Origin of the sequence: Paenibacillus sp. IHBB 3054, from assembly GCF_051594305.1 — a bacterium.
In the GTDB taxonomy this organism is placed as follows: domain Bacteria; phylum Bacillota; class Bacilli; order Paenibacillales; family Paenibacillaceae; genus Paenibacillus_AQ.
Genome location: NZ_JBOFBG010000020.1, coordinates 1 through 115,343, shown reverse-complemented (window position 1 = coordinate 115,343; position 115,343 = coordinate 1). Strand labels below are relative to the sequence as shown.

Genomic DNA, 115,343 nt, shown 5'->3' with positions numbered 1-115,343 from the left:
GTAGAATTAGCTGGGTTCGATTATCATCAAAGCAAATTGACTGGCGAACTTATTCATAAACCTTCAAACGATACCCCCGATTGAAATCTAAAATAGCCCGTCAACCTTAAGCCTGACGGGTTATTGTTGTTATAAGATAAACTCTGTAAAAACCGGACTCCGCAGCATGCCGGATTTGGTCCAGTTACGCATTCTTACCTTGGCACGTAGCCGAGGCTCCAGATGTACAAACTCCTTATCCTCACCAGTTACGAGCTGCGGGGTTACACCTCGGAAGGCTTGCTTATGGAGTGGTGACACACCAAGCTCAATTACTCCAGCCGGACGCAGTTTGCCGGATGTACCGGGCACCGCCGCCATCCAGCCAAATTCCTGCTTTCTATATCCCGTGATATAAACCTCTGTATAGGTCCAGTTAATGACCTTCTGCCAAGCGTGGGAGCGGCGTCCAGTCTCATAAACGCTATTCTTTCGCTTAGCAACAATCCCCTCCATGGCCCGTGCTTGCATCTGAGCAAATAATGCCTCACCTGCTCCCTCAATGTACGGTATTACGCCAAAGTGTGCGTTAGGCAAAGTGATTTCCCGGAGGATAGCCTTACGTTCCATTAGCGGCCGATTGCGGAGATCTTCGCCTTTATAGCGGAGAATATCGAAAATGACGTAAGTTACCGGAAGCTCTTTGGTAAGCCGGCGGATAGTATCGGAACGGCGCGCCTGGAATCGTGACATTACAGAATCAAAGTCAACTGCACCAGTAAGAGGATCAATGCACGCAATTTCCCCATCAAGATCTATGTCGTAAGGAAAGGCATAGTTAGCGATCTCCGGGTATTGCCGCGTGCATTCGTTGTTATGACGGGTATACAAATGGACATCTTCTGAATCTTGAGAATAGATTAAACGGTGACCGTCTATCTTTGGCTCATATATATTATCGCTGCGAGAGGACGGCCCAGGAGCCGTCTGCAGCAGCATAGGACTTATAAACATGGTTTCACCTCTACCTAATTATAAATGCCTATGGTAGAGGAAAGGGCAGGGAAGTATTGGGCATAAAAAAACCCGTCAATCTTTAAGTGATTAGCGGGGATTTTAACAGTTTATTTAATACAGAATGTTGAGCATGTTTTGCGGTTATGTCTGCTTCGTCCAAAAACAAGTAGCGTTCTGTCATCTTTATATCCGAATGTCCGAGGATTTGCATAAGACTATAAAGGTCGCCTCCAGATACAATCCATTGGCGTGCAAAAGTGTGTCTCAATGTATGAGGGCTCAGCCTTATACCTGAGAAGACAGAAGGATTGTCTTTCTTGATCGAACTCATTACTGCGCGTACTGAGCTGTCGCTGAGAGGAGCAGAACCCCTGCTACAGAAGTAAAAGTCTTTTACTGGAAGGCTCTTTAACAAATAACCTGTTTCCTCACTAAAAGGCACCATACGTTGCTTATCGTTCTTACCGATTATGGTTATATAGTGACTGATGAAATTAACATTCACTTCTTGAAGCCATAGTGCCTCGTGGATACGTAAGCCAGTATCTAAAATAAGCGTAAAAAGGCAGCGATATATCAATCTAGTTTTAGGATTTCTAATCCTATCTACGGCGGAGAGTAAAGAATCTATCTGATCAACTTTTAAAGATTTAATCAATCGCTTCGGAAGAACCGGTCTTACAAGGTGAGCGGCAATATTATCTTGACGACCTTGTGAAATCAGATATACACCCAGCGCCTGAAGGAAATCAATATGTTTTCGTATCGTTGCTTTACTAAGCTTCCCAGATCCAGCGGAACGCTTATCACGGGTATATAGATAGGCGATGTACTCAACACAGATTTTTTGAGTGATTTCTTCTTTGTTGTAGATGTGATGTTCATATAACCATTGTAGAAAGAGTTTGGCGTATGATTTTGTCAAGACTTGCATTTTGAAACTAATACCTGAAGCAATTCTATATGTTAGAAAATCCTCGATTAACTCATCCATACTCTCTAGTCGCTCCGTTCTATTCGAGGAGATGCTTAATTGTTTCATATCTCCATCCCCGGGGATCGTCTTTGGGAGGGAGAGTCCCCCGTCTTATCCGGTCTGAAATTGCTCCAGGAGTGACTCCAAGTGCCCTGGAAAGATCCGCCTGCGTAAATGATCTTTCTGGCCGTCTGATATCCCCAGGACCATATGCTTTTCCGTCTGGATCAACAAGCACCGGTTGTCCATGATTACTGGCAGCGTGGTCAGTTGTCAAGCGCCAGCCAGCCCAGACTCCTGTTCCTGTCCATTGTTCATTCACTTCTACCACTCCGCGATTTCAGTTTTATATTGCTCAACCTCAGTTCCATCAAAGATATCGCCGATTGAACTGAAATCAATTTCTTCCCAACTCATTTCGTTTTTTTCACAATATGCATTCACGATATTAGAAACATCTAGAGCGATATCGGCATTGAGAACGGCGGAAATTGCATTTTCGAAGGTTTCCTCGTAACGTTCTTCCAGCATACGCAGAGCGGCGACACGATGGCTACCTGTCACAAGACCAGTACCTTCAACGAAGAGGATAGGGGCGCCTTTCCAACCATTAGCCAATATATTGGCAGCCAAAGCTTTTACCTTATAGGAATCTGTTTCGTTAAGTTCTAGATACTTTACCTTGTGATAGTTTCCCATCCTTACCGCCGCCTCTCTTTTGTTATTCTTATCTTACTACCACCTATACAAAAAGTATAGGAGAACACATACGAACGAAGTATTAATTTCCCATTGCTTAAAAATTCCTAGTGCGGTTATAATACAAACAAACGTTCTTATTTTTGGAGGCGATCAAATGCAAATGCACATTGGTCAAACTGTTGAAATTATATATCAGGATAAAGCAGGGAATTTCACACAGCGGAAGATTGAGGTTAACGGAATTCGTGAAGACCGTATCCGTGCCACATGTCTGACTACTGGATCGGCCCGTGTATTTCTGTCAGCAAACATTCTGTCATGGCAGCCGGTTCGGGAGAAACGTCATGCCTAAAGATCGTGTAATTATGCTGTCCGACTGCCAAAGCTTCTACGCCTCTGTGGAGAAGGCGGCGAATCCTCAATTTAGCAAAAAGCCACTCATCGTGGCTGGAGATCCAGAACGCAGGAGCGGGATTGTATTGGCGGCTTGCCCAATTGCAAAAAGCTATGGGATTACAACCGCCGAGACGATAAGGGAGGCTCTGATTAAGTGTCCAGAGGTGATCATTGTACGGCCACACATGCAACGCTATATAGATGTATCAGCTCAGATCACAGAGATTCTGCGGTCATTCAGCGATCAAGTTGAACCATACTCCATTGATGAACAATTTATTGATGTGACAGGCAGCCGCACATTATTCGGTGGCCCGATAGAGATTGCCACGGCCATACAGAACAAAGTACGGCAGGAGACCGGGGTATACGTGAGGGTGGGGATCGGAAAAACCAAAGTTGCCGCAAAGATTGCATGCGACCTTTGGGCCAAAAAAAACGAAAACGGAATATTTACACTTACTCCAGAACTGCTGCCGTCAATGCTCTGGCCCCGGCCAATCAGTGATTTATTCATGGTTGGTCGCCGTATGTCCACTCATTTCTATAGTATGGGTCTTGTAACAATCGGTCATGTGGCTCAACTGGAGCTGGCTGAGCTGAAGTGGGGGATGAAGCAAAAGTTTCGTAAAAACTGCGATATAGACGCTGAGCTGTACTGGCGGATAGCCAACGGCATTGATGATAGCCCGGTAAACCAGCACACGCATGAGGTGCCTCCCAAGAGCGTAGGGCATCAAATGACTTTGCCCAGGGATTACCGGACATTATCAGAGATCAAGACGGTGCTGCTGGAGCTCTGCGAGCTGGTGTGCCGACGCTGCCGCCGACATAAGGTAAATGGAGCAGTGGTATCTGTCGGTGCCCGGGGAGCGGACTTTGATGCCCGCACAGGCTTTTCCCGGCAAAGTGTAATGAGCGATCCTACCAATGCCACTAATCTGGTGTATGAAGCGGCTGTCGCGTTATTCAAGCGGCACTGGGACGGACAGCCGGTACGTAGCGTAGGTGTTAGCCTCTCAACGCTCACTGATGAGGATCAATACCAATTGACGATGTTTGAGTCCCGGCCTCGTCTCCGCGAGCTAGAGCGGGCGACAGACCGCCTCAAAAACAAGTACGGTGATGCGATTATTGGTAGAGCTGCATCCTTTACAGATTCCGGATTGCTTAAGGACCGGTCAGGTAAAATCGGAGGGCACTATAAGTAATCAATCATAAACAAAACACCAGTATTGGCAGACCGGTATCTCAGTGAGCTTTCTTTTTTGGAGAGTCAATTACTATAGAACTGCTATTGGTAGAACCGTAAATCAAACTCCCACCTACTCAGAGCAGATGGGAGCGCAATAAACAAATGCTTTTTTAAGGTGATTTATATTTCTTTGAGACAAAATACAATTTGTTCAAGTACTTTCTTCAGAGCCTTTACTTGCTGTTGGCCCTCGATCCCTCACCGCTTCGCCTTATAGAACTCATGATACAGCTTCATCAGCGCTCGCTTCTCTATCCGTGACACATAACTGCGGCTGATACCGAGATCCTTGGCGATCTCCCGCTGTGTCCGTTCTTCACCGCCTGTATCCAGCCCAAAGCGTCCGACGACGACTTCCTTTTCACGTTCATCCAGAATATCGAGATTGCGGTAGATTTTGCTCTTTTCAATCTTCAAATCGACTTCTTTGATGACGTCGTCGGCTTCCGAGCCAAGTATATCTATAAGAGTAATTTCGTTGCCTTCCTTGTCCGTACCGATAGGGTCATGCAAGGATACATCCTTGCGGGTCTTTTTAAGCGATCTCAAATGCATCAGAATTTCATTTTCTACACATCTTGCTGCAAAAGTAGCTAACTTCGTACCTTTATTCGGACGATAGTTCTCTATTGCCTTGATTAATCCAATGGTGCCGATGGAGATTAAATCCTCCGTATCCTCTCCGGTATTATCGAATTTCTTAACGATATGGGCAACAAGCCGTAAATTATGCTCAATAAGCATATTTCGTGCTTTGGCGTCTCCCTCCGCCATCATTCCTAAGTATTTACTCTCATCCTGCTCCGAAAGAGGTTGTGGAAAGGCATTGTTTCTTACGTAAGATACCAGTAGTGTCAATTCTTTAATCAGCAGAGCAATCGTACTTATAATTCCCGGCAACTTGGCGACACCTCCCGCACATGTACAATGAAACCAATCTGTAGTTAGAACTACGGGTTCATGGTCCTTTTATTGTATGTGGGTAGATGCCTAGAAGTGCTTGTATACTTGAAATAGTACAGGCGAACTTGATATGAGGTGAATTAAATTACATTCTTCTATAGTGAAAGATTTAAAAGGCGTTGTAATATTGCTTTACTGACAATAAATGATCATGATGTTACTATTAGCCCAGTCAAGACATACGAAACGGGAGGGATAATGAGTGATCGCTATTTATCCACGTGTATCCACAGAAGAACAAGTAAAATCGGGATTTTCAATAGATTATCAGATCCGGGAAGGTAAAAAAAAGGCCGGGACTGATGAAGTGAAAATATATCCAGACGAAGGTTATTCTGGAGAATATTTAGAAAGACCAGGGATGAGTCAACTAAGAAAAGATGTGAAGGATGGTTTAATCACAAAGATCATTTGCTTAGATCCTGACCGGCTCGCTCGTAAACTGATGCTGCAGCTTATAATTACTGAAGAATTTGAAAAAAGAGGGGTAGAGTTAATATTCATAAATGGTGAGTATGCCAAAACCCCGGAAGGGCAACTTTTTTATAGTATGCGTGGCGCTATATCTGAGTTTGAGAAAGCAAAAATCACTGAGCGAATGACCTCTGGTCGGAAAGAAAAGGCTGACCAAGGGAAGGTCATAAAAAACTCATTCTTATATGGTTACGACTACGACAAAGAAAACAGCAGGTATCTTATTAATGAAGATGAGGCCAGGGTTGTGCGCCTTATTTTCAATTTATTTACGAAACCAAATGATATTGTTGAAGGAATCAATGGTATCGCCAACTATTTAACAGAATCTAATATACCAACGAAACGCGGAGCAAAGGTGTGGCATAAGCAAGTCGTCCGACAAATTCTTTTAAATGAAACTTACACCGGTCGATTCGCGCAAAATAAATGGAATACAGAAGGAATGCTGGGTAATAAACACAAACTTCCTGAAGATAAAGTCAAAATGAAGTTAAGGCCAGTTAGTGAATGGATCTATGTGGAATGCCCACGAATTATAACTGATATCGAATATGACTACGCTCAGAAGCTTCTTGGAGAGGCAAGGAGACGGTTTGCTAAGGAAGGATTGAATCAATACCTGTTGTCTGGTTTAGTGCGTTGTGGGACCTGTGAAAACACTATGACCGGAAGGAAATCTAAAAATTGGGGAAAAACTGTTTTTCAATATACCGATATTAAAAATACGTCCGGAGCCAAAAACAAAGGCTGTGGGACTACAGTGTTCTGTGGTGTTCTTGATGAGATTGTCTGGTCGCAAGTACATAACTGGCTAAACCAACCTGAAGAAATGGCGGCTGCAAGTGTGGAGGAATCACAAGAAAATTACTGGGAAATGAATAAATCCAGAATCGAACGTGAGCTTATAAAGACAAAGGCTGCTCGAAAAAAACTGATAAAGTTGTTTTCAACAGATATGGGTATGGGGGAAGAGGAAATACGCGAGGAACTGAGAGAACTCGCAGACCGAGAAGAGTCTTTAAACAAGCAGTTGAGTGAGTTGGATTTAGAACTGAGCACTATCAAAAAACTAGAGTCTGGAAAGAATATGCTTGCTGAAACCTTGAAATACTATCTGAAGCTTAATCCAGAGGAATTAACCTTTGAAAATAAACAAGCTTTAATTCGGATGTTAATCAAAGAGGTGAGGTATACTCGTGAGGACATTAATATTGTGACGTTCTAGATGCTCTATAGACATTAGAATAGAAATTTTGATGCATCTTCGTTCACTTAAAAAGACCCGCAAGGACGTATCCCTACACGATCCAATTGGGACTGACAAAGAAGGTAATGAAATTACACTTATCGATATCCTTGGCTCCGAAGCTGATGATGTCATTAAAGAAGTCGATCTGAAGATTGAAAAGAGCAAGATTTACCGCAACCTCGACATTTTGGACGAGAGGGAGAAGGAAGTTGTTGTGGGGCGCTTTGGCCTCGACACAGGCGGTGAAGAAAGGACACAGCGGGAGATCGCCAAGGATCTCGGCATTAGTCGCAGTTATGTGTCACGGATAGAGAAGCGGGCGCTGATGAAGCTGTATCATGAGTTTTATAAGGCGAAGCGTTAGGATCTAGAGGATAATTTAGATAATAATTAGAGATTCACAATAGAACATTTAAAAAAGCAACTTGCCAACAGGGAAGTTGCTTTTTTTTTTAAGTCAAGCAGGTGGCACTAAATGAATATAACTCTTTAGCTGCCCCTTATTGGGCTCGGTTTTTCGGCATGTTCTCATATCTAGAAACGGAAAAATCATGTAAATGTCCCTGAAAAAAATTAAAAACCCCTCTTTAATTATTAATTCCTTATAGTATATTTTCTTGTATAACTAATTGGATATCAGCAGCAATCTTATCCTGTAGCTATGATTCCTTACAATGTGTATTATTAATGGAACCTTAATGAAGGAAGGGCCCTGTATGGAACAAACCCGAACGCGCTGGAGAAGAAGAATATTTACAAGATTAAAAAATATGAAATTACAAAATAAGTTAATGCTCGGTTATGTATTGGTATGTGTTATTCCTCTATTATCTGTAAGCGCATTCATATTTCAGCAATCCGCGAAAGGGTTAGAGGACTCTTCTCAGGAATTTGCCTCCTTGTATACGTCCCAAATCAAGACTACTTTGAACGAATTTCTTAAAGAATATGAGGAGGTTACGAAGTCAGTACTCGTAGATAACGACATCATATACGGTCTCGGCGAAACACAAAATTTGCCTTTTGACGAATTAGTTAATCAAAGACTTGCTGTGCAGCGGCTGCTGATGCGGGTCTCATTGCTCAAATCTGAGATGAGTACGGTGATGCTGGTTAGCAGGGATAACAGCGTGTATCAGTACAGCAGTTCAACAAACAAAGTGAATGAGAACATGCTGTTGTCCCAGGGGTGGTACAGAGGGCTTCGCGATTCCAATGAAACCTTCTTCATTACCGGACTGCATGACCGTTCCTACTATGAGGATAAAGGGGAGGGAGCGGTTGTAACAGCGGGAAGAGTGCTATTCAGTTCAGATGGTGCACATGCAGGAATGCTGCTTATTGATTTAGATCCCTTTACATTGCTGCAGCTTGATCATGAGTTCATTTTGGCCCGGGACAAGTACGGTATAAGTGTAGTTATTACTAATCTTAAGCAACAAATAGTTTACCATTCTGATGCTGCCAGCGGAAAGTTATCCTGGAAGCAAGTTCTGGATTCAGGCGCTAGCTATATCAAGAATAACGAAATCAAAAATCACATTGTGCTACTGGGAAAGACATCCCAAGGGGAGTTGTTAATTAGGACTGACATTCCCCGCTCAAGGCTTCTGCAAAAAATTAATCAAATTAAAGGTATGACTGTCGCTGTCATTCTGATGAGCTGTCTGGTTATAACGCTGTTCTCATTTGGTTTAAGCTATACGATTACAAAGCCTATAAAGGCGCTCCGGAGAAGTATGAAGCAGGCTGAAGTAGGCCAGTATCTGGCTATAGAGAAAGAGCAGGCCAATGATGAAATCGGAAGCCTGGTGCATAGTTACAACAAAATGATCATAACAATTCGCACTTTAATAGAGGATGTATATATCGGAGAAATCAAACAGCGGCAGGCAAAATTCATTGCTCTCCAAAATCAAATCAACCCTCATATGCTCTACAATACGTTAGAGTCCATTCGTATGAAGGCACTGGTGAAGGATGATGACGAGACTGCAGACATGATTAAAATTCTGGCACGCATGTTCCGGCTGGCCTTAGCCAAAGAAGGTAAACAGCATTCAGTTAAGCATGAACTGGAATACACAGCTAATTATCTGCAGCTCCAGAATATCCGTTTTGATCATATGTTCAAGCTTGAGATTGAGATACCTGATGAAATGCTGGAGTGCAGCATAATCCCTCTAGTCTTTCAGCCAATCGTTGAAAACAGCATTAATCATGGGTTTGTGGACTACGGCCGTATTATGGACATCAGGATTGAGGGCAGTTGGACGGAACAGGGAGAAATGTTATTTCGGATTATGGATAACGGAGTTGGTATGAGCCCGGACAAACAATCTGAGCTGCGTGCTCTTCTAGACGGAGCGGATTCACATAAATACAAATTTGAAAGCATTGGTGAGCAGGCTGGAAAAGGATTGGGACTGCAAAATATTGCGGAACGCATCAAGCTTCATTACGGCGACCGGTATTATTTAACCATTATACCCGGAGCTGTGGAAGGAACGGAAATTGAAATATTGATCCCAAAAGCTTGATATATCGGCAGCATGCTCAAGAAAGCAGGAGGGGTTTAGGATGAAAGTAGTAATAATAGATGACGAAAAGGGTATTGTGGAAGGGCTCAAAAAGATCATTAGCCGCTATCTTCCAGAATGCAAGGTTGTCGGAGAAGCTTATAATGGGCTTGACGGATTTGAAATGATTCAAAAGCTCCGTCCCGATATTGCAATAACGGATATCCGTATGCCCAAAGCAGATGGTCTCGATATGATCAAAATGCTGGAAGAAACAAAAGTTCAGACTAAATTCATTCTGTTAAGTGGATATGCAGATTTTGAGTATGCGAGAAGAGGGATGAAGCTGGGAGTGCAGTTCTACATCAACAAGCCGGTAGAGGAAGAAGAACTGCGTGACAGTGTGAACCAGGTCATTGAACGGATTCGTGCAGACAGGATCAAGTTACAGGGATTAGACGAATTAAAGCATGCAATGAATAGCCGGATTCAGGAAGAAACCTTACGGGACATCCTTGATATCGGGAATGATCAGACCAGTCTGGTGGATGAGCTGCTTCGCAGTGCTCAAATTCCTACAGCTGGCATTTGGTTCAATTCGATCCTGATTGAAATTGATGGCAGCACTGATGCGCTGAAGGAGCTTGGTTTTCAGCCACTGTTCCATCTGATAGACCAGGCTTTGAAAAATTACTGCCAAGTATACCGCTTCCGGTATTTCGGCCCGCAAATTGCCATTGTGATTGCACATAACAGCAATATTTTGCATGGAAGATTGCTTCATGTGATTCAAGAGATGAAACAGGCGGTCTACCGGGAGCTGAATCTGTCGATCAGCGTGGGAATTGGTACAGTGTATAAGCGAACAACAGGAATATGTCAGTCTTTCGAAGAAGCACGAAATGCACTAAGTTACAAAGTAATTAAGGGAGGGAAATCCGTGATCTCCTTTACGGAGATTATGAAAATAACAGACCGCAGCCACGCCGTTCCCGAGGAAGCTATAACCAGACTGGAAGATGCACTCGATAACATGCATGAGGAGGAATGTGTGGCTATAATCCACGAGATTTTCCGGGGAATGACAGCTGAGCCGGGGATGAACCCTGCAGATCTCCAGCAATGGTGTTTAACCATTCTTCTGTCAAGTATCCGGAAGCTGTCTTTTCAGCAATTGCAGCAGAATGATCTGGTTGGCGGACCTATTTTATCTCTGGAAGGCATTTCACGGTTTAGGACGCTTGAGTATCTGGAGGAGTGGATGATTCAAGTCATTAGGGGGATCATCCGTTTCAAAGTAGAGCATAATTTGGCGCAAAAAAAAGATATTATTTCAGAGATTAAGTTATATGTTTCCAAGCATTACAATGAACAAATCAGTCTTGCCGATTTGGCTGCGCGTTTCTTCATCAGTCCCTATTATTTAAGCCAGTTGTTCAAACGTAAGACGGGAGACAACTATTTGAATTTTTTGACACAGATAAGAATCGATAAAGCAAAAGAGCTGCTGGAGAATACCGATTTGAAAGTGTACGAAATTTGCCAGATGGTCGGATATTCAGATGCGCAGCATTTTGCGCGGATGTTTGAAAAGTTTACAGGATGTAAACCCAGAGATTTTCGCAAAAAGCTGCCGAATGTCTAAACGTATTTAGCTAGATATTATAATAGACTAACGAGAAGTAACAGGTAAGCCTAACCGGGTTAGTCTGTATTCATTTTTGAACCGTACTCCCACTATATGCTCATCCTTTCACTTCAAGGAGCAGCTTGTGCAGCAAGGAGATATCATTTTGGACCGATTGATAGGCATGCTCTGAAATCAGCCGGACGGAGACTTTTTTGGAATCGGGAACGTTTGATAATTCAGAATCACCGTTTTCAATCAATCCCTTTCTTTTATTTAGCCGTTCAATGGCATCTTCGATCAAATAAGCGAGCTTCTTCCGGTCTACCTTATCCAGAAAAAAGAGAGAGGAGTACAGGGAAGTGAAATTCGTGAAGTTTTGAAATGCGGAATAAATCTCTTCCACCAGTGTTTCACGGCCCTTTTTTGTGATTCCATAGGTCGTTTTCTCGGGACGGTTGTCGGTCTGCACGACCTTGATTTTCTGAATAAGTCCTTTTTTCAAAAGCACCTCAAAATTATAATATAGGGTTCCATCATTGATCGGAAATGAATTATCGAGAGGCTTTAGTACTTGCTTCTTTAGGTCGTAAGGATGATGGTCCCCTTCGCTCAGGATACCAAGGATAAATATTTGAAGTGACATAAGACTCCTCCTAATTAGATATGAAAAAAGCCGTCTGCCGTAAATGGCATTCGGCTCTTTCTATTTTACATGAAGAGCGGCTGAGGTGCAGCACCGGGGTTTAATTTGGTGTACGGCTTGAAATGGTGGATCACAGTGTTCACAGCAAACGCTGAGACCGTGATAAGGCTAAGACCTAGCAGCAGTACAGCAGAATGTCCTCCGCCGAATAGTAAATTGTAGTCCAACTGAACTGTATAAAACATTACGGAAATATGGCTGATGGCTTTATAAAATCCTGGCATCATAACCTGTGGCACCACCGATCCATTGGCGATGGTCTGAATCAGCAAGAACGGTAGATTCAGCATCATGCCCGCCTGTCCAAAGAGGAGGCAGAAAATGCTGGTGAACTGAATGGCTGCGAATAGCTCCAAGGTGTGCAACAGCCACATATGAACAAACGTGCCAGCTCCATATCCGTGTATGGTGAAATAAATGCTAAGCCCGATTAATGGGACGATTAGAGAAATTATAGCATTGGTACCTTGCAACGAAAGGAAGGCTTTCCATTTTCCAAGCATACCCTTTAACTGGTTCAATGCACCGATTGCCATCATGGAGTATATCATAGCCCCGACATAAGAGGACATCGTCAGAAACATCGGCGCCATTTGATTATGCATCCCGGCTGGCTGAGGATTGGAATCTATTACATTAGCTTGGACTTTATTAACAATGCCTGTGGCTACCTCCTTGGCCTGCACCTCCGACATCTTCATATTTTGCAGTAAACCTTCAATGCCGTTTGTCTGCAACTGAGTGCTAATTTTTTCTGTGATTTGCGTTACTACATTTTGTACTGTGCTGTTGGTGGTAGCCGGATTGGATTGGTTGATATAGTAATCCAGTTGAACTTGCTGGTCCGGAGCAGAGAGCTTCTGTGTAAAATCCTGAGGGATGTGCATGATCAGATGAATGTCCCGGTCTTCAAGCTTTTGCTGAGCCGTCTTTAGATTGGTATTCGTCTGTACATGAAACGGCAGCTCTTGCTCAAGCTGCTTCGCAAATTCCATCCCGTACTGCTGATCTTCATTTACGATTGCCACCGAGAGATTGCCGATGTTCTTCGGAACCGCACTATAACCGGAAGTAAAGACTCCGATCATAATGATTTGGTAAAAAATCATCATAAAAACACCACTCATAATTGCCTTATTTCTAATAAATGATTTCATCGCTCACACCATCCATATACTTTATTTAGAGTACTTTAATTAAAGTATAACTTTTCGTGAATGCTGTCAATAGTTTTGAAAAATCATTTAATTTTCGAATATGTTTCATACAAAGATGAACGCGTCATGATAAAGAGATAGAACTGTTGAAGAAATCAGATTTAAATGTATCTGCGGGGAAGCAGGATATTACAAATGACATGTTTAAACTTAAAAATGCCCAATTGAAAGCAGTTTCATCTAGTTATATAGTTTAAATGTAAGCGGATTCAAATGGTTATCAATCCGTATATAGAATGGAACGGGGGGATTGCAGATTTGACTGAGCTGCTGCCTAAATATGCGCCGAATTTGTGGAAGGCGATCCCGCAGGATATGTGGGATGTAGTCAAAGCGAACGATCCTACCGGACAGGGAAAAATATATTATATTCCGGGTGTAGTGGACTATGGAAGATATGCCGGCATGATTCAAATTTAATGAGTTTGTAGAGAAATGGAACAAGTCCGGTGGTGAAGAGGTTACTAAGCGGGCTAGAGAATGGTACGCAAAAGTGAAATAAATGACTTATATACAATGTGCTGAATATTGAATACCAATATCGGTTCGTTGTAACAGCAGGATGGCATAGATTTAGTTGTATAAAACTCAAAAGGAGTTGATTGGGTGTTATATCCTATAACAACTGAAACTCGTGGAATTATGGATTTAAATGATATTTGGAATTTTAAGGTCGATTCTGGAAACGGCTTTTCAGATAAGTGGTATTCAAGGAAGTTGACCAATACTATACCGATGGCAGTGCCTTCCTCATATAACGATGTAGGTGTTACATCGGATATCCGGAACCATATCGGTTGGGTATGGTATGAAAGGGAGTTTGCCGTTCCCAGTCTGCTTCGATCTCAGCGACTTGTGCTGCGCTTAGGCTCGGCCACGCATGAAGCAAAGGTTTATGCGTGGCCGAGCTGGTTATGGAGCATAAAGGTGGTTTTACCCCATTCGAAGCTGAGATCAATCGGTTTTTAAAAAACGGGAACAACCGATTGACCGTGGCCGTGAACAATATTGTAGACGATTCAACAATTCCTGTTGGACACTATATTGAAAAGGAAATCGGGGACAGTGTAAAAATCCAAAACACCCCGAACTTTGATTTTTTTAATTATGGAGGAATCCATCGGCCGGTCAAGATTTACACTACTCCACAAATCTACGTGAACGATATTACAATAACTACTGATTATGTAGATTCCACTGGAACTGCATCATATAAACTGGAAATTGTAGGTGATGCTGAAACAAGAGTAAGTATTATTAACGAATCAGATTCTGTTGTTGCACAGGAATCAGGTTTAGAAGGTAAGATGAGCATCCAGAACGTGAATCTGTGGGAGCCGTTGAATGCTTATCTATATACGCTAAAGGTAGAGCTATTTAAGGATGATGAAGTCATCGATGTGTATGAGCAGCCGTTCGGTGTAAGAACTATAGAAGTCAAAGAAGGTAAATTCCTGATTAACAATAAGCCATTTTATTTTAAAGGATTCGGAAAACATGAAGATTCCCCTATTAACGGAAGAGGGTTCAATGAATCGGTCAATGTAATGGATCTTGGTTTAATGAAGTGGATAGGTGCCAACTCGTTTCGGACATCACACTATCCTTACTCAGAGGAGCTCATGCGTTTGGCAGACCGTGAAGGTTTTGTCGTTATCGATGAAGTGCCAGCTGTTGGCCTAAATTTAAATTTCAATGCTTTCACAGGTGTAAGCATGGGAAACAGCATCACTACTTGGGAGAGAATCAAGACACATGAGGCTCATCATAAGGTTATACGTGAGCTGGTGGCAAGGGATAAGAATCATGCGTGTGTAGTTATGTGGTGTGTGGCGAATGAGCCTGGGGCAGAAGAGGAAGGGGCATACGAATACTCCAAGCCTATAGTGGAGTTAGTGAAAGCCTGCGATCCTCAGAAAAGACCGGTTACAATCACTACAATGATAAAATCAATCCCAAAAGATTGCAAAATTGCAGAGCTAGTGGATGTTCTGGCATTGAACCGATATTATGGATGGTATTACGACATCGGTGAGTTGGGAATTGCAAAAATTCATCTTCGTGATGAATTAAAAGGTTGGAAGAAGCGCTGTCCGGGAAAGCCAATCATGATGGCGGAGTATGGTGCTGATACAATTGCCGGACTACATGAAGTCGATCCGGTTATGTTTACCGAAGAGTTTCAGTCAGAATATTTACGTATTTATCATGAGGTATTTGATGAATTCAACAATTTTATTGGCGAACATGTTTGGGCATTTGCTGATTTTCATACAAGCCAAGGTGTAAGACGCGTACATGGAAATGAAAAGGGGGTTTTCACTCGTGAAAGAAAACCAAAATTTGCAGCCCATGAGCTGCGAAAGAGATGGACTAACATTTCTGATTTTGGGTACAAATAAAGGAAGTTACAAGCCATCTGTACCAAAATGAAAATGATCCTGGTAAACCGATAACTGCTTCCACGGTAAATAACCACCGAGCATATCTGTCTTTTTTTATGAACTGAGGAAGAAGTACAGGGAAGTGAAGTCCGGGAAATTCTGAAAAACACCAGCGTTTCACGGCTGCCGCCGTAGGAATCTGAGTCTCCCAAAGTAACACCTCGTCGGATTTCAGTATACCAAAATACCCGAATTAGCTATTCATTTTTCTGTAAGCCAAAGGGGTTACGATATGACGCTCTTTAAAATGATTATAAAAAAGAGTGATATTGGAGTATCCAACCTCGAAAGCGATTTCCCCAATCGTCATATTTGTATATTTTAGGAGCATGGTCGCTTCTTTTATTTTTAGATCCTGCACTATTATCATCAATCCGTAACCAAAATGACTTTTTAGCAGACTGCTAAGATAGTTCGGATGATAGTTAAATTGGGAAGCTAAAGAATGGAGTGTAACATGTTTATAGTTGTCATTAATGTACTGGATTATTTGGGTAATTGGTGCCCTGGATGTCGGACCTTTACGCTTAAATGCATTTGACTCTTTATGGTCTCTCATGAGCTCGGTAAAGAGGAGAATGATATGGCAATTCATTGCTTCTTCCGAGCCAACTGTCGGATCGAGGTATTCGCACAACGCTTGCTCCATATAGGTACGGGTATTCCGATTGGCTGAGGAACGAAAAATAATATAATCGTTATGATCTTGACTCCTATAAATAGAGTTAACGAGGAACTCGGACATCAAGTCGTTTCCAGATAGACGCTTCATGACATCGATATCTAGGAAACGTTTGCTCATTAATAAGTTGATGATAATATCATTGTCTCCAGGTTTCTCGATGGAATGGATAACGTTCGAATCCATCATGCAAAATTCTCCCGCTGCCAGAATCACCGATTTCCCGTTAATCACTTGTCTGCACTCGCCGGAATAAACAAAGTTCACTTCCAAAAATTCGTGACGATGTTCAGGGGTTGCGATATAACGTGGATGTTTGAGAAATGCGAAATGTTCTCCCGGAACCAAAAACTGTTCGGGAATCGTCTTAGTCCCGTTCACTTGAGGGATCGTTGCTTCGTAAGCGGCATGGATTTCCTCTGGGAATCTCAATACCATCCACTCATTTTCGTTTCGTTTTCTTAAATAGGTGTCAAGTTCACCGTTGTTCATCCTTGAATCAACCTCCTCATCCTCTTTATTCTAACATCTTAAAATAAGATAAAGAAGTGCTTAACTTTCGGGCTAAGAAAACATTTTCATCTGTTGTACATTAATTGTGAAGGCGCTTTATTGACAAGGTATCTTCGTTCAATGCTTATTTTCCCGAATTTTAAAGGAGGGCAATGAAAATGTTAAGCACTTATAGTTTAAAGACGGAACATCTGAGTAACCCCTTAGGATTGGATAATAAGTCTCCGCGATTGGCTTGGAAGATTAAAAGCGATGCCCGAAGCGTGATTCAAGATGCTTATCAAGTTCAAGCATCTGAATGCGAGACATTTGACCGTGTCCTTTGGGATAGCGGCAAGGTGCCTAGCCGAACTCAGAGAGTGGGTTACAGCGGGCCTGAACTGAAGTCGGAGGATCGAATCTTCTGGAGGGTAAAAGTCTGGGACAATTACGGAAACGATTCGGCGTTTAGCGAGCCGGCGTATTTCGATATGGGATTACTGGACGCTTCGGACTGGAAGGCGAAATGGATTGAACCGGAGGGCGAGATACAACCTGACGCTTACAAGCCGGCGCCTTATATCAGGAAAGAATTTAACGTGAGAAGCGGTCTCGTTTCAGCCAGGGCTTACATGACGGCCAGAGGTTTGTACAAGTTCTACTTGAATGGCGCGGAGGGCACAGATCATCTGTTTACACCAGGCTTTACGTCCTATTACGTTCGGCTGCAGTACCAAGTTTATGACGTAACTCACCTTCTAAAAGAAGGTGCCAACGCATGGGGAATTATCTTGGGTGACGGATGGTGGAGAGGCTCCACGGGTGTTCTGTTAAAGAACAATTTCGGTCATAAAGTTGCATTTTTGGGACAATTGGTATTGAGCTATGACGATGGAAGCCAGGAGATCATTGGCAGTGATGAGTCGTTTAGGACATCTACCGGTCCTCTGCTGAAGTCTGATTTAAAAGCGGGAGAAGTATTTGATGGCCGGATCGACATCAAGGGATGGAATATAACTGGATTCAATGATTCCGCATGGACAGCGGTACATGTTAAGGAATACGGGACGGATCATCTTGTAGCCTCAGGTCTTCCGGTTCGGACTAGGGAGAAATTCACTCCCAGAATCATCAACACTCCAAATGGAGAAACGGTGCTTGATTTCGGACAAAACATAGCCGGATGGGTAGAAATGAGGATGCAAGGCCAAGGCCACACAGGGACGGAAGTGATCTTGATACATGGCGAAGCTTTGGACAAAAACGGGAATTTTACGCTAGCCAACTTGGAACATAACGGTCCGTTGACTGACTTCCAGAAAATTCACTACATTCTGGCCGGACAAAATGAGGAAGCATACCGGCCTTATTTTTCTATTTTTGGTTTCCGCTATGTCCTGTTGAAAAATTATCCGGGGAAGCTCAAGGCCGATCAATTCACAGCCGTTGCCATTTACAGTGACATGGAAGAGACCGGTGATTTTACCTGCTCCAACCCGCTGATCAATAAGCTGGTTTCCAACTCCAGATGGAGCATGAAAAGTAATTTCATGGAGGTCCCTACGGATTGCCCGACAAGAGAAAGGGCGGGATGGACCGGTGACGCCCAGCTATTCGCTAGGACGGCTGCAGATTTTATGAACGTGTATCCTTTCTACGAAAAATGGCTGGCCGATCTGGGGGCTGAACAGTTTGCATCCGGTGCGGTAGGTTCTACGGTTCCTCAAGTATTAGGATTTCACAGTTTGGATGAATATGAACGAGTCGTGAAAAACTCCAATAACCCGATGATGGCCGCGCTTGCCTCCACAAAACCCGGAGAGCCTGGTTATCTTGACGGCTCCGCAGGCTGGGGAGACGCGGCGGTGATCGCTCCGTGGACGATGTATTTATGTTATGGGGACAAATCAATCCTGGAAAAACAATATGAGTCTGCCAAAGCTTGGGTTGAATACATGAAAACAAATGCCGAAAACCATAATGAATACTACAAAGATAAAGCCTATTACTACAATGATACGGATGGGGAACCGGATGGGGATTATATCTGGGATACGAAGTTTCACTGGGGGGAATGGCTGGAGGCCGATATCCATCAAAGTCCGGAAGAGATGGGGACTGAAATTCAAACGAGAATGTTCAAAGGTGATCCGCTAACGGCGACTGCTTACTATGGATATTCCACACGTCTGCTTTCCGACATGGCCACGATCTTGGGGAAACAGGAAGATGCGGAGCAGTATACAAAACTGTATGAGAAGATTAAGCGGCTTTACAACAAATATTTTATTAAAGAGAACGGCCAAATTCAGGAAGGAAGACAAGCTCCCTATGTTCGAGCTTTGGCTTTCGACCTGGCCAATGAGAACCGAAAACAAGCCATAGCCGATCTGCTGGCAAAACTTGTCATCGAGAAGGATTACCATTTGAATACGGGTTTTCTGTCGACACCGTCTATTCTCCAAGTGTTGGCCGAATACGGATATTCGGATGTCGCCTTCCGACTGCTGGAACAGGAGACATGTCCGTCATGGTTATACGCTGTGACTAAAGGAGCAACAACCATTTGGGAAAGCTGGAACGGGATTTCACCGGAGGGCGAATTGGCTTATTCACTGAATCACTATTCATACGGGGCGGTATGCAATTTCCTTTTTGCCGGTGTGGCCGGGATTCGAGCTGTCACAGAGCAGCCGGGATATGAACATTTTGTTATTAAGCCTTTGCTCGGTGGGACATTAACGCATGCTTCTGCGACATATGAATCTCCCTATGGGAAAATCGAATCCAGTTGGAAAAAGACCGATGAGGGAATAGATTATCAGTTCGTTGTCCCTTCTAACACGACAGCTACTGTCATGTTAGAAGGGAGCGAGGATTGCGCAAAACACCTTTCAACAAATTTCGAAAATGTTTCATACAAAGATGAACGCGTCATTTTGGAAGTGGGCAGTGGCTCATACCATATAATAATATAAATAGTTTGTATTCCAGATAAATACCATCCTCTGAAGGATGGTATTTATTATTTAGCCTGCTTTTAATTTCCAACGAAAGACTGGAAATAACAATTTTTACTTTTGACATTGATGCGAATTGATAAAAAGATAGAACTGTTGAAGAAATCAGATTTAAAAGTATCTGCCGGGAAGCAGGATATTAAAAATGACATGTTTAAACTTAAAAATGCCCATTTGAGCATGGGAGTGGCTGATTGTATCATTTTAATTGTAAGCGGATTCAATAAGGATATGCTAAGGGGGAAAAATATGAAAGTCAAAAAGTTTGGTTTATTGTTGGCAACAAGCGCTCTTGCTATTAGTGCTGTAACCGGTTGCAGTGGGAACAAAAACAATTCCGAGGGGGCCGCAATTGCTAACCAAAATCAAGGCCAGAATCAGAGCCAGACCGCTGCTGGAGATGAAATTGTGGATATTGAAGTCTGGGGCACCAACATCGGTTATAAACCGATCACCAAAGGAAGTAAATTGTATGAATTTTATAAGGAAAAGCTTGGTGTCGGTGTCATCCATCCGTATATAGAATGGAACGGAGGGACGAACTATCTTAATCAGCTGAACATGAAGATTGCCGCTAATGAAATGCCGGACCTTTTTCTGCCACAGCAAGGCCTTGAAGACAGCTTGGCCAAAAATGGGGCGATTGCGGATTTGACGGAGTTGCTGCCGAAATATGCACCGAATGTATGGAAAGCCATACCACAAGACATGTGGGATATCGTAAAGGCAAATGATCCTAACGGTCAAGGGAAAATCTATTATATCCCCGGTGTGGTGGATTACGGAAGATATGCCGGCATGATTCGTCAGGATTGGCTTGACAAGCTGGGTCTGAAAATGTCCACTACCCAAGATGAATATGTAAAGGTGTTGGAGGCCTTCCAAGATAACGATCCAAACGGCAATGGCCAGAAGGACGAAATTCCTACAGGAGGCCGGGAACAGGCAAGATGGATGGACCATTTGTTTGCGATGTATGGTGTGGCGATGTTCGAAGGCTATCCGGACTGGGACATTTATGACGGCGAGTTGACTTACTCCGCGGTAACTCCAAATATGAAAGCTTCTCTGGAGTTCTTGACTAAGATGTACAAGGAAGGATTAATCGACAAGGAATCGCTGTTGAACACTAAGGACAAGTGGGACGGTAAGATCCATTCAAATAAGGTAGGGAATTATTTCCACTGGGTGGAATCTGGCTATTTACCCTTGGAAAATTTGTATAAGAATACAGGTGTAAAGGCTGAATTCTCTGTACTGCCTGTACCTAAAGTAGAAGGATATGAAGGTTTTTACACATGGAAAAGATTTACTCCTCCGGCTTGGGTGGTTAAAAACAACAAGGATGAGAAAAAGCTGATGGCCACCCTGAAGCTGCTGAACAATATGTATGACGAAAAAGTCTGGAAGGATCTATATCTGGGTGTCGATGGAATGCACTATACGATGAAAGATGGACAAGCAACCAAACTCCCGGATGACAAGAGCACACAGGAAAACCTGATTCTTGATCCTTACTCTAAAATATCCACCCTTGATTTCATGATGGACCTCAACAAGAGCACAGCTTCAGAAGACAGAATGTGGGCGATTGATCAGGTTAACCGGAATATGCAGGAAGCCCAAAAATATGCCAAAGTCATTGCCGGCGACGGCATGCCAGCCAGTGTGTATGACGATTTTCCGGACATCAACAACCGTACACTGTATGTGGAGTACGCCACCAAGATTATCCTGGGCCAATATCCACTCAGCAAGTTTGACGAATTCGTAGATAAATGGAACAAATCCGGCGGAGAAGAGGTTACTAAGCGTGCCAGAGAATGGTATGCAAAAGTGAAAAAGTAAACGGGTTAACGCTATGGATCCGCTCGACACGTTACGGTCGGGCGGTCTTTTGTGTAGAACTTGTAGATTTAGGCTGATAGCAAAGTAAAGGGATGTGGAGAGAAATGACTTATGTATGCAATCCGCTGAATATTGAATATAAATATCAGTTCGTCGAGACAGCAGGGACGCTGGTAACCTTCAGGGAAGCTGCGGACCCGACGCTGGTTATATTTCTTGGAGAATATTATCTGTTTCCTTCGATGACAGCGGGATTTCTGACAAGCAGCAATCTGGCCGATTGGACCTTCCACTCGCTCAAGGAGTTCCGATTTATGACTATGCTCCTGATGTACGGGTAATTGGGGAGTATCTTTATTTTTCCGCATCGAACAAATCAAGAAACTGCTCCTTCTACAGGACAAAAGATCCGATGAGCTGCGAATTTGAAGAAATTCAGGGGACGTTTCCCTTTTGGGATCCTAATTTGTTCCTGGATGATGACGGAAGGATCTATTTCTACTGGGGTTGTTCCACCCAGACACCCATTTATGGGGTAGAGCTCAATTCAGAGGATATGAGGCCTATAGGGAAGGCACTAGTGCTTATTCATGATAACAGTACTAAGATTGGCTATGAGAGAAAAGGTGAAAATCACAACCTCAGATCGCCGGAACAGATTGAAGAAATCGTTCAAAGATTTGCCGGTATGTATCCTGACGCTTCGGAAGAACTTTTAATTAAAGTTAGAAGCTCCATGGGAAATGATCCTTACATTGAGGGAGCCTGGATGGAGAAGCATGACGGAACATATTATCTCCAATATGCCAGCCCTGGAACAGAGCACAACATTTACTCGGACGGTGTCTATATTTCGGACAAGCCGCTAGGTCCATTTACGCTGGCAGCCAATAATCCGTTCTCTTACAAGCCGGGAGGATTTATACCAGGGGCCGGACATGGGTCAACAATGACAGATAACCACGGAAATCTATGGCATGCCTCTTCCATGAGAATCAGTATGAATCATATATTCGAAAGAAGACTGGGGCTCTGGCTGGCGGGATTTGATCAGGACGGCGAGTTATTCTGTAATCAACGGTATGGGGACTGGCCCTATAAAATCGAGCAAAAGCAGATGAATCCATGGAGCAATCCGGAGTGGATGCTGCTCTCTTACGGCAAGCCGGCTGAATCTTCTTCTCATGAAGAAGGCAAAGAGGGGTCCAAAGCAACGGACGAAAATGTACAGACATGGTGGAGGGCGGAGTTTAACTCGCCTGGAGAATGGCTAGAAGTCGATCTGGAGCATATATGCAATGTGCATGCGGTGCAGATTAATTTTGCAGATGATCAAATAAATGCAACCCTTCCTACGGGAACGACACTGAACGGTGAAAGATTGATCGACGGTCGTCAGTATTACACCAGATGGCTTCTTGAAGGCTCAAAGGACGGCAAGGATTACTTTGTAATTAAAGATAAATCTGAGGCCAGTACCAATTTGCCACATGATCTCATCCTGCAAGAAGAGGGGAAAGAAGCCAGATTTATCAGATGCACAGTGATTTCACAACCCTTTGACCAGCCTGCTTGTATTTCCGGACTCAGAGTGTTCGGGATCGGCAACGGTACCTTGCCGGAAGAAGTCAGTGGTGTTCAGACAGAATTGTTAAACAAGCTTGATCTTTCCGTATGCTGGGAGGTAGATGAAGCTGTGGGATACAATGTGCTATGGGGATTTGCAGATGATAAGCTGTACCACAGCCATATGGTTTTCGGCTGTAATCAATTAACAATTAAAGCGCTGATTAAAGATCAGCCGCTGTTTATAAGAGTCGATGCTTTTAACGAAACAGGGATAACCGAAGGATGTATATATCGGGCAGTCTGACAGAAGGAGACCGCTAGACTCGGTGGGATTCAGATGAAATACGTATTAGATATTCCTTTAAATGACCTGGTAGGAACTTAAAAATGCCCGATTGAGCGTGTCTTCACCTGGCCGTATAGTTACATTGTAAACGAATTCAACAACGAGATATTGGAGGGGAAACATTGAAATCTATTGCATCTCATCAGATGAAGGTATACTGGCCGCTTTATGTGATGGCGATTCCGGGAATTATATTTCTCATCGTATTTAAATTCATTCCGCTGGCCGGCGCTGTAATCGCCTTCAAGGACTATTCCGTATTTAAGGGATTTATTGATAGTCCTTGGGTAGGGTTTAAGCATTTTGAAACCTTGCTGCAGCATCCTGACTTTCTTAATGTATTTGGCAACACTTTACTGCTGGGACTATTTAAGCTTGCGATTGTTTTTCCGGTTCCAGTTCTGCTGGCGTTAATGATCAATGAAATCCGGAAATCAGCACTGAAGAAAGGAGTCCAGACTGCACTATACATTCCACACTTTTTATCGTGGGTAATCGTGGGAGGTATTCTCTTCGATTTCTTTTCATTAAGCGGGATGTTCAACATTGTCCTTGGATGGTTTGGTGCTGAGCCTGTTCTGGCGATGCAGGAAAGCGCATACTTCAGACCTATTTATGTACTAGCCTCCATATGGAAGGACGCGGGATGGGGAACCGTGGTTTACATGGCTGCAATCAGTGCAATCGATCCTCAGCTTTATGAATCAGCGATGATCGACGGTGCCTCCAGATTCAGACAAATCAGACATATTACATTCCCGATTCTGCTGCCTACCGTGCTTGTACTGTTCCTGCTCGATATCGGGAATTTCCTGGATCTCGGATTCGATCAGGTATATAATCTGCTGACTCCGATGACCTACAACGTAGGGGATATCTTGGATACTTATGTGTTCCGGACGGGTATTCAGCAAGGGCAGTATAGTTTCGCAACAGCAGTAGGGCTGTTCCAATCGGTAATTGGATTTATCATGGTCTACACGTTTAACAAGTTGTCCAATAAGGTTTCGGATGGGGGGCTCTGGTAACTATGCTTGCATCAAGAGGAGAAAAAGTATTCGTAGGAGTCATTACTGGCTTGCTCATCCTGTTCTCAGTCATAGCGTTAATACCGCTTGTGTCCGTGATCTCTACTTCCTTAAGCTCCAAAAGTGCTGTAGATATGAACCTGGTCACCCTGTGGCCGAAGCAATTCACTTTGGACTCTTGGAAGTACATTGTTGACCGTCCTGATTTATGGAAATCATTCTTTTTGACACTCAGCACGACTCTGATTGGTACAGTATTGGCGCTTCTGATGACAGCCTTATTCGCCTATCCGCTGTCGAAGCCGGAATTCCGGTGGGGTTCGGTCATTATGATGGCTGTTGTAGTTGCGATGATTTTCAAGGCGCCTATCGTACCGTATTTCCTGACTGTGCGCGGTATTGGCCTGTATGACAATCCGCTGGTCCTGGTCATACCGCATATTTTAAATCCGTTCAATCTGATCATTATGAGAACCTTTTTTAAGCAATTTTCCAAGGAATTGGAGGAAGCTGCTTTTCTGGAAGGCTGCGGATATTTTCGAATGCTGTTCCAATTTGTACTTCCGCTATCCAAAGCTGTCCTGGCAACCCTTGCTTTGTTTTACGGTGTGGTACTATGGAATCAATTCCAGCATCCGCTATTATTCCTGCAGGATACAAACTGGTTTCCGCTGCAAATCAAAATCCGCCAATTTATTACCGATGATAGTGTCATAATGGCGGGTGCCGCATCCACAATGGACCTTAACTATAACGCACGGACCCTAAGAGCAGCGACTGTTATCTTTGCAATTGTTCCGATTATTGCAGTATATCCTTTCCTGCAGAAGTATTTTGTTAAGGGAGCCATGATCGGTTCAGTCAAAGGGTGATTTTTACACAGCTTATTAGGATGCAATCCGAAACAGAGAGCTTTAGAGGGGGAGAAACATGAGTCTCAAAAAGGTTGGTTTATTCTTAGCAGCAAGCGCTCTTGCCGTTACTGCTATAACCGGTTGTAACGGGAACGCAAACAATTCAGCAGGTACCGCAACTGCTAACCAGAATCAGGCTTCCAATGGAGATGAAATTGTCGACCTTGAGGTATGGGGAACCAACATCGGTTATCAGCCGGTTACCAAAGGCAGCAAACTGTACGAGTTTTATAAGGAAAAGCTGGGTGTAGGAGTTCTTAATCCGTATGTGGAATGGAACGGCGGGACCAATTATCTCAATCAATTGAACCTTAAGATCGCCGCTAACGAAATGCCGGATTTGTTCGTACCGCAGCAAGGACTCGAAGACAGTCTGGCCAAGAACGGGGCGATTGCCGATCTGACTGAGCTGCTGCCCAAATATGCGCCGAACGTGTGGGAGGCTATCCCGGAAGACATCTGGAAAGTGGTAAAGGCGAATGACCCCACCGGTCAGGGGAGAATTTATTATATTCCCAATGTGGTCGAATACGGCAGATATGCCGGTCTGATCCGTCAGGATTGGCTGGATAAGTTGGGGCTGGCAATGCCAAAGACTCAGGATGAATATGTAAAGGTGCTGGAGGCTTTCCGGGATAAGGACCCTAACGGCAACGGTAAGCAGGATGAAATTCCAAGCGGTGGCCGGGAGCAGGCGCGCTGGATGGATCATTTGTTTGCAATGTATGGTGTAGCTATGTTCGAGGGTTATCCGGATTGGGATAATTACGATGGTGAACTGACTTATTCCGCGGTCACGCCGAATATGAGAGCCGCCTTGGAATTCATAGCCAAGCTCTATAAGGGAGGGCTAATCGACAAAGAGTCACTTCTAAATAGTAAGGACAAGTGGGAAGGTAAGATCCAATCGGATAAGGTAGGGAACTACTTCCACTGGGTAGAGCAGGGAAATCTGGTGTTTGAAAACCTGTATAAGAACACAGGTGTGAAGGCAGAGTTTTCCGTACTTCCTGTACCTGAGGTCGAAGGCTATAAAGGCTTCTATACGATGAAGAAATTTGCAGCTCCTCTGTGGGTTGTCAAGAACAACAAGGACGAGGAAAAGCTGATGGCCACGCTAAAGCTGCTTAACAATGTGTACGATAAGAAAAACTGGAAAGACCTGTTTCTTGGAGTAGAAGGAATGCATTATACAATGAAAGACGGCAAAGCCATTAAGCTTCCGGATGATAAGAGCACACAGGAGAATCAGATTCTGAATCCGGCTACGAGCATATCGACACTGGATCTTACGATAGACCTCTTCAACAGCACGGTATCAGAAGACAGCAAGTGGGCCATTGATCAGGTCACCCGGAATATGCAGGAAGCTCAGAAATATGCCAAAGTCATTGCTGGAGACGGAATGCCGGCCAGTGTATACGACGGCTTCCCGGACATTAATAACCGTACGCTCTACGCTGAATATGCCGCCAAGATTATCATTGGACAGTACCCGATCACCAAATTTGACGAGTTTGTAGAGAAATGGAATAAATCGGGCGGCGAAGAGGTTACGAAGCGTGCCAGAGAATGGTACGCCAAAGTGCAGCAGTAAACTATTGAACAGAACTAGACTATGCAGGAGGTAAACATGAGCAGTCGTTTAACGGAAGTGCTGCAAGGTAAGCAGCACAATTATATTCTTCCTTTTCTCTGGCAGCATGGAGAGGAAGAAACTGTAATTCGGGAAGAGATCACCCGTGTCCATGAATCCGGAATCGGGGCGTTGTGCGTTGAGGCACGGCCTCATCCTGATTTTCTTGGACCAAAGTGGTGGCTGGATATGGATATTATTATGGATGAGGCGCGAAAGCGGGGCATGAAGGTATGGCTGCTGGATGACGATCATTTTCCTACGGGACATGCGGCAGGTAAGGTGAAGGAGGCTCCGGAGGAGCTTCAGCGTAAATTTTTGGGTGAACGCTATGTCGATACCATGGGTCCTGCTAAGGGGACTTCACTGCTGCTCGATACCTTGCTGATGACCGGACTCCGGCCGACGTTCTCCTTGCGCCACAACGCCAGCGGCTTAAATAAGCTGATCTCAGTGGTTGCTGTCCGCCGTGACCCAGCCAATGGAGCATTACTCAGTGAATGTGTCGATATCACTGAATTTGTACATGAAGGTACCCTTTATTGGGACATCCCTGAAGGATATTGGCGGGTATTTATTATCTCAGAAAATAAGGATGGCGGCAGCAAGGAGCAGGAAGATTATCTGAATCCGCTTGTCCGGGATTCAGTCCGCATTCTGCTTGATACGGTCTATGAACCTGTTTATGAACGCTATAAAGCAGATTTCGGCAAGACATTTGCCGGATTCTTTTCAGACGAACCCGGATTTTATAATGATAAGACGACCTTCGATTTCAATTCAAGGCCTGGAAAACAAGGAGTGCCGCTTCCCTGGAGCAGTGAAATGCCAGCCTTACTTAAGCAGGCGTTGGGTGAGGGCTACCCTACACAGTTGTATCTTCTCTGGCATGATGCGGGGGAACAATCGCACATAGTCCGGTACACATATATGAATATCGTCAGTAAGCTTTATGCAGAGAATTTCTGCAATCAAATCGGAGAGTGGTGCAGAGCCCGCGGAGTAGAATACATCGGACATGTTCTTGAAGATAACAATGTGCATGCAAGGCTTGGTCCCGGCACCGGACACTTCTTCCGCTCACTCTGGGGACAAGATATGTCCGGCCTTGACGTGGTGCTGTGGCAAATTGTTCCCGGCTTTGATCAATTATCTTTCCGCCAGCCAACGGGAGGAGAGACGGATAGTGAATTCTACCACTATGGACTCGCTAAGCTTGGTGTGTCGCTCGGACATATTGATCCGAAGAAACAAGGCCGGACGATGTGTGAAGTGTATGGGGCTTATGGCTGGGCGGAAGGGTTAAAGCTGATGAAGTGGCTCACAGACCATATGCTCGTTCGCGGCGTCAACCATTTTGTCCCACATGCGTTTACCCAAAAAGCTTTTCCGGAGCCGGATTGTCCGCCGCATATGTATGCGGGTGGAAAAAATCCGCAGTACCGCTACTATGGCTATTTGAATCAGTATATTAACCGGATTAGTCACCTGATCTCAGGTGGTATACATGTGGCTTCTGCAGCTGTCGTTTATCACGCTGAAGCTGAATGGTCAGGAAGCGCGATGTACTTTCATAAGCCGGTTAAGGCCTTGATGCAGCATCAAATCGATTGCGAAGTTGTTCCCGTTGATGTTCTTCTGGACGCGGCACATGTTCAGGATAATAAGCTGCATGTCAATCGCGAGGATTATAGCTGCCTGATTGTGCCTTATGCGGAAGTACTTCCGGCGGCGATGTTACAGCGTCTGTTCCAGTTTGCTGAGCAAGGCTTATCCGTCCGTTTTGTTGACGGACTGCCTGAACGCTCAAGTGAGGGTATCGATGTATCCGGTGAACTGTCATCACTTTCGGCTCATCCGAATGTGAAGACTTGCGAATTAGGCAAGCTTGCGCAAGGGCTTATTGCAGTCGGTTATTATGAGGTCAGAGCTCAGCAATACGAGCCCTATCTCCGGAATTATCACTATACTCATGATGATTTAGATGTTTTTATGTTTTTTAACGAGAGCCCGAATCAGATGATATCTACTAAGATTGTTCTGCCGGTTCAAGGAGATGTTTATGCCTATAATGCTTTTCTTAATAAGATAAAAAGGCTGGAGGTAATTGGGCAGTCTGGTGCCGGGACGGTCGAGCTTGTTCTACATCCGTATGAATCCATTGTCCTGCTGCATGGGCCTTCCCTTAAAGATTATCCTGCCTGTGCGCCACAGATAGCTGCGGGTTCAAGCTTGGAATTAAAAGGAGAATGGACGGTTTCCATTGCTGATGCCGATCATTATCCGCAGTTCAGGGAGTGGGGGACATTGACCACATTGAAGAATATGAGCGGTCCCGGTGATCTGCCCAGCTTTTCCGGCACGTTCCGTTATGAGACGGAATTTGAGTGGAATGCTTCATGTAACAGCGCATTACTTGAACTAGGCGAGGTCTATGAAACAGCAGAAGTATGGATTAACGGTGAACATGTAGGTATTAACCTTTGCCCACCTTATCGTATGGAGATAGCTGGTTCAATTCACCAAGGAACCAATAGCCTGGTTATCGAGATTACGAATACGCTAGTTAAAGACCAACGGGACTTCTTGTCCTCCTTCTCCCAGCAAGAGCCTAGCGGACTTATGGGTCCTGTGACCATTACACCGCTGTCCGGCAACTGAGCTCATTAACGAGACCTGATGAGGAGGAATTTAGATGAATACCATTACTAATCCCCTACTGCGCGGATTCAATCCTGATCCGTCTATTGTACGCGTAGAAGACAATTACTATATTGCCACCTCCACTTTTGAGTGGTTCCCGGGAGTTCAGATTCACCATTCCAAGGATCTGATTCACTGGAGATTGCTGAAGCGGCCACTGGACCGGATATCGCAGCTAAACATGCAGGGGAACGGAGATTCCGACGGTGTCTGGGCACCTTGCCTGACTTATGATAACGGTTTCTTCTATTTGATTTATACAGATGTTAAGTCCCATAAAGGTGCATTTAAGGACACACACAACTACCTGGTGACAGCAACAGATATAGAAGGTCCATGGTCGGAACCCGTATATCTAAACAGCAGCGGGTTCGATCCCTCTTTATTTCATGATGATGACGGCCGGAAATGGCTGCTCAACATGTTATGGGATTTCCGGAAGGGGAAGAACAAGTTCGGTGGTATAGTCATTCAGGAATATTCGCAGACGGAGCAAAGACTGATTGGTCCGGCCACAACTATCTTTGAAGGAACTGAAATAGGGTTTACGGAGGGGCCTCATCTGTATAAACAGGGCGATTACTACTATCTCATTACTGCGGAAGGCGGAACCCGGTATCAGCATGCTGTTACTGTCGCGCGATCCACTTCTCTGCTTGGGCCGTACGAAATTGATCCGCTTAATCCGGTGCTGACCAGCAGCGGTAAATCCGGGTTGACCCTGCAAAAAGCAGGGCACGCTTCTTTGGTTGAAACCCAAAATGGGGAATGGTACATGGCCCATTTATGTGCAAGGCCAGTGGACGGTCATCATTGTACGTTGGGCAGGGAGACAGCTCTGCAGAAATGTTACTGGGACGAGGAAGGCTGGCTCCGTCTTGAAGAGGGAGGAAACTCTCCCTTTGCTACGGTACAGGCTCCAAACTTGCCGCTTCATCCGTTAGAACCGGAGCTGGAGCGGGATGACTTTGACGCACCCGTGCTGGGTAACCAGTGGAACACCCTGCGGATTCCGCCGGAGCAGGGCTGGATCTCGCTCAGTGAGCGGCAAGGCTTCCTGCGATTAAAGGGGATGGAGTCGTTAAGCTCCTGCCACAGGCAAAGTCTGGTTGCCCGCCGACAGCAGTCATTTTGTATGGAAGCAGAGACGGTAATCGAATTTGAACCTGAGAGCTTTCAGCAAATGGCTGGCCTGATCCTGTATTACAACACAGAAGATTATGTGTACTTAAGAATTACCCATCTTGAGCAGCACGGCAGAGTGATCGGGATTATTCAATCGAAGCATGGAGTATACGATGAGCTGCTCGCGGCTGATCTGCAGTTGCCGGATTCCAGTCCGGTCCGTTTAAAGGCTGTTGTCAATCGGGATAGTCTGCAGTTCTACTATGCAATTGAAGCTGGCAACTGGTGTTCTATTGGCGGGGAGATCAATATTCTGCATCTTTCGGATGAAGCTACGGAGCCGTTGCGTTTTACCGGTACATTCGTAGGAGTGTGTGTGCAGGATTTGGCAGGCACCCGGCAGCATGCCGATTTTGATTATTTTATCTATAAGGAAAGAGAGTGATCAGATTGTCAATAATACAGTTTCCGGAAGATTTTTATTGGGGAGCAGCAACAGCAGCTTATCAGGTGGAGGGGGCCTGGAATGAGGGCGGACGTGGCCTATCTATTTGGGATACCTACGCACATACCCCCGGGAATATCCGTAATGGTGACAACGGTGATATTGCTTGTGACAGCTACCATCGTTATGAGGAGGATATTGCTTATATGAAAGAGCTCGGGCTGCACACCTACCGGTTCTCCATATCTTGGTCCAGAGTTTTCCCTGATGGCACGGGAGAGCTTAACAAGGAAGGGCTGGATTACTATCACCGTCTGGTGGACAAGCTGCTTGAAAACGGAATTGAACCTTTCTGCACCTTATATCATTGGGATTTTCCTCAAGCTCTTCAGGATACAGGAGGGTGGAAAAACCGTGACACCATTGATGCTTATGTCCGGTATGCCAGAGAGATGTTCAAGCAATTCCAGGGGAAAATCAAATACTGGACTACCTTCAATGAGCCTTGGTGTGTCTCTTTCAAAGCCCACTACATTGGTGACCTGGCTCCCGGAGAAAAAAATCTGCAGAGTGCGCTTGATGTTGCCCATCATCTGATGATCGCACATGGCAGAACCGTGAAGCTGTTCCGGAAGCTGGGCATTCCCGGGCAAATTGGTTATGCTCCGAATGTTAGCTGGCGTGAACCGTTTAGTTCTACGCAGGAGGATATGGATGCATGCCGCCGGAGAATAGGCTGGATGGTGGAATGGTTTATGGACCCCCTTTTCAAGGGCGAGTATCCTGAGTTCATGGCCGCAGCCTTTGAGGCCGGGGGAGCGAAGGTGAATATTCAGCCTGGGGATATGGAAGATATTAAGCAACCGATCGACTTTCTTGGAATCAACTATTATATGGGCTCATTGGGACGTTATCAGAAGGATAACGGCTTGTTTGAGCTCGAGGATATAGATGAGGGCTATGAAAGAACCGATTTTAACTGGCCGATTTACCCTGAAGGTCTTTACAAGGTACTCCTCCACATTACGGAGCGCTATGGTCCGATTTCAATCTATATCACGGAAAACGGGGCCTGTTATGATGGTGAGCCAATCCAGGGAAAAGTTGAGGATACCAAGCGTATTGCATATCTGAGCAAGCATTTAACTCAGTTAAACAGGGCAATGAAAGCCGGTGTCCCTGTGAAAGGGTATATGGCCTGGTCCTTACTGGATAATTTTGAATGGGCTGATGGCTACAGCAGGCGTTTCGGATTAATTCATGTAGATTTCAATTCGTTAATACGAACCCCAAAAGACAGCTTTTTCTGGTATAAAAAAGTGATAGCCAACGGGTGGCTGGAGGTGTGAGCTAGGTTTCACTACAGACGGCCCGGATCTATTTCTGATTGGATTTCCTGTAGACTGCCGGAGTAACGCCATATCTTTTTTTGAAAGCAATATAGAAGGTATTTAATGAAGAAAAGCCATATTTCAGTACGATTGGCTCAATCGGCGCTTCGCTGGATATCAGTTCCTCGCAGATGATGCTTAGACGCTTCTCGGATATCGTTTCCGTAATGGAGCGGTTCGTCTCGTTCTTGTACAAATTTCTAATATAATTTACCGACAGACCCAGCTCATCGGAGAGCATCTTAACGGACAAATTAGCATCGGTCAGATGTGCTTCGATGAGCTGTTCAACCTGCCCGACCAGACCGGCATTTCTTGAGACACTGCGGACGGCTGCGATCTCATCCAGAAATTTGGCGGATACTCCTGCCATCCACTCCACAACGGCTTCAAGCGTTTCGAGCTTTATAATCTGATTCTCTACCGAGGTCAGACTCCAGGAGCTGGGCAGCACGGGTTGATGGGTGATCTCCTGCATCGAGCGGCGGATTTCCATGAATAAAGTGATTAATGACATTTTGCATTCGAAGTATGGCCGTTCTCTAAGCGAAGAAATAGCCATATACAGGCTGTCAAGAAAGGCGGAAGCATCCGCTCTATGGATGGCCTGTACCATTTGCCTTTCCAGCTCCAGCGGCATATGATACAGCTCGGCAGGACTTGCATCTGCATACTCCTCTATTACAAAGGCTCCTTGCCCTAAACGGAAACGCTCCTGGGTCATCTCATAGGTCTCCATATAACCCTCATGAAGTTCGTTCAACCCCTCCAAATGCTTGCCGCAGGCTACTGTGGTTCCGATGGATAGAAATTGTGCTACCAGCCGCTGCGCCTGCTGAAGCTTCCCGGCATACATAACCGCAGATTGCCCCCTGCCAACCGGGAGAATCACTGCAACATGATCTTTGCCCATATCAACGGTAAGAATCCCTTTCATAACGTCTGTCTGCAGGGATTCCTGGATAATATTAGCCATGGCGAAGCGCAACAGTCGCTGGTCTTTCTCCGAATACCGCACTGTAAAGGAAGCAAACTGGTCTATCCGGAAGATGGCTACCGATACTCCCTCCTCAGACAGTTCAATGCCGAGCTCGCTGCAATTGTTGCGGATTTCCGCAATGGATAAGGTAAGCCCTCCCAATAATTCACGTATAAACCGCTCCCGGGCCAGAAACTTGTTCTTCCGCCCATGCTCGGTCAGCTCATGGATCCGCTCATTCTGGGAGACAAATACCTGGGATAAATACACCAGCTCATTGGCTTCGTTCTGCCCGTCCAGCTGCTCCGCATGATGCTGCTCCATAACATTGTGAACAAGCTCCTGGATTGGCGAATACACCCGTTTCGACAATAGAATGATCACCCACAGGGAAGCGGCAAACAGTCCTGCAAACAGTAGCAGTGTCAAATTCCGCAGCCATGTGATTTTGCTTAAGATTATCGATTTGGGAATCGTCTCGATAAATCTCCAGTTTTGGATGCCATTGATGGAGGTATTGGCGTAGACCAGCATTTGCTCCGGGGATTTCTGCGGCTTAATGATCTTCCAGCCGTTCGCCTCCTTTTCCACGGCCTGGCTGAACTCTTGTATCTGTTCTGCGTCCAGCTTCACGGTGCTGAAGACAAACTCCTTTTTGTCATTGAGCACAAAGACGCTGGTCTCCAGAACATTGCTGTTATTCTGCAGCAGCGTCATGATATTGTCAGCATCGACGTTCAGTACGAAAGCGGAAATAGATTTGCCGGTCTCATAGGGGACGATCGCCGTAATCACTTTCTTCTCCTTGCCGGATTCCAGCGGCAGCAGAAGGGTGCGGGGAATAAGAAAGGCTCCGTCAGTCAGTTTCCGGGTCCGCAGCCGCTGTAATACCTCCTGGTCATAGAAGCTGTCAAATTCATTCACGCCCAGCCGGGAATCGATAATTTGATGCGTATAATCATTAATCAGATAGACCGAATCGATGGATGGATTTCCCTTCTTGATGTTCATCAGCCGGCTCCAAACCGCATAGGTGTCCAGGTCGCTGTGCTGCTCTGAGAGCGCATAAGACTCGATCTGGACATCGGAGCTCGAGGAATAAGCGTAATTGATAGACCACTCCATGAGCTGCGCTGTATTCTTGGCTCCATTGACTAACAGAGACTCGGAGTGGTCGCCGATTTCCTTGAGCAGGGTCTTTGAGGATAGAGAATATAGGGCAATGAATGAAACTGCCAGTACGATAATATTGGCGCTGACAAAATAAATGATGATTTTGATAAAAGTGGAGCGTTGCTTCAAAAAATTCAACCGGGATAGTTTTAATCTAGGCATGTTGTACCCCCGTCTGTATCTCTGTGGATTGATAAGGCAGATTTATTGTATCATATCGCTGCTTTTGATAAAGACAATCGATGGTTCCTGAAACTGTGATGCTTTTGGGAAGTCCGCTGATTCATGCATACAGTAGACATCGTTAATTCCCGCAATGGTCTGGAATATCAAAGCCTGGTATGTTTTTCCCAGACAAAGCTTGTAACGAATTATTCACGAGGGGGTACACAGAAATGCCAAATGTCCGGAAACGCGGGGCAGGCTACAAACTGCAGCAAATTGCACGTAATCCTTTTTTATACGGGATGGCGGTGCCAGGATTGCTCTTCTTTCTTATCTTCAGTTATTTTCCGATTTACGGAATCCTTATTGCGTTTAAGAATTATGACTTTTCCAAAGGGATTACCGGAAGTGAGTGGGTAGGCTTCCGCAACTTCAATTATTTCTTTACATCGGACGACTTCTGGATCATCCTGCGCAATACCCTGCTGCTGAATGTGCTGTTCATTGTTTTTACAACACTTGCAGCGGTTCTTATTGCTCTGATGTTCAATGAGATCCGCAATAAGTATTTCAAACGGATTTCGCAGTCGCTGATTTTTCTTCCTTACTTCATGTCATGGATTGTGATCGGCATGCTGGTTCAATCTTTCCTGGGAGGTGAATCTCCGCCTGTCAATGCGTGGATTCAGAATTTGGGCTTTGAGCCGGTCAATTGGATGTTTGAATCTGCCTTATGGCCATGGATCCTTACGATTATCCGTGTGTGGCAGGGGGCCGGCTACTTGTCAATTATCTTTTTGGCGGCCATTACGGGTATCTCCGAGGATTTATATGAAGCAGCGCGGATAGACGGCGCCTCCAAAATGCAGATTATGCTGAGGATTACCTTACCTCTGCTTGTTCCGACCATTTCCATTATGACCCTTCTGTCGGTAGGCAGAATCTTCAACGGCGACTTTGCCATGATCTATGCGATTATCGGTGATAACTCTCTGCTGTACCCGACGACGGATGTGATTGATACCTTCGTATTCCGTTCCATGCGGCAGCTTCATGATTTCGGGATGTCCTCCGCGGTGGGCTTGTTCCAGTCGGTGATGGGTCTTATCTTCGTGATTATCGCCAATGCGGTTACGCGCAAAATGTCCAAAGAATCTGCTTTGTTCTAGGAGGGAAAACACTTGAAACAGACGTTGTCCGACCGTTTATTTAGCATTTTTGCCTATGTTGTCCTCATCTTGTTCACCCTATTCTGCATTCTTCCATTTCTGTTGATGGTCATCGGTTCGTTCACAGAGGAGAGTGAGCTGATTGTGAACGGCTACACGCTCTTCCCAAAAGCATTCTCGGTTGCCGCATACAGAGCGCTCCTCCATTCAGACGCCTTGTACAATGGATATGGCATAACCATAATCATTACAGTTGCGGGTACGATCACTGCACTCTGCATTTCGGCCATGCTGGCCTATTCACTGGCCAATAAGCGCAATGTGCTGCAAACTCCATTTTTACTTTTCTGCTATCTGCCCATGCTGTTCTCGGGAGGAATCATTCCCTTCTATATCGTGGTCAGCCAATGGCTGCATTTGCAAAATACAATCTGGGTGCTGATTCTTCCGCTGCTCTGCCAGCCTTTCCTTGTATTCCTTCTAGTAAGCTTCTTCAGAACGGTTCCGGAGGAGCTGGAGGAAGCGGCACGTATAGACGGCGCCAATGAAATGAGAGTATTCTTTCAGATTATACTTCCGATCTCCAAGCCGATTCTGGCCTCAGTGGGACTGTTCTACGCACTTTATTATTGGAATGACTGGTACATGGGACTGATGTTTATCGATAACGAGAAGCTGTTCCCGCTGCAGCTGATACTGCGCCGGATGGTCTCTAATATGGAAGCGGCCAAAAATCTGATTCCGGCTTCCGCTGCAATCTCTACCGTGGCGCCGACTTACGGGGTCCGCATGGCAACGACAGTGCTGACTATCGGTCCGATTATCCTGCTCTATCCCATGCTGCAGAAATATTTTGTCAAAGGGCTGACGGTAGGGGCAGTCAAAGGGTAAGCCAGTTTCTGGCATCAACCGGATTTCCGGTTATTGCATATAAGCATTATTATGAATTGGGGAGGGTTATTAAAATGAGATCAAAGAAAATGCTCAGCATCACTATAGCTGCGGTACTGTCACTATCCATGCTTGTATCCGGCTGCGGGGGAAACGGAAACAATAATACCGGAGCAAACACACCGAATAACGGAGAGGGCAAGGGTCAGAGCAATTCAGCGGACAGCCCGAAGGAGACAGTGGAATTAAAAGCATATTTCCCGGGTGATAAGCCTTCTGGCTTCGAGGATGTGCTCAAGGCAGTCAATGAAAAGCTGAAAGCGGACAACGTAGGCGCTTCATTAAATATCAATTTTCTCCCTTGGTCCGATTATGGCAATTCGGTCTCGGTTAAAATGTCGGCAGGCGAGGAGTTCGACATGTATCTGGACGCCCCGTGGCTGTCGATGTCGCAGATGATTGCCAGCGGCTCGATTATTCCGCTGGATGATATGGTAGCTTCGCGCAAGGAATTGAAGGAGTCCATTCCCGATCAAATGTGGGATGCCAACAAATTTGGCGGGAAGATCATGGGTATTCCACTCGGGACTGTGCAGGGAACCTTGTACGGCTTCGTTATCCGCAAGGATCTGCGTGAGAAATACGGGATGCCCGAGCTGAAGACAGTAGCTGATGTGGAGAAATTCCTGTATACCGTCAAAGAAAAGGAAACTACGATTAAGCCGTTTGTAATCGACGGCCGCAAAGCAGACAAGCTTCCGGCATTATTTAATGATACCTTAAATACTGGGAAAGTAAGCTATATTGAGACCTTAGTGCCTATGTTCTATTATTCACTTGAAAATAAGAAGGTTGTAGGAGCGTGGGATGCCAAGACGCTGGACCAATCCTTTGAACGGGCGACTAAGTATTATGAGGATGGCATCCTATCCAAGAATATTGCCCAGGAGCAGAATGCCCAGACTTTATTCAACCAGGGTAAATATGCGGCAACCTATTATGCGGCTGATGGCGTAGAAGGTCTGAAGTACCTGGACGCGCTCAAGATTGATGGAGCCGAGCTTGAAGTGGTGGTTCCCCACGACGAGACCTCCAAGCCATATTCCAATTACCAGCAGTGGAACTTCCTCACGATCCCCAAAGCTTCAAAGCATGCCGAGCTGGTCATGGATGTAGCCAATTGGCTGTCGGTTAAAGAAAATCACGATCTGTTGGAGTATGGTGTTGAAGGAAAAGACTGGGAATCCGTGGGAGATTCAAGTTACAAGCAGCTTTCTGCGTATGTATTCCCCGGGTTTGTGCTCACCTGGCGTCCAACACTGGAGCGTACTCCGGACAACATGCTGGCCGGTGACAAGGAATGGGTTGAAAAGGCCGGCGCAGCTGATTTCTTCAACTTAAGCCCCATCACCGGATTCAGCTTTGACGCTGAACAGGTCAAGACTGAATATGCCAAGACCACGCCATTCTTCGATTCTGTGTTCCTGCCGCTGTCCCAAGGTGTACTGCCGATAGATAAAGGCAAAGAAATGCTGAAAGACAAGATTCTCGGTGTCGGCGGTCAAAAAGTAATTGACGAGATTCAGAAGCAGATCGATGCGGTAGTAGCCAAATAGAGCAGAAAGAGGAGATATGAATGACAGTAATACGTTCAGAACATAATCCTATCGTCAGGACGACCGATGTGAAGCCTTCACGGCCGGACTTCAAAGTGCTTGGAGCCTTCAATGCTGGAGTTGCTGTTTATGGAGAAGAAACCATTCTGCTGCTCCGTGTGGCCGAAGCGCCGGTCAGCAGCGCCGAAGGAGAGGTGCCGGTCCCGAAGCTGAATGATGCTACAGGAGAGATTACGGTAGAACGTTTGTCATCAAACGATGAACGGTATGATCTCAGTGATACCCGCTTTGTTGCGGAGAAGGGTCAAATGGTGATGCTGACCTCCATGTCCCATCTTCGCGTGGCACGCAGCAAGGATGGCATCCATTTCACCGTGGAGGATCAGCCGGCGATCTTCCCGCAGACGGCGCTTGAAGCCTGGGGAGTGGAAGACCCGCGCATCACGCAGATCGGAGATAAGTATTATATCACATACAGTGCGGCTTCTTCCCGCGGGGTAGGCGTAGGCTTGGCTGAGACATACGACTTTGTAACCTACAAGCGCCACGGAATAATCCTGGCTCCGGAGAACAAGGACGTGATGCTGTTTCCTGAGAGGATTGGCGGCAAATACTATGCCTTAACCCGTCCGGTACCGCATTCCTTCGGTGCGCCGGAAATGTGGATCGCAGAATCGCCGGACCTGCTGCATTGGGGTAATCACCGTTTCCTGATGGGACTCCGCAAGGCGTCCTGGGACGGTGGCAGAATGGGCGGTGGAGCCGTACCGCTCAGGACTGAGCGGGGCTGGCTGACACTGTACCACGGTGCCGATACCAAACATCGGTATTGTATGGGAGCCGTACTGCTGGATCTCGAAGATCCGGGCAAAGTCCTGGCACGTTCGACCCGGCCGTTTATGGAGCCGGAGGCGGATTATGAAGTGAACGGTTTCTTCGGCGGCGTGGTCTTCTCATGCGGCGCCCTGTTAATCGGGGATACCGTCCGGATGTATTATGGGGCTGCTGACGAAGTCATGGCAGTTGCCGATATTCAGCTGAATGATATTTTTGATACCCTGTTATATGAACAGAATTAATTAGTCTATCCGGCATATTGTATTTACCGCAATAGTTCAGCAGAGGGAGCGCCATAATCGGTGCTCCCTTTGCTTGCTTACCTTAATTCCTCCAGCCGCTTGAGCGCAGCCTGTCCCCGGCAGGCGGAGGGAGGAGTGAAAACGGCTACTGATGAGAAGGCCCCCAGTGTACTCGATCTCATGGATGCCTTACAGGCCAGTTTAAAGCAGCAGTAAGACCCAAGAGCTGGTCGACGAACCAGTCCAAACGCACGGGGCGTAAACAGAACAGCTTCTCAGTGCAACAAATAAATTATATTTTTTTACATCACATCGTGCCCACAACCTCAAGAAATTCGATAACAAAGGTGAAAATATGGAGGATCTGATCTCCATTGGCACGATCGGATTAATCAAAGCCATTAAAAGCTACAGACCCAACAAAGGAACCAAACTTGCTACATTTGCTGCCCGTTGTATTCGAAAATGAAATCCTGATGCATCTCTGTTCACTTAAAAAGACCCGCAAGGACGTATCCCTCCGCGACCCGATTGGGACTGACGAGGAAGGGTGTCTCGCGGATTGAGAAGCGGGCGCTGATGAAGTTTTATCATGAGTTTTATAAGGAGAAGCGGTAAGCTCAAAATTACAAGGCGGTATCCCTTATCAATAGAGCGTTTATAAAGCGACTTGTCTGCGGATGATTGCTTTTTGTCTTTTCTGTAGGGATCCATCTGGAAAATTAGGGTGAAAAGGAAATAGGGACATGGATTGTTCCGGTTAGTGGCGAAATAGGTCGAGCGGCATTCATCAGTGGGTGAATTATGATTGGCAGACGCACAGGGCTTAAAATCCTGCGGTACGTGAGTACCGTACGGGTTCGACCCCCCGTCCTCGGCATCCTTGATTTATAAGTTTTTTTCCGAAGAAGAGAACGAGGAGAAGATCGCATGACTCTCATGAAATATTGAGGGCAATGCGATCTTTTTTATTAAAAGACCAGAACATTGCTCATCGTCGATGCTGAAGATACTTTGGAGCTGTATTCTAAGTGAGAATAAATGTCGGCTGTTGTAGAATAGTTGCTATGTCCCAGCCATTCCTGGATTTCTTTCATACCAACTCCATATAGTAAAGTTCTGTGTAATATAGCCGGGTTTAACTCGCTGTCCTAACTTATCCAAATAGATATACTCCTCGTAATCGTTGCAGTAAGAGTTACCACATATGGCTTTATTGAGTGCTTGCAGCTCACGAAGCTTGTGGCAGGGGGAGGCAAGGGCTACCCCCTATTTGTTGTTTGGAGAAATGCGATTCTAATCCACTAGGGCGTCGATCATTCAGGCATGATGGCTCTTATAACGGCAGCGGCTGTGTCAGCGCTGTTGGTTAATTTCAGATGGAGCTGTTCACCGGCCTTCTGCTTGTCGATAAGCATAAGGATGCCTTGGTCTATTTTTTACAATAAGAAATATAATTTTCCAGCCACTGTATAGTTACAGTCTCACGCACGATAGCGCCATCTAATACAAGATAATCACCAAAATTATCGCTATCCAGCGGAGGGATGCTCTCATACCGCTCTTTATTCCTGCTTAAATGCTTCAGTCTCTCCTGATGTTGATGCAGCTGATGCTCCAATAGATGGATTCGGGTGGTTACATCCAGGTTATTAGAGAAATACATTCGTAGCCGGAACACATCCTTAGGCGTGGGTTCAAGCGGCTCTTCTTTTTTTAACCATTGTAAAAAGGCTTTCTTGCCTTGCTCCGTAATCGAATAAAGTTTTTTCTCCAGTATTTCTCCGCTAATCTGGATCTCGAATACAATAAGTTCCTCATCCAGCAGTTTTTTTAATTCCGGATAGATCTGACTATGCTTTGCATTCCAAAACTCACCTAAATCTCTGCTGAATTCTTTACCAATATCATAACCAGTCATAGGTTCTTTGTTTAGTAACCCCAAAATGGCATATTTCAAAGTTCTCATAAGGCACTCTTCCTATACATATTCGTCGTTTTTTATTAAAATCTAAGATTTTATGTGCTTCACGCTATATATTATCCTTCTATTTCTCGCTGAAACGGTACTGTCCTTTAAGGACGACAAAGCCGTTTCTACTTGGTTAGTATAGCATATTCCGCCAGTCAACAATAACATTTGGTACATATACTAAAAAACATGTCCTAAATAACATATAAGTACATACATGTTTATATTGATATAAATGAAAACCTGTGCTAATATTGAGTCGAATTAGGTGTGAATTAATTCACAATATGATTATTAAGGAGAAGAAGATTGCAGTGGAACTTACTAAGAAAAGATGGATTATTCTGATTGCGAGCTGTTTTATTAACCTGTGTATTGGATCAATCTACGCCTGGAGTGTATTTTCTGCCCCTATGGCAGAATATTTAAGCGGTCTGACAGGACTTAAGTTAACACCGGGAGATTTAGCTATTGCATTTACGATTACCAATTCAGTAGGACCTATCACGATGATTTCGGGAGGATGGATTAATGACCGATTCGGACCCAAGAGAGTCATCCTTGTAGGAGGCTTGTTATTTGGGGGCGGCATGATTCTATCCGGCTTCGCAACATCTGTAAGCTTCCTGGTACTTGCTTACGGTATCGTACTGGGTCTTGGAACAGGAATGGTATACGGCTGCACAATCAGCAACTCGATTAAGTTCTTCCCTGACAAACGGGGATTAGTTGGCGGTGTAACCACAGCTGCTTATGGATTAAGCTCGGTAATCATTCCTCCGATTGCCAATGGTTTAATCAGTACGTCAGGAGTGAAATCAGCATTCATAATCATCGGTATCGCCTTTCTTCTTATTATTTGCTCCGCTTCCTTCTTCATTGAGAAGTGCCCGTCTGATTTTATTCCTGCAGGCTGGACACCTAAGACACTCAATACCAGCCGTTCTTCCAAAAGCGACAAGGACTGGAAAGGTATGCTGGTAAGTCCGCTATTTTATGTCATGATCCTGTTATTGATCAGCGGGGCCTTTGCCGGACTAATGTGTACCTCACAAGCTTCACCAATAGCTCAGAAAATGGTTGGCCTGTCTGCAGCAGCAGCAACGACAGTAGTATCCGTACTGGCTCTGTTCAACACAGGTGGACGCATCATCGCCGGTTATATTTCTGACAAAATCGGCCGGATCAATACGCTGGCCTTTGCTTCACTCTTGTCAGTAGCAGGCCTCGTCCTGCTGTACATCTCAGGCGAGAATAGTGTGGCGACCTTCTATATCGGTATTTCCGTGATCGGCTTAAGCTTCGGTTCCCTAATGGGCGTATTCCCCGGATTTACTGCCGATCAGTTCGGTGCCAAAAACAATAGTGTGAACTATGGAATTATGTTTATCGGGTTTGCACTAGCGGGCTATTTTGGACCGTCCATCATGAAAAATGTATACAGCGCAGACAGCAGTTATCAAAGAGCCTTTGTCATTGCTGCCATTTTTGGCATCACCGGATTTATTCTGACCTTCGTATATAAGTGGACTGTTAAGTATCAGGAGAGAACTGCTAGTAAACCTCAGGAAGCCAGCATTTAAACAGTAAAAGCAATGTATAGAGAAAAGGAGAAAGAAATCATGCAAAGAAAATATCCGAACCTGTGTAAACCCATCACGATTGGAAATGTGACCTTCAGAAATAGAATGTTTGGCTCTCCCATGGGAGGAACCGATATTACAGCAGACTGTACCATTGGCCCGAAATCCACAGCCTTTTATGAGTTGAGAGCTAAAGGCGGAGCTGCCTCAGTTACGGTGAGTGAAGTTGTGGTGCATCCCGAAACGGAAGCCTCCCACATGTATCATCTGGATCTGGGAACCGTAGATTCCCTGGCCAGCTTTACTTATACTGCAGATGCTATCCGCCGTCACGGGGCCATCGCCAGTGTGGAATTATCGCATTCCGGACAGTATGCCGGTACGTATCTGACAGACAAAAATAAGAAGCAAGGACTGGCACAGTGGGGACCCAGCCCCGGAGTACGTCCGGACGGCAGAGAAGTGAAGGAGCTTACACAAGAACTGATTGATGACATCGTGGCGGCTTATGGCAGATGTGCCGGGCTTGCCAAAAGAGCGGGTTATGAGATGATTATGGTCCACGGCGGACATGGCTGGCTGATCAATCAGTTCTTTTCTCCTTACTTCAACCGCAGAACAGACAAGTATGGCGGAGCTTTGGAGAATCGGGTGCGGTTTGCACAGGAGGTTCTTGACAGTGTCCGCAAAGCTGTAGGCCCAGGCTTCCCTATCGAGTTTAGAATAAGCGGTTCGGAGTTATTTGAAGGCGGCTATGACCTTGCAGAAGGAATTGAAATTTCCAAGTTAATTGAATCAAGAGTCGACCTGCTGCATGTATCTGCGGGAACATATCAGACCGGATTTGGTATTACACACCCGTCGATGTTCTTGCCTCATGGAAGTAATGTTTATCTTGCAGCAGAGATCAAGAAGCATGTGAGTGTTCCGGTTGCCACGGTTGGCGGGTTGAATGACCCGGCTCAAATGGAAGAGATTATTGCCAGCGGTCAGGCGGATGTTGTTGAAATGGCCCGCGCACTGCTGGCTGATCCGGAGCTGCCTAGAAAGGTCATGGGCAACCGTGACGAGGACATTATTAAATGTCTGAGATGCTTCACCTGCATGGCAGAACGTGCGGAGACCTCTACAAGACGCTGTACGGTGAATCCGTTAATCGGCCGTGAAATGGATGGGACAGAAATATATCCTTCGCCTAATCCGCTCAAGGTTCTGGTAGCGGGCGGTGGTCCAGGCGGACTGTATGCAGCGATGACTGCTGCCAAACGCGGACATCAGGTCATTTTATGTGAGATGTCTGACGATGTGGGCGGTATTCTGCGGGGAGAACAGGCCCTTCCATTTAAGTATGAGATGTATGAGCTAGGGGTTACTCTAGGAAAATTAGCCAAAGATGCCGGTGTCGAGGTTCGTCTGAACACAACAGTTACCAAAGAGTATGTTGAGAACGAAAATGTGGACGCGTTAATTATCGCCGTCGGTTCCGCAGCCATCGTTCCTCCAATCCCAGGACTTAATGGTGATAATGTAGTTGTTGTTAATGACTATTATCTCGAGAAGGATAAGGTTACCGACAGCGTAGTCGTTTTGGGAGGCGGTCTGGCGGGTTCTGAAGCAGCCATTCACCTTGCTCAGGAAGGCAAGACTGTACATTTGGTAGAGATGAGAACCGAACTGGCTCCGGATGCTAATATCAGACATCGCCCGATTATGCTGAAGGAAATCGACAAGCTGAACATTCAAGTTCATTTAGGATATAAAGGGCTGTGTGTTACACCGGAGGGTGTGGTTTGTCTGAATCCGGACGGGGAAGAGCAACTGATTCCTGGGACTTCGGTAATTTGTGCACTTGGTCAACGGGCAAGAAGAAGCGTTGTAGATGAGTTAATGGATTGCGCACCTTATGTTGCTCAAATTGGGGATTGTGTTAAAGCGTCTACCATCACGACCGCAATCTATCAAGGATACCATGCTGCGCTTGATATTTGATGATCCGACCTTAATGGAGCCCTATCGCAGTCGGTTCATGTCGAAACTGTAGGAGGCGATAAGCCTTTAAAACATGAGTAGGATACACTTATCCGGTTAACCTTTATTTTCTTATACATTTTGAGAAGGAGCTGTCCCATTTGCAGAGAAGCCTGCTTATGGGACTACCTCTTCTTTTTCTAACCTTCATCGGATTCGGGTTTTTCGCCGTATTCTTTACCGAAGTCCTCCATCTTCTCAAGGATTGGCAGTAATTTGATTCCCTTGTCCGTTAACGAATACTCTACTCTCGGGGGAACTTCCGGATAAACATCACGTTTAATAACTCCATCGTTCTCAAGCTCCTTAAGCTGCATTGTGAGAGAGCCTTGTGATAAACCTCCAAGAAATTTTTTTATATTTGTATAACGGCGGTTTTCTCCTTTTAGATACCATAATATAAAATATTTCCAACGTCCTGAAAGAACGTTTTGGGTAAAGGCTATCGCGTACATATCCCTTTTTTCATCCATAAATTCTTTATCAAATCCTTCATTACAGACCCTCATTGATATCACTCCTAATCTTAAGGTACAAAAAGTTGTACTATGTTCATTTATATTGCCCTCTTTGCAAATGAACATAATGACTTTATGATTGTGTCAACAAACAAAAACAATTAATTTTAGTTTACCTAAAATGCGAAAGGATAATGTCCTTGTTTTCGTTTTATAGTTAGTAAGCTAAATAAATATAACACGGAAAGGAGTTACTGATAAGTGAATACAGGAAATAGACTAAAACTTTCGATTTTAGACTTTGTTCATATTATACCGGGAATTACTTTTCGGTGGAGGGACCATTAAATATTAGTCGATCTCGACAAGGCAGACCGGTCATCTTTCAAGCCGGTACCTCCTCGGAATTTATGGATATAGCTGCAAAGCATGCCGAAGTCATCATGGCGCCTGGAGATCAGTTGGAATATCTCAAGGCATTCACTGCTGAACTTAAACGTAAAGTGCAAAATCAAGGGCGTTCACCAAACGACCTACTGATGATGCCTTCTCAAAATCCCATCGTTGGTGAAACGGAAAAAGAGGCCTTAGAAAAGCTAAGGGAAATCGAATCATGGATGCCTAAAGGTTATAGAGTGCCAAAGCCTCAATTAATGGGATCTGCGGAGAAGGTTGCCGAAACAATAGAACATTGGTATCACGAAGGTGTCATGGATATCTTGCTGATTAGACAAGATCATCCAGCAGGATTTGAGGACTTTATTAAATTGGTTGTACCTATATTGCAAGATAAAGGCATATTTCGAAAGGAATATGAGGAGGACACACTTCGGGGGAATTTATTTATGAAAAACCGAATTACACAATTACTGGGAATAGAGCACCCTATTATTTCAGCTGCAATGACATGGGTAACCTCTGCGGAATTTGTTGCAGCAGTATCAAGTGCAGGTGGAATGGGCGTATTGGGGCCAAATGCTGGCCAAACCGAAAAAGCGACGAGTGCAGAAGATATGGCAGACCGGCTAACCAAAGAAATTCGCAAGGTAAAAGCATTAACGAATAAACCATTTGCAGTAAATTACATTTTCCCGATGGGAGGGGCTACAGAAGACCCGTTTACTAATGCAGTTTTTGATGTATTGGTAAAAGAAGATGTGAAATACGTTATTGCCATTGGACAAAATGTGGTCGATCGGGAACTGAAACGGCTTAAAGAACATGACATTAAGGTAGTTTACAGAGACTTAAGCCCAACCGTAGAAAAACTTGTAGAAGCTGAAAAATCAGGAGTGGATGCACTTATCGTTACAGGTTATGAAGCTGGTGGCCATATGAGTGATTATAAAATTAGTACTCTTTCGCTTGTTCCACAAATCACTTCACTTGTAAAAATACCTGTTATTGCTGCCGGAGGGATTATAGATGGCCGGGGAGCGAAAGCAGCACTATCTATGGGTGCAGAAGGTGTATATATGGGGACAAGGTTCATAGCGACTAAGGAAAATCCGGCTAGTATAGAAACAAAAAAAGCCATCATTAAGGTGAAAAGTGAAGAGTTTATTGAATTTAAATCAGGTACAGGACATTTGAGAACCATTCCTACAGAAGCGGGCAAAAAAGCGTTAGAACTCATTAATCAAGGAAAGCATGCAGAAGCATACAAATATTATGGAGAAGGGTTCAAAATAGGAATGTTAGATGGCGATCTGGTTAATGGGACCATAAGTGTATCTGAATCAGCCGGTGGCATTCAGCAAATACTAACGTGTCAAGAAGTGATTGATGAAATTGTTAAATCAATCTCTTTTGACCAGAAGGAAGCTCACCCTAAATTAATTTGACACATCAAAATCGTCATGATATAGTTAGCCCGCTAAATAACATTCAAGGGATGATGAATTAATGACAGATCAAATGGATTGTGATATTCGTCAGTCGTTAGATCGAATTTCCTCCCAAATGCGTCGAGATTACAGCGAATCTCTAAGAGAGCTTAACCTTTATGTTGGCCAAGATAATTTACTGTATCGCTTGTGGTTAGGCGATGGGATAACACAAATGCAACTAAGTGAACATTTAAAATGCGAACCTCCTACGGTAACGAATATGGTCAAATCATTAGAGCAAAATGGATTTATATACCGCAAACGTGATGAGCAAGATGCAAGAGTTATGCGAATTTATCTTACAGACAAAGGAAAAGAATTAGAAGCCCCGGTTGAAATCAAATGGAAAGCACAACAGGAAAAATTACTACATTCTATTTCTATGGAAGATCGCTTTATACTAGGACGATTAATGAAAATGATGGAGAACAATTTATTATGAGTTCTCCATCTTTCGGAATATATTTAGTAGGCTAAATAATATTTGTGATTTATCATCACAATGATAAAGGGTGCATTATTATTGGGCTGTATTCCATATGTGTAATCACCCGAAAAATTCAAAATAAGGGAGATGTTTTACATTGAGTAAAAAAATTCGTACAGGAATTATAGGTGCTTCAATTAATAACGGATGGGCAAGCGGTACACATATTCCAGCCATTGAACACTTGAATGAGTTTGAGCTTACGGCAGTTGGGACAAGTAATATGGAGAGTGCGAAGAAGAGTGCAGAAGCTTTCCACGCAGATCACGGATTTGATAACATGAAGGATTTGGCAGAGCATCCTGATGTGGACATGGTAGTCGTCAGTATTAACGTCAAGGAACATTATAATGCCGTTAAAGCCATTGCGCCTGCGGGAAAACCGATATATTGTGAATGGCCACTCGGATCAAATACGGGTGAAGCGCTTGAAATGCAGGAGTGGGCAGCGTCCAGCCAGTTGCCAAATGCAATTGGATTACAAGGCAGACAGGCCCCAGCCATCAATTATGTGAAAGATTTATTGGTGGAAGGCTATGTTGGAAAAGTCTTGTCAGCCAATTTAAAGATATCTTTGGATGGGATGGGGGGAGTGGCGGATAAGGCTACTGCGTACTTATTTGATCGGAAGGTAGGAGGGAACTTGCTCACTATTGTAGGCGGACATAATCTGGATGCATTTACCTACATGCTTGGGGACTTTACAGAACTTTCTGCTGTCACAGCACAACAGTTTCCTGAAGTCGAATTGGTGGATATCCATAAATTCATTAAGAAGACGACGGATGATCAAATACTGATTACAGGAAAATTGACTAACGGTGCAGCAGCCAGCGTTCATATTCAAGGTGGAGTCAAACATCAGACAGGACTTACACTTGAAATCTTCGGAGATAAGGGCACAATCGTGTTGAGTGCGCCAGCTTCGATTCAATTCGGATCACATCAATTACGGGGAGCAGGGTCTATGGACCAAGAGTTACATGAATTAACAATTCCCGCTTCATATTACTGGGTACCGGATTCCCTTAAGAATGACTCGGGATTTGTTCTGAATATCGCTCAGGCTTACCATAAGTTTGCCCGAGACATCCAGGAAGGAACATCCTTGACACCAAGTTTCGCAGATGCGGTCAAACTTCATCAGTTACTTGATGCAGTGGAGCAAGCAGCACAAACTGGAGAACGGCAGTATATATAACACTTTAGAATGTATGCTGAAAGGACTGCAATTATTAAGCGGTCCTTTCCTTTTAAGAAATAGAAAGGATCAGTACAACTGTATATAGATACAGTACACCCCAGCCAGGGGATTAACGGAATGAGGAATTTCACTTCCAGCAAACTGTGAAATAAAGGGGTAATCACTCGAATTGACAATAATATTTGACAAAAGCTTCTAGTGAAAATATATTATATAGTAAGTAATCGTTTACTTCAATGAACACATTGGGAATAACAATTGAGGTATCGGATATGCTTAATGCGAAACGAGACAGGTGTAATTTAGATGACTGAAAAAAAGAATGTCAGTATTAAAGATGTGGCTTTAAGGGCTAATGTATCTACAGCTACTGTTTCACATGTCATTAACGGAACGCGGTTTGTATCCAATGAGACGAAACAGAAGGTGAATCTTGCAATGAATGAGTTGAACTTTCGAATCAATTCGGTAGCCCGCTCACTGCGCAGCCGCAAGTCGTATATTATTGCGTTTCTTGCACCGATCCTTGCTTCAGAAACTTCCAACTTTTACTTTATGTCGGTAGCAGCCGGAGTTCAAAGCGTATTGAAACAAAGGGGCTATCACCTGATCTTGAGTGACTCCAGTGACAATGTTGAAGTGGAAAATAAAGAAATCGGGATGTTTGATTCACAAATGATTGACGGACTGATCGTGGCTCCGGCCAGCAGGGATTGCGATTACGAGTGTTTGTTCGGAGATTATCCGGTGGTCTATATTGATAGAGTCCCTAATCATTGTGAACGAGATTCCGTACTCATTGACAACAAAACTGCGACTAAGGAAGCAATACAAAGGATTCTAGACAAAGGCCACCAAAGAATTGCTTTTTTATCCGGCCCCCTTTCGGTTACGACAACGATTGAACGGTATGAGGGTTTTTCTGAAACATTGATGAATGCAGGTCTTGAATTGGATGATTCGTTGATTTGTTTTGGAGAAGTGAGCTTTGAGAACGGATACAGAAACATGGGGGATTTGCTGGAGATGAATCCAACAGCTATTTTTGTGACGGATAATGTGATGGCAATGGGCGCGATGACGTATCTGCAAGACCATTCGATTCGTATACCGGACCAGTTAGCCGTTGTTGGCTTTGATGATTTTCAGTGGACTCGGGTCACTCATCCGCCGTTAACCGTTATTCAACAGCCGTCATACCAGCTGGGTGTAAAAACTGCTGAAGTGATATTGCAGAGAATTGAAGATGGCACTTCTGGAAAAGAGGAACATCGCTTAGATGCCAATTTGATAGTCAGACAATCGCTCTGACTTTTTTTTATATTTTACGTAATCGATTACGTATGGATTAATTCAGAGAGTGTCTGTATACAATTGCTTCTTTTGATTGTCAATTATTTTTTAAAGTATTTTGTAAGCGCTATTATCATAGGTGTGGTTGCCGGAAATCAATCTGAGAGGTGGTGAGGCCTACAGATAATATTTGAATTTAAACTTGCAGTTCTTGAAGGGAGACGATTAAAAGTTCTTTGCCAAGTATGAAGGAGAACTTATGTGAAAAGTGGGAGGGTGTTTTGTGAACAGAAAAGTAAAATTGATTCGAGTAATGGCAAGTTTGCTTGCTGCGTTGTTAATGATGCCTTATGGAATCTATACACCTAAAGCCGAAGCTGCAACTACTAAAATTGCAGAATGGAACTTTAATGAGGGAAGCGGAAAAACGACAAAAGAAAACATCAGCAATTCTATTGATTCTATCAATTATGTTTTCAATAATGCAGTTTACAAGCCTTCAAGTGATCCGATATGGCGTAATGACGGGATTTCCGACAAGGCCTTGCAATTTGACGGATACTCGAACTGGGTGACACACCCTCCGATCACCACTTCTTCTCAGAGTATGACAATTGAAGCCTGGGTTGCTCCTAGAGCCTATGAATGGGGTGACAACGGCGCTCTCTCAGCTATCATCAACCAGCACGATAAATCCGGAAGACAGGGGTTTGTCCTTGGGATGTTCCGACATGGAACATGGTCGTTTCAAATCGGCTCGGGTGGGCAATGGTATGAGGTTTGGTCCTATGAGCCAATACCCAGAAATGAATGGTCTCATCTTATTGCAACTGTCGACGGAGCGGCTGGCACAATGAAGCTGTTCCTCAACGGCCGTCAAGTGGCTAAGAGCAGTATCCCTTCAAGTTCCACAATCACACCTTCAGGGAATCAGCTATTGATTGGAAAAAACAATCAGAGTACCCAACTTGGCGTATTTCCTTTAAATATGTTTAACGGACTCATCGATGAAGTGAAAATATACAACGGAGCCTATACAAATGCTGAAGCAGAGAACTCCTATCAGAGCTACATGTCAAAGCTAGGAGAAAACTTGCCGACACCAAACCTCAGTTTTGACCGGAGCGTCTATGACGGTGACCGCTATCGCCCCACATATCATGCTATTGCACCGGGTCACTGGATGAATGAACCTCATGCACCGCTGTATTATAATGGACAATACCATTTGTTTTATCAGAATAACCAGCATGGACCTTATTGGCATAATATGCAGTGGGGGCACTGGGTCAGCGATGACATGGTGCATTGGAGAGACTTGCAGCCTGCCTTATCGCCAGAATTGTTCAAGGTAGATCCCGATGGTGATTGGACTGGAAGCGCAGTCATTGACGATTCAGGGAATCCTACTCTTTTCTTAACTGCCGGCAATGATTCAAGAGCGTACCTTAACAGCAATCAAAATGTGGGGGTTGCCCGCAGTACGGTTCAGACGGATGGGGATAACGATTTGAAGAAATGGGTAAAAGAGCCCAAACTGGCAGTTGCCCAGCAATACGGGAAATTCGGTGAATTCAGAGACCCGTATGTGTTCAAAGATGGTTCAACCTGGTTTATGCTGGTAGGAACGGGTTACGATGGTCAAGGTGGATCTGCAGCTGTCTACTCCACAACGGACCCTAATCTGATGAATTGGACCTATCGCGGCCCAATCTATCAAACCAATCCGTCAACTTATCCGGAATTAGGCGGCGTATGGGAATTGCCGGTTATGATGTCTCTGGGAAGCGGCAAGCATTTGTTGGCAATCAGTCCGGTCGGAAGCGGAGCGAATGTGGAGGTGTACTATTGGATTGGTACTTGGAATGCTTCTACTGCAAAGTTCACACCTGATGATCCCAAGCCTCAATTAATGGATTTTGGGGACTTTCATTTTACAGGTCCAAGCGGGTTTGAAGATCCGCAAACAGGACGTAATATTATGTTCACGATTGCTCAAGGGGAAAGAAACTCCCAGGAAGAGTCAGACGCAGGATGGGCGCATAACGCAGGGCTTCCTGTAGAACTTTCGCTGCGCCCGGACGGTAAGCTGGGAATCAATCCAATTTCCGGGCTGCAGTCCTTAAGGGGTCAGCAACTTGTTAATATTACAACAGATACGAGTTTTGCTTCTGCCAATGCTGCGCTTTCTTCCATTCAAAGCGATACGGTTGAGATCGAAATGGAATTAAGCCGTGGTTCTGCTGACAGTGTGGGGATCAAAGTCAGAAAATCTCCTAACAGTGAAGAAGAGACATTAATCTATTACAAAAACAGTAATAAAGAATATGGCGTTGACCGTACCAAAACCATTGCAGGTCAAAATAAAGGCATCCAAAAGGGTACTATAGATATCGGTAGTGAAAATGTCAAACTACACGTCTACCTGGATAAATCTATGGTGGAATCTTACTTGAATGGACTTAAATCCATTACCACACGTACTTATTCTATCAGAACAGATGCAAAAGGCATTCAACTATGGGGAGATGCAAACACCAGTTCAATTGTTGTGAAGTCACTGAAAGTTTGGGCAATGAATTCCGCATATACCCCTGTGGCAGTCAGTGGGGTCAGCCTGAGTCCTGCAAGTCTAGAGGTAACGGTAGGCGGCAAAAAAACGCTTAATGCTACTGTTGCACCAGCAAATGCAACGAACAAAGATGTGATATGGAATTCCAGCAACACGTCGGTCGCGTCGGTGGTTAATGGAGTAGTTACCGGAAAATCTGGAGGGACTGCAACTATTACAGCCAAAACAAGAGACGGCGCAAAAATTTCTTCAAGTACAGTTACTGTAATTGCTCCTCCGGCATCTGTAACTATTACGAATTATGGATTTGAAAGCGGTAACTTAAACGGTTGGATCGTAGAGAGCGGAACGGCTTTTTCCAATTCGGGGGTTACAAATACAACGACATTCGGGAATAACCAACCGTTTAATCAAACTGGTGATTACCATTTTTGGGGGAATTTGAGTGGTGGAAATTCGGCAACAGGAGTATTAAAATCTAAAAGTTTTACACTCGGAGGTAATGGTCAGGTTAGTTTCTTGGTCGGCGGCGGTTCCGATATTGATAAATTGTATGTGTCCTTTGTTCGTGCTTCTGACGGCAAAGAGCTCTATCGATCAAGCGGACCGGGAAGCTATTGGAATTGGCCGAGTACCAAAGGAGTTACGGAAGGGTACACGAAGAGATCCTGGGATGCTACCCAATATATAGGCACATCCATGTATATCAAAATAGTCGATGAGCGAACGGATGATTGGGGCCATATCAATGTTGATGATTTTAACGTTCCAGTCCAAGGCGGACCAAGTGATACAGAGGCTCCAACAGCTCCAACGAATCTGGAAGCGACCGGGACAACCGAGGATTCTGTATCTCTGGGTTGGACGGCTTCTACGGATAATGTGGGAGTAACCGGCTACCTGATTTACCGGAATGGGGTACAAGTAGGTACGAGTACGACAGCAACCTATACAGATAGCGGACTAACAGCAAATACGTCCTATGCCTATACTGTCAAAGCCAAGGATGCTGTGGGAAATATCTCGGCAGCAAGCAACAGCGTGACAGCAACCACTCAAGCTGCACAGGTGCTCGGCAGTTTGACAAACCATGACTTCGAGAGCGGAAATCTGAGCGGATGGACTATTGTAAGTGGTAATGCGTTCAGTGATGCGGATGTTGTGGCAGATACGAACTGGGGATGGGGAGGGTCTTTTAATCAAAGCGGTGCGTACCATCTCTGGGGATTTAAGGATGGAGGAGATTCTCAGGTAGGTGTGCTGAAATCTGCGGCATTTACCCTTGGTGGCGACGGAGCCATTGATTTTCTGATTGGCGGAGGCAACGATATCAATAATTTATATGTTGCTTTGGTTCGGGCATCGGATGGCACTGAATTGATAAAAGCGACAGGCAACAGCAATGAAGCCTATAGCCGTATTACTTGGAATGCTGCTTCTTATGTAGGGACTACTTGCTATATCAAGATTGTCGACAATGCTACTGGCGGTTTTGGCCATATTAATGTGGACGAAGTAAACGTCCCGGTTCTTGTAAACTAGAATTAAAAAATGGTTAACAGGAGGATATAATAATGCGAGTAATAAATAAAACCAGAAAAATTACGATGTTTTGTTTGGTGTTTTGTCTGTTCCTGATCCCTAATATGGTCAGTGCTGCAACCGAAAATCTTAATGTCAGCAATGTTTTTCCAGGAGAAACACGTTACAGTCAGACCTTCACACCTAGCCGTGCGGATTTCCAAGCCATACTCAATGTAAACTCATTGTCTGGACTTTCGAGTGGCAGTAATCTTAAAGCAACAATTCAAAAATATAATCCATCTACCGGCCTGTTCGAGGATCGGGGGGATGTTTACATCTCCTCTAATGGGAGTTACACTTTCTATTCCACTGATAATGGAACACTTCACCGCCTCAAAGTAACAACGACAAGCAACTCATACGTTAGTTTCTATGCAACGATAAGCTACTAAGGGTTTGTGAAAAACGAGCAGGGATTTTTTCTCTGTTCGTTTTTTAATTTCAAAAACCGAATACGGAGTGATAGGAAAAAGAACTTCAAGGGGAAGAAAATTGATTGACAACGCTATCAAAAACGAATAAAATCATGTTATAAAATCGATTACGCAAACGATTACCTGCTTTTAAAACAAGGGTTTTGGCAAGTGTGGTTATATTTAAAACAAGTTTATTTATTTTAAATAATCGGAGCACATGTCAACTTTACCATTTGGAGCGGGGGAGCTTACAAAATTATAGAAAAAGCTCTTGTCTATTACGTAATCGTTTACATTGGAGATGGAGGAAAGTACATGCTTGGGAAAATGAAAAAGAATTATGAATTGTACCTATTGATTTTGATCCCAGTAGCCTATTTTACAATTTTTAAATATTGGCCTATGTATGGGGTACAAATCGCCTTTAAAGACTTTGTAGCTTCCAAAGGGGTCTGGGGCAGTGAGTGGGTAGGGTTAGAACATTTTCAACGCTTTTTTGAATCTTACAATTTTAAGCAAATCGTAGGAAATACTATTTTGCTAAGCTTGCTCAATTTGGCTATAGTTTTTCCCTTCCCCATTATTGTAGCCATTATGCTGAATCAATTGAGACAGCAGAGGATGAAAAAGTTCATTCAAACTGCGATTTACGCCCCGTATTTCATTTCAACTGTCGTACTGGTCGGAATGCTGTTCATCTTCCTGTCCCCTACCAGCGGCTTGGTTAATCATATTGTAACCGCCTTCGGCGGTGAACCGATTATGTTTATGGGAGAGGAGAAATGGTTCAGGCCTCTGTACATATTCTCCTCCGTTTGGCAGGAAACCGGATTTGCGTCAGTTATATATTTGGCTGCCCTAGCAGGGATCGACCCCCATTTGCATGAAGCGGCCGTTATGGATGGTGCTTCCAAGTGGCATCGAATTCGTCATATTGATTTACCGGGTATTGCTCCTACCATTATTGTTTTGTTCATCATGGCTGTAGGCAATCTAATGAACGTTGGATTTGAAAAAGCATTTCTTATGCAGACTGATTTGAATGTCGCTACCTCCGAAATTATTCCGACTTATGTATACAAGGTGGGGATTCAGCGAGCGGAATACAGCTTTTCGGCTGCAATCGGACTGTTTAACTCCGTGATAAACCTAATACTACTGGTCATTGTGAATAAAACAACCAAGAAAATAAGCGGCAAGGGCTTGTTTTAGGCGTGAAGAACGCCTGCTAAGAGGAGGAGAGAAACCATGTTAAAGAGAAAAACGAAGTCGGATCTGGCATTTGATATAATCAATTATTTGTTTCTAGGCTGCTTCACCTTAATGATTCTGTATCCCTTATATTTTATAGTGATCGCTTCTATCAGTGACCCAAACAAGATTTATTCCGGTGATGTATGGTTATTGCCGCAAAATATAACCTTTGACGGATATAAAAGGATTTTCAGCGACAGTTCAATATGGAACGGCTATAAGAATTCCATTCTCTATGCAGTACTGAATGGATTTGTCAGCACAACTCTTGTCATCATGGCGGCTTATCCGCTTTCGAGAAAAGATTTTTATGGCAGAAATGTAATTATGACCTTTTTCATCATTACCATGTTCTTTAATGGCGGCATTATTCCTACTTATCTGGTTGTAAAGGATCTGCATTTGATGAACTCAATGTGGGCAGTCATTCTCCCTGGTGCAATGGATGCATTCCTGATTATTATTGCAAAAACCTTTTTCGAGGAATTGCCTGAAGAGCTGAGAGAGGCAGCCGCCATTGATGGAGCGAGGAATCTTAGATATTTATGGAGCATTGTCCTTCCTTTATCTAAACCGATTATTGCAGTTCTTGTCCTCTTCGCTGTCGTACGCCAATGGAACGGATTCTTCGATGCTCTAATCTACTTGAGTGATGGTGATAAGTTTCCGTTGCAACTGGTTCTTCGCAACATTCTAATCCAAAGCCAACCGTCCGGGAATATGCTTATGGATATTGATAACATGCTGGCCAAACAGCGTGTGACGGAATTGATCAAGTTCGGAGTTATTATCGTTTCCGCAGTTCCGCTGTTAGCCTTATACCCGTTCTTGCAAAGATATTTTGTCAAAGGAGTAATGGTGGGTTCGGTGAAAGGGTGAGACCTAGCTTGTCAGATATTCGTTAAGGAGGTGTTGTGAAGCTGGATTAGAATGGGACTGGTTAATCCTAGATCACGAAGTATGAAATGAGCAGATTTAACAGGGAGGTTAAGAAGAATGAACAGAAAAGCTGTGGGTCTATTGGCAGCAATGATGGCCGTTTCCGTGTTTGCTACGGCATGTAACAGTAACAACAACAGCAACAATGGTAAGACAGGTACGAATACAGAGAATAGTGGAAATCAAGCGGATGACAGTGCATCCATTCAGTTTCCACTAAAAGAAAAAACCACCTTAAAGGTGGTTGCCCGCAGAGCTCCGCTGGCGCCAAGCGATTATAACGAAATGACCATGGCTAAAAAACTTGAGGAAATGTCAAATGTTCATATCGATTGGAATACCATTGTCGAGACAGATTACAACGAGAAGAAGAATCTGCTCATAGCAAGTGGCGACTTGCCTGAAATGTTCTTCGGAGCCGGTTTCACAGATACAGAGCTGATGAAATACGGTGAGGACGGCACCATTATACCTCTAAATGATCTGATTGACAAACACATGCCAAACTTGAAAGCTTTATTTGACAAGAGACCGGATATCAAAGCCGAAGTCACTGCTCCTGACGGCAATATTTATTCTCTTCCTGCAGGTGAGGAGTTAGGCGCCGGTCAAGAAGATATTGGTGCTAACCCGGATTTCCTCTATATAAATGAGGATTGGCTGAAAAAGCTGGGGCTGAAAATGCCAACCACTCTTCAAGAATATCATGATGTATTGCTTGCCTTTAAAACCAAAGATCCGAATGGCAACGGAAAAGCAGATGAAATCCCCTTATCCTTCGTCAATGCATTCTGGACGGGTGATATCGGTTATTTGTTCGGAGCCTTCGGTGTACCAGACAAAACCTATCAACCTGGTAACAACGCATATGCTGAACATTTAAATGTGGACAATGGCAAGGTTTCCTACGCAGCTATTCAGGATGGATATAAAGATGCTGTAAACGAGATCGCAAAATGGGTGAAAGAGGGGCTTGTTGATCCGGAATCCTTCACTCAAGAATATACGCAATATTATGCGAAAGGGAAGACTGAGCAGGAAACCCTAGGCTCTTTTCTCTGGTGGGATCATACGGACGTAGTGGGTCCTGAACGTGACAAACATTATCCGATCGTCCCTCCTTTTAAAGATATGGTTGTCAAATGGAACAGTGGTTCCGCACTTTCTAGAGGAGGTTCGGTTATTACGAAAGAAGCAAAGAATCCTGCATTGATTGCTGCGTGGTTGGATTTGATATACAAACCGGAAACCACTGCGGAAGTCCGTTGGGGCCCGATTGGCGAATGGTTTGAGAAATCTGCCGATGGCAAACTGGTACAGAAATCGGATATCAGCAATCCGGGGGAGTTCCGTCAAACCGTATCACTAGGTGGCGGCGGCGTATTCACTGGTGAAGACTTCGAAAACATTGCACCTCCGGAAGCACGGGCACAGCAAAGACTGGATGATATCAAAAATATTTTTGTACCTCAAATGCAGAAAGAAAAATACCCGAATATCTTCTTTTCAGAAGATGAGTTGAAGACTATTGAAAAGCTGAAACCAGAGATACAAACCTATACTAACTCCATGCGCGCCAAATTCATGTTGAAAGGGGTTTCTGACTCCGAGTGGAGCGATTATCTGGCCTCGCTTAAAGAAATGGGCTTGGATGATTTGATGAAGATCTATCAAGATGGGTATGACCGTTATCTCGCAGCTCGGAAATAAAATATTATAGGTAAGGCATGTAGCAAGCCTGAATGGAATGCCTTCACTCAGGCTTGCTACCTCTGTTTTCGGATTAGAATCGTATATATAAATGATAGACTAGGAGTGGAGAATCATATGGTTGATATTACAGCAATAGGAGAAGTATTAATAGATTTTACTCCTGCAGGTTTGTCCGGGAAAGGGGAGCAGCTATTTGAATGCAATCCTGGCGGGGCCCCTGCAAATGTGGTTGTTGTGTTGTCCAAACTTGGGAAATCCACGGCATTTATCGGCAAAGTCGGTGAAGACCAGTTTGGAGAATATCTTACTCGGATTTTGCTTGAAAATGGTGTTAATACAAAGGGTTTGGTGAAGGAAAGTCATGCCAATACAACGCTGGCTTTTGTCCATCTTAAAGAAGACGGCGACCGCTCATTCAGCTTCTACCGTAACCCTGGTGCCGATATGCTTTTAGGAATTGATGATATTGACCTGGAACAGATCAAAGATACGAAAATCTTTCATTTCGGCTCCGTATCAATGACTCATGAGCCTTCTGCGAGTGCAACCCTAAAAGCGTGTATCCAGGCGAAAGAGAATGGAGCTCTCATTTCATTTGATCCCAATCTGAGACCTGCGCTTTGGCTGGATTTGGAGCAGGCAAAAATCAAGATTAAAGAAGGGCTTGTTCTTGCGGATATTGTCAAAATTTCCGAAGAAGAACTTCAGTTTATTACGGGACTCACTGATTTGGAAGAGGGTACCCGTCAAATTCAGACACAATTCAAGGTGAAAGTGATCCTGGTGACCAAGGCTGAAAAAGGATGCTTTATTAGGTTCGGGTCCGGCTCCAAATGGGCGGATGTGCCCGGTTTCAAAGTGCATACCGTTGATACCACCGGAGCGGGAGATGCGTTCCTTGGCGGTTTCCTCTATCAGCTGCTCGAGAGAGGGTGTTGCATCGAGCAGATCAGGGATCAGGACTGGATCCCTATTGTCCACTTCGCTAACGCAGTGGGTGCTTTGGTAACGACACGAAAAGGAGCCATTCCGGCAATTCCAACCTATCAGCAGGTTACTAAATTAGTTCAGTCGGCAGGCGCGGATTTGTCCAAAGAATCCTACAGACCTCAATTCCATTACTCTCCACCGGCTATGTGGTTGAATGATCCAAACGGTATGGTCTACTTTGAAGGAGAGTACCATTTGTTGTACCAGCACCATCCCGAAAGCACCGTATGGGGTCCTATGCACTGGGGACATGCAGTGAGCAAGGATTTGGTGAACTGGGAAACACTTCCTGTAGCCTTGTCACCGGATCATAATGGTGCCATCTTCTCTGGAAGCGCAGTTGTGGATTGGAAGGATACTAGCGGATTATTTGATGGCGGGTCCGGCTTGGTGGCTATATTCACCCATGCGGATATATACCCGGATTCAGACAGACCGAGACAGCGTCAAAGCTTGGCGTACAGTAAGGACAAAGGCAGAAGCTGGACGCTCTACTCGGGAAATCCGATCCTGTCCGATACCGAAATCACCGACTTTCGTGACCCCAAAGTCTTCTGGATGGAGGAAGCCTGCGTCTGGATTATGGCGCTTGCATGTGGAGATCATATCCGCTTTTATCGTTCCGCTAACTTAAAGGATTGGGATTTTGCCAGTGAATTCGGGAAGTCGCAAGGCTCACACTACGGGGTGTGGGAATGCCCGGATCTATTTGAATTATCAATGGATGGGTCCAATCAGAAAAAATGGGTATTGATCGTAAGTATCGGAGACAATCCAGATTGTCCGGAAGGCTCCAAAACCCAATATTTCATTGGAAGCTTTGATGGCTGGGAATTTGTTAATGAGAATGCTCCTGATACAGTGCTGTGGTTGGATGAGGGACGGGATAATTACGCGGCAGTGTCTTGGTCGGATATTCCTGAAGAGGACGGGCGGCGTGTGATCATCGGATGGATGAGCAATTGGAGGTATGCCAATCAGACTCCTACTGCTTTCTGGCGAGGCGCAATGACTCTCCCCCGCGTCTTATCCCTGACCAGCCGGGACGGAAGTGTAGTTCTTACTCAAATGCCTGTCCAAGAAATAGAGCAGCTGCGGAAAGAATCACACTCCTGGAGTGATGTAGCGATTACACGGGAGGCCCCGTTTATTCACGAGACTAACGATGATCTGCTGGAGATTGAGACGGACATCGATATCCGCTCCGGAGACGAAGTTCATATCAAATTGAGGTCCTCCGGCCAGAGTGAGACGATTATCGGTTATGATCCTGTGCACGAGTGGTTGTTTATCGACCGATCAAAATCGGGTCTGACTGATTTTAACCCGTCATTTGCATGCAAGCATGGTGCCAGAGTAGTTCCAGAGAATGGAAGCATCAAGCTGCGTATCTGGCTGGATCGTAGTGTGGTTGAAGTGTTTGCGAATGATGGAATGGTTGCGCTGACCGATCAAATTTTCCCTGATGACCCGATTGAAAATGTATGGATAAGCACAGAGGCAGGGAGTGCCGAGCTAAATTCGCTTCACATCCATACTCTTCATTCCATTCATAAGCCCGAAGGCAGCACAGAACAGATATCAGGGAGGGTTAATGTATGAGCGAAATAAACGATAATCACGGGCTAATGATGTATTGGGCCTTTGATGAAGGAACCGGAGCAAGTGCGCTGGAGAGCGTATCCCAAATCAAGGATGACATTCATTATGTGTTTAATCAAGCGGAGTTTACCGAACCTTGTCCTCCCCAGTGGAGACAAGGAGCAATGGGAACCGGACTCTTGTTCGATGGTTACTCGACTTATATTGCCCATCCGATCAATGAAGGTTCGAATGGCGAACCGCAACATCTTTCTGCGCTAAGTATCGGAATATGGGTAGCACCTCGCTCCTATGAATGGGGGGAGGGAAATAAACTGGCCGCTCTTGTGAACCGCTACAACGTGGATCGCAAGCAGGGGTATCTGCTCGGCATGTTCCGTCACGGCTCCTGGTCCTTCCAAGTCGGACTCGAGGGAGGGGAATGGAAAGAGCTGTGGTCTCCTGAAGGCTATGAACTCCCCAAGAATGAATGGTCATACGTAAACGCCGTTTTCGACGGGAATCTAGGTGAAATCAAGCTGTATTTGAACGGCAGTGAAATCGCTTCGGCTGACCTGCCCCGCGGTTCCCGCCTGGTTGAAGCTGCTGACACGGATGTGCTTATCGGAAAGAATAACCATAGTGCCCTGCTGGCTGAAGTGTTCAGTCTTCAAATGTTCAGTGGTATGCTCGATGAGCTCAAGATCTATAATATAGCCCTAAGCGCGGAAGAGATAGCCGCTTCATATCGGCAAGTGCTGAATTCCCACGGAGGAGTGCACCCGCAATTAAAGTACGATGATATCAAGCTCGACAGAACGCCTCTGCTGCTGGACCGGCACAGACCGCAGTATCATGTCAGCCCGCCAGCCCATTGGATGAACGAACCCCATGCGCCTATCTATTTTGACGGGCAATATCACTTGTTCTATCAGCATAACCCGCTTGGACCGTTCTTTCATCAGATCCATTGGGGACATTGGGTAAGTAAGGATTTGGTGCATTGGCGTGATCTGCCCGTGGCCTTGGCACCTGAGAAAGATCAACTGTCACCAGACGGAGTTTGGTCGGGAAGCGCTAGCTATGATGCAGATGGCCTGCCTGTTTTGTTCTTTACAGCTGCCAATGATAGTGCTTCACCGAATCAGAGCGTGGCGCTCGCCCGCAGCACCTATTCCCGGGATAAGGACCCGGATCTTGTTCAATGGGTTAAACATCCGGAGCCACTCATTGTGCAGAAGAAAGGGATCGGTGCATTCGGCGATTTCCGGGATCCTTTTGTATGGAAGGATGATGAAGGCTGGTATGCTTTGGTCGGATCTGGAATCGAAGGCGGAGGTGGGGCAGCATTGGCGTTTGCCTCGCAGGATATGCTGAACTGGACGTACAAAGGGTCATTCTTTGAGGCGGATATTCAACAGTATCCTTATCTTGGACCTATCTGGGAGCTCCCTGTATTTCTTCCTCTGGGCAGCGACAAGCAAGGTGTGAGCAAGTATCTCCTGTTGGTCAGCCCTGTGGGAAAGGGAGCAGATGTCGAGGTGTTCTATTGGATGGGGCAGCTTGACAAGCAAAATCTATCGTTCCTTCCAGATCAAGCGGAGCCGCAATTGATAGATGTCGGCGATTTCCACTTTACCGGTCCAAGCGGAATGGTTGATCCGATGACGGGCAGAAACATCGTCTTTACAATCGCGCAGGGTGACCGTACATCTGAGCTTGAATACCAATCGGGTTGGGCCCATAACGGCGGCTTGCCGCTAAGTGTGTACTTGAGGGAAGATGGAAGGCTTGGAATCGAGCCGATTCAGGAGCTTCAATCATTGCGCGGCGAGAAGCGGCTATCGCTCCAGGACAAGTCATTAGCTGAGGCTAATACACTACTGGGGGACGTACAAGGTGACATGCTTGAGATTAAACTGGAGATTGAGCCAGGCAGTGCCTCTCAATTTGGAATCAAGATCCGGCGTACGCCGGATGGCGAAGAGGAAACCTTGCTGTATTATGATTTAAATCAGACAATGCTCTTGGCCGATCGGACAAAAACGACGCTGCATCCGGGAGAAAAGTGTAGTGGGATTCAGGGCGGTAATCTGGAGCTGCTAGGGGAAAATCTGAAGCTGCACATTTATTTGGACCGCTCCATGGTCGAAGCCTATTCTAACGGATTGAAAAGTTTGACGACCCGGGTGTATCCGAGCCGTAAGGATGCCTTGGGGCTTGAGATCTGGGGAAACGGGGAACCGCTAGTTAAATCCATGGAGATATGGGATATGCAATCCATTTGGTAGCAGGAGCGCTAAGGCGCTCCCTACCATATGGGTATTGCAACAACCCCTTAAGCTACTTGGCCTTCTCTAGATGGAAGCGCTTCATTCACGCCTCTCTTACTTCATGACTATGCATCCTTGTATAAGGAGAGCAATTTCAAAATTACGTATGAATACATGAATAAGAAATGACGAAGGAGGCTCTTTGATGAGAGAAGCCAAAAGAAGTAAAGCATGGATCTCCAGACTGGTTATAGGGGTTATGGTTCTTCAGCTTGTAACTCCCGGAATCTCGGCTGCAGCCGAAGCTGGAGTAGATGCTCGGGAGGCGTTCACCCCTAAGGCTGACGCAGGATTGTCGGTTACGGATGCGGTCTATCATATTCCCAAGGCTGACGAGGGGTTGTCAGTTACGGATACAGTCTATCAAATCCAGAATCCAAGCTTCGAAACTGGGGATATGTCAGGCTGGACGGTTGTCAGAGGCCAAGCGTTCGGTCAGGACAGTGTATCGGACGAAACAACTTGGTGGGCGGAACAAATCCCGTACAACCAGGAAGGGACCTTTCATTTAAACGGCTGGAAGCATGACGAGGCTGCGACAGGTGTGCTTCGTTCCAGCACCTTCGAGCTGGGCGGCAGCGGCTGGATCAGCTTCAAGCTTGGCGGTGCCAAAAATCCAAACAAGGCATATATAAATATCGTAGAAGCCGAGACGGGGCAAGTCATTGCCCGGTATGGCAATAGCGCCTTCGCTGACGTTGGCTTCCCGAATCCCGATCAGGGCTTGCGGCTTGCCAATATGGAGCAATATAAGGCGGATCTTTCCGAATATTTAGGTAAAAAGCTGTATGTGGAGATCGTTGACAATGCAACCTCGGATTGGGGCGTGATCTTTGCGGACGCCTTCTTCATGTACCATGAAGCCGAGCCGGCCGGAGGAATTGCTGCCACGGATATCAAGCCGGATTTCAAACGCTATCAAATCGAAAATCCCAGCTTTGAAACCGGGAACTTAACAGGCTGGACGGTTGTAGAAGGTGAGGCGTTTGGTCCGAACAGCGTGTCGGACGAAACAACCTATTGGGTTGAACAAATCCCGTATAACCAGGAAGGCACTTATCATTTAAACGGATTGAAGTATAACGAGACTGCGACAGGTAAGCTTCGTTCCAGCACCTTCGAGCTGGGCGGAACAGGCTGGATTACCTTCAGACTGGGCGGAGGCAAGCATACGGATCAAGTGTATGTGAGCGTCATCAATGCGGACACAGGTGAACTGATTGCCAGGTACGGCAACACCGAATTTAACGAGTCCGGGTTCCCGTATCCAGCACAGGGCCTGAGACTTGCGAATATGGAGCAGTATAAAGCCGATCTCTCCAAGTATATCGGGAAGAAGCTGTATGTGGAGATCGTCGATAATGGGCACGCGGATTGGGGAGTAATCTTTGCGGACGCCTTCCACACCTTCAATGAACTCGTACCGGAAGAAGGAGTCATGGCAGATAACATTATGCCGACTGAAATCCAGAATCCCAGCTTTGAAACCGGGAATTTAGAGAGCTGGACCGTTGAGGGCAACGCTTTTCAAGTGAACAATGATGCCCAAGCTGGTAAAGAAGGTAACTATTATGCCAAATCCTCCTTGGAAGGACAGGGCTCGATTACCTCCAATACCTTTACGCTTCGAGGGACCGGGACTATTAACTTCACTGTTTTAGACATCGTCAATCCGCAGGAAACCTACGTCGCATTATATGATGCCAGCACTAACACGTTGCTTGAGAAGACCGGGGATGTCAATGCGAATGAGAAGATTTCTTGGAAAATGCAGAAGCACTACAACAAGAGGCTTTATATCAAAGTTATCGATCAATCCAATCAAGCCCGTATCTCCGTTGACGCTTTTCAAGCGAATAGTACGGGAACCATTTTCTACATGAATCTTGATGAAGGCGTAGGAAAAAAGGCGCTTGAGGAAGTAAGCAATCTTGAGCATGATGTAAACTACGTATTTAATAACGCCAGATATATGGACTCCAAGGATCCAAGATGGACTCCGCGCGGAGTAAAAGGTGGCGCCTTGCTATTCGATGGATACTCAAATGATATCGAGGTCAACGCAAAGGATGCCGTTCCAGTAAGTGACGCGTTAACGCTTGAAGCTTGGGTCGCTCCGCGCAGCTACGAATGGGGAGACGGAAACAAGCTGTCTGCTATCGTGAACCAGTCCGATCAGGATAAGACGGAAGGTTTTGCTTTGGGAATGTACCGGCACGGTACATGGTCAATGCAGGTCGGAATTGGTGGACAATGGATTCAGGTATGGGTCAAAGACCATCCACTCGAAAAATACAAATGGAATTACGTAGCAGCTACGTTCGACAAAAAGGACGGAATCATTAAATTATATTTAAATGGTCAGGAAGTAGCTTCTCAAACAACACCTGTCAACGTTCCGATTACACCTTCTACGGAAGACCTGATTATCGGAAAAAACAATAGACCTGCAGAGTTTGCGGGATTGTTCTCCTACAATATGTTCAGCGGACTTATCGATGAAGTGAAACTGCAGAACAAAGCGCTCACGGGTCAAGAGATCCTTGCTGAATATGAGAGTGTGAAGGCGGTTCACGGCGGCGCGGTTCCGGAAATTCCAAATGGTGACATTGACGAGGATCCAAGTGTGTTCGACGGTGATCAGCACCGTCCGCAGTACCATGCGATGCCTCCGCAAAACTGGATGAATGAAGCGCATGCACCGATTTATTATAACGGCAAATACCATTTATTTTATCAGCATAACCCGCAAGGTCCATTCTGGCATCAAATCCACTGGGGACATTGGGTTAGTGACGATATGGTGCATTGGGAAAATGTGAGGCCTGCTCTTGCCCCCGAAGCGGGCACCCTTGATCCGGACGGCGCATGGTCAGGCAGTGCAGCGTATGATCGAGACGGAAATCCCGTTCTCTTTTATACCGCCGGCAATGACTCCCTGTCCCCGAACCAAAGAACAGGGCTGGCGACTCCGGCGGATTTGTCCGATCCCAATTTAGAGCAATGGGTGAAATATCCTGAACCGGTAACGGAGCAGAACGGGGAAGGCATCCATAACGAGTTTCGGGACCCATTTGTATGGTACGACGAAGAGGTAGATAAGTGGTATCAGTTAGTGACATCTGGTCTTCAAGACTTCAGCAGCGGTACAGCTTTGGTGTACGTGTCTGACGATATGCACAACTGGGAGTATAAGGGGCCTTTATATGTTAGTGACAGAAATCTTTATCCGGAGCTCGGTACGGTATGGGAACTGCCGGTATTATTGCCGTTAGGTGAGGATAGTACAGGACAACAAAAATACATTTTCATGGTTAATCCCCATGAGAAGCCGGAGCAGGTTCCTCCAGCTGACGATGTGCAAAGAGATGTTGAGGTCTTTTATTGGATTGGAACCTGGGATAGAGATAACTTCAAGTTTATACCTGACCAGGACGCCCCCTCCAAAATGGATGTGGGGGATGGTTATTTGACCGCAGAGAGCGGGATGGTTACACCTGACGGAAGAACGGTCGTATACTCCATGGTGCAAAATGTAAGAACGCCGCAGGCTGAATATCAAGCCGGATGGGCTCATAATCTGGCACTGCCAGTTTCCCTAAGCCTGGACGACCACGATAAATTGCGCATTGAACCAATTGAGGAATTGCAGAGTCTCCGAGATACTAAATTGGTTGATTTTGTAGACAAAAACTTGGAGGCCGCTAATCAATTGATCCAAAATGTCAAAGGTGACATGCTGGAGATTGTGATGGAAATTGATCCGGGCGAAGCCCAGAAATTTGGTCTCAAGGTGCGACGCTCCGATAACGGCCAGGAGGAAACGCTGATTTACTACGATAAGACAAACGGGACTTTCAATGTGGATCGCACTAAGAGCAGCATTGATCCGGATGTGCGTATGGACGGCATTCAAGGCGGATACGTGGATCTGGACGGAGAGAACTTGAAGCTCCATATTTTCCTCGACCGTTCGGTTGTTGAAGCCTTTGCCAATTACAAGAAAAAGCTGACAACCCGCGTCTACGTTGGCAGATACGACTCATTGGGCTTGCAGGTCTGGGGCGATAACGATATTACTGTCAAGTCGATGGAAGTATGGAATATGAATGCCTTAACGGGTGAACCGGCTGCTCCGGTCTATGTGCCTGATAACTGGGACAATTCGGTGTATAGAGATATTACGGATCTGCCTAACCATGATTTTGCTACAGGCGATTTAACAGGCTGGATCACAGAAGGAGACGCCTTCCAGGATGTCCATGTGACCGATACCCAGTTTTTCTGGGACACGATTTACTTCAATCCGTCGCATAAAATTCCGGGCGGCTATCATTTGTGGGGTTTCAACGAGGAAGCTGGCGGTGACAGCTTAACGGGAACGCTGAAATCGCAGAATTTCGTCCTTGGCGGGAACGGCAAGCTCAACTTCCTGGTCAGCGGCGGGCGTGATATCGATAAGCTGTATGTTGCGCTGGTCCGGGCATCGGACGGCAAAGAGCTGTTCAAAGAGACCGCGACCAATTATGAGGAGTATCAACGGAAAATTTGGAATGCTTCACAGTATATCGGCGAGGAGCTCTATATTAAGGTGGTTGATCAATCCACAGGCGGTTTCGGACATATTAACGTCGATGATTTCAATGTACCGGTTAAGGTGCAGAATCCGACTGATCCAACTGGCCCGACTGATCCAACCGGTCCGACTGATCCAACCGGCCCGACCAGTACAACCAGTCCTCCTAGTCAGACTGTAATTCCGGCAAGCAAACCGGAGAGTCAGCGCAGCCTGGCATTCGAGATGGCAAAGGGAGAGCGGCAAGTGCTGTTTCCTGTGACCATGGCGGCAAATGACGGCAAGAATGCTTTAAAAGTTAAAAACACAGATGTGGAAATCGAAGTTCCTGCAGAGGTATTAAAGGGATTACAGGCGCTGGTTACTGACAGCGAACTCAAACAGTCGAAAATCTCTTTTGAAATGGATGCATTATCTTCAGAGCAAAGTAAAGAGCTGCTTGCACAAGCCGGAAATAAGAATCATGCGGACATCTCAGCAATAGGAGAGGTCTACGACTTCAAATTGTCTATTGTGAAGGCCGATGGAACGATGCTTACACTTGAGAAATTTTCCAAACCGGTCACCATCAGGCTGAGTGCAAAGGAGAATTCCCGCCAGTATCTGACGGGCATTTATTACATCGCCGATGACGGCAGACTGGAGTATATGGGCGGAACCTTTTCAGGTGATAAATGGACGTCGAATGTGAGCCATTTCAGCAAGTTTGCCGTCTTTACTTATGACAAATCCTTTGAAGATGTTAATGCCTCTTATTGGGCCCATGACGTGATTAAAAGGATGGCTGCGAAGCAAATTGTCTTAGGTATAAGTGAAACGGAATTTGCACCGAAGCAAAAGGTGAGCAGGGCTGAATTCGCTTCCTTGATCACTCGTGCACTCGGAATAACAGCGGCGAACTCAACTGCATTCAAGGATGTTGAACCCACGAAATGGTACGCTTCTTCCATTGCCGCAGCATACGAAGCGGGAATTGTTACCGGAAGAAGCATAGATACCTCTGCACCGGAGGAAACCATAAGCCGTGAAGAAATGGCAGCCATGATTTACAAAGCGTATCTGTTCCATACAGGACAGAACGCTGCCGCTAATCGCTTGAGTAATTTTAAGGATGCCGGTACGATTAGCGGCTGGGCTGCAAATGCAGTCGCTGCCGTACAGGAGCTTGGCTTAATCAGCGGCCGTGGGAACCAAATGTTTATGCCGCATGAACATGTAAACCGTGCAGAAAGTGCACAAGTCATCTCGCTATTGCTTGACAAAGTCAATAAATAACTGCTAAAGGAAAGCCGGGGAAGCAAGGTGATGTTGCCTTCGCCATGACTCCGGCTTTCACTGTTTTATACCGAGTAAGCAAATGAGTAATATATATCTTACTAAGGAAGGAGTTCCCAGCATGACTGAATCTGAGCGAAAGCAGAGGGTTTATACCTATAATGCTGAGACGGGCCTACTTTGAGAAATATAAAGGAAATCAGTGGGGCTCCAATAACCAATATTTGTATGCCGCCACCGTCTACTGGTATCAGGACCAAGGCACAAGTGAGGCGTATATGCCGGTTTCGCTGGATGAACGCTTAGCTACTCAAATTAACGGGAGGAATAATTAATGAAGGAATTTTTCTATCGTCCAGAGAACGCCTGGGTAGGGGATGTAATCCCCTACTATGAAGACGGGGAGTTTAAACTCTTTTATCTCCATGGCTGGAGAGAAAATTATCGTGAAGGCCTTGAGCAAGGCTGGCATTTGCTTGGAACGAAGGATTTCATGAATTACAGGGAAGATGGAGCTTGCAAAATCGAAGGCGGGACAGGCCATATTCTCAAGGTGGATGATATCTATCATATGTTCTACTGTATCTTTCCTGAAGGGAAACAGTTTGCCTGCCATGCCGTCAGCAAGGATCTGCGAACATGGGAGCCTATTCCTGAAGACACTTTTGGTCCGGACGGCAAAATTTATGAGCTGGCGGACTGGCGTGATCCCTTTGTTTTCTGGAATGAAGAAGAAGGGCAATACTGGATGCTGATCGCAGCACTGGCCAAAGGACCGACGAACCGGAAAGGCTGCACGGGCTTGCTGTCATCCAAGGATCTCAAGCATTGGGAATACCGGGAGCCGCTGTACGCGCCAAACCTGCATGTGGGAGCACATGAATGCCCTGACCTGTTCCGGATGGGAGACTGGTGGTACCTGATATACTCTTCATATACGGGGCGTTTTGGCACCTTTTACCGGATGAGCCGTTCCTTGAACGGTCCGTGGATTACACCGCAGGAAGAAGCCTTTGATGGACGGGCTTATTATGCGGCCAAGTCGGTATCCGATGGGCAGAAGCGTTATTTGTTCGGCTGGAACCCGACGAAGGATGACGATCTGTTTGGCTGGAACCCTCCCAAAGCTCCAGGCAAAGATTATGACACCTGGGATTGGGGCGGCAATATGGTTGTGCATGAAATGCTTCAGCGCCCGGACGGGACATTGGGCGTAAAAGTTCCGGAAACTGTAGACTCGGCTTTTGCCCGGCAGGTGCCCGCTCATTTTTATGGAGTTGCTGGAGAGTGGTCGATTACGGACGATGCGATCTCATGCGATTCCCCTTATTCCTTTGCCGGCTGCATTACACAGGAAGAATTACCGAATTTGTGCAAGATTTCGGCCGACGTCCGGTTCTCCGGTTCTAACCAAGGTCTGGGGCTCATGCTTCGGGCGGGCGAAGGTTTAGATTTTGCTTACTATATCACACTGGAACCCGGGCGCAGCCGGATTACCTTCCGTGGACCGATAATGCAATCTGAAGAGGGGGGGAAAACCTTTCCTTATGATGTGGAATTGGAACGTCCGCTCAAGCTGCTGCCGGAACAGGAGTATGAGCTGAAGGTATTTATGGACGGCACGATTTGCGAAATTTATGTCGGCGGGGAAGTGGCGCTGAGTGCAAGAATGTATGATATTCAGCACGGAAAGCTTGCTCTATTCGTCAGTCAAGGTGCAGCGAAGTTTAAACGGGTCAAGATAGAAACTCTTTAGGCTCACACTTACAATTATTATGGCAGTTTAATGAGCATGATATCTGATGATCCTAATATTTGGCCTTGGTTTCATAGTCTATTTGTACAAGTTGTTTATTGCCAGGAAGGAAACTGGTATTTCTTTGAGAATGGAAATGATCAACAATTATTTGATCATTGTTGGTGGCTTGAAAAATATAGCTTACCGAACCACATCACTCACAAATACCAATTCTTTCGTGAATTAGTAAAAGAATCGATAGATAATGAGTATTTTGTATTCAGAAATAATTAGACTAAGAGCGTCCCAAAGGGGTAGCGCTCTTTCTTGTGTATCTGGCAGTCTCGCAGTTAGGCAAGCATGTATTGGGAACACAACAATATAGCAAGGAATGGCGTAAAAGAAAGGTTACAGCACTGTTTACTGGTGTAGGAGGCTTTGAAATTAGCTCCATTTCTGTTGAATCAGGTTATTCCCTTATAACATTGGATTTTTTTTTTGAACTAACAGGCACTGTTTCACTATAAACATGTTAGAACAAGATACCTTGATGAGAACGGCCTTCAAGATCGAAACATAGGCGGTATGTGTGTCCGCAACAGCAAGAATTGCCCTACCGAACTACGGATGAACGGAGCACCTTAGAATTAGCAAAAGAAACCCGAAGTCTCATAAAAGATTTGGGTTTCTCGACAATCTGAGTAGCCTTTAGGACTACTTTTTATTTTCCAATATTAAACCAACCAGGCATTGATTGAATTACATTCGAAAGTTTTTCTGGAATATTAAGCTGGTCGAGTTTCGAAACGTTCAACTCAAAATCCACCTCGGCTTCACGTCCATTTGCGACCTTTTCAACCCAATTAGGATCTATAATTAACGCATGCCCAATGGCGACTAGCGGCAATCCTAATTCCGCAGCTTTAAGAGCATCATCTGGTGTTACTATGGAACCAGCAGCCATCACAGGTACCTTACCGTTTGCTCTTTCAAGAATTAATTCAAGCCGTGTTTTTTCATCTTGACTATCTACTGGCTTAGAAGACACATTATCTAATGAAGCATGTATATAATCTAAATCCTGTTCAACAAGGATATCAATTAATTCATACGTGTCTTTCATACGTAATCCGTCCACTTTGGAGGATTCTTCAGGGGAAAGTCGGAATCCTATAATGAATGGTTTTGTAGCATGTTTTTCAATGACATTTTTGATTTCTTCAATAATTGCCAATGGAAAACGTAAGCGATTTTCAAGTGATCCTCCCCATTGGTCAGTCCGTTGATTTGTCGCTGGAGACCAGAAATTCTGAATTAAAAATCCATGAGCCCCATGAATTTCTACGCCATCAAATCCGGCTTCAATCGCTCTTCTCGTTGTGTCTCCAAAAGCACGTATAATCGACAGGATTTCCTCATGTGATAGTTCTCTTGTTTCTACAGTTGAGCCCAAAGCAGTAGCCTCAGGTTGCAATGTACTCGCACTAACTACATCCAATTCAGGTAAGGCTTTATTGCCTCCATGAAAAATCTGTAGTATCGCAGGAGAGCCTCCACTTTTCGCTGCCTCAGCTAATTTTCGTAAGCTTGTAATAAATTCATCATTGTACCCAGCGAATTCATTCGTAAAAGCCTGTCCATTCGGTGTAACATGAGTACACCCTGTAATGACGAGTCCTACTCCATTCACTCTTTGTTTGTAATACTTTACTTCGTCATCCGAAATGGTAAGATCGTCATTACTTGACCAGGTTGTCATAGGGGCCATAACGATTCTATTCTTAATTGTTATTCCACTTCTGAATGTGAAGGATTCAAATAACCTACTGTATTTTTGATTCATCTCTTTAACCTCGCTATCATATTTTCTTTCTAGTTCAGTGTACTTGGTTACCGTTACGGTAAGTCAAGGATTTATTTTTACATGATTACATATAGAATTGTTGTGTTGTCATTCTCTTTATGATATATATTTAGTTACAGTAACTGTAACTAAAGGTGGGGGAAGTAGATGTTGTATTCAATGACATATGTAGTGGAGAATTTAAATGTATCTGCAAAGACACTTAGATTTTATGAAGAGCAGGGGATATTACCAAATATATCTCGTGACCAAAAAGGCCGTAGAGTTTATAACGAACAACAAATAGACTGGATTTCTTTTATTCGTTGTCTCAAAGAGACAGGAATGCCTCTTTCAAAAATAAAGGATTACAAGGAACTTTATGAATTAGGAAATCATACCTTTTTGCAAAGAGAAGAAATGTTGATGAAGCATAAATTGGAAGTGCAGAAGAAAATTGACGAAAGTTTTAAACACTTAGAAGAAATAAACTATAAAATAGCCATGTATGAACTTCAGAAAGAAGAGGTTATGAAAAACCCCAACTATAACTTTAAATGTCACGGTTTGGAGGTTAAGAAAGTGAATTAATGTAATGTACTTACGCTCCCACGAAATGATTCAGTATCCTCACTCTAGCTCATGAATTCGCAGGATTTCACCCTGTGGTAAGTGTAAGGGAAGAGCACATGGAGGAGGCAATGGCTGGGGGAATTGTAACTCCACTATTCGTACAGAGCGCCACGTTCCTCGAATAATTGGGACTCAAAAGGACAGCTTCATGCGGAATTAAGGCGGATAACTCGGGAAGAACCTCGATACCGCAAAGACTGAAACAACAATAGAGACATCAGAAATGAGTTTCTATGCTAAACAAAAAGACAAACGAGAAAAAAGGAAAGTTGACGAGGTGCGTTGGGGAGCAGCAAATGATTGGACAAATATAAGAGAAAGTGAAGGTGAGAATGGGGAGGCAGGCCAAGGAGGGTGAAACGTGAACTTGATGAATGAGGAATATGGACTAGCAGAGGCATTACACAAACTTGGTAACAAGGTTATCATCTCAGGGCGGAATAAAGAGCGCCTTGAGGAAACCATCAATGCGAATCCTGGCATGTCTGCAGTGGAGCTAAATATACAGGACCCTGCCAACGTAAAGTCAGTCGCCCAGCAGCTAATTGAAGAATACCCGGACCTAAATGTCCTGTTTAACAATGCTGGTATTTATGTACCCGATGACCCATCGGATGTAGTTGACGAAGAAGTTTTGGTTCAAACAGTCACCACAAACCTGCTTGGTCCGATCCGTATGGCGTCTGCGTTGCTGGGTCATTTGAAGTCCAAAGAGGAAGCATATATCATCAACACGACTTCGATACTTGGATTCGTGCCAGTGGCAAGAGGTGCTATATATTCTGCGACGAAAGCAGCGCTTCATTCCTACACGCTGACCCAACGATACATCCTTAAAGACACATCGGTGAGAGTATTAGAAATTGCACCGCCATTGGTTCAAACGCAAATGATCAATTACGATCCGAATGCGATGCCACTTGTGCCATTTATTGAAGAAACCATACAAGTACTTGGTACAGATACGGATGAGGTGCTGGTAGAAGAAGCAAAAATGTATCGAAATAATCCAGGCCCGAACGAAGGCGTTTTTGTGAATCAAGTTAACGATATGTTGACTGGTCAATAATTCACATTTCAAATAAAGTATGTAATAAATACGTGGAAATTGGTGTATGTATAAAAATTTAAGAACGATCATTCGAAAAGGAGTAGTTGAAAAAAATGGAGGAGGTTCGATACTGAATATCTTATCTGCGTTATCTTGGATCAACGTAGGAGACTCAGGCGCGTATTCAGCAGCAAAATCTGCTGAATGGGGAATAACGAATGCATTACGCTTAGATTTGGCCCCTAAGAACATTAGGGTTGCCGGATTGCATGTAGCATTCATGGACACGGACATGACAGCTGGCATTCAAGCCCCTAAGGCCAATCCAAAGGACATCGCCAGAATTGCGATAGATGGAATCGAAGCGGGTCTCTATGAAATTGTTGCAGATGACACAAGCAGGAATGTGCAACAGGGCCTCTCCGGGGGGATTTCTTCCCTATACCCGCAATTATTTCAATAAAATTACACAATAGCAAAGATTCGTGTACCTGGGAACACCTCACTGAGGTAATCTGGGCGATACAGCACGTTAGCTGAACTTATTAAAAGTCGACATAGTGTGAAGAAATATGATACTAACGTAAGAGTAGACATTATTCGATAAGGGAAGTTAATAAAAATGCGTTAGAAAATATGAAAATATTAGGAGTGGTGCAACATGCGTTTTCTCACTCATGTCAAAATTAAACCAACAATAACAGAGAAAGAAATTAATGAACTGTTACCGGCGGAACAAGCCCGTTTTGCTGAATTAGTGGAACAGGGACTGATTAAATCGTTTTACCTTTCCCACACAAGAGACGAGCATTGGTCTATTTTAATTGGAGACAGTTTAGAAGAGGTTCGAGTTGCTGTGGAGTCATTGCCATTGTATAAATTTATGGAAATAGAATACACCGAACTGGTCGACGAGGAGATCTAGGTACAAACGAAGTAAGTAATGGTTTGTTGTTGCGTCCTATCGTCATCAAACGGAGGAAACTATAACGACATAGCAGATTTCGGGGAGGGGGCGTGATCAATGTTGTCAGGTTAAGCAACTAGAGCCCCCGCCTCTTTGTATTCGTATAATTATAAACCTCACTCTGTTTGTCTAGTAAAGGTTCGATTTTTGAACACAGGGACGATATTGCGCTGGAGTTCTTCCAGAAATCGAGCATGGAGGATATCCTTTTGGATATTCAGTATAATGGAGATGAGTAACATGCCATTTAATAGTGGTATATCATAATTAAAGGAACCTCTCAAATGGAAAAATCAGTATTTGACCAGTTTGAATGGATTAATGAAAGTAAAGCTACCTTTGAGAATGACAAATTGATCATTGAAGCACCTGCTGAATCCGATTTTTTCAATAATAATGGATCTGTTTCTGAAACAGGAATCTCGCCGGAGAGTCTGACCAATGCACCTTTTTATTACAAGGAAGTCACCGGAGATTTTGTGCTGCGCGCTCAAGTCTCCCATGGATTCAAGGACACTTATGATTCGTCAACGCTAATGATTATGCAGGATTTTCAGGTGTGGGCTAAAGCCTGTTTTGAAAAGACAGACTTTGATACGCATGCTGTAGTCAGCGTTGTAACAAATCAAACATCGGATGATGCAAACGGATGCAATATTGACGGGGATACCGTATGGCTGCAGGTAACAAGAGTTGGCAATTCCTTTGCATTCCACTATTCACTGGATGGAGTCAAATTTGCCATGATGCGCTTCTTTACGCTGCCGGTAGACGAGACCATCAAGGTTGGCCTTGAAGCACAGGCACCGACAGGCCAAGGCGGAGGGCGGATTTTCCAGAACTTCTCGCTGGTCAATAAAACGGTGAAAAATATCCGGTTCGGTGAATAAGCTTAAGCCAACCCGCAAAAGTGAGCAAAGCAGCGATTCTTCTGTGACAGGAGAATCGCTGCTTTCGTTTTTGGGCCCATGGGCTTGCTTCAGTGAGTTCTGTACTCCTGGGGAGTGGTGCCATAATGATTTTTGAAAATTTTGATAAAATGGGGCGGCGTCATAAACCCGAGCTGGCTGCTGACCTCTGTGATTTTCATATTGGTATGGAGCAGAAGAGGCTTGGCCCGCTCCAGCGCAGACGGTATAAATAATCCCTGATTGTCTCATTCGAGACGGTTTTATAGACCTTGGACAAGTAAGCGGAGTGCATCCCCACATGGTCAGCCACTGTCTGCAGCGAGATGCGCCTGGAGGCTCCGGACCTTCGTGGCAATCTGCCGCTGGGAATCCCTCCGAATGATACGCAGATTTCGTGCGTAGGTGGTTGATCACTTTTTCCGACCACATGTAGATCCGCTGGCTGGAGAGCTGGCCTTTTCTCCTCAGGAGCAGGTCGAATTCCTCTCCAATCATTTCTTCAATCACCATCATCATGAACGGATCATTCCGCTTGAACGGAAGCTCCAGCATGGATAGTCTTTCCTCCAGGAAGAGATGGTCGACCCGTATATTCTGCAGAAGATCGTTAAGAAACTGGTTGCGCAGCAAAGGCAGGTTGGCCTGATGTGTACGCTGGATGCGCTGAAATGAGCTGATGCCCTCCCATTCATGCTCAATCATATGGACAGCGGCTGTAACGGTATCAATCAATGCACCGAAATCTATGGACTTAAGCGGTAGTTCACGGCATGATACCGGAGTGCTTTCTGGGCATATTCGAATTCATCATGTCCGGATAATATAATGCAGAGAATCTTTCTGGAGAAGCTCCGGACCCGCCGCGAAGCTGGGGACACTTCAGGTCTCGTACTGGGGATCGACGACTTTGCGATCAAAAAAGGACACACGTACAATACCGGCATCCACAATCTTCGGAGCGAAACGATGTTGGACCTGCTGGCTGGCCGCAAGCTGGAAGACCTGCGTGCTTATGCTCGCCAGCATCCCGACTTTCTGAAGCTGAATCCTAAAGCCGTTGTGATGGACCTGGCTCAGGCCTACCACACGTGGATTAGCGAATGCTTCCCGTGTGCCACCGCATTGCAAATCGGTTCCATGTCCATGGTCTTATGTCATTGAAAGTGTTCAGGAGGTTCGCAAATCCCTTCAACAGACGCTCTCCCCCAGAGCCAAGGCGATCTTGAAAAGTCACCATCGACTGCTGAATCCCCCCGTCGACAGCCTCCCTAAAAAGAGCAAGGTTCAGTTAGAAATCCTGCTTGCCTACTCTCCGCTGCTGTGGGCCAACTCCAATGCCGTTGCCTGCTGAATGAGTGAAGACAAAAAAGCATACAAACCTCACTAAAAGGCTGATTTCATTCCAGGGACCCTCAAAGGTATGATCGGTATGATAAACCTGCGAAAATCTTGGAGGGATGAATATGTCAAAACAGATATATGAAAAATTCGAGCCTTTAAAAAATGCGAGGCTTGTGCTGGGGTATTTGACGTCCATGGTGGATGAGAAGGCGGACAACCTTCCGTACTGGCTTGTGTTGCCTCATAAAAAGCCTGCTGAAGCGGCTCACTGCCGGGTGGACGATGCGGAGCTGGTTGGCTCCTGGTATGAAGCCATTGATGCTGTCCGGAAAATGCTGAAGACAGAAGAGGGTGCTTCGGTTCAGCAATCCTTCTACCGGCATATCATGAAATCTTGGGGAGAGCATGGACTTCGCTTCCATGAACCGTATCCCTGGACCCATACGAATCACAGCTCCTTTCACGAAATGGGTTATATTCTTCCGGCGCTGAACAGGATGATAGAGAATCATCCCGGGGATCAGGAGGCGGAGAAGAGGGCCTCCGAACTTATACGAGGGCTGCGTTCGCTGGTGATAGAGCGGAAGGTGAGAACCTTCTGGTCAGGCGATAATGAAGAGAAGGAGCCGATCTACGAATTCCCCAATGATGTCTATCTGAAAGACGACGGCTTTGATATGACCAGACACAGCGGGCGGGGCGAGCAGGCTATCCGCAATGCAATCGTGCTTCATTCTCTGGTACGGAGGTATGAGATCACGAAGGACGAGGTCTCTCTTGATTTGGCCATTGGCATTGCCAACCATCTTTTGGGACCCTCGCGTTACTTTAATTACAAAATGGAATTTTTCGGCCATATCCATTCGGCGGGCTGGGTTGCATCCGGACTCGTCCGGCTTGGCCGTACCACTGGCAAGCAGCGGTACATCCTTGCCGGCAAAGGGATTTATGACTATATCCGTTCCCTGTCCTCTTCCTTCGGGTGGGTTCCCGAGTATGCACAATGGCATCCCCTGAACGAGGAACACTGTGAAACCTGCTGCATCAAAGATATGATCGAATGCGCTAATGAGTTGATTCTTGCGGGTTACGAGGAATACTGGAAGGATATGACCCTGTTTGCGCGAAACCAACTGGTGGAAAACCAGGTGAAGGTTTCCTCCTATGTGGTTACAGACAATACAAGACCTGACAGCAACGGAATTACGTACAGAGACATTGACAAGAGAATGATTGGAGGCTTTACCGGAGGTGCATTGGTTAACTCCATATCGTTGTCCAAGTTCCGTTCCATTGCAGGCTGCTGTGTGGGAATGGCGCCTGTAGCGTTGGAGATTGTGTGGAATAGGTCCGTTGAATTTCATAATGGAACGCTCTTCGTCAATATCCCCATTGATAAGGAAACCGAGCAAGCCTCGGTGACCATGGATTATCCCGAATCAGGCTATATGTCCGTCACGCCTAAGCAGCATTGCCATGTTGCCATACGGATGTATGAATGGATGGGCAAGGGTATCCGGGCCAAAATCGATGGAACAGCCTATACTCCCACAATGGAGGGCAAGCTTGCCGTCTTCAGGAATGTAGCGGCAGGGGCAAAAGTGGAACTGGAGCATTCCTTAGAGACTGTGGTTGTAACAGAAACGGCGCGTGGCGAGGAATATTCGATTTCGTGGCGAGGCTGTGATGTGGTCGACATATTCCCGCGGGGCGAGCATTTGAGGCTGTATCAGCGGGATTTGCGTGTGCCCAAAACCTACCCCTCTACGGAAGATGTCCAATTTACCGGCGCCGCCAATTATGGCCCCACCCAGCAGGCGCAAACAAAATAATAACCCGAAAAATCACAAACCGCAAAAGCCACAACTTGCAAAAGTGATTTTGCGGGCTATGGCTTTTTTCTGTGTCCGTTTCCACTTGGGGGATAGTTTTGTGCAGATTGATTGTTATAATAGGAGCAAAATCATCATAGCCGAAATGGCAGGGAGAATAAGATGGCCAATCATATCAGTGAGCAAATTGTATATGAAAATCCTCTGCAGCCAGTGAGGATTTTGCACCAGCACCGGAATGAAAGGGCTGTAGGCAAATGGCATTACCATCATGAGTTGGAGCTTATAGCTGTCGTCAGAGGCGAATTCAGTATATATACCAAAGACAGGGTATTCAAGCTGTCTGCCGGCGATGTTGCCATCATCGGGTCCTTCGAGCCCCATCACTCGTATAAGGATGAGGGTGTAATGGATTATATTGTTCTCCAGTTCGACATTCTCAAGTATCTGGGGCAGGATCTCATCCCATATATGAAATATGTTACGGAAGCCGGCCGGCTGTACAGCAGCCTCAATGATATATTTGCGGAGAGTCCTGAGGTGAAACGGCGGATTTTCGATTATATCCATGAAATTGCAATGGAGTATGCCCAAAGACAAAAGGGTTATGAAATCGCCATCCACAGCCTTCTTTATAAAATTATATTGACTCTGTTGCGCAGCGACAGGAGTGCTTTGATGGATGTCAAGAAGGACGCTGAGCTGTTGAAATTGCTGCCGGCTCTGGACTACATTGAAAAGAACATCCATTACAAGGTCGATATGAAGGAAGCGGCCCAAATCATGAATCTGGATTACTTTTACTTCGGCAAGGTCTTCAAAAAAATCATGGGAAAAACATTTATCGAATATGTAAATTACAAAAAAATCGTGAATGCGGAGCTGATTTTATTAACGCGGGATGTTTCCGTATTGGAAACGGCATCTTTGGTCGGCATGCCCAACATGGCAAATTTTTATAAAATCTTCTATAAATACAACCAATGCTCCCCAAAGGAATTCAGAAAAAAATTGCTGTAGCCCTCCCACATTTTAAGTTATTACCAAATTCATTTAAGGGAGTACATTTTCTTATTTGCCCCGGAAGCTATAATGAAGGACATGAGAGCTCCTTAATACAGCCGGAGGGATGAGAGAAATGAAAGCGGTTTTAGACAGTCAACGAAATCATGTCGGAATAAAAAAGAGAAATACTTTTTGGTTCAGAATAAAAAGAGATGCCATCCTGTATGCCCTTTTGCTGCTGCCTCTGTCGTACATTGCCATTTTTAAATATGCTCCCATCTATGGCTTGATTATGGCATTCCAGGATTACAACATTTTTGCAGGAATCGGAGGGAGCGAATGGGTGGGGCTGGATGTGTTCCGGTTTATTTTCCAGCAGGACAGCTTCTATCGTGCACTGAAGAATACGCTTGTTCTGAATGTTCTGGATTTGATCGCGGGATTCCCGGCGCCTATTTTGCTGGCGATTCTGCTCAATGAAGTGCGACAGGTAAAATTCAAGAAATTGACCCAGACCGTGCTTTATCTGCCTCACTTTATGTCCTGGGTTATTATTGGGGGTATCGTATACCTGATGTTCTCCAATAGCGGTATGGTCAATCATTTCATGGCTAGTCTTGGTTTGGAGAAGATCGAGTTTCTGTCGCAAAAAACACCTTGGCTGATCACTTATATCTCCGTTGGCGTATGGCAGAATGTCGGATGGGGGACCATCATTTATCTGGCGGCCATTACCGGAATCAATAAGGAATTGTATGAGGCCTCCGATATGGACGGCTGTACCAGGCTTCGTAAAATGTGGCATATTACACTGCCCAGCATAAAGCCAACCATCAATATTTTGCTGATTCTCCAAATTGGCAGGATGGTTTCCATCGGGTTCGATCGTCCCTTTGTGATGGGGAATTCACTGGTTAGCGAATACTCCGATGTGATCAGTACTTTCGTGTACAGAGTGGGTATTAGCTCGGGAGATTTCTCCCAGGCAACAGCGGTAGGATTGTTCCAGTCCGTGGTCGGCCTGACTTTGCTGGTTTCTGCCAACTATATCGCGAAGAAATTAGGTGAGGATGGGATATGGTGAGGATGGCGGAAACTATGCGCAAAAAGAAAAAAATGAGTGTAGCGGATATTGCGATTATTGTATTTATCGTGGCATTGTCCTTCACATGTATCGTTCCGTTCCTATACATGATAGCGCTTTCCTTCAGCTCCAACGAAGCGATTGTTTCGCAAAAGGTAGGACTATGGCCGGTAGGCTTCACAACAGAAACGTACAAAACCATCTTGAGCGATGTGGATATGCTGTATACACTTGGGTACAGTATTGTGCTTACAATTTTCTACACCGTCGTGTGTATGTTTTTGACCATTTGTGCAGCGTATCCGTTAACGAAGAAGCGGCTGTGGGGAAGAAACTTTATTTTGTCAGCCCTGGTCTTCACCATGTATTTCAGCGGCGGTTTGATTCCTTCCTATATTCTGGTTAAGAACCTGGGCATGATGAATACGGTGTGGAGTCTGGTGTTGCCGGGTGCCATGAGCGTGTTTAACTTGATTATCCTGAAGACCTTCTTCACTTCTCTTCCAGAGAGTCTGGAGGAATCGGCTGCTATTGACGGGTGTTCGGATCTGGGCATTCTCATCAAGATTGTGCTCCCCCTCTCGTTGCCTTCGATTGCCACATTAAGTCTTTTCTATTCGGTGGACAGATGGAACGGATTCCAGGATGCTCTGTTCTACATTACGAAAAAAGAACTGTATCCTATGCAGTTGAAGTTGTACCAGATCATTTCGGCCAATCAGCAGCTCGACAGCCAACAAGGAGGAGAAGGAAGCATCGGCTCCTACATTGTGCCTGAGTCTCTGAAAGCGGCCAGCGTTATGTTTACAACCATCCCGATTCTATTGATCTATCCCAAACTGCAGAAGTATTTCGTAGATGGTGTGATGACCGGAGCGATCAAGGGCTGAGGATAAACTGTTCAGATTGAAGGGGGGGATTCCCGGGCTGGTAGATGATGGATGTAAAGATGCAAGGGACTTACAGCATGGACAATTTCAATAAATAGGGGCATGAAAGGGTGGTTTAAAGTGAATACGGGTATGAAGAAGACAACATCAATTATGTTTAGTATAATGCTTCTGGCCAGTGTTGCGGCAGGCTGTGGAGGTAATGACAAGAAGAGTGGAGAGCCGGCATCACCAGAGGCGTCAACCGCGGCATCCGCATCACCTTCTGATCCTCCTGTAACCTTGACTGTGGAAGTGTTCGACAGAGGTGTTCAGGGACAACCGGACCTCAACAACAACATGTGGACCAAATACGTCAATGAACAATTCGGCAAGCCTAATAACGCCATTGTAGAATATGTTTCTGTACCCCGCTCCCAGGAGGTAGACAAGCTGAATGTGTTGATGGCTGCCAACCAGGCTCCTGATATTTCCTTCACCTATGACGGGACTTTAGTAACCCGCTACGCCAAAAGCAATGGCCTCTATACACTGGATGAATTGCTTGAGAACCAAGGCCAGCAATTGAAGTCTTACTTAGGCGAGAAAGTTCTTTCCTACGGGAAATATGATGGTAAACAAGTCTCCATCCCGGGCAAGCGGACGCTGATTGCCTGGAACGGTATGTTTATCCGCAAGGATTGGCTGGATAGTCTGGGCATGCCTGTTCCGACTACCCGGGATGAATTGTATGAGGTGCTGGTTGCCTTCCGCGACAAGAACCCCGGCAATGTAAATGGTGTCATTCCGTGGGCCACAGCGGCTGCGGGCATGAATTACACTTTCGGCAACCTGGTACAATCCTTTTGGGGTGACATGTCGGATGAGGAATTCGTTACCACCACCAACTGGCTGAAGCCCGGCAACAAGGAGGCATTCGAATGGCTGAACAAGCTGTACAATGAGAAGCTGATCAGCCCCGATTTTGCGCTGGACAAAACAACCAAGCAAGCGGATGCCGATGTGAGCAACGGCAAGGTAGGCTTCTACGCTGCCAACTGGGATTATCCGCTGCTGCAGAAAATTCGTGATCCGCTGCTGCAAAATGCGCCGGATGCCAACTATGTTCCTGTAGATACCTTCAAAAACTATGAGGGGAAGTACCTGAAAGAGGTATATAATGAGAACGGGCTGTTTTCCTTTATCCCGAAAAGCAGCAAGAATGCGGAGCTGGCCATGAAGTATCTGAACTGGATGGCTAACCCGGAAGTATTGTTCTTCCTGCAGTTCGGCCAAGAAGGCATCAACCACAAGCTGGTAGACGGCATCCCCCAGGGGATTGCCCAAACCGGAGAAAATATGCAAATGAGCAATCTGAATCTGGATTATACTCTGGTTGTAAACGGCGCAGAGCTGGGCGATACCGAAAAGAATGTCAGAACGTATGCAGCAGCTTTGGCAGCCGGAGATAAGAACTATGAGAAGCTGGCTATCGATTCGTACAAGATCAATACGACAGACGGCTATACCGGCTTCTACTATGGCGTCCCGAACGAAGCTAATATCAAGTACGGCAAAACGCTTGGTGACATGAACAAGCAAATGATTGACAGGCTGGTCGTTGCCAAGCCGGCAGAGTTCGATACCTTGTATGACAAGCTGGTGAAAGAATATATGGACGCCGGCGGTAAGGCTGTTCAAGATGAGAATGTGAAGAACTACAGAGAAGTCATAGCCAACAAAAAGTAATTCATTGTATACGGATAAGCCATCTATTGTTCTTCACCGTGGTTTATCCGTATTTCGTTTGCTATTCTCGAACAGTTTTTCTATTAATTCATATGTTCAGGAGAGGATACCCATGTACAAGGTCATGATTGTAGATGATGAGTCGTGGGCGATTAGAGGAATCCGCAACGCCTTTGACTGGGATAAGTATGGTTTTGAAATCGTTGGACAGTTTACAAGCGCTTACAAAGCGTGGGATGCCATAAGAGCGAAGGAACCGGATTTGGTGTTTACTGATATCCGTATGCCGGACATTTCCGGACTGGATCTGATGAAGAGGGCCAAAGCACATGGTATGAACATTGAGTTTGTCATCGTAAGCGGATATGCGGAATTTGAATACGCCCAGGAAGCGATGCGCTACGGCGCGCTGGATTATTTCCTGAAGCCTTTGGATGTTGATATGGCTGATCAGTTCATTGAGAAGCTCGCCATGCACTTCTCCCGGAGAAGCGCTGCACGCAATCACCTCCTTCTGGATGCGCTGACCTCAGCGGATCAGGACGAGATAAAGCGCTTCCTACCGCTTTCCGATTGCGCGGCTGTATGCTATTACCAGGTGCTTACTATCTATTTCGAGGACGAAAACAAGGATTTCAGAAAGCTGCTGTCTTTGGAGGGAAGGCCTGTTTATGCTGTGGAAGTTGAAGCCGGAACCAGAAAAATGTTGGTTGTTCTGATGACGGAGCATAGGGCTTGTTTGGAAGGGAATTGGGATGAATTGGTTCTGAATAAGACCGGCATCAATGTTGTGGGCATTAGCAGCATCTCCAGCCAGCTTAAGCATATGAGCAAGTTGATTAAAGAAGCAGACCTGTCCGCCTCCCAAGTTTTTCTGGAGGAAGCTGCAGGCGCCGTTCACTACGAGCCGAAGCTTCATCTGGTGAAACCATGTATCGATGGACTCTATAGTATCATTCAGGAGAATCAATTTGACAACATGGGTGTGTACATCAAAGGGCTGCAGGAATACTTTAGGGATCATCATCTGGGCATGTGTGAGGTTGTCTACTTGTGGAATCAGGCAGTGGGGATACTTGTAAACGCATATTCCGAGGAATTGAAGGACATGGAACTGGAATTCCTGAATTATTCCGAGATCAAGGAACGATTTGAACACTTTGAATCTATGTGCAGCTTTTTGCATGACGTCCTTGCCTCCATCAGGCAAGAGAACAGCCGCTCCTTGCAGGAAGGGGATATCCTGTCCTGCTTCAACCGGATGATAGCCTATATCGACCGGCACTTTGAGCAGAAATTGTATTTGAAGGATTTGTCAGCCCAATTCTTCATCAATCAGGTGTATTGCTGTCAATTATTCAAAAAAAATCTGGGCAAAACCTTCTCCGAATATGTGTCGGAACTCAGGATCAAGAAAGCCCGTGAGCTTCTGAAGCAAACTGGCCTGTCCATTGAGAAAATTGCCATTAAGTCCGGGTATGTGGATTATTATTATTTCAATAAAGTTTTCAAGAAGCATTGCGGGATGACGCCCACCAAATTCAGAAAAAGTTAATATGAACGGAGCGGTGGGCCATGAAGACCAGTAAACTGAAATTGAAACATCAGATATGGCTTATCTTTTTTTTCTCTATCGTTATATTCACAGTCATGGAATTTTATTTTTTTTATAGTTTCTCTAATTTAACCCAGAAGAGAGCCGCTACTTACGGCAACCAGATGATTGAGCAAACACGCCGCAAGATTGATTCCGTGTTTAATGATATCAGGGTCAGCACCAGCATTGCGGTCAATAGCAAACTGATTCAGGAATTTTCCGTAGTGGATGATGATTACAAAAGGGCGTTTGATAGTGGTCCATATGCACTGGATCTCATGGAATATATGAGGTCCTTTAATTCGTATGTGAACGGAATTGTAATTAATGACATTCGAGGAAGGCGGCTTTATAGTCTGGCGTCCGCAAGCGGCGATATTTTTTTTATCAATCGTTATGAAACCTTTATTCGCAAGTATAAGGATGATCCATCGCTTCGGGAGAAGGGAATGTTCACCACGATTTTAAAAGACGACAGAACAGACACGGAACAGTTTTTCTATATCGCGCCGATTGTGGAGACGATTGGGGGAATCTATTTCTCTCAGATTACGGGTTACTGCACAGTGATGGTCAATATGGACAAGATGCAGGGGCTGGTGGAAAATACAGAATTAACGGCCAATTCCACCTTGTACATTCTAAATAGCCGGGACGAGGTGATTGCTTCCACGAATTCCAATGCCCGCGGCACATTGTTCAGGGATGTGCTATCTATGGATAAGGACATCTTGCTTAACGGTGTAAAAGAAACCATCGACGGGGAAGAAATTCTTGTCCAGGTCAAGGGTTTGGAGCAGGCAGACGGGTGGAGAATCGTCAGTATGATTCCGGTGCATGAACTGACTGCGGACATGACCCCCATGCGGAAGGTCAGCATTATCGTGGGAATTGGCATTATTCTAACTATGATCATCACAGGCAGTTTTTTCATGAACAATTTGATGCGTCCGCTGATGGGACTTGTTATGGATATGAAGAGGGTGGGGAGGCGGGACATGGGCTTCCGCATTAAAGTCCGGTTCACCAATGAGGTGGGCTTGCTGGCCCGCGACATTAACCGGATGATGGATGAAATGGAGGAAATGGCAAGAGACATGTTCAATACCCAGGCCAGATTATATGAATCCGAGCTGAGCCAGAAGCAGGCGGAGTTTTCTGCCCTGCAAAGCCAGATCAATCCCCATTTCCTCTATAATACGCTGAACTGTATCAGCAGCATCGGATTGGAATACGGAAGCAGAGAGATTGCGCAAATTACATTTTGCATGTCTAAGATATTCCGTTACAGCATCAAAAAGGATGATCTTGTACAGATCAGGGAAGAGGTTGACTGCATTCAGGCTTATATGAAGATTATCTTAATTCGGTACGAGAATAAATTCTCCATGGAGCTTGATGTGGAGGACAGGCTGCTCAAAATGAAAACGCCCAAGATGATACTCCAGCCCATTGTGGAGAATTCCGTCTACCACGGGCTGGAGCGGATGGACCAAGGGGGGCGGCTCCAGGTTACCGGAAGTGTGGATGCGCATGGGGATGTGTGCTTCTGTATTACAGATACAGGGAAGGGAATGGACCCGGAGGTGCTGGCCGCCCTCCAAGCCAAGCTGGGCATGGAGTACCCGGAGCATGCGTCAGACGGTCAACCAACAAAAGGCATTGGGCTAACCAATATCCATAACAGGCTCCGGTTGCTGTTCGGAGAGGGTTACGGGATCACCATAGAGAGCCGGGTCGGCCATGGGACGACAGTGACCGTGAAGATTCCGCAGCTGTTAAACGACCGCAAACTTTTGGAAGAGTAGCAGGAAATTTGTTTTGTATAACATAAAAGAAGGGAATGTGAGCTATGACTTCATCCATCCTGCGGACAGAATATCCGCGTCCTCAATTCGTAAGACCAGACTGGCAGCATTTGAATGGAACCTGGGGGTTTGAATTTGATGACGAACGTGTTGGTGATACCGGGCATTGGAGCAACGGCCAGCAAGCCTTCAGCCGTCAGATTCAGGTCCCCTTCACTTACCAAAGCAAATTGAGCGGCATTGGAGAAACGGCATTCCATGATCTGGTGTGGTACAAGCGCAGCTTCGCGATTCCGGCGGAATGGGCGGGGCGGCGGGTTATCCTGCACTTCGGCGCAGTGGATTATCAGGCTACAGTCTGGGTAAACGGCAGGCAAGCAGCCTATCATGAAGGCGGCCATACGCCGTTCCAGGCGGATATCACGTTCGCTCTGCTGGATGGAGAGAATACTGTGGTGGTGCGGGCCGAGGATTTCAGCAGGGATGTGACCTTGCCACGGGGGAAGCAATATTGGAAGGAGGATTCGGCTTCTATCTTCTATACACGGACAACGGGAATCTGGCAGACCGTATGGCTGGAGCCTGTTGCGGAGCTTCATATCAAGAAGCTGAAGCTCACGCCGGACATTGACCGCAATGAAATCCAAATCCGCACGTTTCTTAATCAAGCTCCGGTTGGCTGCAAGGCGGAAGTCCGCATCGACATCCGCTTCAAGGACGAATATCTGGCTACTACCAGCTTCTCGATGGATCATGCGGAAGAAGCCCGCACCATCGGACTCCATGACTTTAACGATCACGGATTAGGGCGCTGGTGGTCGCCGGAGCATCCGAATCTGTACGACGTAACCGTTACGCTCTTCGTGGACGGCATTCAGGAGGACCAAGCGGAAAGCTACTTCGGCATGCGCAAAATAGCGGTGGAAGCCGGCAAGCTGATGCTGAATAACCGGGTCTATTTTATGCGGCTGGTGCTGGATCAGGGGTACTTCCCGGACGGGATTCTGACGGCTCCCAGTGATGAGGCATTGAAGCAGGACATTGAACTGGCTAAACAAATGGGCTTTAACGGCGCACGCAAGCACCAGAAGATAGAGGACCCCCGCTTCTTGTATTGGGCGGACCGGCTCGGTTATCTGGTATGGGGGGAGATGGCCAATGCCTATGCGTATTCGGAGGAATATGTGCGCAAGGTAACGGCGGAATGGCAGGAGGCGGTGGAGCGGGACTACAACCATCCGTCTCTGGTGGTGTGGGTTCCCCTTAACGAAAGCTGGGGGGTGCCCAACATCTTAATCGATAAGCGGCAGCAGCGCCATGCCATGGCGATGTATTATCTGACCAAATCCCTGGATGACAGCAGGCTGGTTATCTCCAATGACGGTTGGGAGCAGATGACCACGGATCTGCTCACCATCCATGACTATGAATGGAGGCGGGAGGATTTGACAGAGCGCTACAGCACCTTGGAGCGGACGTTGGAAGGAAAGCCGCACAGCAGGGAGCTGTTTGTAGGGGGAACCGCATATGCGGGCCAACCGGTTCTGGTGACGGAGTTCGGGGGTATTGCCTATAAGAAAAGCGATTGGGAGGGCTGGGGCTATTCCGGTGCAGACAACGATGAGGATTTCCTGGCTAAGCTGGCCGACGTGGTAGAGCCGCTGCTGCAATCGCCTCATGTCCAAGGCATTTGTTATACCCAACTGACCGATGTGGAACAGGAGATCAACGGCTTGTTGACCTATGACCGGGCCCTCAAGGTTCCGTTGGAAAAAATAAGACAAATCGTTGCCGGGAAGGTAATATAGGGAAATAGATCGCACAAAGATCGCACAATCAGAATTGTTAAGGAAGCCGGCTATGAAAAGCCTGGATTCTCTCTTCGTTTTATGGCGTAAAGGTTAGCCTTCTGGACACATCCTTTAATTGGGGATTGTGTCCTTTTTGTTTCCTGCCATTGATAGCGGCAGCCGCGGCCTAAATGAACTTGTACTATGCCGCGGACGCCTGCTTTCAAGATTCATTGTCCCGACTGTTCTTTGGGAGAGGATGTGAAAGTATAAAATCCTGCGGTCAGGGCGCCTTTTCTAAAACGGTTACAAAAACAATTTAAGAAAATACATTTTTATAATTTTCTTCGGAAGGTAGAATGAGGAAAATAGCCAGAAAAATCAATACAACAGGGAGATGAGGAAAGATGAAAGCGGTTTTATGTGGCCCGTAGGGCTGGGGGGGGGGGGGTGACGCACTTCTACAGTGGCGGACGACCGCTTTGGGGTTAAGCAGAAGAAAGTCTGGATGCGTGTGGGCATACGCCCGCAATCGTTCATCTTCCGCCCCGGAAGCAGGTTCAACATCTTATATGATTCGAGGGAGGACTGCAAATGCTCAGGAAAAGATTCAGATATCTGCTACTTTGTCTCGCGGTGTTGCTGATGCTGCCGCAATGGAGCGGAGCGGCTGCTGCGGCAGAGTCGACGCCAAATACGCCAGATTCGGCGTCGGTGCAGGGGGGGAAGAACGTGTCGGATTTCTACAATGTTATCATGCAGGCAGGAGCCGATCCTTGGGTTTACAAGCACACGGACGGCTATTATTACAACATATTTGTCAACGCCAGCGGCATCATGATCCGCAGAGCGAAGACCATCACCGGCATTGATGCGGGCGAGAGGAGCCTAGCCTGGACACCGGTTAAGGGTACCATGTACAGTTCCAATGTTTGGGCGCCAGAAATGCACTATCTCAAAGATACCGATGGCAAATCCAAATGGTATATTTATTTCGCGGCTGACAACGGAACCAACGCAAATCACCGCATGTACGTGCTGGAGAACGCCAGTGATAATCCGATGACCGGAACCTGGGAGTTCAAAGGGAAGATTACCGATTCTACCGACCGTTGGGCGATCGACGGCACTGTGCTGACTGTAAATGAGAAACACTATTTCATCTGGTCCGGCTGGGAGGAAACGGACGGAAGCTTCCAAAATTTATATATTGCAAAGATGAGCAATCCACGGACCATCAGTTCGGAACGGGTATTGATTTCGACGCCTGGCCATGATTGGGAAACGTCCCCCGGCAGAATCAATGAAGGTCCCCAAGTCACAAAAAAGGGCAACACCATCAATCTGGTCTATTCCGCAAACGGAAGCTGGACAGACAGTTACTGCCTCGGGCTGATCACTGCCAAGATTGGCAAGGATTTGATGAATACCAGCTCCTGGGTAAAACAGGATAAGCCGATCTTCTCCAGCGCCAATGGCGTTTACGGCCCGGGCCACCACAGCATCGTCACGTCTCCTGACGGCGCGGAGGACTGGATCATCTACCATGCCGCCCGCTGGCCGGGATCAGGATGGACCCGCAATGTCCGCACGCAAAAATTCACCTGGAACAAAGACAATACGCCGAACCTGGGAGAACCCGTCGATCCGAACAGACCGATTGTGAGGCCCTCGGGTGAGCCGGTGCGGAAGCGCTATGAAGCGGAAAACGCGTTGCTGGTGAAAGACCCGAGTGGCGAAACTTCTCCCGGTGTCTGGCGAGAAATCACCGCTTCTGGCGGGATGAAGATCGCAAACATCAAGAACGCCAATGATTATGCCCAGTTTACAGTAAACGTGCCGAAGGCGGGATTTTATGTGCTGTCCGTGCGCAATGCCAACGGCTCATCCAATGCGGCGGATGCCTCCCATTTCTTGTCGGTCAACGGCAGTTCCGGCGCCAATTTGAACATCGTCTATTCCGGCTCGAATCGTTGGGGAGCCTCCACGGCGAAAGTCTATCTTAAGAAAGGCGACAACATCATCCGCTTCTCGAAGGGTAACAACCTTGCCGAAATCGACAGTATGGATATATTCAAGCTTGATACGTCGGGAATTTTATTCGAATCTCCGGGGTACACGCTGGGGTTGGGTGAAACCCGCAGTTTGCCCCTGTATACAGTAACAGGTACTACCTATACCGCTGTTAACACAGGAGTTTTCTTCAGTTCTTCCGACACGAAGGTCGCCGTTATTGACGGAGGGGTTAGGGTTAAGGCTGTCGAGGCGGGTAGTACCACAATCACCGCGACATATAACGGGAAAACGACCACGGCCACGGTTACCGTTGCTGCTGAGCCTAAATCTGTGCAGTCCGTTGTCATCAATGGATTGGACCACATCCTGACCAGCGGGCAGACTAGCCGGCCATTGCAGGTAACAGCACGCTATAACAACTATGAAGTTCAGAATGTGACAGATGATGCTCAGTATACCAGCAGCGATCCCGAGGTAGCCAGGATTGATTCTGATTCGGTCACCTCATCGGTATATGCGATTAAACCGGGTAAAGCTCTTATTACAGCCAAATACAACGGCAAGAAAGCGACACTCAACTTGACGGTAATTGCAGCTTCTGACGCGATTCAGGTTGTTTCATTAGTGAAGACTCCTTCTGGAGTGACCCCTAAGCTGCCCAGCGTTGTTGATGTTGTCTACAATAGCGAGTCTAAGAAGGCAGATGTCGTCAGCTGGGAGCTGGAGGGACTTGACTTCAACTCTCTTGGCACTGTTCAGGTGCCTGTCACCCTGAAACTGGGGGGGCGTAATATTTCTTCCACCGTTGCCGTGGAAGTTGTCCCGGGTTGGGGTCTTGATGAGATTGTGAATCAACTCCGCAACAAGCTAGCCAATTTCTCCTATCCTTTGGGCGACGGGGTGGGCAACTATAGTCAATCCAAGTATGATGCCTTCGTGGCCGAGGTAGACAAGGCGGAGGAGATGGCCGTAAACGCTGATCTGAGCAAAGAACAGTTTGACGAGGAACTGGATAAACTTGCTGGGGCGGAAGCCGCTTTGTTAGGTTCACTTAACAGCATACAGGATGGCGTGATCTATAACGCTTACCGGGATTTCTCCGGCGATACGGCGGGCAAATACCCTTACGGCATTACCTCCGAAGATCTGACCAATGGCGCTACCGCAACTGTGCAAGAAGAGGACGGAAATAAATTCCTGCGACTGACCACAACCGCTGCTTCGGGCAAGGCAAACCTGTTCCTGCCATATGCAGGCGAGGTAAAAGCTGAGGCGGATCAGCGCATCGTCATCGAATATCGTGTCAGATTAAACAGCAACTTCCAGTACGCCAATGGCGCCATGGTGAGAAATGACAGCGGTACTGGAAATTATTCCATGGTCACGGCTTTTGATACGGGTAAAATTATCGTGCAGAATGGAGCATCCAGTAAGATTAAAGTTAAAGACTTTGATTACAATAAATGGTACAAAATTAAAATGGTGGCAAACTGGAACGCCAAGACTTATACCGTCTATATAAACGATGATCCTGTTCCGGTGGCCACTGACTTCATCTTCCGCCATACAGGCGGCAGCAAGCTGACCGGACAGCGGTTCGGCATCGACGGCTACGCCAACGCCTCCATCGACTTCGACGATTTCAAAGCCATGGTTACCGGAGGATCGACAAGTTATTGAAAATGTAAGCGGAAACAAAACAAAAAAATGAGGTGAACTAATGTGATCAGATATACAAGACGTTTGATTGCAATAATGATCACGATCGCACTTTTTGTTGGGATGATGCCCGCCTATGCAGCCAGTAATCCACCCTCTGAGGACGGAGGAATTGTTTCGGAAGCGGGAAAGGTTGGCGATTTCCCTTTAGCGGCTAACGGAACGGCAGCGGCCATCTGGGTTGACGGCGCGGAGAAAGCCCCGGTCAGACGAGTGGTGAAGGACTTGAAGGAGGACATCAAGCGAATCACCAATCTGAACGCCAATGTGAGCAGCGCGGCCGCCCTGCCCCAAGGTCCCGTCGTGATCGTGGGCACACTGACTGGCAGCGCTCAAATTAAGGCGCTGGTCACCAAAGGGAAAATCACCACAAATGAAGTAAGCGCTATCAAAGATGAATGGGAAACCTACTTAATCAAGGTGGTGGACGAAAACACCCTGGTCATCGCAGGATCGGATTCTCGCGGAGCCATCTTTGGCGTATACGAGCTCTCGGAACGAATGGGTGTAGATCCTTGGTATTTTTTCGCTGATGCAGCAATCAAAACCAGGAATGCGGTCTATGTAACGGCCAATACTTCAGTCACTGACATGCCTGATGTGCAGTACCGCGGGATTTTCCTCAATGATGAGGAGAAGCTCAGCCGCTGGGCAAAGGATGTATTCAAAGACCCGGACACGATGGGTCCGCAAACCTATGCCAAAATCTTCGAGCTTATTTTGCGGCTAAAGGGCAACTACATCTGGGCGGCCATGCATGTCAATTCGATTAACAATGTACCGGGCAATATTGATCTGGTGCAGGAATACGGCATCGTGCTGGGCTCCAGTCACCCCGATATGCTCCTGCGGACGAACACCCACGAGTGGGATGAGTGGAAAAAGAAATATGCCGTACAGAAGGGTGTTAATCCCGACACGATCCAATATGACTACACCGTAAGCAAGGAGGCTGTGCTCCAGTACTGGCGGGAAAACATTAAACGCCATAAAGACACCGATGCGCAATGGACACTGGGTATGCGGGGTATACATGATGAGGCTTTCAATGTGAAGAACCTCCTCATGTCCGATGAATATCAGCGCCTGGGTAATAATCTGGAGGAGCGGAAAGCCGGTCTCATGAATGAGATTATCCGGGATCAGCAGCTGCTGCTTAAGGAAATACTGGGCCAGGACAAATATGCAAAGTCCTTCCAGGCGTTTATCCCTTACAAGGAAGTCCTGCCTATCTATAATCACCCCAAATTTGATCTGCCCGAGAATGTGACAGTGATCTGGTGCGACGATAATCACGGAATCATGCGGAGGGTACCTGATGCCGCAGAACGCGCACGCGAAGGTGGACACGGGTTATACTATCACGTTTCCTATTGGGCTCCTGTCGACCAAAGCTATATGTGGCTCAATTCGATCCCCCTTACCTTGATGGGTGAGGAGCTCAGCAAGTCCTGGGACCATAATATTCGGAAGTCTTGGATACTGAATGTGGGCGATATCAAGCCGCAGGAAGCCGAGATGACCTTCTTTATCCGTTATGGATGGGACGTAGAGAAGTACAAGAACCAGGCGGATCAATTTTTGAAAGACTGGACTTCTGAACATTTCGGCAGCCAGTATAGCGACGAGGTAGCAGATATACTCACTACTTTCTACCAGCACACCAACGTTCGCAAGCTTGAGCATATGAAGGTTGGCCTGTTCAACCAGACTCACTATGGGGATGAGAGTTCCAGGCGCATAGCGGTATATCAGGATTTGTTCAACCGCACAGCGGCTATTTATAATGCGCTGCCTGATGCGCAGAAGCTGGCCTTCTATGAACTGGTGCAATCCAAAACTAACTGGGCGTATTATGTCAATAAGGCCTATTATTATGCGGATAAAAGCAACCTGGCCTTTGATCAGGGCAGGATGGCTTCCGCCGATGTGTTTCTCAAGCTTTCGCAGGAGGCCGACCTGGCGAAGAAAGCGGAAATTGCGCGTTACAGTACGATGGCAGATGGCAAATGGAAGGGATTCATTGATCCCGAAAATGCGTCGCCTCCCGTCATTAACCAGCTTCCCCCCGGCACGCCGGCGCTGGTGCTGGGTGAACCGTCCATGGGCGTGGTCGTGCAAGGCGAGAAAATGCCCCAGGAGAACTCCAGCCTGGTCTTCTCCCCTTACAATCAGGATGGTAAATTCATCCAAGTCTTCAACAAAGGAGCCGGCAGCATCAACTGGACTGCCGCCGCCGATCAGCCTTGGGTACAGCTCTCCGCCGCAGCCGGAACCGTCAGCGACGAGACCCGTCTCTGGGTTACGATCGATCAGATGGAAGCCCACAAAGGCGCAACCGCAGCGATTACGATTACCGATACTGCAGCCAACACGAATAAGACCATTCAGGTGGCGATTGAGAATCCGGCTATGGCCCTGTCCGCAATCCAGGGCTACGCGGAGGCTGACGGCTATGTTTCGATTGAAGCCGAGCATTACAGCCGCTTGAACACGAACAGCAATAAAACCTGGCAAATCATCAATGACCTGGGTCGTGCTTTTGGCGGTGATGTAGTGCGTGCTTATGCTCCTGATCTGAGCGCCGTGGATCAGACTGCGATCACCTCGGCTGCCCCCAGCCTGGAGTATGACATCAACCTGACCTCCTCAGGTCAGTTCCCGTTGGAGATATACCGGATTCCCACGCTCAATTCCAAGGGGAAGGTTCGCTTTGCCGTATCCGTGGACAACGAAAACCCGATTGTCGTGGAATCCGCCGCCGCCGATGAGGGGCAAGGCACCATCTGGGTGAGCAACATCTTCCATATGATCGAGAAGCATGTGGTGAATATGCCCGCTCTGTCCGCTGGAAAACATACCGTCAAGCTGTGGATGGTGGATAGCTTTATTATGATTGACAAGATGGTGCTGTACACCGGTCCGGAGGGAGTCATTCCCACCGAGCTTGGCCCTGACGAGAGTTACCAACATGAATACAATACTAAGTTCAGCCCTGGCATCGATCTTTTGCCCTGGACCTCAACAGTAGCTGAACCGAAAAACATCCCGGCTGGCTGGGGAGGGGGCGCATTTGTTGAAGCGGATGGAAAGGTAAGCCTTGAGGCCGAGTACGCCATGGAACATGTGCTTGAATCTGAAAGCCAGATTACGGCTGACATGAAGGCGTACACCGTTTCCAAGCGGGATAAGGCTGCCCAGGTGGAAGGGAAGATTCTCAATGTCTGGCGCCTTACTCAATCGGACACCGGCATGGCCATGCGCCTTCCCGATCTGGGCGGACAGTGGTCAGAGAATGCCGAATTCCCTGTATATAGTCCGGAATTAACATACAAAATCAATTTTAGCAACACGGGTACGTATAATGTCTGGGTCCGGTGGCGGTATGTGGACAACGCTTCCGACTCTATTCGCGGCGGTCTGGATGGCAGTCTCGGCAACTTCTCGACAGATGTTTTTTTTAGCAATAATTTGGATGAGAAATGGCACTGGAAAAACGTGGGCAAGGTTAACGTCGCCACAGCAAACGAGCATTCCTTCAGCCTGTGGATGCGCGAGGACGGTTTGTATGTAGATCGCATCTACCTGACGAAGAGTGGCGAAACCCCAACCGACGCCCTCTGGAACCCCTCCCTCCGGGCGGGGAGCACTGCGGGACTGAGGCTCCAGGCAGCTGTGAACGCGAAGCGCACCGGGATGTCCGGGACCTCTTATCCATTAGGCGATGCTCTCGGTCATTACCGTCAGGCTGCCTATGACTCCTTGATGAGTGCGCTGAACGCAGCGGATGCCTTGGCCAAGAGTGGAAGGGCTACAGAGCAGCAAGCTGACGAAGCCCTGAATACCATTACTGCCGCCGAAACAGCTCTGGCCCATTCTCTCGTCCTTACACGGGATGGCATGACCTATAATGCTTACAGAGATTTCTCTGGCGATAAGGCGGGCAAATATCCTTACGGCTTTAACGTCGAAGGGATGACCAATGGCGCTACGGCCACTGTGCAAGATGAGGGCGGGAATCAATTCCTGCGTTTGACCACAACCTCTACTGCTGGCAAGGCCGATCTGTTTCTGCCGTATGCAGGCGAGGTAAAGGCTGCTTCGAATCAGCGTATCGTCATCGAATATCGCGCCAGATTTAACGGCAACTTCCAGTACGCCAATGGCGCCATGGTGAGAAACGACAGCGGTACTAACAATTATTCCATGGTAACTGCCTTTGAAAATGCAAGTGGAGTGCATCAGATCAAAGTGCATAAGGGCACATCCAATGCAGATAAGGTCAGCGTCAAAGCGTTTAGTTACAATCAATGGCACACATTTAAGATGGTGGGCAACTGGGACGCCCGGACTTATACCGTCTATATGGACAATGGTCCTGTTCCGGTAGCCACTGACTTCAGCTTCCGCAACACAGGCGGCAGCAAGCTGACTGGCCAGCGGTTTGGATTGGATAACATGCCGGGCGGCTCAATCGACTACGACGACTTTAAGGTTAGTATCATAAATCCTACCAAGCCGGAGACGCCTAATGATATTACTGGCGTTACTCCTGTTTCCCTTCCGGCTGTAGCTCTCGGCACTGATAAAGCAGTCGTATTGAACAGTCTGCCGAATCAGGTGGTGGTTACACTTGGTAGTGGTGACAAAGCTAATCTGAATGTGGCCTGGGATAACAAGACCTATGACGCATCGAAGTCTGGTGAATACATTTTTACAGGAAGGATCACCCTGACAGGCATAGTAACCAACACTAATAATCACAAAGCTGCTGCCAAAGTGACAGTAGCCCGGATCAAGATCGCCACTGTTGGTGACAGCATTACCTTTGGCTCTGATTCGGCAGGTCCCATTAAGCCGGAAGACAAGTATCCCGCCAAGTTGCAAAGCCTGCTCAGTGGAAATTATGAGGTGGCGAACTTTGGTGTAAGCGGTGCCTCCATGCTGAATAAGGGAACCGATACCGGTGGCGCCAAGAAGGGCTATGTGCACCAAGGAAAATATATGGAGAGTAAGGCATTCCAGCCCGATATTGTTATCATCATGCTGGGAACCAATGACTCTAAGGTGCTGAACTGGGATCCGTACAAAGCAGAGTATGTGGATGATGCTCTGGCGCTCATCCAGAGCTACCGTGATTTGGACTCCCATCCCGTTGTATACCTGGCTACATCGCCTACAGTCGTACCAGGGTCTAATCGATATGGCATCCAGGCCGATGTGTTGCATAACGAGATTGTTCCGCTCCAAAAGCAGATTGCACGGATTGCGGACAGTAGTTTTATTGACGTACACGATGCAACGAAGAATGCAACACTGGATCAGTTCCCGGATTATGTACACGGCAATGCCGCTGGCTACACATGGATTGCCAATGCCATTCACGCCGGCATTACTGCGGATCCGGCACCTAAGGCGCCTCGGATTACCCAGGTTCATCCAGTAGCGATGAAGTCGCCTTCCGGACAGACACCCAAGCTGCCCCTCTATGTTCCGGTGGTCTATGCGGATGGGAATACCGGCATTGCAGAGGTCATCTGGAATCTGGAGGGACTTGCGTTCAACTCGCCTGGCACTGTTCAGGTGTCTGGCAAACTGAAGGGTCTTGACATTAATACCACCGCTGCCGTCGAAGTTGTCCCTAGGTGGGGTCTTGATGAAATTGTGAATGAAATTCGCAGCAGGACAGTCAATCTCTCAATCCCCTTAGGGGAAGGTTTGGGCAACTATAGTCAATCTGCGTATAATGCCCTCTTGGCTGCGCTGGACCATGCGGAGGAGTTGTCCGCAGGCGGAAATATGACTGAAGAGCAGTTTAACCAGGCGCGGAATTCCCTTGCTGAAGCGGAAGCAGCTCTGTCAGGTTCACTCAACCTTATACAGGATGGCGTGACTTATAACGTTTACCGGGATTTCGAGAATGACACAACGGGTAAACAGACTTTCGGAATTGAAGCCACCCGAATCCAGAGTGGCGGTGCAGCGCAGATCGTGGAAGAATCCGGGAATAAGTTTTTGCGGCTTAGTACTGGACCCACGAAAGGATATGTAAATATGTTCCTTCCCTATGTGGGTCAGGTATCTGCGACCGGCGACCAAAGAGTCGTTGTAGAGTATTCCTCACGCTTTCAAACGGGACTTCAGTATGCGAATGCTTTCCAGCCGAAAAACCAAGCAGGCGCCTACGCAATGACAGTAGCCTTTGAGAACGCCGGCAATGATCCATGGATTAAAGTGGCTGAATCATCCGTTAGGAAAAATGTGAAACCTTTCAGCTACGATACTTGGTATCCTTTCAAAATCATTGCTGATATGGATGCGCAGACTTACAGCGTCTATATGGGGGATGAGGTCATTGCGGAGAACTTTGCATTCCGTACGGAGGGCAGTACTGTACTAACGGGGCATGTCTTCGGCATCGACGGCTTCTCCAATGGGCAAGTGGATTTCGATAATATCCAAGTCAAGATTACATCGGTGGCAGAAAAAGCCGAACAGGATGCGCCCAGACCATCCTGAATCTGCCGCCCGTGACTTATTGGGTTCGATACCGTGAGACCAACACCTATGAAGCTGTATCACGAGTTTTATAAGGCGAAGCGATAGAGATGTTGGAAATTACAGTTTACTTTGAGAAATCTAAAGGGATAACATCCTTTTGGATTTTTTTTGTTTATATCGAAAGCGTAGTACCATCATTTTTTGATTCTAGTCCAGAGTAGCTTAAATAAGCTTTCTAAATAAAATTTCGCAAACCCTATTGACAAATCGATCGTCAACCTTTAAGTTTAATGTATCGAAACGATATATATCGCTTGTATATATAATTTCTTTAAGAAGGGATGGATTTTATGTTGATTTACGTAATACTTGGGTTTCTCTGCGAAAAGGATATGACAGGATATGAAATCAAGCAGAAGATGACGTTAAGTACTTCCAACTTTATTGATGCCAGCTTCGGAAGCATATATCCTATGCTGAAAAAAATGGAAAAAGGGGAGCTTATCAAGTTTGAAGAAGTGGTAGAGGAAGGCAGATTCAAAAAATCATATGGTATCACGGAAAAAGGGAAGAGTGAATTTATAGAATGGTTAAAGACACCCTGTACTTTTTCCCCTTTTAATTATGAGTATTTGAATAAGCTTTTCTTCTATAAATATCTTGAGGATCTTGAGGTTGTTCGATTGATTGCCGGCTTTCAAACCACTGTCGCCAGTGAATATAACAAGCTAACCTTGATAGAAGAGCAACACGGTCATGAGATGGGGGGATATGAGCACGCGACGTTGATGTTTGGCAAAGAGTATTATCAAATGATTATGAATTGGCACGATGAACTCACAAGAAAAATTACAGGAAAGAAGGCTAATGAATATGAGAATGACAAAGAAATTTAAATTGCAGATTGCTGCTAATCATGTGAATTTGTACAAATGGGTTACTGAGATGACTCCAGCTGAATATGAATCATTTTCAAAAGGTCACAAGGCAATGGGCAGTTATTTTGAAGATGGGGAATTCTATATGGTTAATGTGGAAAATATGGGGAATGAGATGATTGTTCAGCACTATCAATTAAAAGAGCACACAGACGATCATTTGCGTTTCTACTCTGACAGGACAAAAGCATATATATGCCGATGGATACCAGCCATTGTTGGAGTTCCATGGGAAATGAAGGTTACGCCTATTGATAACAACTCTTGCGAACTTAGTTGTACGATTGGAGCGGACTTTCCATCTCGGCTACTGGCTATTGCAGCATGGATAAATGGTTTTGGCGGATTCTTTATGAGAAAACATTTAGCCGATGAGGGCGAGAGATTTGCTAAAGATATAGAAAAGAAATTTAATAAATAAATTCTCATAACAACGGGGAAGATGCTTTGAACTAGGATCATACTTGAAGTTCGCCATAAGGAATTTTGAGTGTAACTTGAGTCCCTTCCCCGACAATACTATGGATCGTCAGTCCATACTGCTCGCCGTACATTAGAACCGCCCGGTCATTTACATTTTTAAGTCCATATCCTTTAGAATGAGATTTAAGCAAAAGTACAAGCTGCTCTTCCTCCACTCCAACCCCATTGTCAGTAATCTGCAGAACAATACTTTGCTCTTCTTTCTTGGCTGAGAGATGTATTATTCCATCACCGTCTTCACGGTTTTCAATTCCATGAATAATCGCATTTTCGACTAAAGGTTGGAGCATCAGATTGGGCATAAGGCAAGAAAGAATGGAGTCATCAATCTGATAGTCCACTTTGAAATTATTGCTGTGCATAATCAATTGGATATTAATATAGGACTGTACATTAAGAATTTCATCTGAAACCAATATAAGATTATCTCCCTTATTGAGAGTAGTACGATAAAATGTTGATAAAAGCTGTGCCATTTCACTAATGTCCGTCGCATGGATTCGCAGTGCTCTCCAATTAATTATAGAGAGGGAATTGTAAAGGAAATGAGGGTTGATTTGCGCCTGCAGAGCTTTCATCTCATATTCCTTGCGGGCGATTTCTGCCACATACACAGTATCAATAAGAGTCTTGGTTTTCCCCACCATATTTCCAAATCCTCTGATCAGATCACCAATTTCATCTTTAGACTCACTAGAGACTTTAATTTCCAAATTCCCTTCTCCAACAAGCTTCATGCTTTTATGCAGCCGATGAATAGGCAACATAATTCTACGAGAAAAGAGAGTGCCCGCCACGACAACTGCCGCGATGCAGGCGGCAATCATCAACAGCACGATCAAGGCAATCCACCATGCGGACTTTGTGATTAGATTTGTCGGCTTATATAAATATACGTTCCATCCCGCAAGCGGAATAGTAGAAGACAAGGCGGTGTAGCTCTCACCTTGCCAATGTTGCTTAGCGGTAACCGGAATATCCGGATTTTCACGGTTAGCGCCCGAGGAATAGACGGTATTTCCGCTGGAGTCCAATATAATAATCTCCGAGCCGTGAGATTGGAGGGGCTCAAAAGTTTTGAATAGTTTATCATAGTTAACCCGTGCAAATAGAATATTATCTTTGGGATTTCTGTGTTTCGTGCTAAGGATTCTGCGGACACTGTATATGTTTTTTTCACTGGCAGACCAAAGAACATCAACCGATTTCATTACATTCGGATACCAGGAGGTTCCCTTTATTTCATCAATAGGGATTACGGTGTTTCCGTGTTGAGGTAAATTAGTCCCGGTATAAAGCGTGATTTGTTCTACTCCAGGATTTAAGTAACGTGCGGTATAGAAGTTTTGATCGATTACGTTAGTTAACTGATCATACATTTCATATTCACTGGTATAGGTGTTGTTGGCGGCATTTATAATTTCTTGATTGAAGCTCAGAAAGTTCATAAATTTATTATAAACATCAAGTTGATTATTTACAGTTAAGACACTTTGAGTTAATGTGGCATTTAGATCGGCTTTTGCTTGCTGCACTAAGAGTGACCTGGTTTTCGAGAAGCAAAAACTTCCGAGAACAATCACAGGAATCATACTTACTAGTAAAAAAGAAAGCTTTATTTTGGTTTGAAATCGAAAGTCACCGATTCTCTGTTTAAAAGACTGCCATATCTGCATGCTATTCCTCTCCGAAGTTGAGTTTCTGATTCAGCTGTCTGAATTTCTCAGGAGTATGCCCGAAAAAATCTCTGAAATTTTGGCAAAAATAAGAAACGTTTTGAAATCCCACTTTATAGCAAATGTCCGATACTTTTAGATGTGTCTGCATCAGCAAGTCTTTCGCTATTTTCATACGAACATTTTTAATATACTTGTTTAATCCGTTTCCCGTATTTTTTTTGAAAATTGAACTTAAATAATGGGGAGACAAATGTACCTTTGCAGCAAGTAGATCCAAACTCAAATCCTCGCCATAATGTTCCCCGATGTACTGCTTTACAGAGGCAATATCCCGGTTTAAAAATTCCGAACTGCTGTACTCTTGTTCAAGACGGGCAATTCCTTCAAATATGATTTCTTTTATTTCCTTTAATTCTTCTGATTTGTATAGTTTTTCGATTCCCCGGCAGAGCTCTATTTCAGGGATAGGTGCTGAATAAGTCATAATTTCCTGATACAAAGAGGAGAACATATACTTGACATATAATTGTGAAAATTGAAGCTGCTTCGCATATTTTTGATACAATAAATCTGTATTGGCTCTAAGACTAAAAAAATCTCTATCCATCAAATCACTTCTGATTTTGTCTAATAAATCATTATCTGATAGTTCGGGGAGCCTATCATCAGCAAAATAAAAATCTTTTTTGACATCAAATACAAAATAATCCGGTGAGAAGAACCGGTATTCCATCAGTTGATCTAATTGAATCAGAGCCGTTGAAAGATCCGGTAACAAAGTGATTTCATCATGAATAGCAAGGTAGCAATTCACTTTATATTTCTTTAGTATGCTGTCTCGTATATACATGCCTAATTCATGGAATGAAGAGAAAGACCATGATTGACGCTGGGAAAACAGCAGCAGACTTTGACAATCATTTAGATTTAAGTAATCAATCTGCCCCTCTAACAAAGACAAGATAAATTCCTCGAAATCCGGTTCGGCATTCTCAAAAAAATTCTTTTCAAATTCCATCAAAACCATTCCATGATAATGATCGGGTAGACCGAACGAAACATCCTTCATAGAGGACGGCATTCCCAAGCCGTTAACCAGATTAAAAAGCACATGTTTCTTAACATAACCTTGTTTAATTTGCGAAGCGGCATTTTCCTGTTTTTGGTCCATTAACTGATCCATTACTTTTTGCATGGTATTTTGAAAGGCTTCAACATTGATCGGTTTGAGGAGATATTCCGAGACACCAAGGGAGATGGCCGTTTTTGCATATTCAAATTCGGCGAAGCCGCTGAACAGAATAACTTTCAAGCTGGATTGAAGGCTTAAAGCTTTTTTTGAAAGCTGCAGTCCATCCATTAATGGCATTCTAACATCAGTAAAGAGGATATCTACAGACTTATGCTCTAAATAATCGAGCGCCTTTCGTCCGTTTTCCGCCGTTACGACATGGAGGGGACACCCCAGTTCATGAATGAGAAATTCAATACCCTCCCGTTCTTCCCTTTGGTCATCTACTACTAATATGCTTAACATTTCGGTCGTCCTCTCCAAGCGCAGTATGCCAAACCCAGTAATTCATTTTGATTGTACCATGGTTTAAATGAATTCAATCAGCGGGCAAAACATGTTGCTTAAAGTGAGTTATATATTTGTGTAAAACGCAATTTATTTGCGTATACGGTCAAATGGCCATAGTTCTACAATGAAGATGCAAAACAATATGGGCTTTCGTTCTTATCAATTAAGGGGGATTATGTAATGAAATCGACAGTTAAAAAGTCTGCTTCTATCTTGTTGACAGCGCTTTTATCCGCTTCTCTCGCAGGCTGTCAAAACTCCAATTCCAACAATACCACCAAAGAATCTGCGGTCAATTTGAATGATCCGGCATGGAAGAAAGCCATGACGACACCTTATGAAGCCTATCCTGAAACCGTTAACTATACGGTTGGAGCGACAGCAACTAGCTATACGGCGCTTGAGGGGACAGCTTATGAGGGGGATAATTCCACCAACAATGTGTGGACGAGATATTTTAAAAATAAGCTCAACGTACAAAACGAAGTTGCATTTGAAGCGAATGACGGCACGGATTATGTTCAAAAGGTTTCGATGGCCCTTGCAGGGGGCACTATTCCCGACATCATGGTGGTTTCCGACCAGACCACCCTGCAACAGCTCTATGAGAATGACCTGATTGCGGATCTGACGGATGCTTATACAAACTGTGCCAGCGACCGGATTAAGGAGATTTACGATTCCTATGACGGCCGTGTTCTGGAGACCGCCAGATTTGACGATAAAATAATGGCGCTGCCCACTACCGAAATTTCACACGGCCCGGGTGTACTTTGGTTGCGTAAAGACTGGATGGACAAACTGGGCCTCTCCGAGCCCAAAACGATGGGTGATGTAGAAAATATTATTACTCAATTTCTAGAGAAAGATCCCGGCGGCAATGGAGCCGGAAAAACGGTCGGTCTTGTGGTCGATAATGAAAATGTTGCCGGAATATCCGGGGGGCAGTACGAATTGAACAACATTTTTGCGCTGTATGGCGCTTTCCCAAAACAATGGATTAAGGATGGAAGCGGAAAGGCGGCTTATGGTTCCGTACAGCCTGAAATGAAACCTGCCCTTGCAAAGCTGGCGGATCTATACAACAAGAAATTGATTGACCAACAATTTGCAGTGCGGACATCCGACGACCGAAAGGCGCTGCTTACCAGCGGAAAGAGCGGTTCGTTCATGGACAACTGGTGGGGAAGCTGGACGGTGGCGGACACGCTTAAGCTGAACCCGGATGCCAAGTGGGTTTCCTATGTGGCTCCGCAATCGGAGGATGGCTCAGTTACGATGTTCACCGGCAATTCTGCCAGCAGTTACCTTGTGGTTCGGAAGGGGTTCGAGCATCCGGAGGTTGCTGTAAAAATGGCCAGCCTTCAGTTTGATTACCAGCGTTATCTGGAAAAGGACGCAACCGTTTTGAAGGAGTTTGAAGACTACAGCAGCAATAATATCGGAGGCTCTCCGCTGGCCATGAATATCGATTACTATGATGCATTTTACCGTAATGTCGGGATTTATGAGGATGCGCTAAAGACCGGTGACAGCAGCAAATTGCTCAGCAACAGTGATAAGAACTCCTACCGCTCCTACAAGAAATATCTGGACAGTGTAAAAAATGGAGAGAAGCCGGACCCGACCGCTTGGGCTGGGTATACTTCGAGCATCACAACTGCCAACCTGGTCAAGAATTCAAAAGTTAACGAGATTAACCCTATCTTTTTTGGAACAACGCCTTCCATGGCGCTGAAGTGGCCGACATTGACCAAAATGGAGCTTGAAATGTATTTGAAGATCATTACCGGAGAGCAAACCCCTGATGCATTTGATAGTTTTGTGAGCAGCTGGAAAAAAACCGGCGGCGATACGATTACTAAGGAAGTCAACGAAGCACTCACCTCCAAATGATGCTGAAAGAGATGATTCTTGATGAAAAATAAAAAAGACCAAGCTGCGTTTCACCTTATGCTCGCACCGAGTATGGTTTTCTTGATTATTTTCTCCTTCATACCGATGTTCGGCATCGTAATGGCTTTTCAAAATTACATTCCGGCCAAAGGTATCAGCGGATCAGCATGGGTGGGACTTGATAATTTCAAGTTTATGTTTCAAATTCCCGACAGCCGGCAGATTTTAATCAACACAATGGTAATCGCCATATGGAAAATTATTGTGGGAACCTTTGTTTCGATTGTATTCGCCTTATTGTTAAATGAAATCCGCGTACGTTTTGCCAAAAAGTTTATGCAGACCGTTGTTTATTTGCCTAATTTTCTTTCCTGGGCCGTATTGGCTACAGTCGTGATGAATATTTTTTCGTACGAAGGACCGGTCAACGCATTATTGGGATGGCTTGGCATTGATCCGGTTTTGTTTATGGCCAGCAATCATTGGTTTAGACCTATGCTGGTGCTGACTGATGTGTGGAAAGGGTTTGGATATGGCTCCATCATATACTTAGCCTCATTGACGGCTATTGATCCGGGACTTTATGAGGCGTCTTCCATCGACGGAGCCAATCGTTTTAAACAGCTGTGGTATGTGACTTTGCCCGGCTTGATGCCTACCATATTACTTGTTACGGCTTTAAATTTGCCTAATGTACTCAATGCCGGTTTTGACCAAATTTTCAATCTTTATAATCCCTTGGTTTACGCAACTTCCGATATTATTGACACTTATGTATACCGGGTAGGCTTAGTGGAGAGACAATATAGCTTGGGTACAGCCATCGGGCTCTTGCGGTCTGTTGTCGGAATCGTCCTCATTCTTTCTGCCAATAAGCTAGCTCAAAAGTTAACGGATTACCGAATTTTCTAAAGAGGGAGGTGTTTTCCATTTACGCGCATTCCATAAAAAGCCGAATTGCGGACATCATGATCTGGATATTGCTGTTAGCTCTCACTTTGTCCTGCCTGATCCCTTTAATTAATCTGGTTGCTATTTCGTTCAGTGACAACGCAGCGGTTTCTGCTAACATGGTAAGTATTTTTCCGGTTCATCCTACGTTCAGTTCCTATGAGAAGCTATTCTCGGACAGCCAGTTTTGGCGCTCATTTATGATTTCGGTAGAGCGGGTTGTCCTTGGTTTGATCGTCAATATGAGCCTGATGATTCTGGCCGCTTATCCGTTATCGAAAAGCTCAAAACAATTCCGGGCGCAGAAGGTGTACATGAATATTGTGATTATCGCCATGCTGTTCTCCGGGGGGCTAATTCCAACCTTTATGGTAGTCAAAGGGCTTCATCTCCTCGACTCTATCTGGGCTCTGATTCTGCCGGGAGCCGTGGCGGTCGGGAATGTCATTCTATTGATGAATGCGTTCCGGGCAGTGCCCAAATCCTTGGAGGAAGCTGCAACCATTGATGGGGCTTCGCAGTGGAGAATTCTCTCAACCATATACGTGCCTGTGGTGTTGCCTACAATTGCTACGGTAACGCTGTTCACGATTGTTGGGCATTGGAATGATTATTTCGGTGCTCTGGTGTATATAAATAAAACGTCAAACTATCCGTTGCAGACTTATATCCAGCAGCTCAGCGTAGACGCGCAAAATATAACCGATCCGCAAAAGCTGATCGAATACGCTAAGATTTCGAACCGGACACTAAATGCCGCCAAAATCGTTGTCTCAACATTGCCGCTGCTCTTAATTTACCCTTTTATGCAAAAATATTTTGTTACAGGAATTGTAGTAGGTTCTCTTAAAGAGTGATGTATAGAGTTATTATTCTATCATGACTATGTAGTATTTATAAAAAATACAGCGTTCAAAAAGCGACTTGTCTGCGGATAAGTTGCTTTTTGACTTTTTTGTAGGCAATGGAATCCTTCCCAAAAAGAAGCATGCTGTTTCAGAGTTGTATCCAAATTGTAACTTATAGGATTACTGATCAAACAGTAAGATGAATGAAGAAATATCTGATAAAATAATGAAGATAAAGAGACGATTTTAGATATTGGAATTAGGGAGATTAACGCAGCCATGAATCAGAAAACGATATTATTAATTGAAGATGAAGACCCCATACGTGATTTGCTTGCGTACTCCCTTCGCAAAGAAGGATTTGTTACCAGAGGAGCGGCTACAGGAACGCAGGGTCTGGAAATTCTGAAGCATTTCAAACCGGATTTGCTTTTACTGGACTTGATGTTGCCGGACATGAGCGGTTTTGATATTTGTAAACAAGTTTCTTTGGACTCCGCGATCCCGGTTATCATGATTACAGCCAAGTCCGACACGATAGACAAAGTTCTGGGCATGGAACTAGGAGCCGATGATTATATCACCAAACCTTTTGATATTAGAGAGGTGATCGCCCGAATCCGGGCGATTTTCCGCAGAATAGATTTAATAGGAGATTCTTTGGAGAACCAAACCTCTGAATTTATCAATGTAGGGGCAGAGATACAGATTCATAAAGGTAATAGGGAAGTGCTGAAACGCGGAATGAAAGTCGGACTCACCAATAAAGAATATGATCTTCTGTTATTTTTTGCAGAGCATAAGGGAAGAGTATTCAGCAGATCGGATCTCTTAGATAAGGTATGGGATTTTGATTTTGCTGGAGATACCAGGACTGTAGATATCCACGTGCAAAGAATCCGTAAAAAACTGGATGAGGAGCACAGCCTATCCATGATAGAGACGATATTTGGCATCGGGTATAAGCTGGTATCGAGGTGAGACCATGAAATTTCCAATTCAATTTAAAATTGTGGTTGTTTTTTCAATTGTTATTTTTGTGGGGCTTTCTGCAATGCTGTTTGTATCCTACAGAGTTACGGAACAAAATATGTATCGGATCATTAATGAGGACATGATTAATACGAAAACAAATTTGGATATTTATATCAATCAATATTTTCTGGTCCATAAAAAAAGGATGAGTAGAAAAACATTAGTCACGGAAAAAAATAGACTCTCTCAGGAGTTATCGGCTGGAATTGGCGGACCTGTGACGATTTCTTATATGAATGAGGACAAAATTCAGACTGAATCTGCCTCACGCTCCCAAATTGCTTACACGATTAATAGGGTTGACCACCAAGTGATTGTTACTTTGTCCTTCCCTATCCTGCAGAAGCAGTCGCCTATTGGATTTTTGAATTATCAGAAAGATTACAGTCAGCTTTATCAAAGGAACGCTCGTTTTCAATCGATCATCAAAATGTTTGCCGCCATTATTTTCAGCTTTATCTTTATTGCCTCCATCTTTATCTCCAGAAAAATCACCAAACCGATCCGTGAGCTGACCGAACGTTCCAATCAGGTTACTTTAGGTAATTTTGATATAGATATTCCAATATCATCCAGCGATGAGGTTGGCGAGTTAGCCCGCAGATTTCAGATCATGATTAAACACATTAAAGATCAGATCGAAATTATTAAACAAGAACGGGATGAAGTCAAACAGGCTCAGGCCCAAAGTAAAGTTTTTTTTGACAATGTTACGCATGAGCTAAAGACCCCCTTAACGACCATTCTCGGTTATGCACAGATTGTGAAGGATAACGGATTTACAGACGCTCCCTTTTTTGAAAAGGGAATGAATTATATCATTCATGAAAGTCAGCGGTTAAACCGGGCGGTCGTTGAAATACTGGAACTATCCCAATCGGCAACATTGAGTACCACCTATCCCTTTGAGAAGGTTAATTTGTCGGAAATTGCTAAAGAAGCATGCGAGGATATGAGGATTAAAGCTAGAAAATATAACATTAATATTCATTTCGAGCTTCAAGAAGGATTATTCGTTTTAGGGGACCGGGATAAACTGAAAGAGGTATTTCTAAATTTGTTAGACAACTCCATTAAGTATGGGGATGTAAACTCTGTAATTTACGTGGAATCCTTCAAGGAAAGAGATGTGGTAGTGGTTAAGGTCAAAGACGAGGGGGAGGGGATTCCTGCAGAGGATATCACCCATGTGTTCGAACCGTTCTACAGAGCGAAGAAGAACATACTCAAAGAGAAGGGAAGTGCCGGGCTTGGATTAAGTATTGTAAAAAACATTATCGAGGATCATCACGGAGCCATTAAACTACAGAGCATCTTGAACGAGGGCACAGAAATCAAAATCAGCTTGCCGGAGGATTGGAAATGAAGAAGGTGAGTTTGTTGGGGAATTACCGGCACTACATGATCTTGGGCCTGTTACTGCTTGTCTTTATATTGGGGTTTTATGGACTTGGCAGCATCTATGCCCTAAGTAGTATTGACTCTAGAACGGTGGTTCTTAAGAATAGTCAGTTCAATACGAGTCTTATTTCAAGCAATGCTGAGGCTTTTGAGATTAAAGCTGTAACCAAGCTGACTAATAATTATCCTATATATGATCTTCAAGTGCGAGATCACAATAATGTTATTATTACTGTGCCAGACAACTCTTTAAGTGGATTGAAAATAGCAGTATTGCATCTGGATAATAATCAAATGTCTGATATTGCTGAGAATGTTGAATATGGAATTACCTTGACTCCCGATGCGAAACAGCTAATCTATTCGAAGTTTGAAAATGGGGGAGAGAGCTTAAGAACTAATGTGTACAGCCTGGAGTTGAATAAGGATCTGAAACAGTTGAAGAATGATAATTCATATTCCAACATGTTCATTGATCATGAACGTTATTTAGGCTTCTCCGGGAGCACTGTTATATTAACTAATGTTTCGACGGGCAAAGTGCAGCAGTTGATTACGTATGACCAATTACTGGAATTAATAGGAACTTCCATTGGCTCCAGCAATCTGAACGGAATCACAATTAGATGGGATATCATCCAGAACCCAGGAAAAAATAAGGTTTATTTTTTAGCGGAAATTAACAGCAGTTACGGTATATTTGAAATGGATTTGAAGAATACAAGTAAGGTAAAGTTAGTGGCCAAAGGTGAACAAATCAATCAATTTTTAGTAACGAATAATGGCGATTTTGTGCTCCAGGGGAAAATAAATAATACAGATGGACTCTTCCTTTACAATCAAGCGACCGGCCAGTTCAAGCTTTTGAAGGAAGGTATCATAACGAATTATGCGTTGCAGTCCGATGAAAGCCGAATCGCTTACTTTATGGTAAACAGCAATCAAATAGGGGATATGCATGCTGCTTATTTGGACAATGGGAGCCTGGATTCAGATACAGTGATCTATCAAAACATCCAATCTGTACAAACGATGAAATGGCATGAGGACGATCTATTCGTTACCGGTAGCCAATTAAGTAAAAGCGAAATTTACCGTTTTACGTTTTAGACACGGCAATTGCCTATAGACCAGCGTATATCTAATTGCGCTGGTCTTATTTGTGTGCGGCAGTGAATGATTTACAACTTGGATACAAGTCTGTCGAAGTCCGATACAATCACTTTTTATAATGGGGATAATGAAACACAATTCATTATATTAAGGGAGTTCTTAACATGCTTCGAGTAGAGAATTTATCACATGCTTTTAAAAACAGCACGGAGACAGTGCCGGTGCTACATCAAGTCAGCTTTCGTGTGAAGCCGGGAGAGATGGTCGCTCTGCTGGGGAGCTCAGGATCGGGTAAATCGACCATGTTAAATCTTATGGCAGGCTTAATGAAGCCAACAGATGGCCAAATTTATATTGCGGACCAGGATATCGTCAAGATGAGTGAGAATAAACTGGCCGAATTCCGGCGTGGACATATCGGTTTTGTTTTTCAATCCTATGAATTGATCGCCACAATGACGGTACGTGAAAATGTGGAATTACCCCTTGTTTTTCAATCGGTCCGTCCCTCCGTGCGTAGAAAGAAGGCACTTGCTCTGCTTGAGGAAGTGGGGTTGCCGGGAAAATCGGATCTCTTCCCTTCACAACTATCAGGTGGCCAGCAGCAGCGCGTAAGTATCGCAAGGTCTCTTATAACAGAGCCTTCTATCATTTTTGCCGATGAACCTACCGGAAATTTGGATACCAAAACAGAGGAAGAGATCATCGGAATTCTGCAGCGGCTAAACAAGGCAAGGAATACAACCTTCGTCATTGTAACGCATGAAGCCGAGGTTGCGGAGCAGATGCAGAGTGTTATTACACTGCGGAACGGATATCTGGTAACAGAACAAACTGATAGTGAAAGTATACCTGCAGGGAGGGGGGCTTAGTGCGAATTCGCGACATCACAAGCTTGGCCTGGGATCAAATCAAAAGACGTAAAGTAGTCACGGCATTGTGCATGACAGGGATTTCGATAGGTTGTGCCTCTCTTATAGTCGCCATGAGTGTTGGAGAATCTGCCCAGCAATATTCCTTAGATGAGATGAACAGGAACTTCAAGATGAATGAAATCACCGTTAAACCAAATGTAGGGATCTCTACAAAAGGCAGCGGCACTTCGAAAAAAGGAAACTTTGATAGAGGAAGGCTGACCAAGCAGAAGATAGAGCTTATTAAGAAACTCCCGCATGTTACAGCAGTAGCACCTTTTATGCAGGTTGAAAGCTTTGATATGATCACGATAGACAATAATAGTAACTATGTTGAGGTCCTTGGCACGGATCTTCAGTCGCTCACCAGCTTTGACAAATCTTTCGAACAGGGGGGACCTTCAGATGCGGTGGGCACAGTTGTATTAAACCACGGGGCGACTATTGGCTTGATGGATGTTGATACGGTCAATAAAATGATGGAGCGCTTACAAGAAGATCCTTATAATGATAGTTTAATCCAACAATTCAATAATCTGAATATGAAGTCTTCAAAATTATATCAGCAGCAAATTCAATATCGGTATTTTAATACGGAGTTCGAGGAGAATACCGTCAGTTCTTCTCTTCGCGTCACTGGGATACTGAAACAACCAGATGGAGTTAGCAGGGGGGATGCTGCTTACGATAAAAAAGCCTATGTTTCGCTGGAAACTGCACTATTGCTTTCAGAAGAGTTTGGTTTAAAAGGAGAGTCTCCAGAGACACAAAGCTACGATTCAATGTTGGTTAAGGTAGACAGTCAGGATTATGTTGCACAAGTAGAAGGGCAAATTCAAAGGCTGATCTTATCTACAGAAACAAACTTATACCATCAGGTCGAAGTGAATGAGAAGTTCAAAATGATCAAAAAGACGGCCCTCGGAATTGGTTTGTTCATTCTTGTAATTGCTTCTATATCTATCATTGTAGCGATGACCATGTCTACCCATCAGCGGCGAAAACAGATCGGGATTATGAAGGTTTTGGGTTCTAATTTATGGCAAATACGTAATATGTTTATCGCTGAGGCTGCATTACTAGGATTACTCGGCGGGGCCATCGGGGTGTTGATTTCCTATTTAACTATATCTGGAGTAAATGAGTTGCTTGCAACGACATCTATTATCCCCCTAGGAGAGTCAACGACGGGGATGGTGATTTCTATATCTGTAAAAAATATCCCGCTAGGTATTGCATTTGCAGTAATGACGGGTGTTCTATCAGGGATATATCCGGCAATTAGCGCTTCCAATACTAATGCTCTGGTAGCGATCAAAAAAGACTAGAGCCTCGGGCTCTAAATTTGTATAGATTTTTAGGAGGAAACCATGTGATGCGATTACATAGAGGAAAATATGTTGCTCTGCTGTTAAGCGCTTTTCTAATCAGCCAAATGTCTGGATATACTGTTTCGGCAGCTCCGGCAACAGTAGGCAGTGCCGGTTTTAAGATGTCCGCAGGAGCAAGTGCCACAGCAAAGAATCTGGGGGCCATCCAGCTGGATACGAGTGTCAAAGCTACCGTTGAGGATGTTAATATTTGGCCGCAAGCCGGTGGCAATATTCTGGCCTATACGCTTAAGATCTCTAACAACAGCAGTTCTAGTGCCAATCTGGTGCATTATTTTCCGCGTGTAGTCACGCCGGGTGGTTCAGCCATTCCCGCTAACCCTGTAACCGCCGATGCGCTTAAGAAAAAGGTCGGAGCCAAGGACAGCCTGCGTGTGACCTACTATGTGAATGTCGGTCAAACGACTTCGCTGCAGGGGATGAAGATTGCCATGTACGTATGGGACGCCAAAGCCAAGGGGTATCTAAAGAATGCGGGAGCTCTGGCGATTCCGGCGGGCTATTCCACAGCCGCTGAACGCGGCAAGATCCTGAGTACCACCATGAATGATATTCCAGTTACAGCAAGTGCGGATTCCCTGCAGCTCTATAAATTTAGCGGTAAAGTGTACGCCAAGGTAGGACTGAGTATTACCAATAAGGGCAGTAAAGTTCTGAATGAAGCCGGATACACTCCATATCTTCAAACGGCAAGCGGCACCTCATTTGAACTG

The 115,343-nt window shown here is 45.4% G+C and carries 78 protein-coding genes and 6 pseudogenes (1 of these 84 running past the window's edge); 69 read left to right on the top strand and 15 right to left on the bottom strand.

Features of this window, described 5'->3' with window-relative positions; genetic code table 11:
• A protein-coding gene (locus tag ACQ76X_RS21010) for a homing endonuclease associated repeat-containing protein (RefSeq protein WP_438495765.1) crosses the window boundary here: on the top strand, window positions 1–84 show its end. Its footprint begins 687 nt before the window's first position; only the last 84 of its 771 coding nucleotides appear in the window; its start codon lies off the left edge, out of view; it ends in the stop codon at window positions 82–84.
• 45 nt (window positions 85–129) lie between these two features.
• On the opposite strand, the gene ACQ76X_RS21005 is transcribed toward ACQ76X_RS21010, so the two are convergent.
• The 3 genes from ACQ76X_RS21005 to ACQ76X_RS20995 form a co-directional block, all read right to left on the bottom strand.
• Window positions 130–993 (bottom strand): ATP-dependent DNA ligase, encoded by an 864-nt coding sequence (locus ACQ76X_RS21005; RefSeq protein ID WP_438495764.1) that lies wholly within the window; start codon window positions 991–993, stop codon window positions 130–132.
• An 82-nt stretch (window positions 994–1,075) separates the two neighbouring features.
• The gene (locus tag ACQ76X_RS21000) at window positions 1,076–1,990 is read right to left on the bottom strand and encodes a tyrosine-type recombinase/integrase (protein WP_438495763.1); all 915 of its coding nucleotides are present in this window, start codon (window positions 1,988–1,990) and stop codon (window positions 1,076–1,078) included.
• A 306-nt stretch (window positions 1,991–2,296) separates the two neighbouring features.
• Window positions 2,297–2,671, bottom strand: coding sequence for a hypothetical protein (locus ACQ76X_RS20995; protein ID WP_438495762.1), 375 nt, complete (start codon window positions 2,669–2,671; stop codon window positions 2,297–2,299).
• A 157-nt stretch (window positions 2,672–2,828) separates the two neighbouring features.
• On the opposite strand from ACQ76X_RS20995, the gene ACQ76X_RS20990 reads away from it, so the two are divergent.
• Window positions 2,829–3,026 carry a hypothetical protein gene (locus ACQ76X_RS20990; protein ID WP_438495761.1) on the top strand — a complete coding sequence of 66 codons (198 nt, stop codon included), beginning with the start codon at window positions 2,829–2,831 and terminating at the stop codon, window positions 3,024–3,026.
• Window positions 3,019–4,281, top strand: a complete 1,263-nt coding sequence (locus ACQ76X_RS20985) for a DNA polymerase IV (RefSeq protein WP_438495760.1) — start codon at window positions 3,019–3,021, stop codon at window positions 4,279–4,281. The genes ACQ76X_RS20990 and ACQ76X_RS20985 overlap by 8 nt, the downstream gene beginning before the upstream one ends.
• Before the next feature lie 242 nt (window positions 4,282–4,523).
• Here ACQ76X_RS20985 and sigK read toward each other — a convergent pair whose 3' ends face one another.
• On the bottom strand, window positions 4,524–5,225 hold the full coding sequence (gene sigK / locus ACQ76X_RS20980) for an RNA polymerase sporulation sigma factor SigK (RefSeq protein ID WP_438495759.1): 702 nt from the start codon (window positions 5,223–5,225) through the stop codon (window positions 4,524–4,526).
• Between the two features lie 265 nt (window positions 5,226–5,490).
• Between sigK and ACQ76X_RS20975 the strand changes: the two genes are divergently transcribed.
• From ACQ76X_RS20975 to ACQ76X_RS20960, 4 genes and pseudogenes are all read left to right on the top strand, one after another.
• Window positions 5,491–6,990, top strand: coding sequence for a recombinase family protein (locus tag ACQ76X_RS20975; protein ID WP_438495758.1), 1,500 nt, complete (start codon window positions 5,491–5,493; stop codon window positions 6,988–6,990).
• Window positions 6,991–7,003: 13 nt separating this feature from the next.
• Window positions 7,004–7,378: pseudogene (locus ACQ76X_RS20970) on the top strand (sigma-70 family RNA polymerase sigma factor); the annotation flags it as partial.
• A gap of 535 nt (window positions 7,379–7,913) precedes the next feature.
• On the top strand, window positions 7,914–9,554 hold the full coding sequence (locus ACQ76X_RS20965; RefSeq protein WP_438495757.1) for a histidine kinase: 1,641 nt from the start codon (window positions 7,914–7,916) through the stop codon (window positions 9,552–9,554).
• 40 nt (window positions 9,555–9,594) lie between these two features.
• Entirely contained in the window at window positions 9,595–11,178 is a 1,584-nt protein-coding gene (locus ACQ76X_RS20960) for a response regulator (RefSeq protein ID WP_438495756.1), read from the top strand.
• Between the two features lie 100 nt (window positions 11,179–11,278).
• On the opposite strand, the gene ACQ76X_RS20955 is transcribed toward ACQ76X_RS20960, so the two are convergent.
• Complete coding sequence (locus ACQ76X_RS20955) at window positions 11,279–11,806, bottom strand: PadR family transcriptional regulator (protein ID WP_438495755.1); 528 nt, start codon at window positions 11,804–11,806, stop codon at window positions 11,279–11,281.
• Between the two features lie 65 nt (window positions 11,807–11,871).
• Window positions 11,872–13,023, bottom strand: coding sequence for a YhgE/Pip domain-containing protein (locus tag ACQ76X_RS20950; protein WP_438495754.1), 1,152 nt, complete (start codon window positions 13,021–13,023; stop codon window positions 11,872–11,874).
• A 273-nt stretch (window positions 13,024–13,296) separates the two neighbouring features.
• On the opposite strand from ACQ76X_RS20950, the gene ACQ76X_RS20945 reads away from it, so the two are divergent.
• Both ACQ76X_RS20945 and uidA read left to right on the top strand, forming a co-directional pair.
• On the top strand, window positions 13,297–13,503 hold the full coding sequence (locus ACQ76X_RS20945) for a hypothetical protein (RefSeq protein WP_438495753.1): 207 nt from the start codon (window positions 13,297–13,299) through the stop codon (window positions 13,501–13,503).
• A gap of 186 nt (window positions 13,504–13,689) precedes the next feature.
• Window positions 13,690–15,485: pseudogene (gene uidA / locus ACQ76X_RS20940) on the top strand (beta-glucuronidase).
• A gap of 235 nt (window positions 15,486–15,720) precedes the next feature.
• On the opposite strand, the gene ACQ76X_RS20935 reads toward uidA, so the two are convergent.
• The gene (locus ACQ76X_RS20935; protein WP_438495752.1) at window positions 15,721–16,701 is read right to left on the bottom strand and encodes an AraC family transcriptional regulator; all 981 of its coding nucleotides are present in this window, start codon (window positions 16,699–16,701) and stop codon (window positions 15,721–15,723) included.
• A 179-nt stretch (window positions 16,702–16,880) separates the two neighbouring features.
• Between ACQ76X_RS20935 and ACQ76X_RS20930 the strand changes: the two genes are divergently transcribed.
• The 10 genes from ACQ76X_RS20930 (at window position 16,881) to ACQ76X_RS20885 (ending at window position 32,684) form a co-directional block, all read left to right on the top strand.
• Window positions 16,881–19,679 (top strand): family 78 glycoside hydrolase catalytic domain, encoded by a 2,799-nt coding sequence (locus tag ACQ76X_RS20930; RefSeq protein ID WP_438495751.1) that lies wholly within the window; start codon window positions 16,881–16,883, stop codon window positions 19,677–19,679.
• Window positions 19,680–19,970: 291 nt separating this feature from the next.
• The gene (locus ACQ76X_RS20925; protein WP_438495750.1) at window positions 19,971–21,569 is read left to right on the top strand and encodes an ABC transporter substrate-binding protein; all 1,599 of its coding nucleotides are present in this window, start codon (window positions 19,971–19,973) and stop codon (window positions 21,567–21,569) included.
• A 104-nt stretch (window positions 21,570–21,673) separates the two neighbouring features.
• Complete coding sequence (locus tag ACQ76X_RS20920) at window positions 21,674–21,910, top strand: hypothetical protein (RefSeq protein WP_438495749.1); 237 nt, start codon at window positions 21,674–21,676, stop codon at window positions 21,908–21,910.
• A 71-nt stretch (window positions 21,911–21,981) separates the two neighbouring features.
• Window positions 21,982–23,442 (top strand): family 43 glycosylhydrolase, encoded by a 1,461-nt coding sequence (locus ACQ76X_RS20915; RefSeq protein ID WP_438495748.1) that lies wholly within the window; start codon window positions 21,982–21,984, stop codon window positions 23,440–23,442.
• Window positions 23,443–23,606: 164 nt separating this feature from the next.
• Window positions 23,607–24,512, top strand: coding sequence for an ABC transporter permease (locus tag ACQ76X_RS20910; protein WP_379147971.1), 906 nt, complete (start codon window positions 23,607–23,609; stop codon window positions 24,510–24,512).
• A gap of 2 nt (window positions 24,513–24,514) precedes the next feature.
• Complete coding sequence (locus ACQ76X_RS20905) at window positions 24,515–25,384, top strand: carbohydrate ABC transporter permease (protein ID WP_438495747.1); 870 nt, start codon at window positions 24,515–24,517, stop codon at window positions 25,382–25,384.
• A gap of 58 nt (window positions 25,385–25,442) precedes the next feature.
• A complete protein-coding gene (locus tag ACQ76X_RS20900; protein WP_438495746.1) occupies window positions 25,443–27,023 on the top strand; it encodes an ABC transporter substrate-binding protein in 1,581 nt (526 codons plus the stop codon).
• A gap of 36 nt (window positions 27,024–27,059) precedes the next feature.
• Window positions 27,060–29,723 (top strand): glycosylhydrolase-like jelly roll fold domain-containing protein, encoded by a 2,664-nt coding sequence (locus ACQ76X_RS20895; protein ID WP_438495745.1) that lies wholly within the window; start codon window positions 27,060–27,062, stop codon window positions 29,721–29,723.
• 34 nt (window positions 29,724–29,757) lie between these two features.
• Window positions 29,758–31,335, top strand: coding sequence for a glycoside hydrolase family 43 protein (locus tag ACQ76X_RS20890; protein WP_438495744.1), 1,578 nt, complete (start codon window positions 29,758–29,760; stop codon window positions 31,333–31,335).
• Window positions 31,336–31,340: 5 nt separating this feature from the next.
• A complete protein-coding gene (locus ACQ76X_RS20885; RefSeq protein ID WP_438495743.1) occupies window positions 31,341–32,684 on the top strand; it encodes a GH1 family beta-glucosidase in 1,344 nt (447 codons plus the stop codon).
• 28 nt (window positions 32,685–32,712) lie between these two features.
• On the opposite strand, the gene ACQ76X_RS20880 is transcribed toward ACQ76X_RS20885, so the two are convergent.
• Window positions 32,713–35,040, bottom strand: a complete 2,328-nt coding sequence (locus ACQ76X_RS20880) for an AraC family transcriptional regulator (protein WP_438495742.1) — start codon at window positions 35,038–35,040, stop codon at window positions 32,713–32,715.
• A gap of 233 nt (window positions 35,041–35,273) precedes the next feature.
• On the opposite strand from ACQ76X_RS20880, the gene ACQ76X_RS20875 reads away from it, so the two are divergent.
• From ACQ76X_RS20875 to ACQ76X_RS20855, 5 genes and pseudogenes are all read left to right on the top strand, one after another.
• A complete protein-coding gene (locus tag ACQ76X_RS20875; RefSeq protein WP_038587622.1) occupies window positions 35,274–36,212 on the top strand; it encodes an ABC transporter permease in 939 nt (312 codons plus the stop codon).
• 12 nt (window positions 36,213–36,224) lie between these two features.
• Complete coding sequence (locus tag ACQ76X_RS20870; protein WP_340894122.1) at window positions 36,225–37,103, top strand: carbohydrate ABC transporter permease; 879 nt, start codon at window positions 36,225–36,227, stop codon at window positions 37,101–37,103.
• A gap of 74 nt (window positions 37,104–37,177) precedes the next feature.
• Entirely contained in the window at window positions 37,178–38,719 is a 1,542-nt protein-coding gene (locus tag ACQ76X_RS20865) for an extracellular solute-binding protein (protein ID WP_438495741.1), read from the top strand.
• 20 nt (window positions 38,720–38,739) lie between these two features.
• Complete coding sequence (locus ACQ76X_RS20860) at window positions 38,740–39,798, top strand: glycoside hydrolase family 130 protein (RefSeq protein ID WP_438495740.1); 1,059 nt, start codon at window positions 38,740–38,742, stop codon at window positions 39,796–39,798.
• A 316-nt stretch (window positions 39,799–40,114) separates the two neighbouring features.
• A pseudogene (locus tag ACQ76X_RS20855) lies at window positions 40,115–40,349 on the top strand (sigma factor); the annotation flags it as partial.
• Between the two features lie 420 nt (window positions 40,350–40,769).
• Here the strand turns inward: ACQ76X_RS20855 and ACQ76X_RS20850 are convergent.
• The gene (locus ACQ76X_RS20850; protein WP_438495739.1) at window positions 40,770–40,895 is read right to left on the bottom strand and encodes an integrase; all 126 of its coding nucleotides are present in this window, start codon (window positions 40,893–40,895) and stop codon (window positions 40,770–40,772) included.
• 335 nt (window positions 40,896–41,230) lie between these two features.
• Window positions 41,231–41,767 carry a PadR family transcriptional regulator gene (locus ACQ76X_RS20845; RefSeq protein WP_438495738.1) on the bottom strand — a complete coding sequence of 179 codons (537 nt, stop codon included), beginning with the start codon at window positions 41,765–41,767 and terminating at the stop codon, window positions 41,231–41,233.
• Window positions 41,768–42,084: 317 nt separating this feature from the next.
• Here ACQ76X_RS20845 and ACQ76X_RS20840 point away from each other — a divergent pair, with 317 nt between their 5' ends.
• Together ACQ76X_RS20840 and ACQ76X_RS20835 are read left to right on the top strand one after the other, a co-directional pair.
• On the top strand, window positions 42,085–43,353 hold the full coding sequence (locus tag ACQ76X_RS20840) for an L-lactate MFS transporter (protein ID WP_438495737.1): 1,269 nt from the start codon (window positions 42,085–42,087) through the stop codon (window positions 43,351–43,353).
• Between the two features lie 39 nt (window positions 43,354–43,392).
• Complete coding sequence (locus ACQ76X_RS20835; RefSeq protein WP_438495736.1) at window positions 43,393–45,342, top strand: FAD-dependent oxidoreductase; 1,950 nt, start codon at window positions 43,393–43,395, stop codon at window positions 45,340–45,342.
• Window positions 45,343–45,521: 179 nt separating this feature from the next.
• Here the strand turns inward: ACQ76X_RS20835 and ACQ76X_RS20830 are convergent, their stop codons facing one another.
• A complete protein-coding gene (locus ACQ76X_RS20830) occupies window positions 45,522–45,890 on the bottom strand; it encodes a winged helix-turn-helix transcriptional regulator (RefSeq protein ID WP_438495735.1) in 369 nt (122 codons plus the stop codon).
• Window positions 45,891–46,162: 272 nt separating this feature from the next.
• Here ACQ76X_RS20830 and ACQ76X_RS20825 point away from each other — a divergent pair.
• From ACQ76X_RS20825 to ACQ76X_RS20755, 15 genes and pseudogenes are all read left to right on the top strand, one after another.
• Window positions 46,163–46,468 (top strand): annotated as a pseudogene (locus ACQ76X_RS20825) (LLM class flavin-dependent oxidoreductase); the annotation flags it as partial.
• Entirely contained in the window at window positions 46,457–47,683 is a 1,227-nt protein-coding gene (locus ACQ76X_RS20820) for a nitronate monooxygenase (protein ID WP_438495793.1), read from the top strand. The pseudogene ACQ76X_RS20825 and the gene ACQ76X_RS20820, both read left to right, overlap by 12 nt.
• Before the next feature lie 61 nt (window positions 47,684–47,744).
• Complete coding sequence (locus tag ACQ76X_RS20815; RefSeq protein ID WP_438495734.1) at window positions 47,745–48,170, top strand: MarR family winged helix-turn-helix transcriptional regulator; 426 nt, start codon at window positions 47,745–47,747, stop codon at window positions 48,168–48,170.
• A gap of 142 nt (window positions 48,171–48,312) precedes the next feature.
• A complete protein-coding gene (locus tag ACQ76X_RS20810) occupies window positions 48,313–49,416 on the top strand; it encodes a Gfo/Idh/MocA family protein (RefSeq protein ID WP_438495733.1) in 1,104 nt (367 codons plus the stop codon).
• Between the two features lie 309 nt (window positions 49,417–49,725).
• Window positions 49,726–50,730 (top strand): LacI family DNA-binding transcriptional regulator, encoded by a 1,005-nt coding sequence (locus ACQ76X_RS20805; protein WP_438495732.1) that lies wholly within the window; start codon window positions 49,726–49,728, stop codon window positions 50,728–50,730.
• A 322-nt stretch (window positions 50,731–51,052) separates the two neighbouring features.
• Window positions 51,053–54,826, top strand: coding sequence for a GH32 C-terminal domain-containing protein (locus tag ACQ76X_RS20800; RefSeq protein WP_438495792.1), 3,774 nt, complete (start codon window positions 51,053–51,055; stop codon window positions 54,824–54,826).
• Between the two features lie 32 nt (window positions 54,827–54,858).
• A complete protein-coding gene (locus ACQ76X_RS20795) occupies window positions 54,859–55,260 on the top strand; it encodes a hypothetical protein (RefSeq protein ID WP_438495731.1) in 402 nt (133 codons plus the stop codon).
• 339 nt (window positions 55,261–55,599) lie between these two features.
• Complete coding sequence (locus ACQ76X_RS20790; protein WP_438495730.1) at window positions 55,600–56,496, top strand: ABC transporter permease; 897 nt, start codon at window positions 55,600–55,602, stop codon at window positions 56,494–56,496.
• Between the two features lie 36 nt (window positions 56,497–56,532).
• Window positions 56,533–57,417 carry a carbohydrate ABC transporter permease gene (locus ACQ76X_RS20785; RefSeq protein WP_438495729.1) on the top strand — a complete coding sequence of 295 codons (885 nt, stop codon included), beginning with the start codon at window positions 56,533–56,535 and terminating at the stop codon, window positions 57,415–57,417.
• Window positions 57,418–57,534: 117 nt separating this feature from the next.
• On the top strand, window positions 57,535–59,187 hold the full coding sequence (locus tag ACQ76X_RS20780; protein ID WP_438495728.1) for an ABC transporter substrate-binding protein: 1,653 nt from the start codon (window positions 57,535–57,537) through the stop codon (window positions 59,185–59,187).
• A 117-nt stretch (window positions 59,188–59,304) separates the two neighbouring features.
• The gene (locus ACQ76X_RS20775) at window positions 59,305–61,782 is read left to right on the top strand and encodes a PfkB family carbohydrate kinase (protein ID WP_438495727.1); all 2,478 of its coding nucleotides are present in this window, start codon (window positions 59,305–59,307) and stop codon (window positions 61,780–61,782) included.
• A complete protein-coding gene (locus ACQ76X_RS20770) occupies window positions 61,779–64,052 on the top strand; it encodes a GH32 C-terminal domain-containing protein (protein WP_438495726.1) in 2,274 nt (757 codons plus the stop codon). The genes ACQ76X_RS20775 and ACQ76X_RS20770 overlap by 4 nt, the downstream gene beginning before the upstream one ends.
• A 187-nt stretch (window positions 64,053–64,239) precedes the next feature.
• Window positions 64,240–69,945 (top strand): GH32 C-terminal domain-containing protein, encoded by a 5,706-nt coding sequence (locus ACQ76X_RS20765; RefSeq protein WP_438495725.1) that lies wholly within the window; start codon window positions 64,240–64,242, stop codon window positions 69,943–69,945.
• A gap of 161 nt (window positions 69,946–70,106) precedes the next feature.
• Complete coding sequence (locus tag ACQ76X_RS20760; protein WP_438495724.1) at window positions 70,107–70,280, top strand: hypothetical protein; 174 nt, start codon at window positions 70,107–70,109, stop codon at window positions 70,278–70,280.
• On the top strand, window positions 70,280–71,701 hold the full coding sequence (locus tag ACQ76X_RS20755; protein ID WP_438495723.1) for a GH32 C-terminal domain-containing protein: 1,422 nt from the start codon (window positions 70,280–70,282) through the stop codon (window positions 71,699–71,701). The genes ACQ76X_RS20760 and ACQ76X_RS20755 overlap by 1 nt, the downstream gene beginning before the upstream one ends.
• Before the next feature lie 703 nt (window positions 71,702–72,404).
• Here the strand turns inward: ACQ76X_RS20755 and ACQ76X_RS20750 are convergent.
• Window positions 72,405–73,526 carry an NADH-dependent flavin oxidoreductase gene (locus ACQ76X_RS20750; RefSeq protein WP_438495722.1) on the bottom strand — a complete coding sequence of 374 codons (1,122 nt, stop codon included), beginning with the start codon at window positions 73,524–73,526 and terminating at the stop codon, window positions 72,405–72,407.
• Window positions 73,527–73,694: 168 nt separating this feature from the next.
• Here ACQ76X_RS20750 and ACQ76X_RS20745 point away from each other — a divergent pair, with 168 nt between their 5' ends.
• The 5 genes from ACQ76X_RS20745 to ACQ76X_RS20725 all read left to right on the top strand — a co-directional run bounded on the left by ACQ76X_RS20745 (window position 73,695) and on the right by ACQ76X_RS20725 (window position 77,067).
• Window positions 73,695–74,117, top strand: coding sequence for a MerR family transcriptional regulator (locus ACQ76X_RS20745; RefSeq protein WP_438495721.1), 423 nt, complete (start codon window positions 73,695–73,697; stop codon window positions 74,115–74,117).
• 412 nt (window positions 74,118–74,529) lie between these two features.
• Complete coding sequence (locus ACQ76X_RS20740; RefSeq protein ID WP_438495791.1) at window positions 74,530–75,228, top strand: SDR family oxidoreductase; 699 nt, start codon at window positions 74,530–74,532, stop codon at window positions 75,226–75,228.
• Window positions 75,229–75,274: 46 nt separating this feature from the next.
• Window positions 75,275–75,673 (top strand): SDR family NAD(P)-dependent oxidoreductase, encoded by a 399-nt coding sequence (locus tag ACQ76X_RS20735; RefSeq protein WP_438495720.1) that lies wholly within the window; start codon window positions 75,275–75,277, stop codon window positions 75,671–75,673.
• Between the two features lie 198 nt (window positions 75,674–75,871).
• Window positions 75,872–76,135, top strand: coding sequence for a muconolactone Delta-isomerase family protein (locus ACQ76X_RS20730; protein ID WP_438495719.1), 264 nt, complete (start codon window positions 75,872–75,874; stop codon window positions 76,133–76,135).
• A gap of 326 nt (window positions 76,136–76,461) precedes the next feature.
• A complete protein-coding gene (locus tag ACQ76X_RS20725; RefSeq protein WP_438495718.1) occupies window positions 76,462–77,067 on the top strand; it encodes a DUF1349 domain-containing protein in 606 nt (201 codons plus the stop codon).
• An 89-nt stretch (window positions 77,068–77,156) separates the two neighbouring features.
• Here the strand turns inward: ACQ76X_RS20725 and ACQ76X_RS20720 are convergent, their stop codons facing one another.
• Window positions 77,157–77,267 carry an AraC family transcriptional regulator gene (locus ACQ76X_RS20720; RefSeq protein ID WP_438495717.1) on the bottom strand — a complete coding sequence of 37 codons (111 nt, stop codon included), beginning with the start codon at window positions 77,265–77,267 and terminating at the stop codon, window positions 77,157–77,159.
• A 223-nt stretch (window positions 77,268–77,490) separates the two neighbouring features.
• Here ACQ76X_RS20720 and ACQ76X_RS20715 point away from each other — a divergent pair, with 223 nt between their 5' ends.
• The 14 genes and pseudogenes from ACQ76X_RS20715 (at window position 77,491) to ACQ76X_RS20650 (ending at window position 101,758) form a co-directional block, all read left to right on the top strand.
• The gene (locus ACQ76X_RS20715) at window positions 77,491–77,646 is read left to right on the top strand and encodes a hypothetical protein (RefSeq protein WP_438495716.1); all 156 of its coding nucleotides are present in this window, start codon (window positions 77,491–77,493) and stop codon (window positions 77,644–77,646) included.
• A 306-nt stretch (window positions 77,647–77,952) separates the two neighbouring features.
• Window positions 77,953–78,409: pseudogene (locus ACQ76X_RS20710) on the top strand (ISL3 family transposase); the annotation flags it as partial.
• A gap of 142 nt (window positions 78,410–78,551) precedes the next feature.
• Entirely contained in the window at window positions 78,552–80,261 is a 1,710-nt protein-coding gene (locus ACQ76X_RS20705; protein WP_438495715.1) for a hypothetical protein, read from the top strand.
• A 162-nt stretch (window positions 80,262–80,423) separates the two neighbouring features.
• A complete protein-coding gene (locus tag ACQ76X_RS20700) occupies window positions 80,424–81,281 on the top strand; it encodes a helix-turn-helix domain-containing protein (RefSeq protein WP_438495714.1) in 858 nt (285 codons plus the stop codon).
• Window positions 81,282–81,399: 118 nt separating this feature from the next.
• On the top strand, window positions 81,400–82,350 hold the full coding sequence (locus ACQ76X_RS20695) for an ABC transporter permease (RefSeq protein ID WP_076110451.1): 951 nt from the start codon (window positions 81,400–81,402) through the stop codon (window positions 82,348–82,350).
• 14 nt (window positions 82,351–82,364) lie between these two features.
• Window positions 82,365–83,240, top strand: a complete 876-nt coding sequence (locus ACQ76X_RS20690; protein WP_438495713.1) for a carbohydrate ABC transporter permease — start codon at window positions 82,365–82,367, stop codon at window positions 83,238–83,240.
• A 153-nt stretch (window positions 83,241–83,393) separates the two neighbouring features.
• Window positions 83,394–84,968 (top strand): extracellular solute-binding protein, encoded by a 1,575-nt coding sequence (locus ACQ76X_RS20685; RefSeq protein ID WP_438495712.1) that lies wholly within the window; start codon window positions 83,394–83,396, stop codon window positions 84,966–84,968.
• Window positions 84,969–85,080: 112 nt separating this feature from the next.
• On the top strand, window positions 85,081–86,523 hold the full coding sequence (locus tag ACQ76X_RS20680) for a response regulator transcription factor (RefSeq protein WP_438495711.1): 1,443 nt from the start codon (window positions 85,081–85,083) through the stop codon (window positions 86,521–86,523).
• A gap of 20 nt (window positions 86,524–86,543) precedes the next feature.
• Complete coding sequence (locus ACQ76X_RS20675) at window positions 86,544–88,373, top strand: sensor histidine kinase (protein ID WP_438495710.1); 1,830 nt, start codon at window positions 86,544–86,546, stop codon at window positions 88,371–88,373.
• Between the two features lie 44 nt (window positions 88,374–88,417).
• A complete protein-coding gene (locus ACQ76X_RS20670; RefSeq protein ID WP_438495709.1) occupies window positions 88,418–90,181 on the top strand; it encodes a glycoside hydrolase family 2 protein in 1,764 nt (587 codons plus the stop codon).
• A gap of 576 nt (window positions 90,182–90,757) precedes the next feature.
• Window positions 90,758–93,859, top strand: a complete 3,102-nt coding sequence (locus ACQ76X_RS20665) for a family 43 glycosylhydrolase (RefSeq protein WP_438495708.1) — start codon at window positions 90,758–90,760, stop codon at window positions 93,857–93,859.
• A gap of 42 nt (window positions 93,860–93,901) precedes the next feature.
• Window positions 93,902–100,417 (top strand): glycosyl hydrolase 115 family protein, encoded by a 6,516-nt coding sequence (locus ACQ76X_RS20660; protein WP_438495707.1) that lies wholly within the window; start codon window positions 93,902–93,904, stop codon window positions 100,415–100,417.
• 332 nt (window positions 100,418–100,749) lie between these two features.
• Window positions 100,750–101,295 (top strand): PadR family transcriptional regulator, encoded by a 546-nt coding sequence (locus tag ACQ76X_RS20655; protein ID WP_438495706.1) that lies wholly within the window; start codon window positions 100,750–100,752, stop codon window positions 101,293–101,295.
• Window positions 101,273–101,758, top strand: coding sequence for a hypothetical protein (locus ACQ76X_RS20650; protein ID WP_438495705.1), 486 nt, complete (start codon window positions 101,273–101,275; stop codon window positions 101,756–101,758). Before ACQ76X_RS20655 ends, ACQ76X_RS20650 begins: the two co-directional genes overlap by 23 nt.
• A 37-nt stretch (window positions 101,759–101,795) precedes the next feature.
• Here ACQ76X_RS20650 and ACQ76X_RS20645 read toward each other — a convergent pair whose 3' ends face one another.
• Together ACQ76X_RS20645 and ACQ76X_RS20640 are read right to left on the bottom strand one after the other, a co-directional pair.
• Complete coding sequence (locus ACQ76X_RS20645) at window positions 101,796–103,496, bottom strand: histidine kinase (RefSeq protein ID WP_438495704.1); 1,701 nt, start codon at window positions 103,494–103,496, stop codon at window positions 101,796–101,798.
• A gap of 1 nt (window position 103,497) precedes the next feature.
• Complete coding sequence (locus tag ACQ76X_RS20640; protein ID WP_438495703.1) at window positions 103,498–105,036, bottom strand: response regulator transcription factor; 1,539 nt, start codon at window positions 105,034–105,036, stop codon at window positions 103,498–103,500.
• 225 nt (window positions 105,037–105,261) lie between these two features.
• Here ACQ76X_RS20640 and ACQ76X_RS20635 point away from each other — a divergent pair, with 225 nt between their 5' ends.
• From ACQ76X_RS20635 to ACQ76X_RS20595, 9 genes and pseudogenes are all read left to right on the top strand, one after another.
• Complete coding sequence (locus ACQ76X_RS20635; protein ID WP_438495702.1) at window positions 105,262–106,977, top strand: extracellular solute-binding protein; 1,716 nt, start codon at window positions 105,262–105,264, stop codon at window positions 106,975–106,977.
• A gap of 21 nt (window positions 106,978–106,998) precedes the next feature.
• Window positions 106,999–107,889, top strand: coding sequence for an ABC transporter permease (locus tag ACQ76X_RS20630; RefSeq protein ID WP_438495701.1), 891 nt, complete (start codon window positions 106,999–107,001; stop codon window positions 107,887–107,889).
• Between the two features lie 56 nt (window positions 107,890–107,945).
• Window positions 107,946–108,785, top strand: coding sequence for a carbohydrate ABC transporter permease (locus ACQ76X_RS20625; RefSeq protein ID WP_052092472.1), 840 nt, complete (start codon window positions 107,946–107,948; stop codon window positions 108,783–108,785).
• A gap of 270 nt (window positions 108,786–109,055) precedes the next feature.
• Window positions 109,056–109,757, top strand: coding sequence for a response regulator transcription factor (locus ACQ76X_RS20620; protein WP_438495700.1), 702 nt, complete (start codon window positions 109,056–109,058; stop codon window positions 109,755–109,757).
• Between the two features lie 4 nt (window positions 109,758–109,761).
• Entirely contained in the window at window positions 109,762–111,177 is a 1,416-nt protein-coding gene (locus ACQ76X_RS20615; RefSeq protein WP_438495699.1) for a sensor histidine kinase, read from the top strand.
• The gene (locus ACQ76X_RS20610; protein WP_438495698.1) at window positions 111,174–112,322 is read left to right on the top strand and encodes a hypothetical protein; all 1,149 of its coding nucleotides are present in this window, start codon (window positions 111,174–111,176) and stop codon (window positions 112,320–112,322) included. Before ACQ76X_RS20615 ends, ACQ76X_RS20610 begins: the two co-directional genes overlap by 4 nt.
• Before the next feature lie 167 nt (window positions 112,323–112,489).
• On the top strand, window positions 112,490–113,197 hold the full coding sequence (locus ACQ76X_RS20605) for an ABC transporter ATP-binding protein (protein WP_438495697.1): 708 nt from the start codon (window positions 112,490–112,492) through the stop codon (window positions 113,195–113,197).
• A complete protein-coding gene (locus tag ACQ76X_RS20600; RefSeq protein ID WP_438495696.1) occupies window positions 113,197–114,567 on the top strand; it encodes an ABC transporter permease in 1,371 nt (456 codons plus the stop codon). The genes ACQ76X_RS20605 and ACQ76X_RS20600 overlap by 1 nt, the downstream gene beginning before the upstream one ends.
• A gap of 44 nt (window positions 114,568–114,611) precedes the next feature.
• A pseudogene (locus ACQ76X_RS20595) lies at window positions 114,612–115,343 on the top strand (hypothetical protein); the annotation flags it as partial.

Coding starts and splice junctions, on each gene's coding strand:
- ACQ76X_RS21005 (WP_438495764.1), bottom strand. CDS start 993: ATGTTTATAAGTCCTATGCTGCTGCAGACGGCTCCTGGGCCGTCCTCT.
- ACQ76X_RS21000 (WP_438495763.1), bottom strand. CDS start 1,990: ATGGATGAGTTAATCGAGGATTTTCTAACATATAGAATTGCTTCAGGT.
- ACQ76X_RS20995 (WP_438495762.1), bottom strand. CDS start 2,671: ATGGGAAACTATCACAAGGTAAAGTATCTAGAACTTAACGAAACAGAT.
- ACQ76X_RS20990 (WP_438495761.1), top strand. CDS start 2,829: ATGCAAATGCACATTGGTCAAACTGTTGAAATTATATATCAGGATAAA.
- ACQ76X_RS20985 (WP_438495760.1), top strand. CDS start 3,019: ATGCCTAAAGATCGTGTAATTATGCTGTCCGACTGCCAAAGCTTCTAC.
- ACQ76X_RS20960 (WP_438495756.1), top strand. CDS start 9,595: ATGAAAGTAGTAATAATAGATGACGAAAAGGGTATTGTGGAAGGGCTC.
- ACQ76X_RS20955 (WP_438495755.1), bottom strand. CDS start 11,806: ATGTCACTTCAAATATTTATCCTTGGTATCCTGAGCGAAGGGGACCAT.
- ACQ76X_RS20950 (WP_438495754.1), bottom strand. CDS start 13,023: ATGAAATCATTTATTAGAAATAAGGCAATTATGAGTGGTGTTTTTATG.
- ACQ76X_RS20945 (WP_438495753.1), top strand. CDS start 13,297: ATGGTTATCAATCCGTATATAGAATGGAACGGGGGGATTGCAGATTTG.
- ACQ76X_RS20935 (WP_438495752.1), bottom strand. CDS start 16,701: ATGAACAACGGTGAACTTGACACCTATTTAAGAAAACGAAACGAAAAT.
- ACQ76X_RS20930 (WP_438495751.1), top strand. CDS start 16,881: ATGTTAAGCACTTATAGTTTAAAGACGGAACATCTGAGTAACCCCTTA.
- ACQ76X_RS20925 (WP_438495750.1), top strand. CDS start 19,971: ATGAAAGTCAAAAAGTTTGGTTTATTGTTGGCAACAAGCGCTCTTGCT.
- ACQ76X_RS20920 (WP_438495749.1), top strand. CDS start 21,674: ATGACTTATGTATGCAATCCGCTGAATATTGAATATAAATATCAGTTC.
- ACQ76X_RS20915 (WP_438495748.1), top strand. CDS start 21,982: ATGAGCTGCGAATTTGAAGAAATTCAGGGGACGTTTCCCTTTTGGGAT.
- ACQ76X_RS20905 (WP_438495747.1), top strand. CDS start 24,515: ATGCTTGCATCAAGAGGAGAAAAAGTATTCGTAGGAGTCATTACTGGC.
- ACQ76X_RS20900 (WP_438495746.1), top strand. CDS start 25,443: ATGAGTCTCAAAAAGGTTGGTTTATTCTTAGCAGCAAGCGCTCTTGCC.
- ACQ76X_RS20895 (WP_438495745.1), top strand. CDS start 27,060: ATGAGCAGTCGTTTAACGGAAGTGCTGCAAGGTAAGCAGCACAATTAT.
- ACQ76X_RS20890 (WP_438495744.1), top strand. CDS start 29,758: ATGAATACCATTACTAATCCCCTACTGCGCGGATTCAATCCTGATCCG.
- ACQ76X_RS20880 (WP_438495742.1), bottom strand. CDS start 35,040: ATGCCTAGATTAAAACTATCCCGGTTGAATTTTTTGAAGCAACGCTCC.
- ACQ76X_RS20875 (WP_038587622.1), top strand. CDS start 35,274: ATGCCAAATGTCCGGAAACGCGGGGCAGGCTACAAACTGCAGCAAATT.
- ACQ76X_RS20865 (WP_438495741.1), top strand. CDS start 37,178: ATGAGATCAAAGAAAATGCTCAGCATCACTATAGCTGCGGTACTGTCA.
- ACQ76X_RS20860 (WP_438495740.1), top strand. CDS start 38,740: ATGACAGTAATACGTTCAGAACATAATCCTATCGTCAGGACGACCGAT.
- ACQ76X_RS20850 (WP_438495739.1), bottom strand. CDS start 40,895: ATGAAAGAAATCCAGGAATGGCTGGGACATAGCAACTATTCTACAACA.
- ACQ76X_RS20845 (WP_438495738.1), bottom strand. CDS start 41,767: ATGAGAACTTTGAAATATGCCATTTTGGGGTTACTAAACAAAGAACCT.
- ACQ76X_RS20835 (WP_438495736.1), top strand. CDS start 43,393: ATGCAAAGAAAATATCCGAACCTGTGTAAACCCATCACGATTGGAAAT.
- ACQ76X_RS20830 (WP_438495735.1), bottom strand. CDS start 45,890: ATGAGGGTCTGTAATGAAGGATTTGATAAAGAATTTATGGATGAAAAA.
- ACQ76X_RS20820 (WP_438495793.1), top strand. CDS start 46,457: ATGCCTAAAGGTTATAGAGTGCCAAAGCCTCAATTAATGGGATCTGCG.
- ACQ76X_RS20815 (WP_438495734.1), top strand. CDS start 47,745: ATGACAGATCAAATGGATTGTGATATTCGTCAGTCGTTAGATCGAATT.
- ACQ76X_RS20805 (WP_438495732.1), top strand. CDS start 49,726: ATGACTGAAAAAAAGAATGTCAGTATTAAAGATGTGGCTTTAAGGGCT.
- ACQ76X_RS20800 (WP_438495792.1), top strand. CDS start 51,053: ATGATGCCTTATGGAATCTATACACCTAAAGCCGAAGCTGCAACTACT.
- ACQ76X_RS20795 (WP_438495731.1), top strand. CDS start 54,859: ATGCGAGTAATAAATAAAACCAGAAAAATTACGATGTTTTGTTTGGTG.
- ACQ76X_RS20790 (WP_438495730.1), top strand. CDS start 55,600: ATGCTTGGGAAAATGAAAAAGAATTATGAATTGTACCTATTGATTTTG.
- ACQ76X_RS20785 (WP_438495729.1), top strand. CDS start 56,533: ATGTTAAAGAGAAAAACGAAGTCGGATCTGGCATTTGATATAATCAAT.
- ACQ76X_RS20780 (WP_438495728.1), top strand. CDS start 57,535: ATGAACAGAAAAGCTGTGGGTCTATTGGCAGCAATGATGGCCGTTTCC.
- ACQ76X_RS20775 (WP_438495727.1), top strand. CDS start 59,305: ATGGTTGATATTACAGCAATAGGAGAAGTATTAATAGATTTTACTCCT.
- ACQ76X_RS20770 (WP_438495726.1), top strand. CDS start 61,779: ATGAGCGAAATAAACGATAATCACGGGCTAATGATGTATTGGGCCTTT.
- ACQ76X_RS20765 (WP_438495725.1), top strand. CDS start 64,240: ATGAGAGAAGCCAAAAGAAGTAAAGCATGGATCTCCAGACTGGTTATA.
- ACQ76X_RS20760 (WP_438495724.1), top strand. CDS start 70,107: ATGCTGAGACGGGCCTACTTTGAGAAATATAAAGGAAATCAGTGGGGC.
- ACQ76X_RS20755 (WP_438495723.1), top strand. CDS start 70,280: ATGAAGGAATTTTTCTATCGTCCAGAGAACGCCTGGGTAGGGGATGTA.
- ACQ76X_RS20750 (WP_438495722.1), bottom strand. CDS start 73,526: ATGAATCAAAAATACAGTAGGTTATTTGAATCCTTCACATTCAGAAGT.
- ACQ76X_RS20745 (WP_438495721.1), top strand. CDS start 73,695: ATGTTGTATTCAATGACATATGTAGTGGAGAATTTAAATGTATCTGCA.
- ACQ76X_RS20740 (WP_438495791.1), top strand. CDS start 74,530: ATGAATGAGGAATATGGACTAGCAGAGGCATTACACAAACTTGGTAAC.
- ACQ76X_RS20735 (WP_438495720.1), top strand. CDS start 75,275: ATGTATAAAAATTTAAGAACGATCATTCGAAAAGGAGTAGTTGAAAAA.
- ACQ76X_RS20730 (WP_438495719.1), top strand. CDS start 75,872: ATGCGTTTTCTCACTCATGTCAAAATTAAACCAACAATAACAGAGAAA.
- ACQ76X_RS20725 (WP_438495718.1), top strand. CDS start 76,462: ATGGAAAAATCAGTATTTGACCAGTTTGAATGGATTAATGAAAGTAAA.
- ACQ76X_RS20720 (WP_438495717.1), bottom strand. CDS start 77,267: ATGAAAATCACAGAGGTCAGCAGCCAGCTCGGGTTTATGACGCCGCCC.
- ACQ76X_RS20705 (WP_438495715.1), top strand. CDS start 78,552: ATGTCAAAACAGATATATGAAAAATTCGAGCCTTTAAAAAATGCGAGG.
- ACQ76X_RS20700 (WP_438495714.1), top strand. CDS start 80,424: ATGGCCAATCATATCAGTGAGCAAATTGTATATGAAAATCCTCTGCAG.
- ACQ76X_RS20695 (WP_076110451.1), top strand. CDS start 81,400: ATGAAAGCGGTTTTAGACAGTCAACGAAATCATGTCGGAATAAAAAAG.
- ACQ76X_RS20690 (WP_438495713.1), top strand. CDS start 82,365: ATGCGCAAAAAGAAAAAAATGAGTGTAGCGGATATTGCGATTATTGTA.
- ACQ76X_RS20685 (WP_438495712.1), top strand. CDS start 83,394: ATGTTTAGTATAATGCTTCTGGCCAGTGTTGCGGCAGGCTGTGGAGGT.
- ACQ76X_RS20680 (WP_438495711.1), top strand. CDS start 85,081: ATGTACAAGGTCATGATTGTAGATGATGAGTCGTGGGCGATTAGAGGA.
- ACQ76X_RS20675 (WP_438495710.1), top strand. CDS start 86,544: ATGAAGACCAGTAAACTGAAATTGAAACATCAGATATGGCTTATCTTT.
- ACQ76X_RS20670 (WP_438495709.1), top strand. CDS start 88,418: ATGACTTCATCCATCCTGCGGACAGAATATCCGCGTCCTCAATTCGTA.
- ACQ76X_RS20665 (WP_438495708.1), top strand. CDS start 90,758: ATGCTCAGGAAAAGATTCAGATATCTGCTACTTTGTCTCGCGGTGTTG.
- ACQ76X_RS20655 (WP_438495706.1), top strand. CDS start 100,750: ATGTTGATTTACGTAATACTTGGGTTTCTCTGCGAAAAGGATATGACA.
- ACQ76X_RS20650 (WP_438495705.1), top strand. CDS start 101,273: ATGAGAATGACAAAGAAATTTAAATTGCAGATTGCTGCTAATCATGTG.
- ACQ76X_RS20645 (WP_438495704.1), bottom strand. CDS start 103,496: ATGCAGATATGGCAGTCTTTTAAACAGAGAATCGGTGACTTTCGATTT.
- ACQ76X_RS20640 (WP_438495703.1), bottom strand. CDS start 105,036: ATGTTAAGCATATTAGTAGTAGATGACCAAAGGGAAGAACGGGAGGGT.
- ACQ76X_RS20635 (WP_438495702.1), top strand. CDS start 105,262: ATGAAATCGACAGTTAAAAAGTCTGCTTCTATCTTGTTGACAGCGCTT.
- ACQ76X_RS20630 (WP_438495701.1), top strand. CDS start 106,999: ATGAAAAATAAAAAAGACCAAGCTGCGTTTCACCTTATGCTCGCACCG.
- ACQ76X_RS20625 (WP_052092472.1), top strand. CDS start 107,946: ATGATCTGGATATTGCTGTTAGCTCTCACTTTGTCCTGCCTGATCCCT.
- ACQ76X_RS20620 (WP_438495700.1), top strand. CDS start 109,056: ATGAATCAGAAAACGATATTATTAATTGAAGATGAAGACCCCATACGT.
- ACQ76X_RS20615 (WP_438495699.1), top strand. CDS start 109,762: ATGAAATTTCCAATTCAATTTAAAATTGTGGTTGTTTTTTCAATTGTT.
- ACQ76X_RS20610 (WP_438495698.1), top strand. CDS start 111,174: ATGAAGAAGGTGAGTTTGTTGGGGAATTACCGGCACTACATGATCTTG.
- ACQ76X_RS20605 (WP_438495697.1), top strand. CDS start 112,490: ATGCTTCGAGTAGAGAATTTATCACATGCTTTTAAAAACAGCACGGAG.